General features: G+C 61.2%; 110 protein-coding genes, 4 tRNA genes and 1 pseudogene (2 of these 115 cut by a window edge). 34 read left to right on the top strand and 81 right to left on the bottom strand.

Translation table 11 applies throughout. The features are described 5' to 3' along the window. A protein-coding gene (locus tag ACP154_RS11220) for a hypothetical protein (protein WP_421859166.1) crosses the window boundary here: on the top strand, window positions 1-84 show its 3' portion. Its footprint begins 828 nt before the window's first position; only the last 84 of its 912 coding nucleotides appear in the window; its start codon lies off the left edge, out of view; the stop codon is at window positions 82-84. Here the strand turns inward: ACP154_RS11220 and ACP154_RS11215 are convergent, their stop codons facing one another. From ACP154_RS11215 to thiS, 3 genes are read right to left on the bottom strand one after another with little or no spacing between them, the layout of a single operon-like run. Beyond that, a complete protein-coding gene (locus ACP154_RS11215) occupies window positions 85-513 on the bottom strand; it encodes a VOC family protein (protein WP_421859168.1) in 429 nt (142 codons plus the stop codon). A gap of 56 nt (window positions 514-569) precedes the next feature. Further along, window positions 570-1,364, bottom strand: a complete 795-nt coding sequence (locus ACP154_RS11210; RefSeq protein WP_421859171.1) for a thiazole synthase — start codon at window positions 1,362-1,364, stop codon at window positions 570-572. Between the two features lie 3 nt (window positions 1,365-1,367). Beyond that, window positions 1,368-1,577 (bottom strand): sulfur carrier protein ThiS, encoded by a 210-nt coding sequence (gene thiS / locus ACP154_RS11205; protein WP_107713044.1) that lies wholly within the window; start codon window positions 1,575-1,577, stop codon window positions 1,368-1,370. A gap of 111 nt (window positions 1,578-1,688) precedes the next feature. On the opposite strand from thiS, the gene aroQ reads away from it, so the two are divergent. From aroQ to aat, 4 genes and pseudogenes are all read left to right on the top strand, one after another. After that, complete coding sequence (gene aroQ / locus ACP154_RS11200; RefSeq protein WP_421859174.1) at window positions 1,689-2,144, top strand: type II 3-dehydroquinate dehydratase; 456 nt, start codon at window positions 1,689-1,691, stop codon at window positions 2,142-2,144. Between the two features lie 23 nt (window positions 2,145-2,167). Continuing rightward, complete coding sequence (accB, locus tag ACP154_RS11195; protein WP_107713043.1) at window positions 2,168-2,662, top strand: acetyl-CoA carboxylase biotin carboxyl carrier protein; 495 nt, start codon at window positions 2,168-2,170, stop codon at window positions 2,660-2,662. Window positions 2,663-2,672: 10 nt separating this feature from the next. Continuing rightward, complete coding sequence (gene accC / locus ACP154_RS11190) at window positions 2,673-4,022, top strand: acetyl-CoA carboxylase biotin carboxylase subunit (protein WP_107713042.1); 1,350 nt, start codon at window positions 2,673-2,675, stop codon at window positions 4,020-4,022. Window positions 4,023-4,038: 16 nt separating this feature from the next. After that, window positions 4,039-4,688 (top strand): annotated as a pseudogene (gene aat / locus ACP154_RS11185) (leucyl/phenylalanyl-tRNA--protein transferase). Here aat and ACP154_RS11180 read toward each other — a convergent pair. From ACP154_RS11180 to ACP154_RS11170, 3 genes are read right to left on the bottom strand one after another with little or no spacing between them, the layout of a single operon-like run. Continuing rightward, window positions 4,655-5,104 (bottom strand): DUF2155 domain-containing protein, encoded by a 450-nt coding sequence (locus ACP154_RS11180; protein WP_421859177.1) that lies wholly within the window; start codon window positions 5,102-5,104, stop codon window positions 4,655-4,657. The pseudogene aat and the gene ACP154_RS11180 sit on opposite strands and share 34 nt — an antisense overlap. A 44-nt stretch (window positions 5,105-5,148) precedes the next feature. Further along, window positions 5,149-5,622 (bottom strand): outer membrane lipid asymmetry maintenance protein MlaD, encoded by a 474-nt coding sequence (mlaD, locus tag ACP154_RS11175; protein ID WP_107713039.1) that lies wholly within the window; start codon window positions 5,620-5,622, stop codon window positions 5,149-5,151. A gap of 4 nt (window positions 5,623-5,626) precedes the next feature. Beyond that, the gene (locus tag ACP154_RS11170; RefSeq protein WP_421859180.1) at window positions 5,627-6,040 is read right to left on the bottom strand and encodes an NADH:ubiquinone oxidoreductase subunit NDUFA12; all 414 of its coding nucleotides are present in this window, start codon (window positions 6,038-6,040) and stop codon (window positions 5,627-5,629) included. Between the two features lie 243 nt (window positions 6,041-6,283). Between ACP154_RS11170 and ACP154_RS11165 the strand changes: the two genes are divergently transcribed. From ACP154_RS11165 to ACP154_RS11155, 3 genes are all read left to right on the top strand, one after another. Beyond that, entirely contained in the window at window positions 6,284-8,884 is a 2,601-nt protein-coding gene (locus tag ACP154_RS11165; protein ID WP_421859183.1) for a hypothetical protein, read from the top strand. Between the two features lie 54 nt (window positions 8,885-8,938). Continuing rightward, window positions 8,939-9,430, top strand: a complete 492-nt coding sequence (locus ACP154_RS11160) for a pentapeptide repeat-containing protein (RefSeq protein WP_421859186.1) — start codon at window positions 8,939-8,941, stop codon at window positions 9,428-9,430. 67 nt (window positions 9,431-9,497) lie between these two features. Then, a complete protein-coding gene (locus ACP154_RS11155) occupies window positions 9,498-10,982 on the top strand; it encodes a pentapeptide repeat-containing protein (RefSeq protein ID WP_421859188.1) in 1,485 nt (494 codons plus the stop codon). 67 nt (window positions 10,983-11,049) lie between these two features. Here ACP154_RS11155 and aspS read toward each other — a convergent pair whose 3' ends face one another. Beyond that, entirely contained in the window at window positions 11,050-12,867 is a 1,818-nt protein-coding gene (gene aspS, locus ACP154_RS11150; RefSeq protein ID WP_107713700.1) for an aspartate--tRNA ligase, read from the bottom strand. 150 nt (window positions 12,868-13,017) lie between these two features. Here aspS and ACP154_RS11145 point away from each other — a divergent pair, with 150 nt between their 5' ends. The 5 genes from ACP154_RS11145 to rnd all read left to right on the top strand — a co-directional run bounded on the left by ACP154_RS11145 (window position 13,018) and on the right by rnd (window position 17,913). Next, complete coding sequence (locus ACP154_RS11145; protein ID WP_421859191.1) at window positions 13,018-13,737, top strand: lysophospholipid acyltransferase family protein; 720 nt, start codon at window positions 13,018-13,020, stop codon at window positions 13,735-13,737. A gap of 212 nt (window positions 13,738-13,949) precedes the next feature. Further along, a complete protein-coding gene (locus ACP154_RS11140) occupies window positions 13,950-14,657 on the top strand; it encodes a TetR/AcrR family transcriptional regulator (protein ID WP_421859193.1) in 708 nt (235 codons plus the stop codon). Between the two features lie 37 nt (window positions 14,658-14,694). Then, a complete protein-coding gene (locus ACP154_RS11135) occupies window positions 14,695-15,408 on the top strand; it encodes a lysophospholipid acyltransferase family protein (protein WP_421859196.1) in 714 nt (237 codons plus the stop codon). After that, entirely contained in the window at window positions 15,405-16,712 is a 1,308-nt protein-coding gene (locus ACP154_RS11130) for an MFS transporter (protein WP_421859199.1), read from the top strand. Before ACP154_RS11135 ends, ACP154_RS11130 begins: the two co-directional genes overlap by 4 nt. 46 nt (window positions 16,713-16,758) lie before the next feature. Beyond that, the gene (gene rnd, locus ACP154_RS11125; RefSeq protein ID WP_421859202.1) at window positions 16,759-17,913 is read left to right on the top strand and encodes a ribonuclease D; all 1,155 of its coding nucleotides are present in this window, start codon (window positions 16,759-16,761) and stop codon (window positions 17,911-17,913) included. 960 nt (window positions 17,914-18,873) lie between these two features. Here rnd and ACP154_RS11120 read toward each other — a convergent pair. The 5 genes from ACP154_RS11120 to crcB form a co-directional block, all read right to left on the bottom strand. Further along, window positions 18,874-20,406, bottom strand: a complete 1,533-nt coding sequence (locus tag ACP154_RS11120) for an acyl-CoA carboxylase subunit beta (RefSeq protein ID WP_199235529.1) — start codon at window positions 20,404-20,406, stop codon at window positions 18,874-18,876. Window positions 20,407-20,603: 197 nt separating this feature from the next. Next, a complete protein-coding gene (locus ACP154_RS11115; RefSeq protein ID WP_421859204.1) occupies window positions 20,604-21,344 on the bottom strand; it encodes an ATP12 family chaperone protein in 741 nt (246 codons plus the stop codon). After that, window positions 21,341-22,030 carry an HAD-IA family hydrolase gene (locus tag ACP154_RS11110; protein ID WP_107713027.1) on the bottom strand — a complete coding sequence of 230 codons (690 nt, stop codon included), beginning with the start codon at window positions 22,028-22,030 and terminating at the stop codon, window positions 21,341-21,343. Before ACP154_RS11110 ends, ACP154_RS11115 begins: the two co-directional genes overlap by 4 nt. Then, window positions 22,027-23,004 (bottom strand): RluA family pseudouridine synthase, encoded by a 978-nt coding sequence (locus tag ACP154_RS11105; RefSeq protein WP_421859206.1) that lies wholly within the window; start codon window positions 23,002-23,004, stop codon window positions 22,027-22,029. Before ACP154_RS11105 ends, ACP154_RS11110 begins: the two co-directional genes overlap by 4 nt. Further along, window positions 23,001-23,387, bottom strand: coding sequence for a fluoride efflux transporter CrcB (crcB, locus tag ACP154_RS11100; RefSeq protein ID WP_421859208.1), 387 nt, complete (start codon window positions 23,385-23,387; stop codon window positions 23,001-23,003). Before crcB ends, ACP154_RS11105 begins: the two co-directional genes overlap by 4 nt. A 112-nt stretch (window positions 23,388-23,499) precedes the next feature. Here crcB and ACP154_RS11095 point away from each other — a divergent pair, with 112 nt between their 5' ends. Continuing rightward, window positions 23,500-24,597 carry a DUF6624 domain-containing protein gene (locus ACP154_RS11095; RefSeq protein WP_421859210.1) on the top strand — a complete coding sequence of 366 codons (1,098 nt, stop codon included), beginning with the start codon at window positions 23,500-23,502 and terminating at the stop codon, window positions 24,595-24,597. On the opposite strand, the gene ACP154_RS11090 is transcribed toward ACP154_RS11095, so the two are convergent. From ACP154_RS11090 to ACP154_RS11080, 3 genes are all read right to left on the bottom strand, one after another. Next, entirely contained in the window at window positions 24,594-25,382 is a 789-nt protein-coding gene (locus tag ACP154_RS11090; RefSeq protein WP_421859212.1) for a DUF3307 domain-containing protein, read from the bottom strand. The two genes, ACP154_RS11095 and ACP154_RS11090, sit on opposite strands and share 4 nt — an antisense overlap. Window positions 25,383-25,691: 309 nt before the next feature. Beyond that, entirely contained in the window at window positions 25,692-26,333 is a 642-nt protein-coding gene (locus ACP154_RS11085) for a hypothetical protein (protein ID WP_421859214.1), read from the bottom strand. Window positions 26,334-26,396: 63 nt separating this feature from the next. Next, window positions 26,397-27,713 carry a replication-associated recombination protein A gene (locus ACP154_RS11080; RefSeq protein ID WP_421859216.1) on the bottom strand — a complete coding sequence of 439 codons (1,317 nt, stop codon included), beginning with the start codon at window positions 27,711-27,713 and terminating at the stop codon, window positions 26,397-26,399. 63 nt (window positions 27,714-27,776) lie between these two features. Between ACP154_RS11080 and ACP154_RS11075 the strand changes: the two genes are divergently transcribed. Further along, on the top strand, window positions 27,777-28,202 hold the full coding sequence (locus ACP154_RS11075; RefSeq protein WP_107713699.1) for a VOC family protein: 426 nt from the start codon (window positions 27,777-27,779) through the stop codon (window positions 28,200-28,202). Here ACP154_RS11075 and ACP154_RS11070 read toward each other — a convergent pair. Next, window positions 28,199-28,402 (bottom strand): hypothetical protein, encoded by a 204-nt coding sequence (locus ACP154_RS11070; RefSeq protein WP_421859218.1) that lies wholly within the window; start codon window positions 28,400-28,402, stop codon window positions 28,199-28,201. The genes ACP154_RS11075 and ACP154_RS11070 overlap by 4 nt on opposite strands. Before the next feature lie 106 nt (window positions 28,403-28,508). Here ACP154_RS11070 and ACP154_RS11065 point away from each other — a divergent pair, with 106 nt between their 5' ends. After that, window positions 28,509-28,883, top strand: coding sequence for a 6-pyruvoyl trahydropterin synthase family protein (locus tag ACP154_RS11065; RefSeq protein ID WP_421859220.1), 375 nt, complete (start codon window positions 28,509-28,511; stop codon window positions 28,881-28,883). 246 nt (window positions 28,884-29,129) lie between these two features. Here the strand turns inward: ACP154_RS11065 and ACP154_RS11060 are convergent, their stop codons facing one another. Together ACP154_RS11060 and ACP154_RS11055 are read right to left on the bottom strand one after the other, a co-directional pair. Next, window positions 29,130-29,897, bottom strand: a complete 768-nt coding sequence (locus ACP154_RS11060) for an SDR family oxidoreductase (protein WP_107713017.1) — start codon at window positions 29,895-29,897, stop codon at window positions 29,130-29,132. Window positions 29,898-29,912: 15 nt separating this feature from the next. Further along, window positions 29,913-30,662, bottom strand: coding sequence for a hypothetical protein (locus ACP154_RS11055; RefSeq protein ID WP_421859223.1), 750 nt, complete (start codon window positions 30,660-30,662; stop codon window positions 29,913-29,915). An 85-nt stretch (window positions 30,663-30,747) separates the two neighbouring features. Between ACP154_RS11055 and ACP154_RS11050 the strand changes: the two genes are divergently transcribed. The 4 genes from ACP154_RS11050 to ACP154_RS11035 all read left to right on the top strand — a co-directional run bounded on the left by ACP154_RS11050 (window position 30,748) and on the right by ACP154_RS11035 (window position 35,075). Next, complete coding sequence (locus tag ACP154_RS11050; protein WP_158267898.1) at window positions 30,748-31,092, top strand: dihydroneopterin aldolase; 345 nt, start codon at window positions 30,748-30,750, stop codon at window positions 31,090-31,092. 38 nt (window positions 31,093-31,130) lie between these two features. After that, window positions 31,131-33,041, top strand: coding sequence for an excinuclease ABC subunit UvrC (uvrC, locus tag ACP154_RS11045; RefSeq protein WP_421859226.1), 1,911 nt, complete (start codon window positions 31,131-31,133; stop codon window positions 33,039-33,041). Beyond that, on the top strand, window positions 33,034-33,615 hold the full coding sequence (pgsA, locus tag ACP154_RS11040) for a CDP-diacylglycerol--glycerol-3-phosphate 3-phosphatidyltransferase (RefSeq protein WP_421859228.1): 582 nt from the start codon (window positions 33,034-33,036) through the stop codon (window positions 33,613-33,615). Before uvrC ends, pgsA begins: the two co-directional genes overlap by 8 nt. A 101-nt stretch (window positions 33,616-33,716) precedes the next feature. After that, window positions 33,717-35,075 carry a protoglobin domain-containing protein gene (locus ACP154_RS11035; RefSeq protein WP_421859230.1) on the top strand — a complete coding sequence of 453 codons (1,359 nt, stop codon included), beginning with the start codon at window positions 33,717-33,719 and terminating at the stop codon, window positions 35,073-35,075. Here the strand turns inward: ACP154_RS11035 and xseA are convergent. Next, a complete protein-coding gene (gene xseA / locus ACP154_RS11030; protein WP_421859233.1) occupies window positions 35,072-36,529 on the bottom strand; it encodes an exodeoxyribonuclease VII large subunit in 1,458 nt (485 codons plus the stop codon). The genes ACP154_RS11035 and xseA overlap by 4 nt on opposite strands. Before the next feature lie 135 nt (window positions 36,530-36,664). Here xseA and purD point away from each other — a divergent pair, with 135 nt between their 5' ends. From purD to ACP154_RS11015, 3 genes are all read left to right on the top strand, one after another. Beyond that, the gene (purD, locus tag ACP154_RS11025) at window positions 36,665-37,957 is read left to right on the top strand and encodes a phosphoribosylamine--glycine ligase (RefSeq protein ID WP_421859235.1); all 1,293 of its coding nucleotides are present in this window, start codon (window positions 36,665-36,667) and stop codon (window positions 37,955-37,957) included. A gap of 8 nt (window positions 37,958-37,965) precedes the next feature. After that, a complete protein-coding gene (locus ACP154_RS11020; RefSeq protein WP_421859238.1) occupies window positions 37,966-38,481 on the top strand; it encodes a GNAT family N-acetyltransferase in 516 nt (171 codons plus the stop codon). Window positions 38,482-38,638: 157 nt separating this feature from the next. Next, entirely contained in the window at window positions 38,639-39,037 is a 399-nt protein-coding gene (locus ACP154_RS11015; protein ID WP_421859241.1) for a hypothetical protein, read from the top strand. Window positions 39,038-39,046: 9 nt separating this feature from the next. Here ACP154_RS11015 and ACP154_RS11010 read toward each other — a convergent pair whose 3' ends face one another. Further along, window positions 39,047-40,435, bottom strand: coding sequence for a DegQ family serine endoprotease (locus tag ACP154_RS11010; RefSeq protein ID WP_421859243.1), 1,389 nt, complete (start codon window positions 40,433-40,435; stop codon window positions 39,047-39,049). Window positions 40,436-40,595: 160 nt separating this feature from the next. Here ACP154_RS11010 and ACP154_RS11005 point away from each other — a divergent pair, with 160 nt between their 5' ends. Next, window positions 40,596-41,114: a YkvA family protein gene (locus ACP154_RS11005; RefSeq protein WP_421859246.1), complete on the top strand. Its 519-nt coding sequence runs from the start codon at window positions 40,596-40,598 to the stop codon at window positions 41,112-41,114. A gap of 68 nt (window positions 41,115-41,182) precedes the next feature. Here the strand turns inward: ACP154_RS11005 and rplQ are convergent, their stop codons facing one another. From rplQ to ACP154_RS10800, 41 genes are all read right to left on the bottom strand, one after another. Continuing rightward, the gene (gene rplQ, locus ACP154_RS11000) at window positions 41,183-41,602 is read right to left on the bottom strand and encodes a 50S ribosomal protein L17 (protein WP_133723085.1); all 420 of its coding nucleotides are present in this window, start codon (window positions 41,600-41,602) and stop codon (window positions 41,183-41,185) included. A gap of 47 nt (window positions 41,603-41,649) precedes the next feature. Further along, window positions 41,650-42,669 carry a DNA-directed RNA polymerase subunit alpha gene (locus ACP154_RS10995; RefSeq protein WP_107713697.1) on the bottom strand — a complete coding sequence of 340 codons (1,020 nt, stop codon included), beginning with the start codon at window positions 42,667-42,669 and terminating at the stop codon, window positions 41,650-41,652. Between the two features lie 93 nt (window positions 42,670-42,762). Further along, window positions 42,763-43,152: a 30S ribosomal protein S11 gene (gene rpsK / locus ACP154_RS10990; protein ID WP_009801114.1), complete on the bottom strand. Its 390-nt coding sequence runs from the start codon at window positions 43,150-43,152 to the stop codon at window positions 42,763-42,765. A 12-nt stretch (window positions 43,153-43,164) separates the two neighbouring features. After that, window positions 43,165-43,533, bottom strand: coding sequence for a 30S ribosomal protein S13 (gene rpsM / locus ACP154_RS10985; protein ID WP_107713003.1), 369 nt, complete (start codon window positions 43,531-43,533; stop codon window positions 43,165-43,167). A gap of 192 nt (window positions 43,534-43,725) precedes the next feature. Continuing rightward, window positions 43,726-44,289 carry an adenylate kinase gene (locus ACP154_RS10980; RefSeq protein ID WP_107713002.1) on the bottom strand — a complete coding sequence of 188 codons (564 nt, stop codon included), beginning with the start codon at window positions 44,287-44,289 and terminating at the stop codon, window positions 43,726-43,728. Then, window positions 44,286-45,629: a preprotein translocase subunit SecY gene (secY, locus tag ACP154_RS10975; RefSeq protein ID WP_107713001.1), complete on the bottom strand. Its 1,344-nt coding sequence runs from the start codon at window positions 45,627-45,629 to the stop codon at window positions 44,286-44,288. Before secY ends, ACP154_RS10980 begins: the two co-directional genes overlap by 4 nt. Before the next feature lie 82 nt (window positions 45,630-45,711). Continuing rightward, window positions 45,712-46,194: a 50S ribosomal protein L15 gene (gene rplO, locus ACP154_RS10970; protein ID WP_133723083.1), complete on the bottom strand. Its 483-nt coding sequence runs from the start codon at window positions 46,192-46,194 to the stop codon at window positions 45,712-45,714. Window positions 46,195-46,224: 30 nt separating this feature from the next. Then, complete coding sequence (gene rpmD, locus ACP154_RS10965; protein WP_107712999.1) at window positions 46,225-46,419, bottom strand: 50S ribosomal protein L30; 195 nt, start codon at window positions 46,417-46,419, stop codon at window positions 46,225-46,227. A gap of 9 nt (window positions 46,420-46,428) precedes the next feature. Then, window positions 46,429-47,010, bottom strand: coding sequence for a 30S ribosomal protein S5 (rpsE, locus tag ACP154_RS10960; protein WP_107712998.1), 582 nt, complete (start codon window positions 47,008-47,010; stop codon window positions 46,429-46,431). 11 nt (window positions 47,011-47,021) lie between these two features. Next, a complete protein-coding gene (gene rplR / locus ACP154_RS10955) occupies window positions 47,022-47,375 on the bottom strand; it encodes a 50S ribosomal protein L18 (protein WP_107712997.1) in 354 nt (117 codons plus the stop codon). An 11-nt stretch (window positions 47,376-47,386) separates the two neighbouring features. Then, window positions 47,387-47,920 (bottom strand): 50S ribosomal protein L6, encoded by a 534-nt coding sequence (gene rplF, locus ACP154_RS10950; RefSeq protein WP_107712996.1) that lies wholly within the window; start codon window positions 47,918-47,920, stop codon window positions 47,387-47,389. A gap of 19 nt (window positions 47,921-47,939) precedes the next feature. Next, a complete protein-coding gene (gene rpsH / locus ACP154_RS10945; protein ID WP_133723082.1) occupies window positions 47,940-48,338 on the bottom strand; it encodes a 30S ribosomal protein S8 in 399 nt (132 codons plus the stop codon). Window positions 48,339-48,349: 11 nt separating this feature from the next. Then, window positions 48,350-48,655 carry a 30S ribosomal protein S14 gene (gene rpsN, locus ACP154_RS10940; RefSeq protein WP_022699730.1) on the bottom strand — a complete coding sequence of 102 codons (306 nt, stop codon included), beginning with the start codon at window positions 48,653-48,655 and terminating at the stop codon, window positions 48,350-48,352. 52 nt (window positions 48,656-48,707) lie between these two features. Further along, the gene (gene rplE, locus ACP154_RS10935) at window positions 48,708-49,268 is read right to left on the bottom strand and encodes a 50S ribosomal protein L5 (protein WP_107712994.1); all 561 of its coding nucleotides are present in this window, start codon (window positions 49,266-49,268) and stop codon (window positions 48,708-48,710) included. Further along, complete coding sequence (gene rplX / locus ACP154_RS10930) at window positions 49,261-49,575, bottom strand: 50S ribosomal protein L24 (protein ID WP_022699732.1); 315 nt, start codon at window positions 49,573-49,575, stop codon at window positions 49,261-49,263. The genes rplE and rplX overlap by 8 nt, the downstream gene beginning before the upstream one ends. 2 nt (window positions 49,576-49,577) lie before the next feature. Continuing rightward, window positions 49,578-49,946, bottom strand: a complete 369-nt coding sequence (rplN, locus tag ACP154_RS10925; RefSeq protein ID WP_022699733.1) for a 50S ribosomal protein L14 — start codon at window positions 49,944-49,946, stop codon at window positions 49,578-49,580. 42 nt (window positions 49,947-49,988) lie between these two features. After that, the gene (gene rpsQ / locus ACP154_RS10920; protein ID WP_107712993.1) at window positions 49,989-50,225 is read right to left on the bottom strand and encodes a 30S ribosomal protein S17; all 237 of its coding nucleotides are present in this window, start codon (window positions 50,223-50,225) and stop codon (window positions 49,989-49,991) included. Between the two features lie 14 nt (window positions 50,226-50,239). Then, a complete protein-coding gene (rpmC, locus tag ACP154_RS10915; RefSeq protein ID WP_107712992.1) occupies window positions 50,240-50,434 on the bottom strand; it encodes a 50S ribosomal protein L29 in 195 nt (64 codons plus the stop codon). A 12-nt stretch (window positions 50,435-50,446) separates the two neighbouring features. Further along, window positions 50,447-50,860, bottom strand: a complete 414-nt coding sequence (rplP, locus tag ACP154_RS10910; protein ID WP_009801130.1) for a 50S ribosomal protein L16 — start codon at window positions 50,858-50,860, stop codon at window positions 50,447-50,449. Window positions 50,861-50,881: 21 nt separating this feature from the next. Next, window positions 50,882-51,586, bottom strand: coding sequence for a 30S ribosomal protein S3 (gene rpsC, locus ACP154_RS10905; RefSeq protein WP_107712991.1), 705 nt, complete (start codon window positions 51,584-51,586; stop codon window positions 50,882-50,884). Further along, window positions 51,586-51,966 (bottom strand): 50S ribosomal protein L22, encoded by a 381-nt coding sequence (rplV, locus tag ACP154_RS10900; RefSeq protein ID WP_022699737.1) that lies wholly within the window; start codon window positions 51,964-51,966, stop codon window positions 51,586-51,588. Before rplV ends, rpsC begins: the two co-directional genes overlap by 1 nt. A gap of 3 nt (window positions 51,967-51,969) precedes the next feature. Then, window positions 51,970-52,248, bottom strand: a complete 279-nt coding sequence (gene rpsS, locus ACP154_RS10895; protein WP_022699738.1) for a 30S ribosomal protein S19 — start codon at window positions 52,246-52,248, stop codon at window positions 51,970-51,972. Between the two features lie 14 nt (window positions 52,249-52,262). Continuing rightward, window positions 52,263-53,099, bottom strand: coding sequence for a 50S ribosomal protein L2 (gene rplB / locus ACP154_RS10890; RefSeq protein ID WP_107712990.1), 837 nt, complete (start codon window positions 53,097-53,099; stop codon window positions 52,263-52,265). A gap of 23 nt (window positions 53,100-53,122) precedes the next feature. Further along, on the bottom strand, window positions 53,123-53,416 hold the full coding sequence (locus tag ACP154_RS10885; RefSeq protein ID WP_022699740.1) for a 50S ribosomal protein L23: 294 nt from the start codon (window positions 53,414-53,416) through the stop codon (window positions 53,123-53,125). Between the two features lies 1 nt (window position 53,417). Beyond that, complete coding sequence (rplD, locus tag ACP154_RS10880; protein ID WP_421859259.1) at window positions 53,418-54,056, bottom strand: 50S ribosomal protein L4; 639 nt, start codon at window positions 54,054-54,056, stop codon at window positions 53,418-53,420. Beyond that, entirely contained in the window at window positions 54,056-54,796 is a 741-nt protein-coding gene (rplC, locus tag ACP154_RS10875; protein WP_107713696.1) for a 50S ribosomal protein L3, read from the bottom strand. Before rplC ends, rplD begins: the two co-directional genes overlap by 1 nt. Before the next feature lie 22 nt (window positions 54,797-54,818). Beyond that, on the bottom strand, window positions 54,819-55,133 hold the full coding sequence (gene rpsJ, locus ACP154_RS10870) for a 30S ribosomal protein S10 (protein ID WP_022699743.1): 315 nt from the start codon (window positions 55,131-55,133) through the stop codon (window positions 54,819-54,821). A 687-nt stretch (window positions 55,134-55,820) separates the two neighbouring features. Further along, complete coding sequence (tuf, locus tag ACP154_RS10865) at window positions 55,821-56,996, bottom strand: elongation factor Tu (protein WP_133723070.1); 1,176 nt, start codon at window positions 56,994-56,996, stop codon at window positions 55,821-55,823. Window positions 56,997-57,052: 56 nt separating this feature from the next. Next, window positions 57,053-59,128 carry an elongation factor G gene (gene fusA, locus ACP154_RS10860; protein ID WP_107712987.1) on the bottom strand — a complete coding sequence of 692 codons (2,076 nt, stop codon included), beginning with the start codon at window positions 59,126-59,128 and terminating at the stop codon, window positions 57,053-57,055. A 42-nt stretch (window positions 59,129-59,170) separates the two neighbouring features. Continuing rightward, entirely contained in the window at window positions 59,171-59,641 is a 471-nt protein-coding gene (gene rpsG / locus ACP154_RS10855) for a 30S ribosomal protein S7 (RefSeq protein ID WP_107712986.1), read from the bottom strand. A gap of 12 nt (window positions 59,642-59,653) precedes the next feature. Beyond that, on the bottom strand, window positions 59,654-60,025 hold the full coding sequence (gene rpsL, locus ACP154_RS10850; RefSeq protein ID WP_421859264.1) for a 30S ribosomal protein S12: 372 nt from the start codon (window positions 60,023-60,025) through the stop codon (window positions 59,654-59,656). Window positions 60,026-60,535: 510 nt separating this feature from the next. Next, window positions 60,536-64,750: a DNA-directed RNA polymerase subunit beta' gene (gene rpoC / locus ACP154_RS10845; RefSeq protein WP_107712985.1), complete on the bottom strand. Its 4,215-nt coding sequence runs from the start codon at window positions 64,748-64,750 to the stop codon at window positions 60,536-60,538. Between the two features lie 107 nt (window positions 64,751-64,857). Then, on the bottom strand, window positions 64,858-68,940 hold the full coding sequence (gene rpoB / locus ACP154_RS10840) for a DNA-directed RNA polymerase subunit beta (protein ID WP_107712984.1): 4,083 nt from the start codon (window positions 68,938-68,940) through the stop codon (window positions 64,858-64,860). Between the two features lie 243 nt (window positions 68,941-69,183). Next, window positions 69,184-69,555, bottom strand: coding sequence for a 50S ribosomal protein L7/L12 (rplL, locus tag ACP154_RS10835; RefSeq protein WP_107712983.1), 372 nt, complete (start codon window positions 69,553-69,555; stop codon window positions 69,184-69,186). 50 nt (window positions 69,556-69,605) lie between these two features. Next, entirely contained in the window at window positions 69,606-70,121 is a 516-nt protein-coding gene (gene rplJ / locus ACP154_RS10830) for a 50S ribosomal protein L10 (RefSeq protein ID WP_107712982.1), read from the bottom strand. A gap of 306 nt (window positions 70,122-70,427) precedes the next feature. Then, the gene (gene rplA / locus ACP154_RS10825) at window positions 70,428-71,138 is read right to left on the bottom strand and encodes a 50S ribosomal protein L1 (protein WP_107712980.1); all 711 of its coding nucleotides are present in this window, start codon (window positions 71,136-71,138) and stop codon (window positions 70,428-70,430) included. A gap of 2 nt (window positions 71,139-71,140) precedes the next feature. Then, complete coding sequence (gene rplK / locus ACP154_RS10820) at window positions 71,141-71,572, bottom strand: 50S ribosomal protein L11 (RefSeq protein ID WP_107712979.1); 432 nt, start codon at window positions 71,570-71,572, stop codon at window positions 71,141-71,143. Between the two features lie 143 nt (window positions 71,573-71,715). Then, entirely contained in the window at window positions 71,716-72,249 is a 534-nt protein-coding gene (gene nusG / locus ACP154_RS10815; RefSeq protein ID WP_022702243.1) for a transcription termination/antitermination protein NusG, read from the bottom strand. 5 nt (window positions 72,250-72,254) lie between these two features. Next, complete coding sequence (gene secE, locus ACP154_RS10810) at window positions 72,255-72,548, bottom strand: preprotein translocase subunit SecE (protein WP_421859271.1); 294 nt, start codon at window positions 72,546-72,548, stop codon at window positions 72,255-72,257. 38 nt (window positions 72,549-72,586) lie between these two features. Further along, window positions 72,587-72,662: transfer RNA gene (locus tag ACP154_RS10805), tRNA-Trp, on the bottom strand. Between the two features lie 190 nt (window positions 72,663-72,852). Next, window positions 72,853-75,927 (bottom strand): TonB-dependent receptor domain-containing protein, encoded by a 3,075-nt coding sequence (locus ACP154_RS10800; protein ID WP_421859274.1) that lies wholly within the window; start codon window positions 75,925-75,927, stop codon window positions 72,853-72,855. Between the two features lie 462 nt (window positions 75,928-76,389). Here ACP154_RS10800 and ACP154_RS10795 point away from each other — a divergent pair, with 462 nt between their 5' ends. Beyond that, window positions 76,390-77,616 carry an aspartyl/asparaginyl beta-hydroxylase domain-containing protein gene (locus ACP154_RS10795; protein ID WP_421859277.1) on the top strand — a complete coding sequence of 409 codons (1,227 nt, stop codon included), beginning with the start codon at window positions 76,390-76,392 and terminating at the stop codon, window positions 77,614-77,616. A gap of 69 nt (window positions 77,617-77,685) precedes the next feature. After that, window positions 77,686-77,967, top strand: coding sequence for a hypothetical protein (locus ACP154_RS10790; RefSeq protein WP_107712975.1), 282 nt, complete (start codon window positions 77,686-77,688; stop codon window positions 77,965-77,967). Between the two features lie 159 nt (window positions 77,968-78,126). Here ACP154_RS10790 and ACP154_RS10785 read toward each other — a convergent pair whose 3' ends face one another. Continuing rightward, on the bottom strand, window positions 78,127-81,162 hold the full coding sequence (locus ACP154_RS10785; protein ID WP_421859280.1) for a TonB-dependent receptor plug domain-containing protein: 3,036 nt from the start codon (window positions 81,160-81,162) through the stop codon (window positions 78,127-78,129). A 512-nt stretch (window positions 81,163-81,674) separates the two neighbouring features. On the opposite strand from ACP154_RS10785, the gene ACP154_RS10780 reads away from it, so the two are divergent. Then, window positions 81,675-82,331 carry a hypothetical protein gene (locus ACP154_RS10780; protein ID WP_421859283.1) on the top strand — a complete coding sequence of 219 codons (657 nt, stop codon included), beginning with the start codon at window positions 81,675-81,677 and terminating at the stop codon, window positions 82,329-82,331. An 89-nt stretch (window positions 82,332-82,420) separates the two neighbouring features. Here ACP154_RS10780 and ACP154_RS10775 read toward each other — a convergent pair whose 3' ends face one another. After that, a complete protein-coding gene (locus ACP154_RS10775) occupies window positions 82,421-85,513 on the bottom strand; it encodes a TonB-dependent receptor plug domain-containing protein (RefSeq protein WP_421859286.1) in 3,093 nt (1,030 codons plus the stop codon). A gap of 270 nt (window positions 85,514-85,783) precedes the next feature. Continuing rightward, a complete protein-coding gene (gene tuf, locus ACP154_RS10770; protein ID WP_133723070.1) occupies window positions 85,784-86,959 on the bottom strand; it encodes an elongation factor Tu in 1,176 nt (391 codons plus the stop codon). A gap of 280 nt (window positions 86,960-87,239) precedes the next feature. On the opposite strand from tuf (ACP154_RS10770), the gene ACP154_RS10765 reads away from it, so the two are divergent. Continuing rightward, the gene (locus ACP154_RS10765) at window positions 87,240-87,884 is read left to right on the top strand and encodes an SDR family oxidoreductase (RefSeq protein ID WP_421859289.1); all 645 of its coding nucleotides are present in this window, start codon (window positions 87,240-87,242) and stop codon (window positions 87,882-87,884) included. On the opposite strand, the gene ACP154_RS10760 is transcribed toward ACP154_RS10765, so the two are convergent. The 4 genes from ACP154_RS10760 to ACP154_RS10745 all read right to left on the bottom strand — a co-directional run bounded on the left by ACP154_RS10760 (window position 87,881) and on the right by ACP154_RS10745 (window position 90,886). Beyond that, complete coding sequence (locus ACP154_RS10760) at window positions 87,881-89,833, bottom strand: cation:proton antiporter (protein ID WP_421859292.1); 1,953 nt, start codon at window positions 89,831-89,833, stop codon at window positions 87,881-87,883. The genes ACP154_RS10765 and ACP154_RS10760 overlap by 4 nt on opposite strands. After that, entirely contained in the window at window positions 89,833-90,453 is a 621-nt protein-coding gene (locus ACP154_RS10755; protein WP_421859295.1) for an NAD(P)H-dependent oxidoreductase, read from the bottom strand. The genes ACP154_RS10760 and ACP154_RS10755 overlap by 1 nt, the downstream gene beginning before the upstream one ends. 128 nt (window positions 90,454-90,581) lie before the next feature. Beyond that, window positions 90,582-90,655, bottom strand: a tRNA-Gly gene (locus ACP154_RS10750). Window positions 90,656-90,800: 145 nt separating this feature from the next. Next, a tRNA-Tyr gene (locus ACP154_RS10745) sits at window positions 90,801-90,886 on the bottom strand. A gap of 143 nt (window positions 90,887-91,029) precedes the next feature. Between ACP154_RS10745 and ACP154_RS10740 the strand changes: the two genes are divergently transcribed. Beyond that, entirely contained in the window at window positions 91,030-91,833 is an 804-nt protein-coding gene (locus tag ACP154_RS10740; protein ID WP_421859298.1) for a TrmH family RNA methyltransferase, read from the top strand. 17 nt (window positions 91,834-91,850) lie between these two features. Here the strand turns inward: ACP154_RS10740 and ACP154_RS10735 are convergent, their stop codons facing one another. Further along, complete coding sequence (locus tag ACP154_RS10735) at window positions 91,851-92,885, bottom strand: GIN domain-containing protein (RefSeq protein ID WP_421859301.1); 1,035 nt, start codon at window positions 92,883-92,885, stop codon at window positions 91,851-91,853. A 175-nt stretch (window positions 92,886-93,060) separates the two neighbouring features. On the opposite strand from ACP154_RS10735, the gene ACP154_RS10730 reads away from it, so the two are divergent. Genes ACP154_RS10730 through ACP154_RS10720 form a run of 3 tightly spaced genes read left to right on the top strand, consistent with a single transcriptional unit; the run spans window position 93,061 to window position 96,415 of the window. After that, entirely contained in the window at window positions 93,061-94,716 is a 1,656-nt protein-coding gene (locus ACP154_RS10730) for an acyl-CoA dehydrogenase family protein (RefSeq protein ID WP_421859303.1), read from the top strand. Window positions 94,717-94,763: 47 nt separating this feature from the next. Continuing rightward, window positions 94,764-95,684 carry an ABC transporter ATP-binding protein gene (locus ACP154_RS10725; protein ID WP_421859306.1) on the top strand — a complete coding sequence of 307 codons (921 nt, stop codon included), beginning with the start codon at window positions 94,764-94,766 and terminating at the stop codon, window positions 95,682-95,684. Then, window positions 95,681-96,415, top strand: a complete 735-nt coding sequence (locus ACP154_RS10720; protein ID WP_421859309.1) for an ABC transporter permease — start codon at window positions 95,681-95,683, stop codon at window positions 96,413-96,415. The genes ACP154_RS10725 and ACP154_RS10720 overlap by 4 nt, the downstream gene beginning before the upstream one ends. Window positions 96,416-96,737: 322 nt before the next feature. On the opposite strand, the gene ACP154_RS10715 is transcribed toward ACP154_RS10720, so the two are convergent. The 6 genes from ACP154_RS10715 to metG form a co-directional block, all read right to left on the bottom strand. After that, entirely contained in the window at window positions 96,738-97,922 is a 1,185-nt protein-coding gene (locus ACP154_RS10715) for a DUF819 family protein (RefSeq protein ID WP_107713693.1), read from the bottom strand. A gap of 17 nt (window positions 97,923-97,939) precedes the next feature. Next, the gene (locus ACP154_RS10710) at window positions 97,940-98,356 is read right to left on the bottom strand and encodes a RidA family protein (RefSeq protein ID WP_107713692.1); all 417 of its coding nucleotides are present in this window, start codon (window positions 98,354-98,356) and stop codon (window positions 97,940-97,942) included. Between the two features lie 3 nt (window positions 98,357-98,359). Continuing rightward, on the bottom strand, window positions 98,360-99,694 hold the full coding sequence (locus ACP154_RS10705; protein WP_421859312.1) for an amidohydrolase: 1,335 nt from the start codon (window positions 99,692-99,694) through the stop codon (window positions 98,360-98,362). Between the two features lie 70 nt (window positions 99,695-99,764). Continuing rightward, window positions 99,765-100,412: a hypothetical protein gene (locus tag ACP154_RS10700; protein ID WP_421859314.1), complete on the bottom strand. Its 648-nt coding sequence runs from the start codon at window positions 100,410-100,412 to the stop codon at window positions 99,765-99,767. Window positions 100,413-100,485: 73 nt separating this feature from the next. Next, the gene (locus ACP154_RS10695; protein ID WP_421859316.1) at window positions 100,486-100,977 is read right to left on the bottom strand and encodes a hypothetical protein; all 492 of its coding nucleotides are present in this window, start codon (window positions 100,975-100,977) and stop codon (window positions 100,486-100,488) included. A gap of 93 nt (window positions 100,978-101,070) precedes the next feature. Beyond that, complete coding sequence (metG, locus tag ACP154_RS10690) at window positions 101,071-102,780, bottom strand: methionine--tRNA ligase (RefSeq protein WP_421859318.1); 1,710 nt, start codon at window positions 102,778-102,780, stop codon at window positions 101,071-101,073. A gap of 161 nt (window positions 102,781-102,941) precedes the next feature. On the opposite strand from metG, the gene ACP154_RS10685 reads away from it, so the two are divergent. Further along, a tRNA-Thr gene (locus tag ACP154_RS10685) sits at window positions 102,942-103,017 on the top strand. A gap of 140 nt (window positions 103,018-103,157) precedes the next feature. Here the strand turns inward: ACP154_RS10685 and ACP154_RS10680 are convergent. From ACP154_RS10680 to ACP154_RS10670, 3 genes are read right to left on the bottom strand one after another with little or no spacing between them, the layout of a single operon-like run. After that, the gene (locus ACP154_RS10680) at window positions 103,158-104,354 is read right to left on the bottom strand and encodes an efflux RND transporter periplasmic adaptor subunit (RefSeq protein ID WP_421859320.1); all 1,197 of its coding nucleotides are present in this window, start codon (window positions 104,352-104,354) and stop codon (window positions 103,158-103,160) included. A gap of 15 nt (window positions 104,355-104,369) precedes the next feature. After that, a complete protein-coding gene (locus ACP154_RS10675) occupies window positions 104,370-106,748 on the bottom strand; it encodes an ABC transporter permease (protein WP_421859322.1) in 2,379 nt (792 codons plus the stop codon). Beyond that, window positions 106,745-107,464 carry an ABC transporter ATP-binding protein gene (locus tag ACP154_RS10670; RefSeq protein ID WP_107713690.1) on the bottom strand — a complete coding sequence of 240 codons (720 nt, stop codon included), beginning with the start codon at window positions 107,462-107,464 and terminating at the stop codon, window positions 106,745-106,747. Before ACP154_RS10670 ends, ACP154_RS10675 begins: the two co-directional genes overlap by 4 nt. Window positions 107,465-107,707: 243 nt before the next feature. On the opposite strand from ACP154_RS10670, the gene ACP154_RS10665 reads away from it, so the two are divergent. After that, complete coding sequence (locus ACP154_RS10665) at window positions 107,708-108,127, top strand: c-type cytochrome (RefSeq protein ID WP_421859325.1); 420 nt, start codon at window positions 107,708-107,710, stop codon at window positions 108,125-108,127. 58 nt (window positions 108,128-108,185) lie between these two features. Here ACP154_RS10665 and ACP154_RS10660 read toward each other — a convergent pair whose 3' ends face one another. The 3 genes from ACP154_RS10660 to ACP154_RS10650 form a co-directional block, all read right to left on the bottom strand. Further along, window positions 108,186-111,323, bottom strand: a complete 3,138-nt coding sequence (locus ACP154_RS10660; RefSeq protein WP_421859329.1) for an efflux RND transporter permease subunit — start codon at window positions 111,321-111,323, stop codon at window positions 108,186-108,188. Next, the gene (locus ACP154_RS10655; RefSeq protein ID WP_421859332.1) at window positions 111,320-112,438 is read right to left on the bottom strand and encodes an efflux RND transporter periplasmic adaptor subunit; all 1,119 of its coding nucleotides are present in this window, start codon (window positions 112,436-112,438) and stop codon (window positions 111,320-111,322) included. Before ACP154_RS10655 ends, ACP154_RS10660 begins: the two co-directional genes overlap by 4 nt. A gap of 80 nt (window positions 112,439-112,518) precedes the next feature. Next, window positions 112,519-112,550: the final stretch of a hypothetical protein gene (locus ACP154_RS10650; protein ID WP_421859335.1), read on the bottom strand. The gene runs 766 nt beyond the window's last position; the window shows 32 of its 798 coding nt (coding positions 767-798); its start codon lies off the right edge, out of view; the stop codon is at window positions 112,519-112,521.

The following is a 112,550-nucleotide window of genomic DNA, read 5'->3' as shown; positions in this document are numbered from 1 at the left end:
GGCGAACGCGTTTCGCGTCCGGTCTGCTCAGAAGTCCAGGATGATCTGCCTGTCGGCGCAGAGGCCTTGCGCCGGTCTCGCTGATCAGCAGGCGGGCGGCTCAGGCTTGATCCGTCCGTCCTCAAGGATCTGCCAAAAGGGATTGTGCGCCACTTCCCAGGCATGGCCGTCCGGATCCGCGAAATAGCCTGAATGACCGCCCCAGAAGACGTCTTCTGCGGGTTTGAGCACAGCCCCGCCCAGCTGCGCGGCCCGATCAAGTATCGGCTGCACTTCATCGCGGCTGCGCACATTGTAAGCCAGCGCCACTCGCCCGTTCGGCGGGTTCTGACGCCCCATATCCGCGTCCAGCGCCTTAGCGCCGAACAGGCCCAGGATGACGCCGTTCAGGTCAAAGAAAACGATCTGATCGCTTTCGGACGGCAGTGGGGACCAACCCATCCCCTGATAAAAGGCGCGAGCGCAGGCGAGGTTTGAAACCCCGAGCGTAATCATAGAAATACGTTGTTCCATGGCGTCCTCCCTAGATCCGGACACCTTGGAACATTAAAGGAACACGCGCAAGCAGATCAGATCAGTCCCGCCAGCGGGCTCGACGGATCGGCATAACGCTTCTTCGGCATCCGTCCCGCCAGATAGGCGTCACGGCCCGCGATGACGGCGTGCTTCATGGCCTTCGCCATGCGAATCGGGTCTTTGGCTTCGGCGATGGCGGTGTTCATCAAGATGCCGTCACAGCCCAGCTCCATGCCCACCGCGGCGTCAGACGCGGTGCCGACGCCGGCATCCACGATCACCGGCACCTTGGCCTCTTCAATGATCAGGCGGATGTTCACCGGGTTCTGGATCCCGAGACCCGAGCCGATCGGCGCGCCTAGAGGCATGATCGCGCAGGCGCCCGCGTCTTCCAGACGCTTGGCGTAGACCGGATCGTCCGAGCAATAGACCATGACCTCGAACCCTTCCTTGACCAGCATTTCGGTCGCCCGAAGGGTTTCGGCCATGTCGGGATAGAGATGCTTGGGATCTGAGAGCACTTCGAGTTTTACCAGATCCCAGCCGCCGGCCTCGCGCGCCAGGCGCAGCGTCCGCACAGCGTCCTCGCCGGTGAAGCAACCGGCCGTGTTGGGCAAGAAGGTATAGTCTTTGGGATCAATGAAATCGATGAGCCGCGGCTGGCTGGGGTCTGACAGATTCACCCGACGCACCGCGACCGTGATCATGTCCGCGCCCGAGGCGACCAGCGCCTGCGCGTTTTGCTCATAGGTTTTGTACTTGCCGGTGCCGATGATCAGGCGCGATTTGAAGCTCCGGCCCGCAACGACCAGCGGGGCGTCGTCCTGTATCTGGGTCTGGGCCGTCATGGCTCACCCTCCTCCGACAAAATGCACGATTTCAAGTCGGTCGCCGGTCTCGATGCGAATCGCGTGGTAGCTGTCACGCGGCGCGATTTCGAGATTGCGTTCGACGGCGACCTTGCGTGGATCAAGCTCAAGATGCTCCAGCAAGCCTTTCAGGCTTAAGCCTGAAGGGATTTGACGGCTTTCGCCGTTCAGCTCGACATTGATCTGGTTCATGACCTGCGTCCCACGCACGGGTTTGCTTGTTCACACCCCTATGAGGTCGTAGAACCAAGGCTGGCAGTCAAGGCGCGCTGGCGCCCTTCAGCCTGGCCGGAGTGAATAAAAGTGTCTGACCTCAAACCCGTCTTCGTGCTCAACGGCCCCAATCTCAATCTGCTGGGAACGCGTGAGCCCGACATTTACGGAACCACCACGCTCGCCGATATCGAAGCGCTGTGCCGTCAGACGGCTGAGTCGCTGGGTGTCGGGCTGGTGTTTGAGCAGACCAATCATGAGGGCGCGCTGGTGGAGTTGATTCACACCGCCGGCGCCAAGGGCTCGGCCATTGTGATCAATCCCGCCGCCTATACCCATACCTCCATCGCGTTGCTGGACGCGATCAAAGGGGTGGACGCGCCCGCAATTGAGGTGCATCTGTCCCAGCCTGTTGCGCGAGAGGCCTTTCGTGCTGTCTCTTATGTGTCACTTGCCGCCGCTGGCACCATCAGCGGTTTAGGCGCGCGCGGCTATGAGCTGGGGATTAGAGCCGCTGTGCAACTGGCCCAGGCGCGTGCGAAATAATGACTAGAAAGGGTAGTAAACCTATGGCGTCCACCACGTCGAACCCGCAGGTCGATTCAAAGCTCGTGCGCGAGCTGGCCGATATTCTCAACGACACCGACCTTACCGAGATCGAAGTCGAAAAAGGCGAAATGCGTATCCGCGTCGCGCGCGAACTGACCGCTGCGCCCGCGGTTTATGCGGCCCAGCCTGCCGCTGCGCCCGTGGCCGCCGCACCGGCGCCCGCCCCGGCATCGGCACCTGAAGCGCCGGCCGCTGTCAGCGCCGCTGACGCCAAGAGTCATCCTGGCGCCGTGACCTCGCCCATGGTGGGTACGGTGTATCTGCGTCCCTCGCCTGAAGCGGATCAGTTCAAGAAGGCTGGCGACAGCGTGAAGGAAGGCGACACCATTTTGCTGGTTGAAGCCATGAAGACCTTCAACCCCATCACTGCGTCCAAATCGGGCACGCTCACCGAGCTTCTGGTCGATGACGCCCAACCGGTGGAATACGGCGAAGCCCTGTTCATCATCAGCTAGGCGGTCGCTCATGTTCGATAAAGTCCTTATCGCCAATCGCGGCGAGATCGCCTTGCGGGTCCACCGGGCCTGTAAGGAAATGGGCATCAAGACGGTGGCGGTTCATTCCGAAGCCGACGCCAACGCCATGCATGTCAGGCTGGCGGATGAAAGCGTCTGCATCGGTCCGCCGCCTGCCGGTCGCTCCTATCTCAACGTGCCCGCCATCATGGCAGCCGCCGAGATTACGGGCGCCCAGGCGATCCACCCCGGTTATGGCTTTCTGTCTGAAAACGCCCGCTTCGCCGAGATCGTGGAAGCGCATGGCCTGACTTTCATCGGTCCGACCGCAGACACGATCCGGCTGATGGGCGACAAGATCACCGCCAAGCAAGCCGCGGTCGACGCCGGCATTCCGGTCGTGCCTGGCTCTGACGGCGCGATCACCGATATGGATGAAGCGCGTAAAGTTGCGAAATCCATCGGCTTTCCCGTCTTGATCAAAGCCGCTTCTGGCGGCGGCGGGCGCGGCATGAAAGTCGCCGAAAGCGAAGACACGCTGGAAAGCGCGCTGCAGACGGCGTCCTCTGAAGCCCAGGCGGCTTTTGGCGACGGCGCGGTCTATATCGAGAAATATCTCGGTCAGCCGCGGCATATTGAAATCCAGGTCATCGCCGACACCCACGGCAATGTGGTGCACTTGGGCGAGCGTGACTGCTCGCTTCAGCGCCGTCACCAGAAAGTGCTTGAAGAAGCCCCCTCCGTCGCCCTCGATGACGCGGCGCGCGCCAAGATCGGCAAGATCGTGACGGACGCGGTGAAAGCGATCGGCTATCGCGGCGCCGGGACGGTGGAGTTCCTCTATGAGAACGGCGAGTTCTATTTCATTGAAATGAACACCCGTCTCCAGGTGGAACACCCGGTGACCGAAGCCATCACCCGTATCGACCTTGTGCGCGAGCAGATCCGGGTCGCCGCGGGCCATGAGCTGAGCTTCACCCAGGACGATATCAAGCTTGAGGGCTGGTCTATCGAGTGCCGCATCAATGCGGAGAACCCGGAAACCTTTACGCCCTCCCCGGGCACGGTGACCGAGTTCCACGCACCGGGCGGTCTGGGCGTGCGGCTCGATAGCGCGCTTTATGCGGGCTATAAGATCCCGCCCTATTATGACTCCATGATCGGAAAGCTGATCGTGCACGGGCGTGATCGCGAAGAAGCCTTGCTGCGTCTCAAACGTGCTTTGTCGGAAATGGTTGTGAGCGGTGTCGAAACAACAATTCCGTTGCATCTGGCGCTCCTGGAAGAACCCGCCTTCCTGACGGGGGATTACCACATCCGCTGGCTGGAAAGCTGGCTGGCCGAGCGTCAGAGCTCGTAAGCGCGGAGACTGTTTCATGCGCGGCTTCGGCGTTGAGGAATTGCTGGCGTGTTATGCACGCGGGGTTTTCCCGATGGCGGAGTCGCGCAGTGACAGCCGCGTCTATCTGCTTGAGCCTGATGAGCGCGGGGTTATTCCGCTCGACGGCTTCCACATTTCCAAATCCTTGAAAAAACCGTCCGGCGCGACGCATTCGCGTTGACGGTCAATCGCTGTTTCGAGACAGTGGTGCGCAGCTGCGCCGCGCCTGCGCCCGGACGTGAAGACAGCTGGATCAACGACCAGATCCTGACTTTGTATCTGGACATGCACGCCGCCGGCCACGCCCATTCCATCGAAGCGTGGAAAGACGGCAAGCTCGCGGGCGGGCTCTACGGGGTCAGTCTGGGAGGCGCGTTCTTTGGCGAGAGCATGTTCTCGCGGGAGACAGATGCGTCAAAGACGGCGCTGGTGTCCCTGGTCGCCCGACTGAACGCTGGCGGCTATGCACTGCTGGACACCCAGTTCAACACAGAGCACCTCAAACGCTTTGGCGCGCAAACGATCTCTCAAGAGCTGTATCGGCAGCGCCTGGATCAGGCGGTTGAGCTAAAGGCTGATTTCTTCGCCCTGCCTGAGGGCGTTGCCGGCGATCAGCTTCTGCAATCAATCACCCAGACATCATAGACCGGGTGCTCAAGCGCGTTGAGCGCCGGGTTGGAGGCGAACATCCAGCCAGAGAACATCCGCTCCCCTTCCGCCTGAACGCCGAAACCGTCCGTGCGGCGGTCTTCAACCTCGACGAAGGCGAACACCTCCGGCGGCTCTTCGGGCGGGCGTTTGCGGCAATACTGCACCGTGATCGACAAGGCGCCGAACTGGACAGCCTCACCGATGGGCGCCTCGAAATCGCGTGTGCGGGCGGTGACCTTGTCCAGGCCGCGCAACACCACCACTGAGCCTGGCTCGGAAGTCAACTCTGGCGCTTCAGGGTCTTGCTGTGCAGAGGTCTGGTTGGGCGTCCCGATTGACTGCGCCAGAACAGGCGCGCCAAGACCGAGGGCTGTGATCAGGGAGGCTGAGACAATTACTGAGCGGATCATGGTCATCACTGTGTTAGGCGTTTGAGGCGAGACCAAGGCGCAGCTCAGGACTCCGAGCCGCCTGATCCGGATGAGCCGCGGTTCATCACCGCCTGGCCGATGAGATCGAACATGTCCACGGCGCCCTGGGTGAAGGATATCTCTTCGCCCGCCTGCAGCATGTCCACATCACCGCCCGGCTCGATCTCGATAAAGACGCCGCCGATCAGACCCGCCGTGGCGATCTTGGCGGTGGAGTCCGCCGGAATCTGGATCTCGCCATTCAGCTCAAACACCGCTTCGGCGAAATAGGTTTCCTGGTCGAGCCGCACCGCGGTCACAGTGCCCACAGGCACGCCCGCCACGCGCACATCGGCGCCGCGATTAAGATCGCCGACAGAGGAGAACCGGGCCGTCAGCGTATAGCCGTCGGATCCGGACCCATCATCGATCTGGCCTTGAGCGTAGATCAGGAAGGCGCCGGCGGTGACCAGCACAAGCAGACCCAGCACGGTTTCAAGTACGGCGCCGCCACGCATGCGTTTAATCTCCCGGTGTCCAGGATTCGTAATCGGCCGCCGTCGCCTGACGCTGACGCGCCGAGCCGCCGATCAGGGACCCCGTGGGATGATAGGCGTGCAGCGTGCCGGTCATATTGGGTTGATGCTCTTGTTCCCAATCCTTGCGCGGCAAAGGCGCACTGCTGGGCGCTTCATCAAAGGTGTGATGCATCCAGCCATGCCAGTCTGACGGCACGCGAGAGCCATCAGCATAGCCGTTATAGACGACCCAGCGGCGCGTCTTGCCGTCAGCGCCCGTCCCGGCCTTGCGCTCTTGATAGTATTTGTTGCCGAACTCATCCTCGCCGACGAGTTCGCCGGAACGCCAGATCGTCCAGGCTGCGCCCGCAGACGCGCCGTTCCACCAGGTGAAGACTTTTGACAGCAGGCCAAGCATGGCGTGCTCCTTCGCAAAAAATACTCGTGACCGCTATATGCCCCTGCGCACCGTGCGGGTCCAGTCATGCACCCGCAATTCGGCGCCAAAACCATGCTTTCTCCTCATGGGCGTGACCTGTGGGACGCTGTGCAGGCCAGTTTTCCACGGTCAGGTTAAGAGCGCCCTGTTCATGCTTCGACTCCGCCCCTGCTCCTCCGGTACCATTTGGGTGATTCGCGCGCCCGATTGGTAGGAGCCGTCATGAGCATTCCCCGCCGCCTGTCCCGAAACGGTGTTACACCGCTGGATGATTTCGCCTTTCAGAGCCGACAGGCGGACAATCCCGATCCTGACGCCGTCGGCGAAGAGGCCGAGGTTCAACTTCTGACGCCGGAAGGTTGGGATTCACGTACGATCGCCGCGCTTGTAGCGCTCTGCGGCGCCCAACCGGGCGAACAGCTGCATGCCGGGCATGTGCTCTCTGAGCTGACCGACTCGCTGACTGACGGTGACGCCGTCGAACACGATGAATTGCTCGCGAGCCTGTTGCTGCGTGAAGCGGCTCCTGTTCCCGCGCTCTGGCGCGGCGAGCGCGTGCCGGCGCCTCAAGGCCCGGCGACGATCGGCGCAGAAGGGCTGACCGAAGCCTTGCACGATCTCAACGCTGCAGAAATGGGCCAGGCCGCCGCGAATGTGGGCGCGCGCGTATTGGCCGAACGTCTGGAAGCGGTGGCGCTGGCCTGCGTCAATTGTGACGGCGCAGACGATGAATGCTTTGACCCGCGCCGCAATCGCGCTCTGGCGCGCGCTGTGCGCGCCGCCCGACGCGATGGCGCGCCGGACCCGATGATCGAGCGCGCCATCGCCCGTGCGCGACAAGGTCTGATCACGCCCGAACAAGGCCTGTTCGCGACGCCGCCTGCGGCTGATCTTCCTGACGTGCAGCTGGAAGACGCGTTTTTTGACGCCGTTGAAAGCGACGCTGCGCTGGCGGACGGACAAAGCGCACGCCAGGTGATGACCCGTCTGGCGGAAGCGGTCTGGACCCATGGCAAGCCGACGCTTCACTTCAAAGATCCCGAGCTGAGCGTCAGCCCCGCCACCGTGCTCAACCTGGCCCGATTTATCGATGGACACACGCTTGACGAGGACGGGCTGGCCTACGCAGCCCGTTTATGGGGCACAGTCGCTGAGCGTCAGAACGGGGCGCTTGTGATCGCCGGGCTGGGCGCGGCGCTGACGGCCCTGTCGCTGGCCTATGACAGCGAAGCCGCCCGCGAACGCGCGCAGCATGTTCTGACCATTGTGCGCAGTGAATGCCCTGCGCCGGTCAGACTTGAGCGTCCCGAAGCGCTGGCGGCCGGATTTGTGGGCGCGGAATCCGTGGGAGTCCATCCCCCCGCAGCGCTCGACGCCCCCGGCGGGCGTCAGTTCGCCCAGTGCGTCAACGCCGCGCTTAGCGGCTTGTCCAAGCAAGAACAAACTCTCGCCCGTCGCCATGCGCTGGGCGCTGGCGCACTGGCGGGGCATTCCGCCCCCTGGATCACCCAGCTTGAAGCCGCAGGCGTCGACGCGGCCGGCTTCGCGCGAATCGACGCAGCGCTCAGCGACGGCGTGCCGCTGCGCTTTGCAATCAATCGCTGGAGCCTTGGGGCGGAAGTTGCGCGCCGCTGCGGGCTCAGCCCGGAACATTTTGACGAGGCCGGGCCGCGTCTGTTGGAAAAACTCGGCGTTGATCCGCTCGAAGTGGTCGCCGCCGAACGTTATGTGCATGGCGCCGGACGCCTGGATGATTGTGACACGCTGAGCCCTGAGCTGCGCGCCGTGTTCGCGGACCCCGCCCCTGAGGCGCGGCTGGCGATGGCGGAAGCCTGTGAAGAGGCGCTTGAAGGCTCGGCGAGCCTGGAGCTGGCCCTGCCGGGTTCAAGCTCCATTGAAGACTTGAGCGCCTTGATCGTCTCCAGCGCAAGGCGGGGCCTGACGGGCCTGTCGATCCGGCGCGAAGGCGATGCGCTTTATGACCTCTTGAACACCATCGAATATGACACCGGAGATTCAGTGCGCCGTTCGGTCATCGCCGAAGAGCGCGTGGTGGAACGCGTGGTGGAGAAATATGTCGAGCGCGCCGCCGAGCGCCGCAAGCTTCCTGATCGCCGCAAGGGCTATATCCAGAAATCCACCGTGGGCGGCCATAAAGTCTATCTGCATACCGGCGAGTTTGACGATGGCGAGCTGGGCGAGATTTTCATCGACATGCACAAGGAAGGCGCCGCCTTCCGCTCGCTAATGAACAATTTCGCCATCTCCATTTCTATCGGCCTGCAATACGGCGTGCCGCTGGAAGAGTATGTGGACGCCTATCTGTTCACCCGGTTTGAACCGGCCGGCGCCGTGGGCGGCAATGATTCCATCAAGCACGCCAGCTCGATCCTCGATTACATTTTCCGCGAACTGGCGGTGAGCTATCTGGGCCGTGAAGACCTCGCCCAGACCGACGCCCACCCCTATGATCCCGGTGGACTTGGCAAAGGCGTCGAGCAGGAAAAACTGGTGCGCGAAGCAGATCCCGCCAGCCTGATCTCCAAGGGGTTCTCACGCGGTCAATTGCCCGACAATGTGGTCATGCTGGGCAGTCGGCCCAAGCCTGGAACCTCTGACAGTCCTGTGGTGGGCACGGGGTTTGAATTTGACCCCAAGCCCGCCTCTGGCGGTTCGCAGGCAGGCGGCGCCTCTGTCGAACGGCTGGAGGAGCCAGCCGTGAACTATCACGGCGATCCCTGCCCGGAATGCGGCCACTTCACCGTGATCGAAAACGCAGGGCTGTTGGGCTGCGACGCCTGCGGCTGGGCGGGCAAACTCTAGGGTTCAGGCCTGAAACTTGCGCGGGGCAGACCGATAACAGACAAGGTGTGCGCCATGTTGAAACAGTTTCTTTGCGTTATTGGCCTGATGACAGCCCTGCCCGGCGGCGCTCTCGCCCAGAACGCCAGCGAGATCGCGCGGGTTCAGGCCGGTCACTCCTGTCCTGGATGCAATCTGTTCCAGGCGGATCTGAGCTATCGCGACCTGCCTCATATTGACGTCTCGGGATCCCGTCTGCGTCAAGCCGATCTGAGCCTGGCCACAATGAACCATTCCAATTTCACGCGGGCGAATCTATCTGTCTCCAATCTGTTCGGCGCCCGGTTTACCGGCGCCAGCTTCGCTTATGCGGATCTGAGCCAGGCGACGGCGGCAGGCGCCTATTTTGGCGGCGCGGACTTCACGGGTGCGCAGCTGAATGGGGCGAACCTGTCCGGCGCCGAACTGGAAACCGCCCGGGGGCTGACCCAGGCACAACTCAATACAGCGTGCGGCGACGCCAGTACGCGCCTGCCGTCCGGATTGACGATTCCGTCTTGCCGTTGAACCAGTTCACTGCATCTTACTGCGAATTTAGTCGCTCCGGATGCAGAGGCGGATTACATCTAAAGGCATGCCATACCGTACTTTCATATTGGCTTTGACCCTGAGCACCGGTTTGTCCGCCGCCGGACTGGCTGGGGAACCCCATCGCCGCCTCGTGATCGGGGGCGATTGCCCATCGTGTGATTTTGTCGACGCCAATCTTGCGGGCGCCCAGATGGTCGGCGGTGACTTCTCCGGGGCCAATTTCTCTGACGCCCAGATCCTGGGCGCACAGCTGGTCGACCTGAACCTCTCCGGTGCGGATTTCACCGACGCCAGCCTGTCTGAAGCGCGTTTGTCCAATGTTCAGCTGGACGGCGCCAATCTGGAAGACGCCCAGATGATGCGCCTGCGCGCGCACCAGGTCAGCCTGCGCGGGGCCAATCTTCGTGATGCGAACATGGAGGGCGGCGTCTACCTCCTCTCCGATCTCAGCGGCGCCAATCTGCGCAGCGCCAACCTGCCCGACACGGTCTTTCGGCAAGCTGATTTCAGCCAGGCCAGTTTGCGCGACGCCAATCTGATGCGCGCCCATTTCTATGGCGCACGCCTGCGCGGTGTGGACGGGCGCGGCGGGTTGTTTCGCAATGTGATTTTTGAAAACACGGATCTGAGTTTCGCGGATTTGCGCGACACCCGGTTTTCAAATGCACAATTCATCGCCGTCAATCTGTCCTCAACCGATCTGCGCGATGCGGAAGGTCTGACAGCGGAGAGTTTCCAGCATGTGTGCGGTGATGAGAATACGCGCCTGCCCTTTGACTACACGCTGACACGCTGTTCTGAGGATGGCAGCCTGATCTTCACCCTGCGTCGCAGTTCAGAAACTGCTGTCGCTGCTCCGGTCACCAGTCTGGAGAGCCAGCGCGCCGAGCTCGAACGCGCCAGCGCCGAGCTGGAAGCGGCCATCTCTGAAAGTGGTCAGATCATGCGCCTGCGCGAACGTGAAATGGCGCTCGCCCTGCGTGAAGCGCTGACGGAACTGCGTGACGCCGCACAGGATGTGACCGTGCGCATCAACGAAGCCGAGGAGCCTGACAGTGTCGAGCAGGCGATTGAGCAAGCCACAGCGGAAGTGGTGCGCGACAGCCTGCGCGTCGCGGCTCGCGCACTGGCGGAGGCGCAGGCCAATGGCGATCTCGATCAGATTGACTGGAGTTTCGACTTCCATCCCACCGAACTCGGCGACCGGATTCGCCTGATCCTGGAACAAAGCGGTCCAGCGCCCAAACCTGCCCTTCCGCCCTTGACCCTGGACGGCGCCCCGCCCGCGCCGCCAAAGCAGCCGAACCTGATGTCCCATGCCGAGCTGGCGGAGCTTGAAGAGCGCCGCATGGAGCAAGCTGCGGAACGGGCCAGACGGCTGCAGGAAGCCGAGCAACGCCGCCTGGAACAGGTCATCCGCCAGCAAGAGGCCGCGCAGCGCGCTGAAGAGCGCCGACGCGAACGCGAAGCGCGGAACGAACCGCCCGAGCCGCCGCAACCGCCTCGTCCGCCTGACAATGAAGGCTGAAGCGACCAGAATAAAAAACGGCGGGTCAATGACCCGCCGTTTTTGCGTGTGTCGTTCAGGGTGAGCCCTAGCTGTCTTTCTTGGCCTCGGGCGTCACTGTCCGCAGATGCAGCTCGCGAAGCTGGCGCATCTCGGCGGGGGCCGGCGCATTCATCATCAGATCGCGCGCCTGCTGGTCTTTCGGGAACATCACAACTTCGCGCAGATTGTCCTGATCCGCGAGGATCATCACGATCCGGTCCACGCCCGGCGCAATGCCGCCATGGGGCGGAGCGCCATAGCGGAAAGCGTTCAGCATGCCGCCAAAGGCTTCTTCCACCACGTCCTCACCATAGCCCGCGAACTCAAATGCTTTCAGCATCACGTCCGGACGGTGGTTCCGGATAGCGCCGGAAGACAGCTCGATGCCGTTACAGATGATGTCGTACTGCCAGGCCTTCATCCCGAGAAGCGTGTCATGGTCGTCCTTGTCGAGCGCCATGAAGTCATCGGGGTCCATTTGCGGCATGGAGAACGGGTTGTGGGAGAAGTCGACCTTCTTGTTGTCTTCATCCCATTCATACATGGGGAAGTCGACAACCCAGCAGAAGCGGAAAACGTTCTCCTCAAAGAGGTTGAGCTCTTGGCCAACCACATTGCGCGCCTTGCCGGCGAAGCTGGCGAAGGCGGACGGCTCGCCAGCCGCGAAGAACACTGCATCGCCCGCTTCAAGCCCGAGCTGGGTGCGCAGCGCTTCGGTGCGTTCGGGGCCGATATTCTTGGCGATCGGGCCCGCGCCGGCCAGCGCACCCTCTTCCTCACGCCAGAAGATATAGCCCAGCCCCGGCTGGCCTTCCTTCTGCGCCCAGGAATTCATCCGGTCACAGAACGCACGGCTGCCGCCCTTGGGCGCCGGAATGGCCCAAACCTCGACCTTCGGGTTTTTCTCGATCATCCCGGCAAAGACCTTGAAGCCGGACCCGGCGAAATGCTCGGTGACGGCTTCCATCTCGATCGGGTTGCGCAGATCCGGCTTGTCCGAGCCATATTTGCGCATGGCTTCGGCATAGGGAATGCGCGGGAAGGCTTCATCCGGCACGGTGCGGCCATCGGCGAATTCACGGAACAGACCGGCCAGCACCGGCTCCATCACGCCGAACACTTCGTCCTGGGTGACGAAGCTCATTTCCATGTCGAGCTGATAGAATTCGCCCGGCGCCCGGTCGGCGCGGGCGTCTTCGTCGCGGAAGCACGGCGCGATCTGGAAATAGCGGTCAAAGCCCGACACCATGATCAGCTGTTTGAACTGCTGCGGCGCCTGGGGCAGCGCATAGAACTGGCCCGGATGCAGGCGCGAGGGCACCAGGAAGTCACGCGCGCCTTCCGGTGAAGACGCGGTCAGGATCGGCGTCTGGTACTCGGTGAAGCCTTCATCGACCATGCGGCGACGCAAGGAGTCGATGATTTTCGAGCGCAGAACGATGCGCTTGTGCAGGCTTTCGCGACGCAGATCGATATAGCGATGCTTCAGGCGCACTTCTTCTGACCAGTCCGGCTCGCCGAACACAGGCAGCGGCAATTCTTCCGCGGCGGACTGCACCACAAGGTCTTCGACCAGCAGTTCGATCTCGCCCGTTGGCAGGTTGGGATTGATCGTGTCCTCAGAGCGCGCCACAACCTTGCCGGTCACAGTGACGACGCTTTCCGCGCGCATCCGTTCCAGGGTCGCGAAATTGGGATTATCAGGCTCCAGCACGCATTGGGTCAGACCGTAATGGTCGCGCAGGTCCACAAACAGCAGACCGCCATGGTCGCGCTTGCGGTGGATCCAGCCGGACAGTCGCGCAGTTTCGCCCATCTGGGCTTTGCGCAGCTCTCCGCAAGTATGGGTGCGATAAGCGTGCATGGAAAATCGTCCGTTTCAATTGGGCGGTCGAGAAGCGGTTGGAAAAGGAACGTTTGCACCTGCTCTGTCAAGACATGCAACAGAGTAAAGAGCAAAGCGCTGCACACGAAGCGCTTGTGAGACCGGGCGAACACATCAATTTTGACGGTCATGCGCGCGACGCTTTTTCATACCGGGTTCTGGACGCTGGCGGGATCGCTGGCCATTGGCTGCGCGCCGCTCCTGCTCTGGCCTGGCCGACAGGCGGCGGTCTGGGCGATCGGCGCTTTCTCGAAACTGTTCCGAGGCTGGCTGCATCTGTGCGGCGTTCAACTTGAATATCGCGGGCTTGAGCATATTCCCGAAGACCAGCCCGTCATCTTCGCCGCCAAACACCAATCCTATGGCGACGGTCTGTGCCATCTCGCCCGCGATCCCGCCCTCGCCTATGTGATCGGTGATCACATGCTGCGCTTCCCGCTGGTGGGGCTGTACCTCAAACGTGCGGGCGCCGTGGTGGTGGACAATGATGCGGGACGCCGCGCCAATGGCGCGCTCGATGAGGGCGTGACGCAGCTGACGCGCGATCAGCGCTCCGCCCTGATCTTTCCTGAAGGCGGTTTGACGCCGGTGGGCGGCGGACGACGCTTTCGCAAAGGCGTGCACCATCTGGCGCACGTTCTGGATCGTCCTGTTATTCCCGTCGCCACAAATCTGGGCTGTTTCTGGCCTGAACAGGAGAGAGTGCTGCACCCGGGCACGGCTGTGATCGAGTTTCTGCCGCCCATGGTCACCGAGACCGACAGCCGCGCGTTTATCGGCGCGCTGCAACACAGGGTTCAGGACCGAACGCGGACGCTGGAAGCTGAAGCGCTGGCCAAGCGCCCGTAAGGCGAGAACCGGCAGGCCCTGCCGCGCATCTATCTGCGCAGAGATCTGCCGCCGCTATATCCGCCCCCGCTTCCTTGCGCCCTTGGCGCCGCCCCACCCCCCAGCCCCCAGCCCCCAGCCCCGCAGGACCAGAAAGCCTCATGCCATAATTATGAGTGAACGCTCACTCAGTGTTGACTCGCCCCACAAGGGCTGGCAAAGTGCAGCTGTGAGTGAACGCTCACTCAGAGGCGGTGTCGTGCTCGAACGCGTCCGGTCTCTGGGGCTTCAACGCCCAGGTCGCAGGGCGCATCACGGAGGTTCCCATGGCGAATGACGCATTTCCCGGCGCCCCGGACCCCCGCGGGGTCACGGCGGTGGATGGCACAGCCAAGGCGCGGATCGAACGCGCGGCGCTGGTGCTGTTCGCGCAACAGGGCGTGGACGCGGTGTCCACGCGAGAGATCGCCAGCGCGGCGCAGGTGGCCGAAGGGTCGATCTATCGCCATTTTAAAAGCAAGGAAGTGCTGGCCGAAGCCCTGTTTGAAGCGATCCATTCGCGCTTGTTCGACCTGGTCGAGACCGCGTTGAGCGACGCTGAGAGCTTTGAAGACGCCGTAACCCGCGTGGTGGGCGTCTATTGTCAGGCCGCCGACGAAGACCCGGCGCTGTTTGAATACCATCTCATCCACATGTTCCGCTTTGGCCGCAAAGATCGCGATGGGCGCCCTGACCCGGTGACCTTGATTGCTGAGGCCATCGCCCGCGCCATGGAGAATGGGGATTGCCCGCCCGGCGACCCCGAACTGAAAGCGGCCATGGCGCTGGGGCTCGTGCTGCAGCCCGCCGCCCACCGCATGGCCGGGCGCTTGCCTGGGCTGATGACCACGAATGCGCCGGCTCTGGCGCACGCCGCGCTGGCCGCCCTGAGAGCGGATTAAGCCCTTTTCTTCACCGACGTCTCAAGGAGGATGCGCCATGGTTCGCTCCACCGCTTATTTCGTCGCCTATTGGCTGATCACCGCCGTGTTCGCCCTGACTTGCTCTGTGTTGGCGCTCTTGCCCGGCCGCAAACCCCTCGCCTATGGCGTCCAGCTTTATGGCTCGGCCCAGCGTGTGGCGCTCTTTTTCATCGCCGGGATCAGCATTGAGGTGCGCGGCAAGGACCGCTTGCCGCGAGAGCCCAGCGTCATCGCCGCCAAGCATCAGAGCTGGGGCGACGGCTTTGTGATGATTTCCGAGCTGGCCCAGCTCTCCTTCGTGGCGGGGGATCATCTGTACAAGTTTCCACTGGTGGGCCGAATCCTGAACAAGCTGGGCGCCATTGTCCTATCCAATGGCGGCGGAGACGACGCCCGCGCGCGGATGAATGAAAGCCTGGATATCTTGCGACATGAACGCCGCGATGTGCTGATCTATCCCGAAGGCCATCTCGCCGCGCCGGGCGAAAAACATGCCTATCGCAAAGGAGTCTGGCACTTGTATGCGGCGCTAAACCGTCCCTGCACGCCGGTCGCCACCAATCTGGGTCTGGCGTGGAACCAGCAAGCCTTCAAGAAAACGCCGGGCCGCGCCGTTGTGGAGTTTCTCGACCCGATCGAGCCCGGCCTTGAGAAAGATGAGTTCATGGCGCGCCTTGAAGCCGTGATCGAAGCGCGCACCGATGCGCTGGTGAAGGAGGGGCTGACATGAGCCTGAAAATCGTCTCGACCCTGATGACCCAGCGCCGCTATCTGCCCCTCTGGCTGGCGCAGACTCTGGGCGCCTTCAACGACAATCTGTTCCGCTATGCGCTGGTGGCGCTCGCCACCTATCAGGGCTGGACGGTGTTCGGGCTTGATAACGCAGTCATGGTGCCGCTGGCCGCTACGGCCTTCACCGTGCCGATCTTCGCCTTTTCCGCCATCGCCGGTCAGGTGGCCGACCGGTATGATCGCACCAGGATCATGCGCATCGCCAAGTTCGCCGAGATCATCCTGATGATCATGGCGGCGGTGGGCTTCCTGTTCCAATTGCCCCTGGCGCTGCTGCTCACCCTGTTTCTGATGGGCGTGCAGTCGACCTTTTTCCTGCCCGCGCGCAATTCCGCCCTGCCCTCGCTGATGGAACCGCACGAGTTGGTCCCCGCCAACGCCGCGCTGTCCGGCGCGATCAATGTGGCGATTCTGATTGGCGCCATTGGCGGCACCTTGTTGATTGCGCCGGACTGGGGCGTGCCGCTGATCAGCGCGCTTCTGGTCGTCATGGCGGTGCTGGGCTGGATCGCCATGCGTCAGCAAACCCCGGCGCCGGGCGGCAATCCGGGACTTCAAGTGCGATGGGGGCTGCTGGGCGTCCTGTGGGAAACGCCGCGCATGCTCGGCCACGCCCTGCGCGCGCCGGATGTCCTGCGTCCGCTTCTGGGCGTCGCCTGGTTCTGGATGCTGGCGGCGGCGGTCATCACCGTGCTGCCGCTGTTCACCCGCGATGTTCTGGGCGCCGATGAAGGCGTGGTGGCGGTCTTTCAGCTGATCTTCACCATCGGCGCGGCGCTAGGCGCTGTGATCTGCGGCGCCCTGTCGAAATCGGGCGATGCCCTGCGCTTCTCCCTGATCGGGGCGATCATATTGACTGTCTTCCCCCTCGACCTTGCGCTCTACACCTTGAACCGCACGCCAGGACCAGAGCTGATCAACGCCGCGGATTTTCTGTCTGACCGCGAGAACTGGCGCATCGTCTTCGACCTCACTGCTTCCGCTATTGGCGGCGGCCTGTTCCTGGTGCCGCTTCAGGCCATGGCGCAGCGGCGCGCCAAGGCGGAGATGCGCGGGCGCTTGCTGGCCGCATCCGGCGTGCTCAATGGGCTGGGCGGCACGCTGGGGCCGTTGGTGCTGCTGGTGATCGGCGCAATCAGCGCGCCCCTGCAAACCGCCTTCGCCTGTGTGGCGCTGGGCTCTCTGGGCGCGGTGGTCTTCATTGTCTGGCGCATGCTGGCGCGGCGAAAAAGCCCTCAGTGAGCTGAGGGCTCGCCAAACCGCTCGCTTCGGTATATTCGAGCGGGCCATGGAATGGATCGCCGATACTGAGTCCCTGGCCCAAGCGTGTGCGAAGCTGCGTGAAGCCGAGTTTGTCGCCGTAGACACCGAGTTTATGCGCGAAAGCACCTTCTGGCCGCAGCTCTGCCTCATCCAGGCGGCGGGCGATGACACCGAAGTGTTGATTGACCCGCTGGCCGAGGGGCTGGATCTCCAGCCTTTCTATGACCTTCTGACCGATCAATCCGTCATCAAGGTGTTTCACGCCTGCCGGCAGGATCTGGAAATTTTCTTCCATGAAGGCGGCGGCATCATTCCCAAACCCCTGTTTGACAGCCAGATCGCCGCCATGGCCGTGGGCTTGGGCGATTCCGTCTCTTACGACAATCTGGTGCGCGCGCTGGTGAAGGTGAATCTCGACAAGGGCTCGCGCTTCACAGACTGGTCGCGCCGTCCGCTGTCTGACAAGCAAAAGGTCTATGCGCTCGCAGATGTGACCCATCTGCGCGATTTGTTCCCGATCCTGCGCGAGAAACTCGCCAAGAAGGGCCGCGAAGCCTGGCTGGCCGAGGAGATGAAAACCCTCACCGATCCGGCCACCTATCAGATGCACCCCGAGAACGCCTGGAAGCGTCTGAAACTGCGCAAGACCACCGCGAAATGGCTGGCGGGCCTGAAAGCCGCCGCGGAGTGGCGCGAAACCGAAGCGCAGACCCGCGACATTCCCCGCTCGCGCATCATAAAAGACGATGGCCTGTACGAGCTGGCCCATGCCAGCCCCACCTCACTCGAGGACCTCAAGAATCTGCGCGCCGTGCCCAAGGGTTTTGAACGCTCAAAGCCCGCCGAGCGTCTGATCGCAATCATGCAAGAGGCGTTGGCAGACCCCAAAGCCTATGCGCCCAAGGTGGACAAGCCTGAAGCCAGCCCGCCCAATCTGGGGCCCATCATCGAAATCCTGAAAGTCTTCCTCAAGGTCGTCTCCGACCAGGAAGGCGTCGCCAGCCGGCTGATCGCCACCGTGCCCGACCTTGAAAAGCTCGCCGCCGATGACGAAGCGGACATCCCCGCCCTCAAAGGCTGGCGCCGTGACGTCTTCGGCGCCGAAGCCCTGCGCCTGAAACGCGGCGAGATCGCCCTGGTGCTGGAAAATGGCAAGGTCGAAGCGGTCGAACTGGAATAGCGTCGGCTTTTTTAGAGCGCTGAAATCCCGGGCGAGCAAAGCGAGACCCGGGACCTCCCTCCGCTTAAAGCGCCCTGCTCTGCACAAGACGCCGGCTTAGCGCTGCGCTTGGCCGGGGTTTCAGAATCCAGCCCCATCGTCATCTTGAGAAAAGTCAGGACCCATTGCGCCCTGCGACTCCCCAGGTCCCGGATCAAGTCCGGGATGACTGTGTCTGTTGCATTCAAACTCTCTCAGACTGTCATCGGACGGCTTGTCCGGCCGACCCATGCCGGTTGTTTTAATAACAGGTCACGGCATGGATCCCCCGCATAAAGCGAGGGATGACAGTTCTTGTAGTGTTACACCCCAATCGTCATCCCGGACCTGATCCGGGATCTGGTGACAGCGTCTTTGTGATCAGAACAGAGCGATTCCGGCAGATCCCGGCTCGCTTCGCGTCCGGGATGACATTGCGCAAACGCAAAGCCCCTCTCCCCTCAAAGATGGGAGAGGGACGCGCACCCGCGTATGCGCCATACATCTGAAGTCACGGCATTCAGACACCCCAAAACGCCTCACGCCCGAAGAGCTGAGGGGCGAACGCGGGACAACCGGTCCAGCAGGGTCTGAAATGAAGTCTGGGTCGAGCGCCGAACCGGCTGTCCCTCAATCTGGCGAAACCCTGTCACACCCAAGGCGTCACCAACGGCTTGCGCCGCTTCTCCCCGTCCAACACCAGCGGTCGCGATCCGCCCTCTTCCACCGGGGAGAGCTGAAGGATAGCCGCGATTTGGGAAGGGGAGGATAAGTCTCTCAATTCCTCTTTCCCGGCGAAGGCCGGGATCCAGAGATCATCTGACGCCATGAATCCGGCGCTGGGTCCCCGCCTACGCGGGGAAAGAGGGTATGGGTGTCACAGAACCGCACAAAAAACCCCGGCCAAAAGACCGGGGCTTTCAACACTCAGGGTGACACGCCCTAAAGCGGAATATTGTCGTGCTTCTTCCAAGGATTGGTGAGTTCCTTGTTGCGCAGGGTGCGCAGGGCCTTGATCAGGCGGTGGCGGGTGCCATGCGGCTGAATCACATCATCGAGGAACCCGCGTGAGGCGGCGACGAAGGGGTTCGCGAACCGGTCTTCGTATTCCTTGACGTGCTCGGCCATCTTGTCGGCGTCTCCGAGATCCTTGCGGTGGATAATCTCGGCGGCGCCCTTGGCGCCCATCACCGCGATCTCCGCTGTCGGCCAGGCATAGTTGATATCGCCGCGCAAATGCTTGGACGCCATCACGTCATAGGCGCCGCCATAGGCCTTGCGGGTGATGACGGTCAGTTTCGGCACAGTGGCTTCGGCGTAGGCGAACAACAGCTTCGCGCCATGCTTGATCAGCCCGCCATATTCCTGCTTCGTCCCCGGCAGGAAGCCCGGCACGTCCACAAAGGTGATCAGCGGAATCTCGAACGCATCACAGAACCTCACAAAGCGCGCGGCTTTCTTGGACGCATCAATGTCCAGAACGCCCGCAAGGCTCAGCGGCTGGTTCGCCACAAAGCCCACGGTCTGGCCTTCCAGACGACCAAAGCCCACCACGATATTGGTGGCGTAATCGGGCGCGATCTCGAAGAAATCGCCCTCATCGGCGACCTTCTGGATCAATTCCTTGATGTCATAGGGCTTGTTGGGGTTCGGCGGCACCAAAGTATCAAGGCTCGGCTCGACGCGGTCGGGCGCGTCAAACACCTCACGCACCGGCGGCTCTTCCCGGTTGGACGCCGGCAGGAAGTCGATCAGGCGGCGGACCTGAACCAGCGCTTCGATGTCATTTTCGAACGCGCCCTCGGCGACGCCGGATTTCTTGGCGTGAACGGACGCGCCGCCCAGCTCTTCATGGGTGACGATCTCGTTGGTGACGGTTTTCACCACGTCCGGCCCCGTCACATACATGTAGGAGGTGTCCTTCACCATGAAGATGAAGTCGGTGATGGCGGGCGAATACACATCGCCGCCCGCACACGGCCCCATGATGACGGAGATTTGCGGGATCACGCCGGACGCCAGCGTATTGCGTTGGAAAATCTCGGCATAGCCGCCCAGCGCGTCCACGCCTTCCTGGATGCGGGCGCCGCCGGCGTCAAACAGGCCAATGATCGGCGCGCCGTTCTTCAGCGCCGCATCCTGAACCTTACAGATCTTGCGCGCATGAGCGGCGGACAGTGAGCCGCCAAACACGGTGAAATCCTTGGCGAAGACATAGACCAGGCGGCCATTGATCGTGCCGGACCCCGTCACCACGCCATCGCCGGGGATTTTCTTGTCGGCCATGCCGAACTCGGTGCAGTCATGTTCGACGAACATGTCGAACTCTTCAAAACTGCCTTCATCCAGCAGCACATCCAGGCGCTCGCGTGCGCTCAGCTTGCCCTTTTCATGCTGGGCCTTGATGCGGGCTTCGCCCCCGCCCATGCGGGCTGCTTCACGTTTCGCGTCGAGCTGTTCCAGGACGGCTTTCATCAGCCTTCACTCCCAAAGTTTTTTGTTCGTTATGAGCTAGCTAGCACCGGTCTGGTGATGGGCGCAAATTATGGGTGATCCTCAGCTGAATTCCCGGGCGAGCGCAGCGAGACCCGGGACCTCTCTCCGCGAATAGCGCTTCATCCTGAGCGAGGCCCCGGCTCTCGCTGCGCTTGGCCGGGGTTTCAGTGTTGATTTCAGAGTCCCGCCTCGTCCAACGCCCGCATCACGGTCTCGCACGCAATGAGATCGCGCTTACGATTGGCGGCGGCGAGCGCGGCTTCAGAATCCTCGCCCCAGCGTTCTGTCTGATAATCGTCGTCCACACGCGCCGCTTGCCAGACGGCGTCGGCGTCCGCCTCACCTTCCAGAAGCGCAAAAGCGAGGATCGCCGAGCCGAGAATGGGCGTCACGCTGACCAGTGCGGTCAGACGCAGATCATCCTGGGCCAGAGCGCGCGCCTTGAGCGCTTCGATCGAGCTATCGGGCTGCTCCAGCGCCAGCACCGTCGCGGCCGCATTCAGCGGCGCATCCAGCGCGGTTTTCGCCCACTCAAGATACGGATCCCACAGTTCGGCCTGACGCGCCGCGAGTCCCGCGTCATCGGCACGATGGCTCAGAAGATCCGTGCGACCGAAATTCGCGACTTCCTCGGCTGCGCCTTCGCGCACCTCCGCGATCCGGTCGAGCGCCACATGCAGAATGCGCGTGATCGGCATGGTGAAGGGGTCAATCACCGTCTCCTGCGCCGCCCATTCCGCCGCCAACGCCTGCGCCAGCGTCTCGGACGGCACTTTCAGGGCGCGCTTGGCGGGGGTTTTCACCGGGCGTCCGTCCAGCAGCACGGACCAGCCGCCTTCATCGGGCCGGGCGCTCACCTCTTTGTAGAAGCGTTTGGGCAGTTCGCGGTTTTCCGCCTTGGCTTTCGACATGCTCATGCCGCGCTGTCTCCATGCTCTGCAAAGGCGTCAAGCGCCGCATTGAGATGGTCAAATTCATCATGGATGGAATGAGCACCGCCCTCGGCGATCTCGTCGGTCGTGTGAAAGCCCCACGAGACGCCCAGCGCATGGGTATTCGCCGCGCGCGCCATCAGCATGTCCCAGCTGGTGTCGCCGATCATCACAGTGCGCGACGCGTCGACGCCGGTTTCCCTCATCGCATCCAGCACCATGCGCGGATCGGGCTTGCCCGCCCCGCCATCCACGGTCTGAAGCGTCTGAAAATGCTTGTGAAGGCCGTGATGCTCAAACACGATATCAAGCCCGCGCCGCGCCTTGCCCGTGGCGACGCCCAGCAGCCAGCCTTCATCCGCCAGGCGCTCCACGGTTTCGCGGGCGCCGTCATAGAGCGGCTCTGAAAAGCCGTCCTGGGCGCGCATCTCCACAAATGCCTGCTTGTAAAAATTGGCCAGTTCAGGAATGCGCTCGGCGGGATAGTCCGCGGGCGCCAGACGCAGCACCGCTTCGGTCAGCTCGAGGCCCACGATCATGCGCACCTTGTCATAGGAAATTTCGCCCAGCCCGGCGCGATCAAAGGCGCGGGTCATGGCGCGGTGGATCACCTCTCGACTGTCCACCAGCGTGCCGTCCACATCAAAGACGGCGAGCTTGAGCTCGCTCATGTGAGCGCCTCCTCGACCAGCATCAGATTGTCGTCGGGGTTAAAGCCCAGCGCGTCAAAACTGTCGGCCATATGGCGCGGCAGATCCGCTTCCAGCACCAAAGGCGGCTGGCCATCGCGGGGGATCTCGATCTTGCGCGCATGCAGGTGCAGCTTGCGCGACAGGCCTTCAGGGTCTGGATAATCGCACGGGTATTTGCCATCGCCATAGATGGAATGCCCCAGGGCCTGCATGTGAACACGCAGCTGGTGAGTGCGTCCCGTCTCGGGCCGCAGCACGACCCAGCTGACGCGCTGGCCGGCATTATCGGCCACGGCATAGCGGGTCAGCGCGTGCTGGGCGCCCTCCTCGCCATGGTGGGCGCCGACCATCAGCTCGCGATCGCCTTCGGTGGACTTCTTCATGAAGCCCTTGATCTCACCCGCACGCGGGTTCGGCACGCCCAGGCAAACCGCCCAATAGGTCTTTTTCACATCGCGGGTCTGAAACAGGCGCGACAGCGATTTGGCGCTCTGGGCGGTCTTGGCGACCACCATGACGCCGGAGGTGTCCTTATCCAGCCGATGGACCAGGCGCGGCTTCTGATCGCCCTTGCCGAACGCCTGCAGCAAATGATCAAGATGCATCTTGATCTTGGAGCCGCCCTGCGCCGCCAGACCCGGCGGTTTATTGAGCGCAATCAGATGCTTGTCCTGATAAATCACCAGGGACCGGGCATAGGCGGCGTCATCGCGATTGATCGCGGGCGCCTCGCTCTGCTCGCCCGGTTCGGGCATGGGCGGAATGCGCACGGACTGCCCCGCGCTCAAACGCTGATTGCCCTTGGCCCGGCCGCCCTCGACGCGGATCTGGCCCTTGCGCAGCAATTTCTCGATCATGCCATGACTGATATGGGGGAAATGCTTCTTGAACCAGCGATCGACGCGCATCTCGTCTTCGTCGGCGGTCACGTCTTTGGTCTGAACTCCGCTCATGCGGCAAATACCTTTCGCGCCAGGATGAGCCCGGCGACCACAGCGACCATCGAGGCCAACAGCGTCCCGCCCGCATACATCGCGGCCATACCATAAGTCTTGCGCTCCACCATCACCACGACGTCGAGGGAAAAGGCGCTCATCGTCGTGAACGCGCCCAGAAACCCCACGCCCAGCGCATAGCGCAGCTCGGTGGCGTCCGGCCGCCCGGCCAGCGCCAGCCAACCCACCAGTCCGCCCAACAGGAAACAGCCCAGCACATTCACCGCGAAGGTGCCGTACGGCCATTCCGGCCCGATCAGCCGCAATCCCGCCTGATTGACGAAGTGCCGCGACACCGCGCCCAGCGCGCCGCCCAGCGCTATGAGAAGCACATGTTGCATCGCCGAGAGGGTTAGGCGCGCAAGCGCGAAGGCGCAAGGGGATCAGGCGGTGGGGATGGCTTGCGAGGCTGAGAAAAGCGCGCGAGACTTCGCGCTGAGGGAGAAAGCCATCATGAAATTCGCGGTTTGCCTGTCTGCGTTAATCTGTGTCACCGTTCCTGCGATTATCGTCCCGGCTCAGGCCGCCGAGTTCCAACTGCCCGTCAGTACAGCCCCGACCGCCGACAGCCTGTCAGCGATCTATGAGCACTGGACGCCGCTCGCAGAAGCCCTGGGGCAAGCGCGGGCCGAGCGCACTTTCATTCGCGCACTTCGGCTGGAACTTGATCCTGACCACGAAGATGACGCCCTCGAACAGGAAATCCGCCGCTTGTCGGCCGTGCGCGCTGAACAGCTCCGCGTTATGTTTGCCAGCTATGATCCGCGCGCACTGATGGAGCTGGCGCCCCAGAGCGCAAACTTCCTGTCCGATGTGGTTCGCATTAATCCTGATCCTGACATCAGCCAGGATTTGCTGGAGGCTTTCGCTCCACTGGCTGACACTTCAATGCTTGATGCTCGCGTTTATCAAAGCCTGCTCGCCATTGATCTGGACGCCTCCCCTTCCCCGATCTTGTCATCCGACCTGACCTCACCCGCCCTCACGCAGTTTGAGACCCGCTATGCTCAAACTATTGACACAGTCCACGCTCTTGGCCGACTGCGCGGCCGTGATCAGTTTGTCCGTGGCCTCTTCGTGCCGCTACTCGGTCATCTCCCGCCGGAAGACGCGCAAACCCTGATCGCAGACTTCGGCCCCCGTATCGGCGAAGAAGACCGACAGATCACCCAAGCCGCCCTTGCGCTTCTTGAGGAGAATCTCTTTGCAGAGCTGCACGCGCGTGCGCCTGTGGCTACAGGTCTGATTGCTGACCTTGTCCACCATGGCGGAACGGATGAGGAAAAACGACACCTGCTAGCGCTGATCGAGCCGCTGGCGCTGGCAGGTCGATTTGATCAACAGCGCTACGCCCTGATGTATGACCGGCAGGCCGAGATCGAAGGCCGACCCCAGCGCTACGGCTCGCAGGACGCCTGTGTAGATGGCATGCGCACGCTCTACACCATCGAAGACGAAGAGCATGTGGACGAGCGCCGCGCCGAAATGGGCATGGAGCCGCTGGCGGACTACCGGAACCGCCTGATCGAGATGTATGGCGAACACTGCTAGGCGCTGAGAAGCCCCAGCGCCCAGACCGTCAGCCCGCCCATCGCCGCCGCCCAGCCAAAACTCGTCAGCGTCCCGATGATGACGTATTCGCTCTGGCTGCGTTTGTTGGCGTACTGAAAGCGCAAAACCGATTTCGCGGCGAGCAGGAAGCCGATGGCGGCGAACTGGCCCATCAGGATGAGCACGAAGATCACCGCCCGCTCCAGAAGCCCGATCCACGCGCCGCCGTCCGTCAGGCCGGCATCAGGGGCGTCGGCGCCTGGCGCGATGGTCCTTATTTCCAGCTCGGGCAGGGAAAACCGGTTCAGGAACTTCTCGATGGCGAACTGCCCCATCCGGGTCGCGGCGATCAGGCCGGCGAAACCAGCATAGACGCTGATAAGTCCATGAGCCTGCTCGCCCAGCCGCCAGCTCCATTCGCCTTGCACAAACGCTTGAGGGAATATCACCGCCACCAGTACGATGACGCCCAGATGCGCCAGCTGATCAAGACTGAACACGGTGAAATCAAGCCGCGAATGTTTCGCCAGAACCTCATCTGTGAAACCAAGCGTCTTGATCGCGTCTATGACCGCATGACTGACCGTCACAACAGCAATCGCCCACAGGGCGTCTGACGCGTTGAGGCTGAAGGCGCCCAGCGCCAGCACGCTCGTCAGCAGCACGATACCTGTATGAAGGGCGAACGCTGCAGGCTTGCGCTTGTTGGTGATGATCCAGTTGAACTGGAGCACGAAATCTGCCGACATATGGGCGGCCAGAAGCGCGATCGCGGTTTCAAGCACTCTGACCGCTCCACAGGTTCAAAACCCTGTTTTCGTCCTTTACAGGCTCTGGGACCCGTCCGGAAACGCTTGCCAACCGGCGCATGCCCGGCAACAGCCCCAAGAGCCTGTAAAGCCCGATTACAGCGTCCAGAGCCTGTCGCTTGAACCACAGGGACGGAATGCGATTCCGCATGAAATACACAGCCCCTTTTGGCTGTTTTTCAGAATAACAGCCCTTTTCGGCTGTTTTCAGGGTTGGGAGACACACCCACAGCCGGTCTGGGCTGTAATGCCGACTTACAGCGGAAACCGGCTGTGCATTCACGATCAATCCCATCCTTCAACCTGCTCGATTGCAGAAAGCAAGACGGCCCCCTGAGCGCTGTCGAAATGCTTCTGAACGGTTTGCTGGGACACCCCAAGACGATCCGCCAGTTCAGACTGCGAGGGAGGGTCCCTGACTAACAGGCGCCGCATGACTTCGGCCTGTTTGGCGGTCCAGGTCTCACAAACCGCACCCGCAAGGCGCAAGGCCGCGATGGCCCAGCCGGTCAGTCCACCGGCATTGTCCGGGTCAACACCGGCTGTAATGCGCAGAGATTTGGGCATCTCATCCAAGAGCCGACCGGACAAACGAAACGCCAAACCATCAGAGGCGCCCAGACCGCTTGGGTGAAGAGGGCCGACAGGGCCAAACCCCACAGCGATACGCGTAGCAATGGACCGGTCCACAGACGCCACAGCGGCCGAAAACAGCAGCGCCGCGCGCAAGGCGTGACGCGGATCGCGCACCAGCGCCTGCCAGCCATCGCCGCGATAGCGCTCCACAGCCGCGCCGCCCTCAGGGTCAAACACGCGCACGTCTTCGCCTGCCTTGAACAGAGCCTCAAAGGCCCGCTCGACAACATCAGGGTCGGTTTTGGTGGAGTTGATAAGATCGCCCGTCAGGACGGCGCAGAACTGGGACACACTTCGCCTCAAGCCAGAATGATGGAGGAAGACTAGAGAGGTTCGCTCAACCGACCAACACCCTTAATCCCCGCGCTTCGCCCGCTCCGCCCTCACCGCGCGGAAGCGTTCGAGGCGTTCCAGCAGCGCCGCTTCGCGGCCCTGGGGTTTGGGTTCGTAGAAGGTGGGCGGCTTGCCCATCTCGGTGGGGAAATAGTTCTGGCCCGAAACGCCGCCTTCCACGTCATGGTCGTACTCATAGCCCTTGCCATAGCCCACCTCTTTCATGAGCTTGGTGGGGGCGTTGAGGATATGGGCGGGCGGCATCAGAGAGCCCGTGCCCTTGGCGGTCCGCAAGGCGGCTTTCCAGGCGGTGTAAACGGCGTTGGATTTGGGCGCGCAGGCGATGTGGATGACGGCCTGGGCCAGCGCCAGATCGCCTTCGGGACTGCCGAGGAATTCATAGACATCCCTGGCGGCCAGCGCCGCATGCACAGCGCCGGGATCGGCCAAGCCGATCTCCTCATTCGCCATGCGTACGATGCGGCGGGCGAGATAAAGCGGGTCTTCGCCCGCGCTCAGCATGCGCGCCAGCCAGTAGAGCGCCGCATCCGGGTCAGACCCCCGCACGGATTTATGCAAAGCCGAGATGAGGTTGTAATGCTCCTCGCGATCCTTGTCATAGACCGGGGCGCGCTTTTGCAGCACCAAGGACAGATCCTTGAGATCAAGCGGCGCGTCGGGTTTCAGCGCAATCAGCTCTTCAGCGAGGTTCAGCATATAGCGGCCATCGCCATCGGCCATGGCGATCAGGCCTTCGCGGGCATCTTCGGTGAGGGGCAGCGTGCTCCCCTCCTCCGCCTCGGCGCGCTTGAGCAGTTTTTCCAGCGCGTCGGCGTCGAGGCGTTTGAGCACCATCACCTGACAGCGTGACAGCAAAGCGGCGTTCAGTTCGAAACTGGGGTTTTCCGTGGTGGCGCCCACCAGGGTGATGATCCCTTCCTCGGCGACCGGCAAAAAACCGTCCTGCTGGGCGCGATTGAAGCGGTGGATCTCGTCCACGAACAGCAGAGTGCCCCGCCCCGCCTGACGCCGGGCCCGCGCCCGCTCAAACGCTTTCTTGAGATCCGCGACGCCAGAGAAGACCGCCGAGATGGCGTCAAACTCCAGCCCCGCCCGCTCGGCCAGCAGCCGCGCGATGGTGGTTTTGCCCACGCCGGGCGGTCCCCACAGGATCAGGGATGACAAACGCCCCTGCGCCAGCATGCGCCCCAAAGGCCCCTCAGGGCCCAGCACATGATCCTGGCCCACCACGTCTTCGAGCGTTTGCGGGCGCAATCGGTCGGCCAGCGGCCGCGGCGCTTCGGTTTCAAGACCGGCGGAAGAAAACAGATCACTCATGGGGCGGACTATGGGCTAAGCTGGCGATTGTTCGCAAATGTTCACACCAGTGGAGCACGCGCCATGCCCCAAGCGCCCGCCCGCCCCTCAGTCGCGCCGTATCTGTCCGTCCGCAACGGTCTGGAGGCGATCCGCTTTTACGAGGCAGCCTTCGGCGCGGAAGAAGCCGAACGCTATGAGTTCGAGGGCAAGCTCGGCCATGCCGCCCTGCGCATCAATGGCGGAGTGATCTTCATGGCGGACGAATTCCCTGAGCATGAGAGCATGACCGGCAATGTTGCGCCGCCGACTTTGGGCGACCGCACCACATTCACCATCAGCCTGCAGGTGGACGACGCCGACGCCTGGCATGCGCGAGCAGTCAATTCGGGCTGCACGTCTATCCGCGACGTCACCGATGAGTTCTTTGGCCGTCACGGTAAAGTGCGCGACCCGTACGGTCATGTCTGGTCGCTGGTGACGCTCAAGCCGTCAGAGACGGCGCCTTAAGCGTTCGGCCCGACATTGAAATGATTGCCCACCAGCATGACGGTCAGCAGGCCACCGGCGATGATGCTGGCGAAGCCGAACCAGGGCTCCCAGTTCAGAGCGTAGGCCAGAGCCAGAACCACCAGGCCCGCCAGAACCGGCAAGGCCCACAGCACGAGGCTCAGCTTGGAGATGGGACGGGGCGTCGGGGCGTCAGGCATGGGGCGGTCTTTCCATCTGGACTGCGTCAAACCGCAGTCAAAGGTTCTCTTTTCGGCGTTAGGGCTGTATATGGCCCGGCTTGCTTGAACAAGAAACCCTGATCCCATGGCTGATCTACATCTGGAAATCTCGAAGGACTTCACCTTCGACGCTGCGCACCATTTCGAGCATAAAGACGCCAGCCATCCGTTTTCACGGATGCATGGCCATTCTTTCGCCGGAACCGTGACGCTGACCGGCCCTCGTGCGGCTGAAAGCGGCATGGTGCGCGATTTCTGGGAAATTGACGCCGAGATCAACAAGATCCGCGATCAACTTGACCACCGCCTGCTCAACGATGTGGAAGGCCTCGAACACCCTTCGCTCGAAGCTATCGCGTTCTGGGTGTTTGAACGGCTCGAGAAGACTCTGCCGGGCCTCATCGCCGTCGAGATCCGCCGCCCGAGCTGTGGCGAAAAGGCTGTGGTGCGTCGGGGCTAAGGGCTCTCGAAAGCACATCGAGAACACGTCATCGGACGATCTTTCGACCGTCTCATATGTACCCCATATTCTAAATCTGCCTCTTCCCCTGCAAAGGCAGGGGCCCAGTGCCGCGTGCTCAGCTGCCGCGTGCTCAACGCTTCATGATCTCTGGAGGCCGGCCTCCGCCGGGAAAGAGGGTTCGCTAGCGCGACTGCGCGCCTGCAGCGTCGCGAGGATCGTCACGCCCTTCAGGCGGGATCAGATTTAAAGCGCCTCAAACACATCCCGGCTGAGCCTAGGATCAAAATGCTGGCCGCCATCCACGCACAGCGTCTGCCCTGAGACAGACGGCGTATTCACAAAAAAGCGCAGGGCGGCGACCAGATCGTCCGGCGTCGAGCCTGCCTTGAGCGGATTGTCGTCATGCACTCGCTCGAACTCGGCTTCGGTATGATGGGCGCTCGGCAGAGTCAGGCCCGGTGCGATGGCGTTGACGCGCACCTTCGGGGCCAGCGATTTCGCCAGCATCTCCGTCATGGTCTTCAGAGCGGCTTTCGACAGCGTGTAAGAGAAATAATCCGCGTTGAGATTGAAGAGCTTGTAATCGAGCACATTGATCACGCATGCCCGCTCCAGCCCCTGCCCGGCGAGCGCCTTGGTCAACAGCGCCGGCGCCAGCGTGTTTGCGCGCATATGAAGATCAAAACTGTCGGCGCCCACAGTCTCAAGCTGGTCCTGTTCAAACACAGAAGCGGAATTGACCAGCACGCCCACAGCCCCAAGCGCCTGATTGGCGCGGGCGATCAGACCCGCCGCCTCTTCAGCCTGGCTCAGGTCTGCGCCCAGCGCGATGGCGCGCACACCGCTCTGTGACAGCTCGGCGGCCAGCGCCTCGGCCTCCCCTGACGAGCTGTTGTAATGGACGATTACATCACGCCCGTCGGCCGCGAGCGCCTCAATGAAGGCGCGGCCCAAGCGCTTGGCGCCGCCTGTAACCAGCGCTGCGCCCTCGGGGGAAGTGTGATCATTCATGTTGGGGTCCTGAACTTAAAGCGGGCGCGGATCGAACGGCAGCGACACATCGATGACGTCGGACCGGCGCAAGGCCGTTCGCAAGAAGGATTGCGTCATCATGGCGACATCCTGCGCCCAGAAGAGTTTGCGTTTTGGGTCCACAATCATGTCGTCATCGGCGCTGACCGTTGTCCAGATAGAGACAAAGCGCTCACCCTCAACCTCGCTCTGTTCATAATAAATGTCATAGCCCAAGGATTCCGCCCCCCCGAAGGTGAAGCGGAAGACGTCCTTGATCGCCTCGATATCGGCCGGATCCTCGCCACGCGACTTCACGAAGTAGATGGCGAAAATACGACTGACATTCAGCCCGACCCAGATTTTCAGGCTGACATTGTCCTTGAACTCCAGCGTCACCACGCGTCCGAACAGATCGCGGTCAGCCGCCTTGTCGCGGACCACACATTTGGCTTTCTCGCCGCTCTCCAGCGAGATCCGCTCCAGAAATCGCGGCACGTATTCGCGCACGAACTGATCCGCTTTCTTGTCGAGCGTATCGAGCGAGGCGTCTTTCTCCGAAAAGAGCACGACGAACAGAACGACGAGGGCGGTCAGGGACACTTGCGACACGGACATGGCCATCAGGATCCAGTCCGCCCGATCGGGCTCGCCGACAAACCTCATGGCGACGAAAAGCGAAACCGCCAGGCCGGCCAGCAATGTGCCCAGCGCCAGAAATCTGGCCCAAGGCGGCAAATAGACCAATCGCTCTGAATCGATCATTTGACAGACTCACCTTTCTGCTTGGAAGCCTGAAAGGCCTCCTGTAAGCGATGTAGATTATTGATGAACTTGGATGGGGCGCAGAGTGCCTAAAATAGAGATTGAGCTTGCCGGTGTCCATCAGATGGTCTCACTGGGGGTCTATGACGAGGAACGTGCGCGCAAGCAACAGGTGCGTATGGATATCACCATAGTCCTGCGCGAATTGCCCCGTGAAGACGATATCAGCGCCACAGCCAATTACGACGATGTCGCTGCGGCGGCCCGCGAAGTGGCCACCAGCAAGCATTTCGATCTGATTGAGCGCATGGCGATTGAAGTGGCTGAACGCCTCAAAACCCTCAAGCACGTCGACAGCGTCAGGGTACGCATCCGCAAGATTCCGTCCGTGCTCGAATGTGATGAGCTGTATGCATCTGTTGAGATGTAGCGGCTGACGACTCAGCGCTTCAGACCTATCTTAGGTCCATGGTCAAAGCCAATCGCCCCGACGCTCCGCCGCTAGACAAGTCTTCTGACGTTGGTCCCAAGCCCGCGCCGAAAGAGTATCGCACCGGCCCGGAGATCATCGCCGACTACGTGAAAACCCTGTCCCAGGGGCCAGGCGTCTACCGCATGTATGGCGCGGACGGTGAAGTCCTGTATGTGGGCAAAGCGAAAAAGCTCAAAAACCGGGTGTCCAACTACGCCAAGACAGGCGGGCACACCAATCGCATCGCCCTGATGATCTCGCTGACGCGATCCATGGAGTTCGTGCTCACGCGCACCGAGACTGAAGCGCTGCTGCTCGAAGCCAATTTGATCAAGCGCCTGAAACCGCGCTTCAACATCCTGCTGCGCGATGACAAGAGCTTTCCCTACATCCTGATCCGGCGCGAACATGAGAGCCCGCAGCTGGTCAAGCATCGCGGCGCGCGCAAGGCCAAGGGCGATTATTACGGCCCGTTCGCCAGCCCCAGCGCGGTCAACAACACGCTGAACACGCTGCAGAAGGCTTTTGGCATCCGCACCTGCACCGACAGCACGTATGAGTCCCGCACGCGCCCTTGCATGCTCTATCAGATCAAGCGGTGCGCCGGCCCCTGCGTCGATCTGGTCAGCCCGGCTGACTATGACGAGCTGGTTCGCGAGGCGAAGGACTTCCTTTCGGGGCGTTCGAACGCCTTGCGTCAACGGCTACAGGACGAAATGACCGAGGCGTCAGAGGCGCTCGATTTTGAGACCGCCGCCAAGCTGCGCGACCGTATCCGCGCCATCGCCGCCGTGACCAGCCAGCAAGACGTCAATCCCGATGGCGTTGAAGAGGCGGACGTGATCGCCCTGCACCAGGAGGGCGGCAAGACCTGCGTTCAGATCTTTTTCTTCCGCGCCGGTCAGAACTGGGGCAACCGCTCCCTGTATCCAAAGCATGAAGCCGATGCGTCCACCGATGAAATCCTGGCCGCCTTTATCGCCCAGTTCTATGACGACAAACCTGCGCCGCGCCTGATCCTGACCGGTGAGGCCCCGCAGCAAGCTGACCTTCTGGCTGAAGCGCTAAGCTTGCGCGCCGGGCATTCCGTAGAGATCAAAACCCCGCTCCGCGGCGCCAAAAAAGCGCTGGTGGAAGCCGCGGAACGAAACGCCAAAGAGGCGTTGGGGCGGACACTGGCGGAGAGCCAGTCCCAGGCCAAATTGCTGGACGGGGTGGCGAAGGCGTTTGAGCTCGATGAGCGCCCGGATCGCATTGAGGTCTATGACAACTCCCACATCCAGGGCACGAACGCGCTCGGCGCCATGATCGTGGCGGGACCGGAAGGCTTTGATAAACAGAGCTATCGCCGATTCAACATGAAGGGCGACGACGCGGCCACCAATGATGACTTCGCCATGATGAAAGCGATGATCCGGCGGCGTTTCACAAGGCTGCAAAAAGACCGCGAGGACGGCGCCCCGGTTCCTGACCTGATCCTGATCGATGGCGGCAAGGGTCAACTCTCCTCGGTCATGGAGGTGATGGAAGAGCTGGGCGTGGATGATGTGGCTGTGGCTGCGGTCGCCAAAGGGCCAGACCGGGATGCGGGACGTGAAGTCTTCTACATGCCTGGCAAGCCCCCAATTCGCATGGCGATGAATGATCCGGTGCTCTATTACCTTCAGCGCATTCGCGACGAGGCGCACCGGTTTGCGATTACCGGTCACCGCGCCAAGCGCGCCAAGCGCATGCGCGAGAATCCGCTGGACGACATCGCCGGCGTCGGCGCCAATCGCAAAAGCGCTCTGTTGAAGCATTTCGGCTCGGCGAAAGCGGTTTCACGCGCCAATCTGGCGGATCTTGAAGCGGTGGAGGGCGTCTCCAAAGCATTGGCCCGCAAGATTTACGAGCATTTCCATGAATAGCGCCCTCCGCCAGCTGCCGAACGCCCTCACCCTCGCTCGCGCGCTCGCCGGACCGCTGGGCGCGGTCTTGCTGGTGCAAAGCTCCCAAGCGGTCGTGGAGAGCGATGCGGTGCGGCTAGGCCTTCTCGCCGTTCTGGTGTTCATCATCGCTGCGCTGACCGACTGGCTCGATGGCTGGCTGGCGCGCCGTCTGAACGCGGAAAGCGCCCTGGGCGCCTTGCTTGACCCCATCGCGGACAAATGTCTGGTGGGCGGGTATCTGATCGCCTATTGCGCGATTAGTGGATTTGACGCCTATCTGGTCCTGCCGGTTCTTGTGATCGTGGGTCGTGATATCGCCATTACCGTTTTACGCCTCGTGCGTCCCTCGCCGGGAACGCTTCACGTCACCTTGACAGCGAAGACCAAGACCGCGCTGCAAATGGTTATAACTGCAGTACCTTTTGCTCTCATCCTTGTCGGCTTCAGAGATATTGCGCTCTGGTATCATTACTGGATCGGCGCGGTCTGGTTTCTGGCTCTGCTCACAGCCTGGTCCGCTTGGCCCTATGTGCAGGCTGCGCTCAAACGTTGAGCAGCGATCACCGCAGCGGTGAAGCAGACTGTTAACCACCCCCATTAGAGTGTTTCGCTGCGCGGATTGAGCGTGATTCATAGCCAGTTTAGCAGAGCCCCATGTCCTATTCGATTGATTTTAAAACCCGTATCGCCTTCATGAAAATCGAGCAGGAGGAACGGGAGCTGTTGCGGCAGCTGAAGCCGGTCATAGAACGAGAGTTTCCCTCCATCCTGGATGCGTTTTACGAGCATCTAAAAGGCTGGCCGGAGATTTATGGCATGTTCGGCGGCGAAGCTGGCGTCAAGCATGCGCGATCCAAACAGCTCGATCACTGGCTCCGGATCGCTGACGCCAAGTTTGATGATGAATACGGCCAGTCCGTCACCGCAATCGGCAATGCACACGCCCGATTGAAACTTCAGCCGCAATGGTATTTCGGCGCGTATAACTTCCTCATGATGGACCTGATCCGAGCCGTGCTCGATGAGCGCCGCAAACAAGGCGGCATCAATGGCTGGCGCGGTCATGCGGAAGCGGCCCGCAAACGGGTCTCGGTTCTGGTCAAGGCGGTCATGCTTGATATGGAGCTGGTGCTGAGCGTCATTTATGAGCGTCAGAATCAAGAACGGCTAGAGATGTTTGATACGCTCGCCGATGAGATGGAAGCCCAGATCGGCGTCATTTCCGACACTCTGGCGAAAACCTCCACACATCTGGCCGACAGCGCGCGGACCATGGCGAAAGACGCCGAGACGTCATCTCAACAAGCCTCGACCGTCGCCGCCGCCGCCGAAGAAGCCACAGCGACCGCTCAAAGCGTCGCCGGCGCCTCGTCAGAGCTGACCAAAGCCATCCAGGAAATTTCGTCCAGCGCCGGGGAAGCCGCAGACGGCTCCTCGAAAGCCGCTGAACAGGCTGAACGCACACGCGTCACCATGAACACGCTCGATGAGGCCGCTCAGAAAATCGGTGAGATCATCACCCTGATTGAAGGCGTGGCCGAGCAGACCAACCTTCTGGCGCTGAACGCCACCATCGAAGCCGCCCGCGCCGGAGACGCCGGCAAGGGCTTTGCGGTCGTGGCCAGCGAAGTGAAGTCCCTGGCGGGCCAGACCGCCAAGGCGACCGATGAAATTTCACAACAGATCAATAACATACAGACTGTTGTGAAGAGTGCAGTGGAAGCCATCGAGGATGTCGCGCGCTCGGTCGATCGGGTGAATGGCGTGTCCACCTCGATCTCGGCCGCGGTCGAAGAACAGAACGCAGCGACCGCCGAAATCAGCCGCAACACCGAACAGACTGCCCAAAGCGCCGGGTCGGTGTCGCAAACGATTGTGGGCGTGTTGAGCAGCGTGCAGAGCACCGCCAGTTCCGCTCAAGGCCTGGTGGAATCCTCTGATGACCTTGGACGTCAGGCGGACAAGCTGCGCGAAGACGTAGCCCAATTCCTCAAGCGCCTGCGAGCCGCCTAGAACAAGCTGCCCTGATCGGGATTGACGGGGCGTTTTTTCGATTTCGGTGCTGACTTTGGCTTCGGTGACGGGGCCGAAGTCGGCGCCGTCTTGGCAGCAGTGGGCGCACCGTCAATCACAGCCCGGCGCTCAGAATCATCAAAGACCAACGACACCGCTTGTCCCGCCGAAAGCGTTACGCCCTGGCGGACCAGCGCTCCCGACTCGTCCCTGACCAGTGCAAAGCCGCGCTTTAGCACGGATTTATGCGACAGGGATTCAAGCCGCGCGCCCAATCCCGCCAAAGCTCGTTCCTGATCCGAGAGGTCACGCCGGAACGCCTGGTCCAGACGCGCCCCCGCCTGATTGAACCGCTCGCCTTTCAGCGCCAGGTCACGGCGGAGCGCCGCCGGTCGCATCTGTAGCGCGGCCGTTTGCAGACGGTTCTGCTTGCGCTCGAGCCCGGTCTGCGCGGCGCCATTGAGGCGGCTGGCGATGAAGTCGAGCTTTTGCGCGTTCTCGTTGAGCATCGCCTTGGGGCTGGGCAGCCCGCGTGAGGCGGATTTGAGATCGGCGGATTTGCGATCAAGCCCGCGCACCAGGGCGCTCATCAACCGGGCGCTGGTGGTGGAGATCCGCTCCGCCAGCTCACGCCGCACCGGCACTGCGATCTCCGCCGCCCCGGTGGGTGTGGGCGCCCGACGATCCGAGGCATAGTCAATCAAGGTGGTGTCAGTTTCATGCCCCACCGCCGAGATCAACGGGATGCGCGAGGCGGCGGCCGCGCGCACCACGCTTTCCTCGTTAAAGCACCACAAATCCTCAATCGAGCCCCCGCCCCGCGCCACGATCAACACGTCAGGCACAGGCACAGACCCGCCCGGCGTGATGGCGTTAAACCCCTCAATGGCGCGCGAGATCTGCTCGGCCGCCTTGTCGCCCTGCACCAGCACCGGCCAGAGCAGCACATGGGTGGGAAAGCGATCCTCAAGACGGTGCAGGATATCGCGGATCACGGCGCCGGTGGGTGACGTCACCACGCCAATCACACGCGGCAGATAGGGCAAGGCTGTCTTGCGATCGGGCGCAAACAGGCCTTCAGCGGCCAGTGCTTTCTTGCGCGCCTCCAGAAGCGCCATCAAGGCGCCTTCGCCCGCAGGCTCCATGCGCTCGATGATCATCTGGTATTTGGAGCGTCCGGGGAAGGTTGAAAGCCGACCTTCAGCGATCACTTCCAGCCCTTCCTCGGGCCTGAAACTGAGATGAGCCGCGACGCCCTTCCACATCACGCCATCAATGACAGCCTTGTCGTCCTTCATATCGAGATAGACATGGCCGGACTTGGCGATTGTCACACGCCCCAGCTCACCGCGCACCCGCACATGATCATAGGCCTGCTCCACCGTGCGCTTGAGCGCGTTGGAGAGCTCTGAAACGGTAAATTCGGGCGTGTTAGAGGCGCTGGCGTCAGTCATGGGCTCACCCTAGCTGCGGATTCGGACGGCGTGTACCGCTCAGGCGCCGTTGACGTGCGGCCTTCCCAAGGCCATTCAGCTCACAGCAAGGATATCGGGCGCAGCAATCGCGCCTGGAGACGGCAAGGGCGGCACATGAACATTCTCATCATCGGATCGGGCGGTCGTGAGCACGCCCTGGCCTGGAAAATCGCACAAAGCCCGCTGGTGGACACGGTCTGGTCCGCACCTGGCAGCATCGCCCTGGACCAGATCGGTCCGTGCTTTGATGTTCAGCCCGATGATCTTGAGGGTCTGCAGGCGCTCGCGCTCCAGCTGGAGCCGGACCTGATCGTCATCGGTCCTGAAGCGCCCCTGGCGCTCGGCGCGGCGGACATGCTGCGTGCACGCGGATTTGATGTGTTTGGCCCCAACAAGGAACCAGCACAACTGGAAGCGTCAAAAGGCTTTTCCAAGGACCTGATGGCGAAGCTGGGCGTGCCGACCGCCCGCTATGGCCGGTTTACCGACGCTGGCAAGGCGAAGGCGTTTCTCGACACGCTCGACGCGCCCTATGTGCTGAAAGCGGATGGTCTGGCCGCCGGCAAGGGCGTGGTGATCGCGCCCACGCTCGAAGAGGCCAAGGCGGAAGCGGACGAGATGCTGTCAGGCAAATTCGGCGACGCCTCGGCCGAGCTGGTCATCGAAGAGTTCATGCATGGCGAGGAGGCCAGCGTCTTCGTGCTGACCGATGGGGTGAACCGGATCACCCTGCCCGCCTGTCAGGATCACAAGCGCCTGCTGGATCATGACGAAGGCCCCAATACAGGCGGCATGGGCGCCTATTGCCCCGCCCCTGTGATGACGCCCGAATTGTTGGCGCAAGTAGATGAAGAGATCACGGCGCCCATGCTCGAGGGGCTCAACCAGGCCGGACACCCGTATCAGGGCGTGCTGTACATCGGTTTGATGATCACCGTTGAAGGCCCCAAAGTGGTCGAGTTCAATGTGCGCTTCGGCGATCCGGAGTGCCAGGTTCTGATGGCGTCGCTCCTGGATGACATCGTTCCCGTCCTGCTGGCCTGCGCCACAGGCGGCATGCCTGAAAAGGACTTCAAATCCCTTCTGCCCGTGGTGGATCAGGCGCGCCCGTCCGCTACCGTAGTGCTGGCGACCCGCGGCTATCCTGGCGCCTACGCCAAAGGCTCGGTGATCCAGAACGTCAAAGCCGCGGGCGAGATTGACGGCGTCACCGTGTTTCATGCCGGAACCGCCACCAATGATACAGGCGAGCTGATCGCCACTGGCGGCCGGGTGCTCAATGTGACCGCCGTTGGCGATGACCTGAAACAGGCCGTAGAGCGGTGCTACAAGGCTGTGGACATGATTGACTGGCCCGAAGGCGTTTGCCGCCGCGACATCGCCTGGCGGGCTCTCAGCCGCGAGTAAGGCACAGTATGGATGCGACCCGAATCACGATCAGCACGCCAGAGGATCAGGACGCGCTTCTGGCGCTCTATCCACGCGCCTTTCCCGATGAAGACCTGACAGGGTTGGTCGCGGCCCTTCTCACTCATCCCGACGTCTTGTCCCTGACCGCCTGGACTGGGCTCAGCATTGCTGGTCATGTCGCTCTGACCCGGTGCGCCGTCACAGGCCACGATGCGCGCGTGGCCCTGTTGGGACCGCTATGCGTGGCGCCGGGCGCGCAGCGCCAGGGTCTGGGCCGCGCCCTCATTGAAGAGGCGGCCCGTCAGCTCGAAGCGGAAGCTGTGAGCGCAATACTGGTGCTGGGCGATCCTGAGTATTACACCCGGCGCGGATTTGATCAGATCAGCCCGATTGAGCCGCCTTATGCGCTCAAGCGTGACTGGCGTGAAGCCTGGCGCATGAGAACGCTGAGCGCTGAGGCGCCACAGCGCGGGACCTTACAGGTTCCCGCACCTTGGGACGCGGCCGAACTCTGGAACTGATCCGCGTCAATCCGATACATGATCGACCACAGAGCCCCGGCCCTGATTGGTGAACAGCGGCATCTTTATACACAGCGGAACACATGCCTGACATGTATCCAAAGTGCGCCCGACTATGCTATTATAAAACATTATCAATTAAGTATGCAGTCATTCCATGCACATCTCAGAAAGTGGACAAGGTCGCGCCACACTGGAGCTGAAAGATTACTTCACAGCCCAGAATGCGCGAGATTTCCTATGCTTTATCAAGACTTGCGGATACGCTCACAGCCTCAAGCTACTCGTTCTCACGGGTCAGTCCCGGTCAAAGCTCAGTCATGCTGAGGCTGCGGCCTTCGGTGCAGGGATCGCTGAACTGCTGTCAGGCGGCTCAGGGCGGATCGCTGTTGTCTATGAGCCGGAGCCAAAGAACAGAGAGCTCGAATACGTGGTCATCGACACCACAATCAGCCTGACGCACCGGATGATCGCCCAATTCACCGATGTCTCAGAAGCCAAGTCATGGCTGGGGTGGGACGGCGCTACGTCTGATCCGCCCACCTCCACACCATGACCCAGTCTGTTACAGCGACAGCGTGCGCGAGAAGCGCTCCCCCTGACGTTCGATTTCAATGGGCCAGGTTTTCTCGCCTTCCAGCTCCCGCAGGATGCGGTTGAGATCGATCAGGGTGTCGATCCGCTCCTCATTGATTGAGAGAATGCGGTCCCCCGGTCGGAACCCGAAATACGCCGCAGCCGAGCGACGTGTCACGCCAGAAACCAGGACTCCATCCATGAAGGGGTCAAGACCGCTTTCTTCATTGAAGGCGGGGCTGAGCTGAACCAGCTCTGCGCCCGCCAGCGGGTTCTCGCCTGAGATATCCATTCTGGCGCCCTCGACCGCACCCGGCGCGGGTTCCGCCTCAACAGTCAACACACGCTCGCGCCCATCGCGCAGCACCGTGAGCGCCGCACGATCGCCGATCATGCGGGTGGCGAAGCGGAAGCGTGCGCCGATCTCGTCATTGACCTCGACGCCGTCCACAGCAATCACCACATCGCCCTGTTCCAGCCCGGCGCGGTCCGCCGCGCCGCCCTCCCACAGGTCAGCGACAATCGCACCGCGCGGACGATCCAGCCCCAGCGAGCTGGCGAGATCCTGAGTGACGGGCTGCAGGCGGGCGCCCAGCCAGGGCCGTATGATCTCGCCATCCACAAGCGCCGCCTCGACGACGGTGCGCACCATTTCAGAAGGAATGGCGAAGCCAATGCCGTTCGACCCGCCCGAGCGTGAGAAGATTGCGGTGTTTACGCCAATCAGCTGGCCGTCCATGTCCACCAGCGCGCCGCCGGAATTGCCGGGATTCACCGCCGCGTCAGTCTGAATGAAGAAGGCGTAGTCGGAAATGCCCACATCGGTGCGCGCCAGGGCGGAGACGATGCCGCTGGTCACCGTCTGCCCCACCCCGAACGGATTGCCGATGGCCAGCACCAGATCGCCGACCTCGCTGTCACCGGCGTCATCATAGGGCAGGACCGGCAATGGCTCGTCCGTGCTGATTTTGAGGACAGCGAGATCCGTCCGCTCGTCCGCCAGCAACAGCTCCGCCTCGTATTCACGCCGGTCAGACAGCACCACACGCAGATCCTGGGCGCCCTGCACCACGTGATTATTGGTGACGATGACGCCGCTGGCGTCCACGATCACGCCCGATCCCAGCGAGTTCACCTCGCGTTCGCGCACTTGCGGGCCGAAAAACCGTTCAAAGAAGGGATCCCCTGCGAAGGGCGTGCGTTGTGCAATGACCCGGCGCGAATAGACGTTCACCACCGCTGGCGCCGCCTGGCGCACCACGGGTGCAAACGATAGCTGAACCTGAGCCTGTGTCTCTGGAACAGCCTGGTCTTGCGCAGAAACGGGCGTGATGAGCGCAGCGCTTGCTGCGAGCGCGAGGGACAGGGTTCGGATCATGGAGCAATCTCCTCAGGGTAAGCCTGTAATGACAAAGCAAATGTCAGACCGATTTAAGGTGGCGGACAGGGCCTGAACAGAGGCTGAGCGATTACGATTTCGCAAGTTCGACACACATGTCGTCAGAAATTGGGCTAAACTGTTCGGGAAGGGAAACATCATGCGCCACACGATCGACCGGCTGATTTTCCGCCGCGGCAAAGGCGAAAAGGCGCTGTCCAAAATTCAGCGCAAGGCCGAAGCGGCCTACACCCCCCTCTACCGTGAAGGCCGCACTTCAGCGCTCGACCGGGCGGAAGAGCTGGCGCGCCAGAGGGTCGCTGAAGCCGCTGAGATGACGGAAGCTGAATTTGAGCATGATGAAGCCAAGGTCGAAGCCGGCTTCTGGCCCAAGGTTCAGCGGGTCGCCCGGCAAATTCCGTTTCTTGAGGACCTTGTGGCCGCCTATTACGCCATGCGCGACCCCGACACGCCGCTTCAGGTGCGCGCCGCCCTCGCCCTGGGCCTGCTCTATTTTCTATGGATTTTCGACATCATCCCCGATTTTCTCGGCTTCGTCGGATACGCCGACGATGGCACGGTACTGACCACCATCATCTTGCAAGTGGGCGGCGCGATTACGGACGCCCACCGCGCCAAGGCGCGCGAGGCGCTGGGCATGGCTCCAGACCGGCCCTGAGCCCTGATCGGAATGCAAAAAGCCCCGCTCTGATGAGCGGGGCTTTTCAGATCGTCAGGTGTGAAGACCTAGTCTTCAGCAGCCTCGGTCGCCTCTTCGCGCGCACGGTCGGCGGCGCCTTTGGCGGACGGATCGCGATCAACCAGCTCGATCACAGCCATCGGGGCGTTATCGCCATGACGGAAACCGGCTTTCAGAACGCGGGTGTAGCCACCCTGACGTTCCTGATAGCGCGGGCCGAGGGCTTCAAACAGCTTGGCCACCTGATCCTTGTTGCGGATCTTAGAGATCGCCTGACGGCGAGCATGCAGATCACCGCGTTTGGCCAGGGTGATGAGCTTGTCCATGATCGGCTTGAGCTCTTTGGCCTTCGGCAGCGTGGTGACGATTTGTTCGTGCTCGATCAGCGACGCGGCCATGTTGGCGAACATGGCGCGACGGTGGGTCGAGGTGCGGTTAAGCTTGCGGTGGGCGACGCCATGACGCATCGGTGTTCTCCTTCAATCCCGGTTAGGGACGCCTCGCGGCGTTCCTCCTAGATTTGATCCTCATATTTTTTGGCGAGATCTTCGATGTTCTCCGGCGGCCAGTTCGGCGCGTCCATGCCCAGATGCAGACCCATCTGTGCGAGAACTTCCTTGATCTCGTTGAGCGATTTGCGACCGAAGTTCGGGGTGCGGAGCATTTCCGCCTCGGACTTCTGAATGAGGTCGCCGATATAGACGATGTTGTCGTTCTTCAGGCAATTCGCCGAACGCACGGACAGTTCCAACTCGTCCACCTTCTTGAGCAGGGCCGGGTTGAAGTCCAGTTCGGGTTTGTCGTCTTCGGCCGCGCGGGCTTCGGACGGCTCTTCAAAGTTCACGAAAATCTGGAACTGGTCCTGAAGGATGCGCGCAGCGTACGCCACAGCGTCTTCAGGGGTCACAGCGCCATTGGTTTCAACTTCGAGGATCAGCTTGTCATAGTCGAGCACCTGGCCCTCACGCGTGTTTTCCACGCGGTAGGCCACGCGCTTGACCGGGCTGTACAGCGCATCCACGCCGATAAGGCCGATCGGGGCGTCTTCAGGACGATTGCGATCCGCCGGGACATAGCCCTTGCCGGTATTCACGGTCAGGACCATGCGCACGTCCGCATCCTCGTCGAGGGTGCAGATGACGTGATCCTTGTTGATGATCTCGACGTCGGCGGTCTCTTCGATGTCCGCGGCGGTCACTTCGCCCGGACCCTGTTTTTTCAGGGTCAGACGTTTGGGACCTTCGCCATGCATGCGCAGAGCGACCTGCTTGAGGTTCAGAATGATGTCGGTGACATCTTCACGCACGCCCTTGATGGACGAGAACTCGTGCAGCACGGAATCAATCTGCACGGCCGTGATCGACGCGCCCTGCAGCGAGGACAGCAGAATACGGCGCAGCGCATTACCCAAGGTCATGCCAAAACCGCGCTCGAGCGGCTCAGCAATGATTTTGGCTTGGCGCACCGGATCAAAGCCAGGTTGAATTTCCGGCTTCATCGGGCGGATCAGTTCCTGCCAGTTCTTCTCAATCACGGACATCACCCCTTCAGGCGTGCGGCGCGACAGTCGAGGGGACTGCGCGCCGGACCAAAGTCGTCAATCAACGCAAAACGGCGTCGATTGAATTTAGACGCGGCGGCGCTTCGGCGGGCGGCAGCCATTGTGCGGAATCGAGGTCACGTCGTGGATCGTCGTGATCGTGAAACCGACAGACTGCAGTGCGCGCAGCGCAGACTCACGGCCCGAACCTGGACCAGAGACTTTCACTTCCAGCGTCTTCACACCGTGCTCTTGCGCTTTACGGCCTGCATCTTCAGCAGCGACCTGCGCAGCATACGGCGTGGATTTACGCGAGCCCTTGAACCCCATGGCGCCAGCCGAAGACCAGGAAATCGCATTTCCCTGCGCATCGGTGATGGTGATCATGGTGTTGTTGAAGCTGGCGTTCACGTGTGCGACGCCGGCCGTGATATTCTTGCGCTCGCGGCGGCGGACGCGGGACGGTTCTTTTGCCATTACCCTGCTTCCTTACTTCTTCTTGCCGGCGATCGGCTTGGCCGGGCCTTTACGGGTGCGCGCATTGGTGTGCGTGCGCTGGCCACGGACCGGAAGGCCGCGGCGATGACGCAGACCACGATAGCAACCCAGGTCCATCAGACGCTTTACATTCACCGCAACTTCGCGGCGCAGATCGCCTTCAACGGTGTAGCCAGCATCGATGGCTTCACGGATCTGCAAAATCTCTGCGTCGGTGAGCTGGCTCACACGTTTTTCGGCGGGAATTCCCACCTTGTCACAAATTTCCGTCGCCATAGCCGGGCCAATGCCGTGGATATAGCGCAGCGCGATCGTGACGCGCTTGTTAGTCGGAATGTTGACGCCGGCGATACGTGCCACGACGCTCTCCTTGTCTCATCAGCCTTCGCACAGAAGACGGCGAAAGAGCGCAACCGGTATGGCGGCGCTTGTTTCGACATCTGCCCCTGCGAGCGAAGGGCGCTTATTATAGGCGCTCACCGATCACGTCAACCGCGAGAGGAAGCCACCCGTCCTGTTTTTCCAGACCGTACTGGTCTGAAAGCTGCTCTTTTATTGGCCGAGCGCAGCTGCAATGCGTGCAGCCACCTCGTCCATCTCGCCCATGCCGTCCACATCAGACAGTTTGCCCTGCCCCTCATAATAGGGAATCAGCGGCGCGGTCTGGGCGTTGTAATTCTCAAGCCGCACTTTGAACGCCTCGACAGTGTCGTCGGCGCGGCCCTCTTCAGCGGCGCGTTTTTCCATACGCGTCACCAGCTCGTCCTGGTCCACCACCAGCCGCAAGACCGTGTCGATCTGCGTGCCGCGCGATTGCAGGAGTTCGTCCAGCGCTTCGGCCTGAGCCACGGTGCGCGGGAAACCGTCGAAAATGGCGCCGCCGGCGATATCAGCTTCCGGCAGACGTTCCTCGATCAGTGCGATCACGATGTCATCGGAAACCAGGTCGCCCCGGTCCATGATCCCTTTGACCTTGCGGCCCAGTTCGGTGCCAGCTGCGATAGAAGCGCGCAGCATGTCGCCGGTGGACAGCTGCAGCCATCCGTAATCAGCGACCAGACGTTTGGCTTGCGTGCCCTTGCCCGCGCCAGGCGGGCCGAACATGACCAGGTTCATCTCTTGCGCCCCTTCAGCTTGGTCTTCTTGATCAGGCCTTCATACTGGTGGGCCAGCAGATGGGACTGGATCTGACCAACAGTATCAAGCGTCACCGACACCACGATGAGCAGCGAGGTGCCGCCAATGTAGACCGGGATGCCAGGAACTTGCGCTTTCAGGAACTCGGGGAAAACACAGACCAAAGTCAAATAGGCCGCCCCGATGACAGTCAGACGCGAGAGCACATAGTCAAGATATTCCGCGGTTCGCTTACCAGGACGAATGCCCGGCAGGAAGCCACCATATTTCTTCAGATTGTCCGCCGTGTCTTCCGGATTGAAGACAAGCGAGGTGTAGAAAAAGGTGAAGAAAATGATGAGCGAGGCATAGAACGCCAGGAACAGAGGCTGCCCGGGGCCAAGCAGGGCCACAATCGTGGTCATCCACTCAGGACCGCTGGAGGAGAACCCTTGCAAGGTCGCCGGCAGCAAGAGCAGAGACGATGCGAAGATCGCCGGGATCACGCCCGCTGTGTTCAGCTTAAGCGGCAGGAAGCTTGATTCACCGCCCATCATGCGGTTGCCCACCTGACGTTTGGGATACTGGATCAGCAGACGACGCTGGCTGCGCTCCATGAACACCACGAAAGCCAGCACGACGATGATGCCGATCAGCATGGCGATGATGACGCCGCCCGGAATAGCGCCGGAGGCCCCCTGTTGCAACGCATTGACCAGCGCGCGGGGCAGCTCGGCCACAATGCCGGCGAAGATGATCAGGGACACGCCATTGCCCACGCCGCGCGCGGTGATCTGCTCACCCAGCCACAGCAGGAACATGGTGCCGCCGACAAGCGTCGTGACGGTGGTGATCAGGAAGAACGGACCCGGATTGATGGCGATGGACGCCCCGTCGGTCACAGTCTGCATGCCAATGGCGATGGCGAACGCCTGGGCGCCGGCCAGCACCACGGTCAGATAGCGGGTATATTGGTTGATCTGTTTGCGACCGGCCTCACCGCCCTCTTTCTTCAGGCGCTCAAGCGACGGCACAGTGGCCGACATGAGCTGCATGATGATCGAGGCCGAGATATACGGCATCACGTTCAGCGCGAAGATCGCCATGCGCTCCACGGCGCCGCCGGACATCATGTTGAACATGCCCAGCACGCCCTGGCTTTGCTGCTGGAACGCCAGCGCAAACTGCGAGGGGTCGATGCCCGGCACAGGCACAAACGTGCCGATACGGTAGATGACCAGGACCAGGAGCGTGAACAGAATGCGCTTCTGCAGCTCCTTCGCTTGGGCGAACGCCCCGAAATTCATGTTCTGGGCGAGCTGTTCAGCGGCTGACGCCATATCGGTCGGATGCTCCCTGAGAAAGCCCTCAAAGCGCGGAGGGACCGCCTCCAGTTAGGAAGCGGTCCGTCTCAACGCTAGCTTATTCGGACTGGTCTTTGGCGGATTTGGCGGTGACGGTGACTTTGCCGCCGGCCTTTTCCACAGCTTCGATCGCCGGCTTGGAGCCGCCAGCAACCGTCAGGTCCAGTTTTGCGGTCAGATCACCGCCGCCAATCACCCGCACGCCATCCTTGGCGCGGCGAATGACGCCAGCTTTGATCAGGGCGGCGGCGTCGACGGGCGCTTTCGCGTCCAGCTTGCCGGCGTCCACAGCCGTTTGCAGGCGGCCCAGGGTCACTTCAGCGAACGCCAAACGGTTCGGCTTGTTAAAGCCGCGCTTGGGCAGACGTTGATAGAGCGGCATCTGACCGCCCTCAAAGCCCTTGATGGCGACACCCGAGCGAGACTTCTGGCCTTTAACGCCGCGTCCGCCGGTTTTGCCTTTGCCAGAGCCGATGCCACGGCCGACACGCGTACGCGATTTGGTCGCGCCGTCGTTATCGCGCAGTTCATTCAAGCGCATCGTTTCTCTCCTTGGTGAGAGGGCGCGGGATTAACCGCGCTCCTCCACGATCTCAACCATGTGGGCGACCTTGCGGATCATGCCCCGCACGGACGGGGTGTCCTCAAGCTCGCGCTCGCGGCCGATCCGGCCCAGGCCCAGACCCTTCAGGGTCGCGCCTTGGTCCTTCGGACGGCGGATGGGGCTGCCGGTTTGGCGCACCACCAGGGTTTTTTGTTCAGCCATGCGTCCCTCCTAGGATTCGATGGCTTCAGGTGAGCTGGCGCCATCTTGGCGACGCTCAACCAGATCAGCGACCTTGATGCCACGTTTGGCGGCCACCGAACGCGGGCTGTTCTGGGCTTTGAGAGCCTCGAACGTTGCGCGAACCATGTTGTACGGGTTGGACGAACCGGTCGATTTGGCGACCACGTCCTGAACGCCCAGCGATTCCAGCACCGCACGCATGGGACCGCCGGCGATGACGCCGGTGCCCGGAGGGGCGGAGCGCAGGATCACCTTGCCGGCGCCCCAACGACCTTTTGCATCATGGTGCAGAGTGCGGCCTTCACGCAGCGGCACGCGCACCATCATCTTCTTGGCTTCTTCGGTCGCCTTGCGGATGGCCTCAGGCACTTCACGCGCCTTGCCCTGTCCAAAGCCGACACGGCCCTTCTGGTCACCAACCACCGCGAGCGCGGCGAACTGGAAGTTCCGGCCGCCTTTCACGGTTTTGGCGACGCGGTTGATCTGGACCAGCTTGTCGACCAGTTCCGGTTCGCCGTTATCGTCGTCCCGGCGGCGGCGATCGCGGCCGCGATTGTCTTCTCGTGCCATGCGTTCGCTCCTTAGAAGTTCAGACCGCCCTCGCGAGCGGCGTCTGCGAGCGCTTTAACACGCCCGTGGAAGATGTAACCGCCGCGGTCGAACACCACGTCGATCAGACCTTTTTCCTTCGCCCGTTCTGCGACGCGCTTGCCAACTTCGGCAGCCGCTTCGACACCGTTCGAAGAGATCTTGGAATCTTTCTCCAAAGTGGAGGCCGACACCAGGGTCACGCCGTTCGCATCGTCGATGATCTGGGCGTAAATATTCTTTGAGGAACGGAACACCGACAAACGCGGTCGTCCATTGCCCATTTTGCGGAGCCGGGTGCGCGTGCGCTGAGCGCGGCGCCGCATGGTTTCTGCAGCATTTTTCATCGCCTGGCCCCTTACTTCTTCTTGCCTTCCTTACGACGGACATATTCGTCGGAATACTTCACGCCTTTGCCTTTGTAAGGCTCGGGCGGACGGAATTCACGAATTTCCGCCGCGGTCTGACCCACGGTTTGGGCGTCGGCGCCCTCAATGGTGATCTCGGTCGGTTTCGGCGTCGCAATCTTGACGCCCTCACGCGGCGTGTAGATCACGTCGTGCGAGAAACCGAGCGAAAGCTTCAGATCCGAGCCCTGCATTTGGGCGCGGTAACCAACACCGACCAGTTCAAGGTTCTTGGAGAAGCCCTGAGTGACGCCCTGCACCATGTTTTTGATGCGGGCGCGCGCGGTGCCGTACATGGCTTTCGCGAATTTCGTGCTGTCAGCCATTTCGACCGTAATGGCGTTGTCCTCTTGCTTGAGGCGCACGCATGCGGGCGCTTCAAAGCTGAGTTCGCCTTTCGGGCCTTTGACCGACACCTGGCCGCCAGAGATGTTGGCGGTGACCCCGGTGGGGATTTCGACAGGCAGTTTGCCTAGACGCGACATGGTTCTAGCCTCCCTGTCTCTAGCTGACGTGGCAAAGAATTTCGCCGCCGACGTTCTTGGAGCGCGCCAGTGCATCGCTCATAACGCCTTGCGGAGTCGAAATGATTGCAATGCCCAGACCGTTCATCACGAGCGGCAGATCGCGCACCTTGCGGTATTCGCGACGGCCCGGCTTGGACACGCGTTTGATGTCGGAGATCACCGGCTGGCCTTCATGGTATTTCAGTTCGATTTCGAACTGGCTGAAGCCTTTGGCGTCGGTGGTCTCGGTGTAACCGCGGATGAAGCCCTCTTCCAGGAGCACTTCGAGCACGCGGCCACGAAGCTTGGAAGACGGGGTCACCACACTGGTCCGCTTGCGCATCAGCGCGTTACGGATGCGGGTCAGCATATCGCCGAGAGGATCGTTCACGGACATTTAAATCCCTCCTACCAGCTCGACTTGACCATGCCCGGGATAAGCCCGTGGCTGGCCAGCTGACGCAGCGCAATACGCGACATCTTGAGCTTGCGGTAATAAGCGCGCGGGCGACCGGTCACCTGGCATCGATTGCGGATGCGGGTCGGCGCCGAGTTGCGCGGCAACGAAGCCAGTTTCAGCTGCGCTGCAAAGCGCTCTTCCACCGGCTTGTCCGTGTCACGTGCGATCGCCTTCAGCGCTTCACGCTTGGCAGCGAAACGCTGAGCCAGGCGTTGGCGCTTGAGATTGCGTTCGACTGCACTCTTCTTAGCCATTCAGTTTATCTCCTCGCGTGCGAGACCCTCACGGTCCCGCTCTCCTGCTGCGTTAGTTCGAAAACGGAAAATCGAACTCGGCCAGCAGGGCCTTCGCTTCTTCATTGGTGTTGGCCGTGGTGCAGACGACAATGTCCATACCGCGGATTTTCTCGACCTTGTCGTAATCGATCTCGGGGAACACGATGTGCTCTTTCAAGCCCATCGCATAATTGCCCCGGCCGTCAAAGCTTTTGCCGTTCAGACCGCGGAAGTCGCGGACGCGCGGCAGAGCGATGGTCACCAGACGATCAAGGAATTCGAACATGCGATCCTTGCGAAGGGTGACTTTGGCGCCGATCATCTGATCTTCGCGCAGCTTGAAGCCGGCGATGGAATTCTTGGCTACCGTGCCGACCGGCTTCTGGCCGGCGATCAGTTCGAGATCTGCGAGCGCGCCACGGATTTTCTTGGAATCCTGAGCGGCTTCGCCGACGCCCATATTGATCACGACCTTATCCAGGCGCGGGATCATCATGTCATTCGCGTAACCGAACTTTTCCTTCAGAGTCGCGCGGATTTCCTCGCGATACTTCGTCTTCAGGCGCGGTTCGTATGTAGCAACGTCAGCCATCGATCACCTCACCGGATTTCTTGGCCACGCGCACCTTCTTGCCGTCTTCGATCTTGAAGCCCACACGGGTGGCTTCACCAGATTTCGGATCGGCCAGAGCCACGTTGGACACGTGGATGGACGCGTTTTTCTCAACAATACCGCCCGGGGCCGTTTGGGTCGCGCGCTGGTGGCGCTTGACCACGTTGACGCCCGACACCACCACACGGTCTTCTTTGGGAAGAACCTGGGTGACCTCGCCGGTCTTACCTTTGTCGCGACCGGTCAGAACGATGACCTTGTCGCCTTTTTTGATCTTCGCAGCCATGGTTACAGGACCTCCGGCGCGAGGGAGACGATCTTCATGTGGCTCTTGGCGCGCAGTTCACGAGGAACCGGGCCAAAGATCCGGGTGCCGACCGGCTCGTTGTTGGTGTTCAAGATCACAGCCGCGTTGCCGTCGAAACGGATGACGCTGCCGTCGCGACGCTTGATGTCGCGAGCGGTGCGCACGACGACGGCCTTGCGGACGTCGCCCTTCTTAACGCGGCCCTTGGGCGTGGCTTCCTTGACCGAGACGACAATGATGTCGCCAACGCCTGCGTAGCGGCGTTTTGCGCCGCCCAGTACTTTGATGCACTGCACGCGGCGGGCCCCGGAATTGTCGGCCACGTCCAGATTGGTTTGCATCTGGATCATCGCTAATCCTCCGTAATCAGTGGATCTTCCACCGGGCCAGGCTTACGCCTGCTCGGAGACGATCTCCCACCGCTTCAGCTTCGACTTCGGCGAGCACTCCTGGATTTGGACGCGCTCACCCACTTTGATCGCGCCCGTCTCGTCGTGGGCGTGATATTTCTTCGTACGGCGTACGGTTTTACGCAGCAGGGGGTGCAGGAAGGTGCGCTCAACGCGCACGATCACGGTTTTTTCCTGCTTGTCGCTCACCACGACGCCTTGAAGGATGCGCTTCGGCATGGACCCAAGCCCCCTTAATTTTCAAGCGCGCGGCGGCGCTGATCCGTTTTGACCCGGGCGATATCCCGGCGGATCTGCTTAAAGCGCGCAGTGTTTTCCAGCTGGCCGGTAGCCTGTTGGAAACGCAGGTTGAACTGTTCTTTTTTCAGCTTGAGGAGTTCGTCCTGAAGCTGATCGTCGCTAAACGCGCGGACGTCTTCGGCTTTCATTCTTCCCTCCTCTTACTCACCCGGACGGGTGACGACTTTGGTCTTGATCGGAAGCTTGGCTGCGCCAAGGCGCAGGGCTTCACGAGCGACATCATCCGGAACACCGTCAATCTCGAAGATGATCCGGCCAGGCTTGACTTTAGCCACCCAGTATTCGGGTGAGCCTTTACCTTTACCCATCCGGACTTCGGTCGGCTTCTTGGAGACCGGCAGGTCCGGGAACACCCGGATCCAGACGCGGCCAGCCCGTTTCATGTGACGGGTGATGGCGCGACGGGTCGCCTCGATCTGACGGGCGGTGATCCGCTCCGGCTCGACCGCTTTCAGGCCATAGGACCCAAAGGTCAGCGTGAAGCCGCCTTTGGCCTGACCGTGAATGCGGCCTTTGTGCGCCTTGCGGAATTTGGTGCGCTTCGGCTGAAGCATGGTTCTACTCCCTCGTTCCGCTTACGCCGCTTGGCGGCCAGAGCGTGCGCGCTGCTCGCCAGAGTCGAGCATGCGGCGCTCTTGCGCCATCGGGTCATGTTCCATGATCTCGCCTTTGTAGATCCAGACCTTGATGCCGATGATGCCCATCGCGGTCTTGGCTTCAGCGAAACCATAGTCGATGTCCGCACGCAGGGTGTGCAGCGGAACCGAACCTTCAGAATACTTTTCAACGCGCGCGATCTCGGCGCCGCCCAGACGGCCGCCGCACATGATCTTGCAGCCCAGTGCGCCCATGCGCATGGCGGTCTGCAGAGAGCGCTTCATGGCGCGGCGGAAAGCCACGCGGCGCTCGAGCTGCTGAGCCACGCTCTCGGCGACCAGGGTCGCGTCGACTTCCGGCTTGCGAACTTCGACCAGGTTGAGGAAAACTTCCCCATCAACCATTTTCGAGACCTTGCGGCGCAGTTTTTCGATGTCCGCACCTTTTTTACCGATCACGACACCCGGACGCGCCGTGTAGATCGTGATGCGGCATTTCTTGTGCGGGCGCTCGATGATGATGCGCGACACAGACGCGTTCTTGAGTTCCTTTTTCAGGAATTCACGAATGCGCAGATCTTCGTGCAGCAGGTCCGCATACTCGTCGCCTTTGGCGAACCAGCGCGATTCCCACGTGCGGTTGATGCCGACGCGAAGGCCGATCGGATTAACCTTCTGACCCATTAGGCGGCCTCCTCAACTTCGCGCACGACGATCGTCAGCTCGGAAAACGGCTTCAGGATCTTGGCGCCGCGACCACGCGCACGGGCGCGGAAGCGTTTCATGACCAGGTTCTTGCCCACATAGGCCTCGGACACGACAAGCGAGTCGATGTCCAGACCGTGGTTGTTTTCCGCGTTGGCGATGGCGCTCTCGAGCACCTTCTTGACGTCGGCGGAATGACGCTTGCGCGAAAATTCCAGGTCAGCCAGAGCGCGTTCAACCTTTTTGCCACGGATCAACTGGGCGATCAGGTTGAGCTTCTGCGGGCTGATGCGAAGCATGCGCAGCTTTGCGCGAGCTTCGTTGTCCGCGACGCGGCGGGGATTTGCAGCCTTGCCCATCGCTTACTTCCTCTTGGCTTTCTTGTCCGCCGCGTGGCCGTAATAGGTCCGCGTCGGAGCGAATTCGCCCAACTTGTGACCGACCATCTCTTCGGAGACGAGAACCGGAATGAATTTGTTGCCGTTGTGGACCTGGAAGGTCAGACCCACAAACTGCGGCATGATCGTCGAGCGACGCGACCAGGTTTTGATCGCCTGCTTGCGGCCGGCATCATGAGCAGCATCGGCTTTCTTCAGGAGGTATCCGTCGACAAACGGACCTTTCCAGACAGAACGAGGCATGGCGCAGCCGTCCCTTAGCGTTTCTTGCGCTCGTGGCGCGAGCGAATGATGAATTTATCGGTGGATTTGTTCGACCGGGTTTTACGACCCTTGGTCGGTTTGCCCCACGGGGTGACCGGGTGACGACCGCCCGAGGTGCGACCTTCGCCGCCGCCATGGGGGTGATCCACCGGGTTCATGGCCACACCGCGAACCGCCGGGCGTTTGCCCATGTGGCGCTTGCGGCCGGCTTTACCCAGATTGGTATTCAAATGGTCAGAGTTCGACACAGCGCCGACAGTGGCCATACAATCTTGATGGACCATGCGTAGCTCACCGCTCATCAGGCGAACCTGAGCGTAACCTGCGTCACGTCCCACCAGCTGAGCATAGGCGCCGGCGGAGCGGGCCACTTGGCCGCCCTTGAGCGGCTTGAGCTCAACATTGTGGATGATGGTGCCGACCGGCATGCTCTTGAGCGGCATTGCATTGCCCGGCTTCACGTCAACGCGCTCGCCCGCGACGACGGTGTCGCCGGCAGACAGACGCTGCGGAGCCAAGATGTAAGCCAGCTCGCCGTCTTCGTACTTGATCAGTGCGATGAAGGCGGTGCGGTTCGGGTCGTATTCCAGACGCTCAACGGTCGCCGGAACATCAAACTTGCGACGTTTGAAGTCGATGACGCGATAGAGCTTCTTGGCGCCGCCGCCGCGACGACGCGACGTGATGCGACCGGTGTTGTTACGACCGCCGGATTTGTGCAGACCCTCGACGAGCGTCTTCTCGGGGCGACCCGAATGCAGCCCGGATTTGTCCACCAGCACGAGTGCGCGGCGGCCAGGCGAGGTCGGCTTGAAAGTCTTCAGAGCCATGGTTCTCTCTCCTCTGCCCGCGCTTACAGGCCGGTGCTGACGTCGATGGAGTGGCCCTCTTCAAGGGTCACAACCGCCTTTTTGACGTCATCACGTTTGCCCGCAATGCCGCGGAAACGTTTGGTTTTGCCTTTTTGAACGAGTGTGTTCACGGCCTTCACTTTGACCTTGAACAGCTCCTCGATCGCCTCGGCGATTTCTTTCTTGTTCGCAGACAGCGGCACACGGAACACGACCTTGTTCTCTTCAGAGAGAATGGTCGCCTTCTCGGTGATCACCGGCGACAGAATGGTGTCGTAATGGCGAGCAGCGGGCATGTTACGCAGCCTCCTGCGGCGCAAGCCGCTCATTGATCTTCTCGACAGCCGCCTTGGTCAGGACCAGCACGTCACAACGCAGCACGTCGTAAACGTTCAAGCCTTGCGCCGGCAAAACATTGATCAGCGGAATGTTGCGAGCGGCGCGGGCGAAGTTCTCGTCCAGCGTCTCGCCATCAATGATCAGCGCTTTGGCCAGGCCCAGCTTCGAGAACTTCTCGATCAGGGTCTTGGTTTTCGCAGCGTCCAGGCGCGCCTCATCCAGGATCACCAGCTGCTTGGAGCCAGCCTTGGAGGACAGGGCGTGCTTGAGCGCCATAGCGCGCACTTTTTTCGGCAGCTCGGTCGCGTGAGAGCGAACGCGCGCGCCATGAGCCACGCCGCCGCCCACAAAGATCGGGGCGTTGCGCGAACCGTGACGGGCGCCGCCGCCGCCTTTCTGGCGACCAAACTTCTTCTTGGTGCGGGCGATCTCACCGCGCTCTTTCGTCTTGTGGGTGCCGGCCTGGCGGCGCGACAGCTGCCACTTGACGGCGCGCTGGAGGATGTCCGCGCGGATCTCTTCGATACCGAACACGGCGTCGGAGAGATCAATCGAGCCAGCCTTGCCGGCGTCGAGCGTCACAACATCAAGTTTCATCAGTTAGCCCCTTCGTCCTGGGCTTCTTGAGCCGCAGCCGGAGCCTCGGCCGGAGCCTGCTCAGCAGCTTCGATCAGCTTTGCCGGGTACGGCAGATCGTCAACGCCCACACCTTTGACGGCGTCGCGAATTTCGACCCAGCCCTGCTTGGAGCCCGGAACAGCGCCCTTCACCAGCACCAGACCGCGCTCAGCGTCCACCCGGACGATCTCAAGGCTCTGGATGGTGACACGCTCGGAACCGAGGTGACCGGCCATTTTCTTGCCCTTGAAGACCTTGCCCGGATCCTGACACTGACCGGTCGAACCGTGGGAACGGTGAGAGATCGACACGCCGTGCGAGGCGCGCAGACCACCAAAGTTCCAACGCTTCATGCCGCCAGCAAAACCCTTGCCGATCGAGGTGCCGGACACGTCCACCTTCTGACCGACCACAAAGTGCTCGGCAGACAGGGCGGAGCCCGTTTCGATCAGCGCGTCTTCCGGCACGCGGAACTCAACCAGCTTGCGCTTGGGCTCAACAGAAGCCTTCGCAAAATGGCCGCGCATCGCCTTGGAGGTACGCTTCGCCTTGGCCTGGCCCGCGCCCAGCTGGACTGCGGTGTAGCCATCGGTATCGGAGGTGCGCTGTGCGACCACCTGGAGCCCGTCCAGGTGAAGCACGGTCACCGGAACATGGTTGCCGTCTTCAGAGAAGACGCGCGTCATGCCCAGCTTCTTGGCCAGTAGGCCGGTGCGCATGGATGCAGCCTGCTTCATGGCCCTACGCTCCCAGCTTGATCTCGACGTCCACGCCGGCAGACAGGTCGAGCTTCATCAGCGCGTCCACGGTCTGCGGAGTGGGGTCTACGATGTCCAGCATCCGCTTGTGAGTGCGGATTTCGAACTGTTCACGCGACTTCTTGTCGATGTGCGGACCGCGCAGAACAGTAAATTTCTCCAGCCGCGTCGGCAGCGGAATCGGGCCACGCACATTCGCGCCGGTGCGCTTAGCCGTGGATACGATCTCACGCGCCGAAGTGTCGAGCACGCGGTGGTCGAACGCCTTCAGGCGGATTCTGATGTTTTGTTGCGCCATCGGTCCGGTCCCAACATGCACAAGAGCCGCGCAAAGGACGTTTCGCCCCGGCAGCTCTTGCAATCCAAATTTTTATCGCTTCGAAGAACTGCGTTTGCCCAAAGGACACTGCCAGCTCATCAGAGGGACCGTGCAATACGCGCTGCGCCCCTCCCCGTCAACACCCTGCCACAAGATTCACCACCAGATCGGCAGTTTAAACTCTTCGTCAGGTGCGCACTGCGCAAAGACGGGGATTTTGATCGCCCTTACGGGCTGTCAAAGAGCTTAAACGACGCCATAGACGTCTGGGGCGCCAAGTGACTCGGCGCTAACCCGTGTGTAGTAGCGCTTCGCCCGCCTCTGAACAACCGCTGATCTCAGCGAATTCCAGATGCGCCTCAGCGGTAGACAGTCGCTCCAGGCATGACCATGCACCCCGCCGCCCGTCTGGCCAGGCTTTGCTGACGGCTCATCGCGCTGCATACCCCCTCAAGGACAGCGTTGGCTGCGGGTTCGGACATATGTGGATGGCCAAAGTGACAATCGGCTTGTCCCGGCATGAACACCGGCGCAGGCGCATGCCCCAGCCCAGATCGTCCAGTCAGTTCAAGAGTTCTGATCACAGCGCCACCCCCAACGAAAAACGCCCCGGAGCGTGGCTCCGGGGCGTTGATCTTTGCAGTGCGCTGCGAGCAGCGCGTGCGCTTAGTCGGTGATCTTGGACACCACGCCAGCGCCCACAGTGCGGCCGCCTTCGCGGATGGCGAAGCGAAGCTTCTCTTCCATCGCGATCGGGGTGATCAGCTCCACAGACACTTCAACATTGTCGCCCGGCATCACCATCTCGGTGCCCTCTTTCAAGGTCACAACACCGGTCACATCCGTCGTGCGGAAGTAGAACTGCGGACGATAGTTGGAGAAGAACGGCGTGTGACGGCCACCCTCTTCCTTGGTCAGGATGTAAGCCTCGGCTTCGAACTTCGCGTGCGGCGTGATCGAACCCGGCTTGGCCAGAACCTGGCCGCGCTCAACGCCCTCACGGTCAATGCCGCGCAGCAGAAGGCCCACATTGTCGCCCGCTTCGCCCTGGTCGAGCAGCTTGCGGAACATCTCAACGCCCGTACACGTCGTCTTCACCGTGTCGCGCAGACCGATGATCTCGATCTCGTCGCCCACATGGATGATGCCGCGCTCGATACGGCCGGTCACAACCGTGCCGCGGCCCGAAATCGAGAACACGTCCTCGATCGGCATCAGGAACGCCTGATCAACCGGACGCTCAGGGGTCGGGATGTATTCATCCACAGCCGCCATCAATTCCTTGATCTTGTTCTCGCCAATCTCGGGATCACGGCCTTCCATCGCCGCCAGCGCAGAGCCCGCAACAATCGGAATGTCGTCGCCCGGGAAGTCGTAAGAGGACAGAAGTTCGCGAACTTCCATCTCCACAAGCTCCAGAAGCTCTTCGTCGTCGACCTGGTCAACCTTGTTCAGGAACACAACCAGAGCCGGAACGCCAACCTGGCGCGCCAGAAGAATGTGCTCGCGCGTCTGCGGCATCGGGCCGTCTGCCGCGTTCACAACCAGAATCGCGCCGTCCATCTGCGCCGCGCCCGTGATCATGTTCTTCACATAGTCAGCGTGACCCGGGCAATCCACGTGCGCGTAGTGACGACCTTCGGTCTCATACTCAACGTGCGCCGTCGAAATCGTGATGCCGCGCGCCTTCTCTTCAGGCGCTCCGTCAATCTGGTCATACGCGCGGAAGTCACCAAAGTATTTGGTGATCGCGGCGGTCAGCGTCGTCTTGCCGTGGTCAACGTGACCAATCGTGCCAATATTGGCATGCGGTTTCGTACGCTCAAACTTTTCCTTGGCCATTGTCTCTTCCTACTCTTCGGACAGGCGTCTTTTCACTAGATCGATGAAGATCCGAATTACGCGATTTTGGAGATCACTTCGTCGGCGACAGCTTGCGGCACCGGCTCATAGTGGTCGAACTGCATGGTGAACTGGGCGCGCCCCTGAGTGGCCGAACGCAGATTGTTCACGTACCCGAACATGTTCGCCAGCGGCACGAAAGCGTTCACAACCGTGGCGTTGCCGCGCATTTCCTGGTCGCGGATCTGACCGCGGCGGGAGTTCAGGTCGCCGATGACCGAACCGGTATACTCGTCCGGCGTCACCACTTCGACTTTCATGATCGGCTCGAGCAGCTTCATCTTCAGCGAAGACTTCGCTTCACGAAGCGCAGCGCGAGCGGCGATTTCAAAGGCCATAACGCTGGAGTCGACGTCGTGATACGCGCCGTCAACAAGGGTCACTTTGAAGTCGATCATCGGGAAGCCTGCCAGAAGGCCGGTTTCACGCACCGAGTTCAGACCTTTTTCAACGCCCGGGATGTATTCCTTGGGCACGGAGCCGCCGACGATCTTGGAGTCAAAGGAGAACCCTTCGCCCGGCTCGACCGGTTCGATTTCCAGCTTGATCCGAGCGAACTGACCCGAACCACCCGACTGCTTCTTGTGGGTGTAGTCAACCGTGTGCGCAACACCGACGGTTTCGCGATAAGCCACCTGCGGCTGGCCCACATTCGCTTCCACCTTGAACTCGCGGCGCATGCGATCGACCAGGATGTCCAGGTGCAATTCGCCCATGCCGGCGATGATGGTCTGGCCGGATTCCTCGTCAGAGAAAACGCGGAAAGACGGATCTTCAGCCGCCAGACGCGCCAGAGCCACGCCGAGCTTCTCCTGGTCGCCCTTGGATTTGGGCTCGATGGCGATCTCGATCACCGGATCGGGGAACTCCATGCGCTCCAGGATCACCGGGTGCGCCGGATCACACAGGGTGTCGCCCGTGGTGGTGTCTTTCAGACCCGCGATAGCGACGATGTCGCCGGCATACGCGTCCTTGATGTCTTCACGAGAGTTGGAGTGCATCAGCAACATACGGCCGACGCGTTCTTTTTTCTCTTTCACCGTGTTCAGCACCGTCTGACCGGTGGACAAGGTGCCCGAATAGATGCGGCAGAAGGTGAGCGAGCCCACAAACGGGTCGTTCATGATCTTGAAGGCCAGCAGGCCCAGCGGCTCGTCATCAGACGGCTTGCGGGTGGTCGGCTCTTCGGTCTTCGCGTCAATGCCCTTGATCGCAGCCACTTCCACCGGAGACGGCAGGAAGTCCACAACGCCATCGAGCAACGGCTGAACGCCTTTGTTCTTGAACGCGGTGCCGCACAGGATCGGGTTGAACGCCAAAGAGATAGTGCCCTTGCGGATCAGCGTCTTCAGAAGCTCTTCAGACGGCTCCTCGCCTTCCAGATAGGCTTCCATCGCCGCTTCGTCCTGCTCGACGGCGGTCTCGACCAGCGCTTCGCGGTACTCAGCGGCCTTGTCGGCCAGTTCCGGGCGGATGTCGCGCACTTCCCAGGTCGCACCCAGGTTTTCGCCCATCCAGACCAGCTCTTTCATGGCGACCAGATCGATCAGGCCTTCAAACTCGCTTTCAGAGCCGATCGGCAGCTGAACGCAAAGCGGGGTGGCGCCCAGACGATCCTTGATCATGTCGACGCAGTTGAAGAAGTCCGCGCCGAGCTTGTCCATCTTGTTGATGAAGATCATCCGCGGGACTTTGTACTTGTCAGCCTGACGCCAGACCGTTTCGGTCTGAGGCTCGACGCCGGCGTTGGCGTCCAGGCAGCACACAGCACCGTCAAGCACCCGCAGCGAACGCTCAACTTCAATGGTGAAGTCCACGTGGCCGGGGGTGTCGATGATGTTCAGACGCTTTTCTTTCCAGAAACAGGTCGTCGCAGCAGACGTGATCGTGATGCCACGCTCCTGCTCCTGCTCCATCCAATCCATGGTGGCGGCGCCATCGTGCACTTCGCCGATTTTGTGCGATTTGCCGGTGTAGAAGAGGATCCGCTCGGTCGTGGTGGTCTTGCCGGCATCGATGTGCGCCATGATGCCGAAGTTGCGGTAGTCCTCGATTTTGTAGTCGCGGGCCATGGGGAGGGTCCTTAGATCAGGAGGCAAGCGTCAGGCTGGAAATTACCAGCGGTAATGCGCGAACGCGCGGTTGGCTTCGGCCATCTTGTGCGTGTCTTCACGCTTTTTGACCGAAGAGCCGCGGTTGGAAGCGGCGTCCATGAGCTCAGCGGCAAGGCGCTCGCGCATGGTGTTTTCGTTACGGTTGCGCGCTGCAGCCGCCAGCCAGCGAATGGCCAGAGCCTTGCGGCGATCGGGGCGAACCTCAACCGGAACCTGGTACGTGGCGCCGCCGACCCGGCGGGAGCGCACTTCGATTTCCGGAGCCACATTGTCCAGGGCTTCGTGGAAGACGCGCACAGGTTCGCGCTTCACTTTTTCCTCAACAATGTCGAGGGCGCCGTAGATGATGGCTTCAGCGGCGGATTTCTTACCGTCGATCATGATGTAGTTCATGAACTTGGTCAGATCGCGATCACCGAATTTCGGGTCGGGTAGAATCTCGCGCTTTTCAGCGCGGTGACGACGAGACATGAACGCCTCTCCTTATTTCGGACGCTTGGCGCCGTATTTCGAACGACGCTGACGACGGTCTTTAACGCCCTGGGTGTCCAGAACGCCGCGCAGGATGTGGTAACGCACGCCCGGCAAGTCTTTCACACGGCCGCCGCGGATGAGCACGACAGAGTGTTCTTGCAGGTTGTGACCTTCGCCCGGAATGTAGCTCACGACATCATAGCCGTTCGTCAGGCGAACCTTGGCGACTTTACGAAGCGCCGAGTTCGGCTTTTTCGGGGTCGTGGTGTAAACGCGCGTGCAAACGCCACGGCGTTGCGGGCACGCCTGAAGCGCGGGAACCTTGTTCCGCTTCGGCTTGTCTTTCCGCGGTTTGCGGATGAGCTGGTTAACTGTAGGCATCAGGCCTCTATCCGTTCCTGTTCCTGTCTTCCCGTCTAAAGGCGCACCAAAGACGCGAAAACCCGACCGGGGCGCGACGACTGGTGCCGTTCGTCCGCGGACGGTGTTGAAGCTTGTATGTGTCTGTTTCGGGCGACGTCTAACCCGTTCCAAGCATCCATAACGGACTCAGGACGGATTACGGCTCACCCCCGAAATCGAGCGCGGAACCTACTCAGAGCAGGCCATTCCGTCAAGCTCACCTTCACGGGAAATTTGCAGGCTGGGCAAGTTGCGGAAATCGCGTGGGTTTCGCTTGATCTATCGAGGCATTTCAACGCTAGGAGGGACTTCAGTCACTGTCAGGGCCGCTCCGGCCGAAGTTTCCAAGACCCGTCGAGCACTGATTTCCTCACATCACGCCCCTTAAAACACACGAGTGCGATTCTCCTGAACGCCCCGCCCCTGCCCTGTACATGAAAAAGCCCGCCAGCCGAGGCTGACGGGCTTATTTCAGATCCGAGCGAAGGATCAGTCTTCGCTACGCGCTTCTTCAGCCGCTGCTTCAGCGATTTCGGCCGGCAGGGCCTCATCGCCGCTCTTCACGGCTTTCTTCTGCTCTGCGATCCGCGCTTCGTCACGCGCATCCGCCTCGACCTGATACTCGCGCATCATCGAGCCGGTGCCGGCCGGGATCAGACGGCCCACGATCACGTTCTCTTTCAGGCCCTCAAGGGTGTCCACCTTGCCCTGCACCGACGCTTCGGTGAGCACGCGGGTGGTCTCCTGGAAGGACGCCGCCGAGATGAAGGAACGGGTCTGGAGCGAGGCCTTGGTGATCCCCAGCAGAACCGGGTCCGCAACGGACGGACGCTTGCCTTCCGCTTCCAGCTTCTCGTTGGTTTCAAGCCACTCGATCTTGTCGACTTGCTCGCCATTGAGATAGCCGGAATCGCCCGGATTGGTGATTTCCATCTTCTGCAGCATCTGCCGGACAATCACTTCGATGTGCTTGTCGTTAATCGGTACGCCCTGCAGGCGATAGACTTCCTGGATCTCATTGATCAGGTAATCGGCCAACGCCTCGACGCCCAGGATCCGCAAGATATCGTGCGGCGCCGGGTTGCCGTCGAGTAGATATTCGCCCCGCTGGATGATGTCGCCTTCCTGGACCGTCAGGTGTTTGCCCTTTGGCACCAGGTATTCGACAGCTTCCGCATCATCGCCTTCCGGCGTGATGGAGATGCGGCGCTTGTTCTTGTAGTCACGGCCGAATTCCACACGGCCCGTCATCTCGGCGATGACGGCGTGGTCTTTCGGACGACGCGCTTCGAACAGCTCGGCCACACGCGGCAGACCACCGGTGATGTCGCGGGTCTTGGCGCCCTCGGTCGGGATACGGGCCAGCACATCACCGGGCTGAACCGTGTCGCCGTCATTGACCGAGAGAATGGCGCCCACGGACAGCATGTAGTTCGCCGCCTTGTCAGCCAGTTTGACCGGCTCGCCATTGGCGTCCTCGATCACCATGGCGGGCTGGATGGACGCCGACTTGGTGCCAGTGCCTCGCCAGTCGACGACCACTTTCGAGGCGATGCCGGTGGCTTCGTCGACATCTTCTTTCACCGACAGGCCATCGATGATGTCGATCAGCTTCACCTTGCCGCCCGCTTCGGTGACGATCGGCATGGTGTACGGATCCCATTCGGCCAGACGCGCGCCGCGCTTGACCTTCTCGCCCGCATCAACGCGCAATTTGGCGCCGTATTGCAGCTTGTAGGTCTCGAGCGGATTGCCGTCCTGATCGGTGATCTGAACCTGCATGTTCCGGCTCAGCACGATGAAAGAGCCGTCAGAGGCCTGCACCGTATTGCGCTCCACAAAGGCGACCTTGCCTTCATGAGTGGCTTCGATGAAGGACTGCTCGGACACCTGCGCCGTACCGCCGATGTGGAAGGTCCGCATGGTCAGCTGGGTGCCCGGCTCGCCGATGGACTGAGCCGCGATCACGCCGATCGCTTCGCCCATATTCACCTTGGTGCCGCGCGCCAGGTCACGTCCGTAACAGGTGGCGCAGACGCCAACGCGGGTTTCACACGTCAGCGGCGAACGCACCTTGATGGTGCTGACGCCAGCCGCTTCGAGCGCCAGGGACAGCTCTTCATCCAGATACGTATCCGCCGGAGCCAGAACTTCGCCCGTGGACGGATCCTTGACCGCTTCCGCAGTGTTGCGGCCCAGAATGCGCTGGCTGAGCGGCTCGACGATGTCGCCGCCATTGACCACGGCGCCCAGGGTGATGCCCTGTGAGGTGCCGCAATCAAACTCGGTGACAATGCAGTCCTGCGCCACGTCGACGAGACGACGGGTGAGATAGCCTGAGTTCGCCGTCTTCAGCGCGGTGTCAGCCAGACCCTTACGAGCGCCGTGGGTGGAGTTGAAGTACTCCAGAACCGTCAGGCCTTCTTTAAAGTTCGAGATGATCGGCGTTTCAATGATCGAGCCGTCCGGACGGGCCATCAGGCCCCGCATCCCGGCGAGCTGTTTCATCTGGTTTTTGGAACCCCGCGCGCCCGAATGGGCCATCATGTAGACCGAGTTCACTTCACCGTCGCGGCCGTCATCGTCTTTGACCGGCTTGGAGATCTCGTCATACATGGCGTCGGCCACCTTGTCGGTGCACTTCGCCCAGGCGTCAACGACCTTGTTGTACTTCTCACCCTTGGTGATCAGGCCGTCCACATATTGCTGCTCGTAATCGCCGACCAGCGCGCGGGTTTCGCCCACCAGGTCTTTCTTGGCGTCCGGGATCAACATGTCATCCTTGCCAAAGGAAATGCCGGCGCGCGCCGCTTCCTTGAAGCCCAGGGCCATGATCTTGTCGCAGAAGATCACGGTCGCCTTCTGGCCGGTATGGCGATAGACGATGTCGATCAGGCCGCCGACAGCTTTCTTGGTCAGAAGACCATCCAGCACATCCGGCTGCACTTCCGGGTGCTTGGGCAGGTGCTCAAGCAGCTTCATGCGTCCAGGGGTGGTGTCGATGACCTTGGTGTATTCATTGCCCTCCGGATCAACGCCGGAATAGCGCGCCTTGATCTTGGCGTGCAGGGTCACGATGCCGGAATCCAGCGCGGCCTCAAGCTCGCCCATGGAGCCGAAGACCATGCCTTCGCCCGGCTCTTTGTCCTTGACGATCGACAGATAGTACAGACCCAGCACGATGTCCTGGGACGGCACGATGATCGGCTTGCCGTTGGCGGGCGACAGGATGTTGTTCGTGGACATCATCAGGACGCGCGCTTCCAGCTGGGCCTCAAGGCTCAGCGGCACGTGCACGGCCATCTGGTCGCCGTCAAAGTCGGCGTTGAACGCGGCACAGACCAGCGGGTGCAGCTGGATGGCCTTGCCTTCGATCAGCTTGGGTTCAAAGGCCTGGATGCCCAGACGGTGCAGGGTCGGCGCCCGGTTCAGCATGACCGGGTGTTCGCGGATGACCTCGTCCAGAACATCCCAGACTTCCGGGCGCTCTTTTTCCACCATCTTCTTGGATTGTTTGACGGTGCCGGACAGGCCCTTGGCGTCAAGACGCGCATAGATGAAGGGCTTGAACAGCTCCAGCGCCATCTTCTTGGGCAGGCCGCACTCGTGCAGTTTCAGCTCGGGGCCCACCACGATCACGGAACGACCGGAATAGTCCACGCGCTTGCCGAGCAGGTTTTGACGGAACCGGCCCTGCTTGCCCTTGAGCATGTCGGACAGCGATTTCAGCGGACGCTTGTTGGCGCCGGTGATCACACGCCCCCGACGGCCATTGTCGAACAGGGCGTCGACGGATTCTTGCAACATCCGCTTTTCGTTCCGGATGATGATGTCCGGCGCGCGCAGCTCGATCAGGCGCTTGAGGCGGTTGTTGCGGTTGATGACCCGGCGATAGAGGTCATTAAGGTCCGACGTGGCGAACCGGCCGCCGTCCAGCGGGACGAGCGGGCGCAGTTCCGGCGGAATGACCGGCACAATAGTCAGGATCATCCACTCCGGCTTGTTGCCGGAGAACATGAAGGATTCGATGAGCTTGGTGCGCTTGGCGAGCTTTTTCAGCTTCAACTCGGAGCCGGTTTCACCCATCTCCTCACGCATCTTCTCCACTTCTTTTTCCAGATCCATCGTGGAGAGGATTTCACGGATGGCTTCCGCGCCGATGCCGGCGGTGAAGGCGTCCTCGCCGTACTCGTCGACGGCTTCGTAATACTCTTCCTCGGTGAGGATCTGTTGCTTCTGAAGCGGGGTCAGGCCCGGCTCGATGACCACATAGCCTTCAAAGTAGAGCACACGCTCCACATCCTTCAGGGCCATGTCCAGGAACAGCGAGATCCGGGACGGCAGTGATTTCAGGAACCAGATGTGAGCCACCGGCGCAGCGAGCTCGATATGGCCCATGCGCTCACGGCGCACGCGCGCCAGGGTGACTTCAACGCCGCACTTCTCGCAGATAATGCCCTTGTACTTGATGCGCTTGTACTTGCCGCACAGGCACTCATAGTCCTTGATCGGGCCGAAAATACGGGCGCAGAACAAACCGTCGCGTTCAGGCTTGAACGTCCGGTAGTTGATCGTCTCAGGCTTCTTCACCTCGCCGAAGGACCAGGAGAGAATTTTCTCCGGGCTGGCCAGCGAAATCCGGATCCGGTCGAAGGACGGGCCTTCGGCGGAAGGATTGAAGATGTTCATGACCTCTTGGTTCATGGTCCGTCTCCTTGACGGTGACGATGGCGGGCCGGTTTGAGGGGGCCGACTCCGCCATCTGATATCCGCTACGCGATCACTCGCTCTCTTGCTCTAACTGACGCAACCTACTGGTTGATCAGCTCCACATTCAGACCAAGCGAACGCATTTCCTTGACCAGCACGTTGAAGCTTTCAGGGATGCCGGCTTCAAACGCATTGTCGCCGCGCACAATGGCCTCATAGACCTTGGTGCGGCCCGCAACGTCATCCGACTTCACCGTCAGCATTTCCTGCAGGGTGTAGGCGGCGCCGTAAGCCTGCAGCGCCCACACTTCCATCTCGCCGAAGCGCTGACCGCCGAACTGCGCCTTACCGCCCAGCGGCTGCTGGGTGACCAGCGAGTACGGGCCGATGGAACGGGCGTGGATCTTGTCATCCACCAAGTGGTGCAGCTTGAGCAGGTATTTGATGCCCACGGTCACCGGACGCTTGAACTGATCGCCCGTCCGGCCGTCATGCAAGACAGACTGACCGGACTTGTCGAAGCCTGCGCGCTGCAGGTGATCCACAATGTCGTCTTCACGAGCGCCGTCAAAGACCGGTGTGGCGATCGGAACACCATTGGCGAGGTTGCGGCCCAGTTCGGCCCGCGCCTCTTCACCGTCCGGCAGCTCCTGATCTTCGCCATAGGCCTTGATCAGCATCTGGTTCAGGTCGCCCTGATCACCGGTGCGCTTGTAGGCTTCATACGCTTCGCCGATCTGGCGCCCCAGGCCCTTACAGGCCCAGCCCAGATGGGTTTCAAGAATCTGACCCACATTCATCCGCGACGGCACGCCGAGCGGATTGAGCACGATATCGACGGCGGTGCCGTCCGCCAGGAACGGCATGTCCTCGATCGGATTGATCTTGGAGATCACACCCTTGTTGCCGTGACGGCCGGCCATTTTGTCGCCCGGCTGAAGCTTGCGCTTCACCGCCACGAACACCTTGACCATTTTCATCACGCCCGGAGGCATCTCATCGCCGCGCTGCAGCTTCTCGACCTTATCTTCGAAGCGGCGGTCCAGACGCGCCTTGGACTCGTCGTATTGCTTTTTCAGCGCTTCGACGCGGCCCATGGCCTCTTCATCTTCCAGGCCGATCTTCCACCACTGGCTGGTCGGCACGTCTTCCAGCGCCTCACCGGTGACTTCGCCCTTCTTGAAGCCTTTCGGCCCCGAGACGGCGGACTTGCCGATCAGGATTTCCTGCAGACGACCGAAGATGTCGCGCTCGAGGATGGCGAGTTCGTCGTCCCGGTCTTCACCCAGACGTTCGATCTCTTCACGCTCGATGGCGATGGCGCGTTCGTCCTTGTCCACACCATGACGATTGAAGACGCGGACTTCCACGATGGTGCCGGTGGTGCCCGGCGGCAGACGCAGCGAGGTGTCGCGCACGTCAGACGCCTTCTCGCCGAAGATGGCGCGCAGAAGCTTTTCTTCCGGCGTCATCGGGCTTTCGCCTTTCGGCGTCACCTTACCCACCAGAATGTCGCCAGCTTCCACTTCGGCGCCGATCGCCACGATGCCCGCTTCGTCAAGGTTGCGCAGAGCTTCCTCGCCTACGTTGGGAATATCACGGGTGATCTCTTCCGGACCCAGCTTGGTGTCGCGGGCCATGACCTCGAACTCTTCGAGGTGGATCGAGGTGAACACGTCGTCACGCACGATACGCTCGGAGATGAGGATGGAGTCCTCGAAGTTGTAACCGTTCCACGGCATGAACGCGACGAGCACGTTACGACCCAGAGCCAGATCGCCCAGATCCGTGGACGGACCGTCTGCAATGATGTCGCCTGCGCGCACAACATCGCCCACGCGCACGATCGGACGCTGGTTGATGGCTGTGGACTGGTTGGAACGCTGGAACTTTGACAGGCGATAGATGTCGACGCCGGACTCAGCTGCGCCAACAACACCCGCTGCACGGATCACGATCCGCTGGGCGTCCACCTGCTCCACCACGCCTTCACGGCGGGCGGCGATGGCCGCGCCGGAATCACGCGCCACGACCGATTCCATGCCGGTGCCCACCAGCGGGGCTTCCGCTTTGACGAGCGGCACGGCCTGGCGTTGCATGTTCGAGCCCATCAGAGCGCGGTTGGCGTCGTCATTTTCCAGGAACGGAATGAGCGACGCCGCAACCGACACCACCTGTTTGGGCGACACGTCGATATAGTCCACGTCTTCACGCGGGATCAGGGTCGCGTCACGGCCGGGGCCCACGCGGCAGTTGACGAACTCGTTCGCCAGCATGCCGGTTTCGGCGTCCACGGTGGCGTTCGCCTGCGCGATGGTGAAACGCGCTTCCTGCATCGCCGACAGGTAGTCGACCTGATCAGTGAGCTTGCCGTTTTCAACCTTGCGGTACGGGCTTTCGATGAAGCCGTACTTGTTGACGCGCGCGTAGGTCGACAGTGAGTTGATCAGACCGATGTTCGGGCCTTCAGGCGTTTCAATCGGGCAGATCCGGCCATAATGGGTCGGGTGCACGTCACGCACTTCAAAGCCGGCGCGCTCACGGGTCAGACCTCCCGGGCCAAGCGCGGACATGCGGCGCTTGTGGGTGACTTCCGACAGCGGGTTGGTCTGGTCCATGAATTGCGACAACTGGGAGGAGCCGAAGAATTCACGCACGGCCGCCGCGGCCGGCTTGGCGTTCACCAGGTCGTGCGGCATGACGGTTTCGATATCAACCGAGCCCATGCGCTCCTTGATGGCGCGCTCCATGCGCAGCAGGCCGACGCGATACTGGTTTTCCATCAGCTCGCCCACGGAGCGGACGCGGCGATTGCCCAGATTATCGATGTCGTCGATTTCACCCTTGCCGTCGCGCAGGTCCAGAAGGACCCGGAGAACTTCAATGATGTCCTCGGAACGCAGCACGCGCACATCATCCGGACACTCAAGATCCAGACGCATGTTCATCTTCACCCGGCCGACCGGTGACAGGTCGTAACGCTCAGGATCAAAGAACAGACCGGCGAACAGCGCCTCGGCGGTTTCCGGAGTCGGCGGCTCACCCGGACGCATAACGCGATAGATGTCGATCAGCGCCTGCTCGCGGGTGTCGTTCTTGTCCGCCGCCAGCGTGGTGCGCATATGGCCGCCAATGGACAGGCCGTCGACATCCAGGACGTCCAGGCTGTCCACGCCGGCCTCGGTGACCGCTGCAATGACTTCTTCGGTCAGCTCGTCGCCGGCTTCCGCGAAGATCTCACCGGTCTCGGCGTTCACAAGGTCTTCGGCCGCGAACTTGCCCATCAGCTCTTCTGACGAGACCAGCAGGCTTTCAAGCCCTTCTTCGGCCATTTTGTTGGCGGCGCGAGCAGAGATTTTCTTGCCAGCGGCTGCAACGACTTCGCCGGTCTTCGCGTCGATCAGGTCACGCGACGGCTTCAGGCCGCGCCAGCGTTCCTTCACGAACGGCATCGTCCAGCCGTCCTTGCCCGCCTGATAGGTCACGCGACCATAGAAGGTGGACAGAATTTCTTCTTTATCGAGGCCCAGGGCGTACAAAAGAGTCGTCGCCGGCAGTTTGCGGCGGCGGTCAATGCGCACGTGCAGGATGTCCTTGGCGTCGAACTCGAAGTCCAACCAGGAACCGCGATAGGGAATGATCCGCGCAGCGAACAGGAATTTGCCCGAGGCGTGAGTCTTGCCGCGGTCGTGGTCAAAGAACACGCCCGGGCTGCGGTGCATCTGGGAGACGATCACACGTTCGGTGCCGTTGACGACAAAGGTGCCCTTGTCGGTCATGAGCGGGATATCGCCCATATAGACGTCCTGCTCCTTGATGTCCTTGACGGACTTGGAACCGGTTTCCTCGTCCACATCAAAGACGATCAGGCGCATCTTGACCTTCAGCGGCGCTGCATAGGTCATGTCGCGCTGGACACATTCCTCAACGTCGTATTTGGGGGGTTCGAATTCGTAGGAGACGAACTCGAGCAGAGCGCGCTCTGAGAAGTCCTTCACCGGGAACACGGACTTGAACACCGCCTGCATGCCTTCATCCAGACGATCCGCGATCGCGGTGTCCTTCATCAGGAACTGTTCGTAGGAGTGCTTCTGAACCTCAATGAGGTTCGGCATTTCGACCGCACCGGGAATACGTCCGAACGATTTGCGAATGCGCTTCTTGCCGGTAAACGACAGACCCATTTCCGCTCCCTTCGCAGGCTCAATCAGCCTGGCGCTTGCGTTAGGACCCTAAGGTCCCCCAAGACCCGTTCTGGTGTGCCGCGCCAGGGACTGAGGGGTGCCCCGTCGCGGTCAATCTGCAGGCCCCAGACCGGAACAACCTGCAGAGGAAACTTTAACGGCGTGACGGGCGCGCAGGAATCCCCGCGCGCCCGTACGTCGTATAACGCATTCGGACCAGAACCAAGTCCGGCCCGAAACGCCTTACTTGAGCTCGACTTTCGCGCCAGCGTCTTCGAGCTTCTTTTTGATCTCTTCGGCTTCGGCCTTGGAGGCGCCTTCTTTGACGGCTTTGCCGCCGGCTTCCACCAGTTCCTTGGCTTCTTTGAGGCCCAGGCCGGTGATGGCGCGGACTTCTTTGATCACGTTGATTTTCTTGTCGCCGGCTTCCATCAGGACGACGTCGAACTCGTCTTTCTCTTCAGCAGCAGCTTCGCCAGCGGCGGCCGGGCCAGCAACAGCCACCGCAGCAGCGGCCGGCTTGATGCCTTTTTCTTCGAGAAGGTCGTTGAGTTCTTTGGCTTCCAGAATGGTCAGAGCCAGCAGTTCATCACAGAGTTTGGCGATATCAGCCATGGTTCAGTTCCTTGCGGTAATAAGGGTATCGGTTCGATGTGCAGAGACGACTAGGCTTCGGCCTGCTCCCGGATGGTCTCGATCTGAGCGGCCAGCGTGTTGCCCGGCGCGGTGACGCGCGAGACGATTTCGCCAGCTTGGCCCAAGAGACGACCCGCGATGGCGCCGATAAGCTCTTCGCGAGACGGCATCTTGGAGAGCGCTTCGACACCCTTGGCGTCGAAGATTTCCTCTTCCATGAAGCCGCCCACCAGTTCGAACTTGTCGTTCGACTTGGCGAATTCCACGACAACTTTCGGCGCAGCCGTGAAGTCCTCAGAATAAGCGATTGCGACCGGGCCTTCGAACATGTCGGAGGCGGCCTCGCCTTTCTTATCCTTCAGCGCGATCTTGGCGAGACGGTTGCGGACAACTTTCAGTTTGCCGCCCACCTCACGCAGATCACCACGCAGCTTGGTCATTTCCGCAACGGTAAGACCCGAATAACGGGTCAGCACGACGGATCCGGTGCTTTCGAAGATTTCCGAAAGCTCCTCGACCGCCGCTTCTTTGGTCGTACGATCCATTGCGGTCTCCCTTTTTGAGCCGTCCCCTATGGACGGCTCGCTCAAGCCGCCGCCGGAATGCCTGATCACGATCAGGCGCCCTGCGGCGTTGGCCTGTCCCAGGGCTCGAACCGATCCTTCCAGCGCAAGGCCGGGAGTATCGATTGTCGCTCTGTCTCACCCGGGGCCGGTTGGATTAAGAGGCGCAAGGCCTCCCCCAAGATCTCGGACAGGTGGACCGGAAACCGGGCCGAAGCCCCCTTCCCGATCCGGACATCCTGAAGAGCAGCCAGGCCGCCCTTCAGGAAACTCATTCAGCTGAAACGCTTACGCGTTTTCAGCCGGTGCAGACGCTTCAGACACGTCCACTTTCACGCCCGGGCCCATGGTGGAGCTCAGCGCGATGGCTTTGACGTACTGACCCTTGGCGCCGGTCGGCTTGGCTTTCACCAGAGCCTCGAGCAAAGAGCGCACGTTCTCGGTCAGAGCATCTTCAGAAAAGGACGCCTTGCCCACGCCGCAGTGGATGATGCCCGCTTTTTCAGCACGGAACTCAACGGCGCCGCCCTTGGAGGCTTCGACCGCCTTGGTCACGTCCATGGTCACGGTGCCCACTTTCGGGTTCGGCATCATGCCGCGCGGACCCAGGACTTTACCCAGGCGACCGACCAGCGGCATCATGTCCGGCGTGGCGATCACTTTATCAAAGTTGATCTCGCCGCCCTGGATCTGCTCGACCAGGTCTTCCGCGCCCACAACCTCGGCGCCTGCGGCCTTGGCTTCATCAGCCTTGGGACCACGGGCAAACACGGCGACGCGCATGGAGCGGCCGGTGCCGTTCGGCAGGTTGGCGACTCCGCGGACCATCTGGTCAGCGTGACGCGGGTCGACACCCAGATTGACGGCCACTTCAATGGTTTCGTCAAACTTGGCGGTCGCACGATCCTTCACCAGCTTCACAGCTTCGGCGACAGTGTGCAGTTTTTCGCGGTCCAGACCTTCGCGGCCGGCGGCGATACGCTTAGCAATCTTGGCCATGCTTACCCCACCACCTCAAAACCCATGGAGCGCGCAGATCCTTCAATGATCTTGGTCGCAGCATCCAGGTCGTTTGCATTCAGGTCTTTCATTTTCGCTTCCGCGATCTCACGGCACTGAGCCGTGGTCACGCTGGCGATCGGCGCAGATTTGCCTGCTTCGCCGGACCCTTTTTGAACTTTCGCTGCTTTCTTCAGGAAAAAGCTCGCCGGAGCGGTCTTGATCACGAAGGTGAACGACTTGTCCTGATAGACCGTGATGGTGGTCGGGATCGGCATCCCTTTTTCCATCTCTTGGGTCTTGGCGTTGAACGCCTTACAGAATTCCATGATGTTCACGCCGCGCTGACCCAGCGCCGGCCCGATGGGCGGCGACGGGTTGGCTGCGCCAGCGGGAACTTGCAGGTTGATGTAACCTGCGATCTTCTTCGCCATGTCCCTGTCCTCCAATTCGCGCCGCAAGCGACGCCTGGGGATTGCACAATAAGCCGCGCTCAGAAAGCGCGGCTTTTCTCAATGGGCGGCGCGGTGCGGTCGCGGCATGGTCTTTCGCCGCAACCTCCCGCACCTGTCTACGATCAGGCGGTTTTTTCCACCTGAGCGTATTCCAGCTCGACCGGGGTCGCCCGGCCGAAAATATTGATGGCGACCTTGAGCACGCCCTTTTCGTCGTCCACTTCCTCAACCAGACCATTAAAGCTCTGGAAGTGGCCGTCAGTGACGCGCACGGTCTCACCCACTTCGTAAGAAACAGTCGGACGCGGACGCTCGGCGTCCTCTTCCATCTGCCCCATGATACGGCGCACTTCGCCTTCAGGCACCGGAGTCGGGCGACGCCCCGAACCCAGGAAACCCGTGACGCGCGGGGTGTCTTTGACGAGGTGATAGGCCTCGTCCGTCATATCCATTTTCACCAGCACATAACCGGGGAAGTATTTGCGCTCTGCGTTCACCTTGCGGCCGCGGCGCACTTCTACAACATCCTCGGTCGGCACCAGCACTTCTTCGAACTTGTCTTCAAGCCCCTGGAGCGCAGCCTCGGCGCGGATCGCCTCAGCCACCTTCTTTTCGAAGTTGGAATAGGCGTGGACAATATACCACTTCGCAGCCATTGCGATCAGGCTCCCAGCCCCAGAAGGAAGTTCACAATAAAGCCAATCACCGCATCAACGCCCAGGAAGAACAGCGCAGCCAACGACGCCATGATCATCACCATGATGGTGGAGATTAAGGTCTCGTTGCGCGACGTCCAGGTGACCTTACGGCCCTCCTGACGCACCTCGCTGAAGAATTTCAGCGGGTTCATCGGTTTGCGCGCAGGCGCGGCAGGCGGGATCGATCCGGACTTGCCGGAGGAGCCAGCGTTCGCAGACTGACGGTTTTTCGTGTCTCGCGCCATAGCGTTCGTCATCTTCCCTTCGGCACGTCACCGATCACGTGTTGCGGGCCTGGCAGGGGCGGAGGGGTTCGAACCCCCGACCTACGGTTTTGGAGACCGTCGCTCTACCAGCTGAGCTACACCCCTAGACCCAGCGGCCCGCGTCGCGTGTTCACACCACCCTAACCAGGATCATGTGCGCACAAACGTAGCGGGCCGTTATTCGGAAGCCGGTCTTGTAACCAGCCTAGACCCGAATGAAAAGCCCTTTTCCCACAAAAAAGCGGCGGGCCTGCATCAGACCCGCCGCCTCTTTGAGCAATGGAACGTTTAAGACTTAGAACGTCTTACGCGCACCCACATACCAGCGACGGCCAATGGCGTCATAGATGGCGCCGTCGGTGCCCGTGCCCGTAGAGTCAAAGCCTTGACCATACTTGATGAACTCGTCGGTGATGTTGTCCACGCCGAACACCAGCTCGAGCTGGTTTTCGAACGCCCAACGCACCTGAACATCCTGGAAGGTCGCAGACGGCACGATCGCTTCCGACAGCGCGCCCGTGGCTTCCAGACGGGTTTCCGGCATCCAGTTCATGTCATAGGCGACGGTCAGCGGACCGTTGCGGTAGACGGTGGAGAACAGGACCTCATGCTCGAACAGGCCCGCGGTGTCGGCGAAGTCGATCACATCGGCGCCCGGGAACGCTTCCTGCTCCCACTTCTCCAGATAACCGTAGGTCAGGGTGAAGTTCAGATCACCCAGAGCCCAGCTGGTGTTGGTGAAGACGTCGTTCAGGCCCAGGAAATAGCTGGCCTGCACGTCCACGCCGGCGGTCTCGATGGTCGCCAGGTTCTGCTGCAGGGCGTTCAGCTCCTGAATGGCGCCGACAGACGGGCCGGAGTTGAAACGCACGATGTTGGAGCAGAACACGGAGCTGGCGTCATAAACGCCCGTGCCGTTGTCATAGCACTGGTTGATCGAGGTCTGGCGAGCAATGCCTGCAATCGCGTCTTCGATCTCAATATTGAAGTAGTCAACAGACAGAGCGAAGTTGTCGATCCACATATTGCCGAAGTCAGGCGAGAACACCGCACCCAGCGTGATCGAGGTGGCGGTTTCTTCGCCGAGGTTCGGGTTGCCGCCGTTAAAGCCGGCAATACCTTGAATCTCGCCCTGAGTCGGGATGTAGAAGCCGTCACGGCTCACGCGAGCGGCGACAGCCGGGTCCGCAATACAGGCTTGAGCGATGGACGAGTTCACAGTGCCCGCATCAACGCCGGAGGTGGCGTCGTCAGCACTATTGAAGAAGGCCGGATCAGAACCCGACAGGGTCAGACCGGCGCAAACATCATCACCACCTTCAAAGGTTTCTGACGGAGGCTGGAACAGCTCGCCAATGTTCGGCGCCCGCACGGATTCAGAGTACTGAGCCCGGAAGCGCAGCATGTCGACCGGGGTGTACTGCAGGTTCGCGGCCCAAGCGAAGGTCTGACCCACAGTGGTGTAGTCAGACGCACGCGCGGACAGGTTCACGCGCAGGTCTTCGACATACTGACGACCCTGAACCAGCGGAATTTCCGCTTCTGCGAAGATCTCGGCAACCTGGAAGTCGCCCAGAACGGCCGGAGACACGTTGCCGCCGTTTTGGCCGGACTGGCTCAGCGCGTCAGGAATGCTCTCGGATTCCTCAGAGCGGTATTCCGCACCGACGACGACCTGAACATTTTCTTCAGCGAACGGAGACGCAAAGCCGACATCACCGGTCAGGAAGCCCGAATAGACTTGCTGGGTGATTTCAGCCTGACGCGAAGACGGGGCGTTGATATAGGCGGCGGCTTCCGGAGAGATGGAGCCCATGCCAAAGACGTTGACCGGCACGCAGCCCTGAGCGCGGGCGATGTCGTCGGCGCAGACGATCTGGCCGTTGACTTCGGTCGCATTGAGCGCCTGGCGCAGGTTCAGAACATTGACCTGACCCGTCGAGCGTTGCGACTGGGTGGTGCGGCCGACATTGGCGCTGACTTCATAAGACCAGTTGTCGGTCAGATCACCTTCCAGGCCGACGACAATGCGTGCGGTCTGACGGGTGTTCTGAGACGAGCGCTGACCCACTTCGGTCATACGACGCACAAAGCCGACGACTAAGTCTTCATCAGCGATGTCCTGGATGCCGTCATTGTTGAAGTCAGAGGCGGCGCGGGCCGCGTCGCGCATGGCGAGCGGCACGTACGGGTTCAGGATGGAGATGCCATAACGTGAGCGCTCGAACACTCCGTCATTATCTTCATCAACAAACTGCGCCAGGTTGTCGCCGTAGACGTCTTCCGAGGACAGAGCGAACGGCTCCAGAGACGATTGGGTCTCGGTGGAGGCGTAGGTGCCTTCAAAGAAGAAGTTCATTTTCTCGTTCACTTCATAGTTCACGAGCGAGGAGAAGGTGAAGCGTTCGGTCGGCACAGCGATGGCGCGGTAGGCCTGACGGTTGAAGCCATCAAGCGCCGAACCGTCGGCGTTCGCAGAGGTGAACGGACGGACCTGACCGGTGGTTTCATCAAACACGAGGTTTGCAGCATCAGTCGGGTTGCCATTGGCGGAGAGACCCGGGATGCGGATGCGGCCACGCTCGGAGAAGGACGAGTAGAACGGGATCACATCTTCTTGCCAGTTTTCGACAGTCGGGTCGAAAAAGGCGCGGGACAGACCATCACGGTCCAGACCTTCACGGTCACGGGCGTAAACGCCGTTTTCACGCGACCAGGTGCTGGACACCACAGCATTGCCGCGACCCTGATCGAACATGGAGCCCATCGTCAGGGACGCACGATAGGTCTCGTCATCGCCTTCATCGGAAATGCCAGCCTGGGTCGAAGCGACAATGCCTTCAAAGTCGTCTTTCAGGATGACGTTCACAACACCGGCCAGGGCGTCAGAACCGTACACGGCGGATGCGCCGCCGGTGACAACGTCCACGCGCTCGATCAGCTCGGTCGGGATGGAGTTGAAGTCCACATTGTTGCTGCCCGGCAGACCCGCGACGAAGCGGCGGCCGTTCATCAGCACCAGGGTGCGATCTTCGGTCAGGTTGCGCAGCTCGATGGTGTTCACACCCGAAGACGCAACGGTGAAGTTGGAGTTGGTGGACGTCAGCGTCGACACGCCGACGGCCGGCAGGGTGCGCAGCAGCTCGGCGGTGTTCACCGCGCCGGACAGTTCGAACTGCTCGGCGTTGAAGGTGTTGACCGGCGTCGCTTCGGTCATGTTGCCACGCTGGATGCGCGTACCGGTGACCTGGATGACGTCCTGCACGGCGCCGTCCGTATCTTCCTGGGCCAGAGCCGGCGCGCTGGCTGCGCCGAGACCGGCGAGCAAGCTGGACGCCAGAGCCCAGGTTTTGAAATTCTTATAGGACATTCACGTCTCCCCGTAATTCAGAGGCAAGGCCCGTTAGCGACAGGCCGAGAACAAGCTCGCACTCGTGTTTCGAGTGGATGGCGCAAACTAGGCGCCGCCTCATTCGCCTTAAAAGTGAACTTTTCAGAGTGACGTGTTGTTGCAATGTCTGTGTGGCAAAATTGCAATTTAAGCAACTTGTAAATGCCTAATTTTCCCCTTTAAAAGTAATTATGGCCAAAAAGTGCTTATTCAGATGACAATTTATCAATGTTGCGTGATCGCAACTATTACATTCCAGCAATGAATTTCAACCTCAGAGACACACTATCTCTGATTGATATCCGTCTCGTTGTATTTGCAGTTCGGTTGACGACTCACGCAATCCATAGCGTGGTGAACCTGCTTCCAGACGAGACAAAAAGCAGTGGTTTGACCCCTGAACGCACTGCGTCACCCCCTCTGTATCGGAGGGGCGAATGTTTGACCCTCGCGCCCCGGCAGTGTGAACTGAGCGAAGATCTACGAACGCCAATGAAGCTGGATTATGACCGTATGCAGACGACGCAATCGCCTTTAAACGCCGCCTTTGCAGCCTTGCAGGCCGGGCGCCATTCCGAAGCTGTTCAGCTTTTCAGGCAAGCGCAACCGGCGTCGCCGCAAAACATCACACTCTATATAGGCCTTGCATATGCGTTCGCAGGTCTGGGCGATATGCGTCAGGCTGAGCAAGCGATTGATCACGCCTTACGGCTGGATCCGCGCAATATCCGGTCCCTGATCTTCAAGGGTGATCGCAGGGCCGCGGCGGGTGAAACACGCAAAGCCGCCAGCTTTTATGACGCCGCCCTGCGCAGCGCCTCGACTGTGCCGCAAATTCCTCAGGACCTGACGGCTGACCTGGCGCGCATACAGTCTCTCACCCAGTCGATCATGCGCGAATACGAAAACGAAATCCTGCAGCGTTTGAAAGATCAGGGATTCTCCCGCCCCGAGCGCAGCCCCCGGTTTCAGCGATCACTGGATATACTGGTCGGCAAGAGCAGCATCTATGCCCAGGAACCGACGGCCTATTACTATCCTGAGCTCCCCCAGATCGAATTCTATGACAGAAACCAGTTTGACTGGGCAGAGGCTGTAGAGGCGCACACAGAAGCCATCCGCGGCGCCCTGCTTGACGAGTTAAACCAGTCCGAGGACCTCTTCTGCGCCTATGTTCAAGGCGATGACCGGCCGCATGTGGACCCTCACAACATGGTCGGAAACACCGATTGGTCAGCGCGCTTTTTCTGGAAGGACGGGCGCAGACAGGAAGAAGCGCTCTCGCGCCATTCTGCGGTTGAACAGGCGCTAAGCCACGCGCCCTTATGCGACATTCCCGGCGCCACCCCCTCCGTCCTGTTCTCGCGCCTCAAACCCCATGCCGCCATCCCGCCTCATAACGGATTGCTCAATGTTCGTCTGATCTGTCATCTGCCTCTTGTGATCCCCGGAAACGGCTTTTTGCGCGTCGGCTCACAAAAGCGGTCCTGGACGGAAGGCGAACTGTTAGTGTTTGACGATTCCATCGAACACGAAGCCGCCAATCAAAGCGATGCAGAGCGAGTCATCTTATTATTCGATATCTGGCGGCCGGAGCTATCCAAGGAAGAGCAAGACCTTATCAGAGCACTCTTGTCAGGCTTCGAGACTCTGAAAGAGAGCCGTTAGCGAATTCTGGTTCGCAACACGACACCACTCCTGTTATGTTGCAGCGCCCAATATAAGAAGGAGGGGAACATGAAAATTCTTTTTGGTCTGGTCGCGGCGGCCTCGTCCCTGACGCTGGTTGCGTGCGCGGCTGACCCCAATCGTGAAGCTCGCATCCGTACCGAGATTGACGCTCAGCTGGCCATGGCCGACGAAGAAGGTCTGGTGTGTGAATACCGTCAGGTGTTCGGCTCTCTGCGCCGTGAGCGCGTCTGCATGACGCCGGAAGATGTCGCGCGCAATTCTGACGCCGGGCGTACGCAGGTTGAACGCATGCAGCGCTCCACAACGCCGGTGGTCGGCGGCAGCTAATCAAAGCCGCCCATCTGGGCGTTTGCTCTGACATCAAAAAACCCCGCGCTCATGGCGCGGGGTTTTTACTGTGCGGTTCGCGGCATAGGCGTGCTGCAAAGAAAAAGGCGGCGGACTCAAAGGTCCGCCGCCCAGTTTTCAAACCCGATAGGTTCAGTCTTAGAACTCGACAGTCACGCCTGCGAAGACGTAACGGCCAAGCGCATCGTAAACCTGCGGATAGGTGTTGCCGTTACCGGCGCCCGCACCCACAGCTGCCGAAAGCGGCGGCTCTTCGTCGAAGATGTTGTTCACACCTGCGCGGAAGCGGACATTGTCGCGGGCGTAGAAGTTGCCGCTGAGGTCAAACCAGTCCTTGGATTCCAGGGTCTGGTTGATCGCAGCGCCGCCGCCGAAGATTTCCACTTCGCCAAAGTGACGCCAGCTCAGGGTGAAGTCCGCGTTAAACGGCGTCAGCCAGGTGGCGGTCGCTTTGTGACGGTATTCCGGGTTCGGCGTACCGCATGAGGAGCTGTAGAAGCCCACGCAGTCAAACGGCGCCGACGTCGGGGTGCTCACCGTCTCCAGAGTGTCCAGCAACGTGCCGACATATTCAAGCTCCAGAGAGCCAGAACCGGACACGAAGTTTTCGAGATCAAGGCTGTAAGTCGCGCTGATGTCGAAACCGGACGTGGAGAGCGAACCAATATTGGTGTTGGTCGCCACGATGAAGCCCGTCGGGTTGGCCCACAAAGTGCCGCCATCGCCACGGTTGATCAGCGAACAGAACGCCTGATCGCCCGTCGCCAGACACTCAGACAGAGCCTGGGTTTCCGGCACGGTCGAAACCGTGTCTTCCACTTCGATGTCGAAATAGTCAGCCGTGATGGTCAGACCTTCGATGAAGTTCGGCGTAAAGATGAAGCCGATGGTGAAGGTGTCAGCCACTTCCGGATCGAGGTTCGGGTTGCCGCCGCCCAGAGAGTTGAACTGACCGGCCGGGTTGTCGGCAATGCTGCCGTACTGGGCCGCCGTCACGCCGGTGTTCTGGCACTGGGCCAGGGTTGCGGACGGGTTGGCGCCTGCGCACGGGTCATAAAGACCATTGGCGCCCTGGGTCAGATCGAACAGGCCGATCGACTGGTTCGAGAACAGCTCGATCACGTTCGGTGCACGCACCGCACGCTGGTAGGATGCACGGAAGCGCAGATCGTCGATCGGAGCCCACTCGCCCGCAGCCTTGTACGTGTCAGTCGCCACGCCGGTTGAGTAATCGGAGTAACGATAGGCCAGTTCCACTGCGAGAATCTCAGCGAACTGAGCGCCCTCGATCAGCGGGATCTGAGCTTCGCCGAAGACTTCCCAAACATCGGTGGTGCCAGAGACCGGGGTGGTCGGGCCACCCTGACCAAAGCCGTCGCCCGACTGGTAAGACGCGTCAGGCAGCAAGTTCAGAGAGTCACGACGATATTCAGCACCAAAAGCGACGCCGACGCCGGAGGTGGCGAACGGAGACACCATGCCGTAAGCGCTCAGATCACCAAACATGGAGCCTGAAATCACTTGCTGGGTCACGGTGCCGCGCTGAAGCAGCGGGCTGGTGATGTAGTTGATCGCTGCAGCGGACGGTGTGCCGGAGAAGATGTTGTACGGCACGCACAGGCTGTCGTCGTTGGACGGATCCGCATCCGCGTTCACGGCGCAGACGATGTCGCCATTGGAGTCGCGAACCGCATTCAGAGCCAGCGAGGACTTCCGGATGGACAGTTCGTTGTTGTAGTTCTCAGCCAGCGAGACGTTCGAGTAAGACGCATACACGTCATAGTCGAACGGGCTGTCAGCAACCTGACCACGCAGGCCGACAACACCGCGATACATGGTGTGGCGGATGTCGGAGTTCCGCGAACCGCCTTCAACGTTACGACGCAGAATGATGACGCCTTCGGCCACATCACCGGGGATGTAGTTGCCGTTCGCATCATAATTCGGCGCGATGTCGGTCAGACCCTGGCTCGTGCAAAGGAAGTTGCGCTGAGCTGCGGTCAGGAAGGCGTTGTCACAGTTGATGCCGCCGCTCTGGCCGGCGATACCACCGCCAAATACGCCGGACGGCGCGATCTGGGAGTTCGAGGTGTTGTCCATGAAGCTGAGTTCAGCATAGGCGTCAAAGTGACGGCTGAACTCGTAGTTGATGAACGAACCGACGGTGTAACGCTCATCCGGACGCTGGTAGAAGTTGAACGGGTTGAAGTTGAACGTGTCAGACACGAAGTCGCGTGCAATGAACTCCGAACCGTTCGTGCGGAACCAGTTGCTGCCGCCAGTCAGCGCCTGATAGTTCAGGGACGGGCTGAGGTCCAGGAAGTTCGCGGTCGCGTTCGTGGACGAACCCGCGCAAGAGAATTCCGTACCGCCGTTTTGCGTACCGAATGCACAAGCCGAGTAGTCACGGTTGGCCTGATAAACCGGGTTCACATTGCGATAGGAAATATAGGCGGACGCGTTGCCGCGGCCGTCCGGGGTGTTGACGCCCATGACAGCGGAAATCTCAACCGCTTCACCGTCAACAACATTGTCGTCAGGCAGCTTGAACTGGGACGGGTTGCCGGCAGCATAGCTGCTGACCAGGTCCTGGATCGTCGAGTTTTCGTTGTTGTGCTGATAGAAGCTGTACTGCGTATCAATACGCAGACCCTCGAAATCATCATCAAGGATGAAGTTCACAACGCCGGTGATGGCGTCTGAACCGTAAACAGCCGATGCGCCGCCGGTCAGAACTTCCACACGCTCGACCAGTGCGCTCGGCACTTGGTTCACGTCAGCCGGAATGGAGCGCGGCGAGCCGTAAGGCAGGCGACGACCATTCAGCAGAACCAGGTTCCGCTGGGCGCCCAGGCCACGCAGGTTGACTTGCGCGGTGCCGGTGGAGCCGTTGGAATAGTTAGAGCCCTGAGCCGCAAAAGCTTGCGGCAGCTGGTTCACCATATCTTCGACGCGAATCACGCCGCGACCAGCGATCTCACTGGCGTCAATGGTGGTGACCGGGCTGGTGGCGACCAGGTTAGCGGACTGAATGCGCGTACCGGTCACCGTAATGGTATCTTCCGAAGCCGCGCTTTCCTCTTCCTGAGCGAATGCCGAAGGTGCCGCGAACGCCATGCCGGACAGCATAGTGGCGCACAGCAGCTTTCGAGCCAGTGCTTTGTTTTGAAGCATAATATCTCCCCGCTTCGTTTAAATATCAAAGCCGACGCACCTCCCCTTTTAAGGTGCGACCGACCGGTACGATGGCGCCCGCATAAACAAATTATGCGGACATAACAGAACCCTATGGCGCGCTAATGAGACCGGTCAACACGCCTATGAAGATGAACAAGCGATGACCATTTGAACGTGACAGAAAAATCACATTTGTGACCTCTAATTGTATACAGGGCAAAATTGCACCGCTAAACGCTAGACCTGACCGGACATGATCACCCAGGGCGCGTGTCATCTGTGCACCTATTGCATGCGCGGAAGCAGGCTGCTTCACGCCCGGACCGTGACCGCTTTCAACGACGAGGCTCGTGCTGTGATAGCGGCCTGAGGCCCTCGTCCCCTCATAGTCTTCGAGCCTGAAAGACCACACCGCCCGAACACTCCCCTTCATACGCGCGAAGGCCTGAGCTAGGCTGAGACCAGAACACAATAAAGATGGCGTTGGACCATCCGAAGGGGACTTATTGATGAGCACACTCAGAACGGCGATGGTCACCACCGTATTGACCGCCCTGTCGGTCGCCCCGGCCTGGGGTCAGTCGCAGAATGACGATCCCGCGGCCAGTCGTGAACGGGCTGCCGCCCAATGTCGGCAAATGTCCACTGCCGAACTGCAGATCGCATGCCTGGAAGCAGCGCTTGAAGCGGCGTACCGGCTCTCAGGCCCAACGTCGGCTCCCCAGCGCAACCCGGCGGCCAACACCACTAGCGCCTCGTCCGCTCCGTCTGCGCCTGCACGCTCCGGCTTCCTGTCTCGACTGAATCCCTTTGATTCAGGTGGGCAAGACCAAGCGCCTGTGGGAGAGGTCGCGGCGCCCGCAGAAGGATTGGGCGCGGAACAGGTCAATAATCGCCAGCGGGCCAGCCGGGCTCAACGGGCCAGGGCTGACGCCACCGCCAGCCTCTCCTCGTTTGTGACGGACACGCACGTACACGGCTATGCCAGCCTGGTTGTGGCGCTTGATAATGGACAAGTGTGGCGACAATTGTCAGCAGATACCCAACGCATTGACCCGGATGACGCCATGGGGTCGCCCGTGACGATCCGAGAGGGTCGAATCAATGGCTATCTATTGGAGCTTGAGCGCCCGGGGCGCACAATTCGGGTTGAACGCCTGCGTTAACTCCGCTCGTTTCTGTTCCGCACCGTCACACAAAAAAATGGCGGCCGGTCAAACCGGCCGCCAAATTGCGTGAGCAGTGAGTCCTTCGCCTAGAAGCGGCGATTGGCGCCGATAAAGAACCGGCGTCCATACAGGTCATAGCCAGACTGGACGACCATGTTCATCCGGGCCGGCCCCTCGCCCTGATCGATCAGGGGCGGTTGCTCGTTGAAGACATTGTTCACGCCCGCGGACATATTCCACATGTCTCTCTCGTACGTGATCGAGAAATCATGGACCGTGTAACTATCCACGAAATCAACGTCCCGGCACTGCCCTGTCACGCCTGCGACAGCACAGGCTGACGAGCCTCCGGCATCCGGAGTCCTGTCAGCGAAGGCATCGGAATTGTCTTGCTGACCATCCGACTGATACCGCATCCGCCAGCGCGCAGCCCAGTCGCCCCGCTCCAGCATGGCCGAAATCTGCGCGGCAAACTCAGGGCTAGCAATCTCGCCGACATTGTCATCGATCGGCGATGTCGGATCTTCCTGCTCAAGCTGCTCAAGATACTGAGCGGCATTGAATGTGATCGTGAGATCCGTCTGGTCATCGATCAGGCTGAACGGCATGCTCAGCCGGGCGTTATAGTCCAGACCGGTCGAGGTGATGCGACCAATATTGATGAAGCCGGCATTGACGGAGGCAATCGTATTGGTCGTGGGGTCACCGCCCTGACGAATCACCCGCGCACAGGCCGGGTCCGCCAGTCCGGGAAGATTGGTGTAGCAATCTGAGATCAGCCCAGACGCGCTGGCTTCCTCCACCGTGTTTTCAACATCGATATCGAAATATGTGACCGCCAGGTCAAAATCGATATCGCGGCTGAACTCCGGGCTGAACACGAAACCTGCGGTCAGGGATTCAGACGTTTCCGCCTCAATACCCGTATTGCCGCCGGTTCGGACCGTAATGCCGGTTGTCGCCAGAAGGCCGAGCGCTGTCGGATCCACCCCTGCAGCGACGCAATTGTCCAGCAATAGCTGGGACCGATCATCCTGAGTCGGATCATAGGCGCCGTTGTTGTTGGCGGCTGTCGGGACGAGGCACGGGTCTGCGCCGCCACCGATGGTCGCCGTACCGCCCGCCAGGAACTGCTCCCGCAGATTCGGAGCGCGGAAGGACGTGCCATAGGTGGACCGCAGGCGCAGGAAGTCCGTCACGGACCAGTCAGCACGGACCGAGTAAGTGACCTGGGAGCCGAAATTCTCTTCCTCGGTATACCGGCCTGCCGCATTGAACAGCAGGTCGTCGGTCACCGGAATTTCAGTCTCCAGGAAGAATTCGGCCAGTGAGGTACGGCCGTTCGTGTTCGGTTCCGTATCCGGAATCTCAGACGCGGCCTGACCGGAGGTTCGGATATAGTCATTCACCGTCGAAATGCGCTGCTCGCGGAATTCGCCGCCAACAACCAGGCCGACCGTGCCTGCCGGGACATTGAACAGGTCGCCCGTGAACAGAGCCTGCAGGTGAATTTGCTCGATCTCCGTGGTGTTGATGGAATCACCGAAGAGGAAATCTTCTTCCGCCTGGGTGGCGAAGCGCTTGTCGCCTCCCTGGGTCGAGTAAAGGCTCGGTGCAAAGAAGTTGACCGGCACGCAAGGCGTCGGCGTCAGGAAGCCGAAGCTCGTTGCGGTGCGATCCAGCCCGCAGATCACATTGCCATTGGAGTCCAGTCGCAGCGTATCCAGCGCTTCACGGACCGCGAACTCGCTGATGATCGGCTGGGACGCGACGCCATAGCTGCGGTCATAGGAGACGCTGAGATCATACACCCAGTTCCGGTTCGACAGCACAGGCAAGTCGCCTTCCAGTCCGAACACCCCGCGCAGGAAAGAGACATCGCTCGAGCGACGCTGGGCCAGGGAATTGTTGGAGTACACTGGCAGTGCATCCACATCGAACGGGTTGAGCGGGTTGTCGACCAGTATGGGGTCCCCGTTGGCGTCGACAATGATATCGCCATCCGCATCTTCTTGCGGGATCAGCGCCGGAACGCCCGGGAAGGCCTGCTCGTTGGTGAAGCGACCGGTAGAGTTCCGGGTCGAGTACAACAGCTCGAAATAGGCCGTATCGCGTTCGAAGAAGTTGAGGTCAAACCGGCCCGAGCCAAAAATGCTCATGCGCTCGGTCTCTTCAAGCAGCTGGGTGTTCAGCTCCTCGTCGATCAGGTTGTAATCCCCGGTCTGACGCCAATTGCCTCCAATGAACTGATTGACGCCGGCTCCGTCCGACCAGCCCGGAATGCCGATATTGGTGAATCCCGGTGTATTCCAGCGAAAGCCTGCGCCTGCGAGGAACACCGCGTTGTCCGGGCGACCGTCCATGCATTCGCTATAAACATTGCCGGCTGTGTCGACTTCGATATCGCTCAGACAGGGGCTCCAGTCCGTGCGATCTCGCAGCATGATGGCATTGCGGTTGTAGAACTCGGCCGCGATCGTGAAATTGCTGCGATCGGTTGAGGCGCCGCCGATAAAGTTGATCTGGGTGACTTCCCCGCCGCCCATTTCCGGAACAGACACGAAGCCGCCTAGCTCAAGGCCTTCATACTCGTCACGCAGAATGATATTCGCCACGCCGGCGACCGCGTCAGCGCCATAGACGGACGACGCGCCGTCCGTCAGCAGTTCGACACGGTCGATCACCGAACTTGGCAGCAAGTTCAGATCCGGGGCCACGGGAGCGCCGCGCACGCCTGACGGGCCCACTCTTCGCCCGTTAAACAGCAGCAAGGTGCGTTCAGCGCCAAGCCCGCGCAGCGCGACAGTCGAGGATCCCGGACCGTTCACGGGCACGCCTTCAACGGCGGCCGTCGGCGCCCCGGCATTGATGGAGCCGTCAAGCTGGGCGCCGGTCACCACAGGGTTTTGTGAAATGAGCGCCGTAGTGTCTGTGATGCCGATGTTCCGGCCGTCAGCGGCGTCAATGATCTGAACCGGAGAAATCGCCGTGAACTCATTACGGCGCAGACGAGAGCCTGTGACGACAATGCGTTCGGCGGAATCATCTTGCACCGCCGCTGCAGCAGCTGATTCGGTCTGTTCAGGCGAATCGTCTTGCTGCCCCAGCGCGGCCGGCGTAATGAGCGCCGACGCCAGTACAGAAGCCGCAAGGAGCCGCCCCTTGTATGATTTCAACATGTGAATACCTCCCCTATATGGTTAATAACCATACGCTTCCACAGGGCATGTCGAACGCCAAGCAAAGACGGGGCGACGGGCTTGCGTCCATATTCGTTTTGATCGTTATTGTGGTAATATTACCGCAATTATGTTCAGACAAATGACTGCGCCAAAAGGACTATCGACAACAGCCGCGATGGCTGTTTCATCTGTCCACCAACGAAAAACGCCCCGGAGCCTGGCTCCGGGGCGTTGATCTTTGCGTGACGCTGCGGGCAGCGCGTGCGCTTAGTCGGTGATCTTGGACACCACGCCAGCGCCCACAGTGCGGCCGCCTTCGCGGATGGCGAAGCGAAGCTTCTCTTCCATCGCGATCGGGGTGATCAGCTCCACAGACACTTCAACATTGTCGCCCGGCATCACCATCTCGGTGCCCTCTTTCAAGGTCACAACACCGGTCACATCCGTCGTGCGGAAGTAGAACTGCGGACGATAGTTGGAGAAGAACGGCGTGTGACGGCCACCCTCTTCCTTGGTCAGGATGTAAGCCTCGGCTTCGAACTTCGCGTGCGGCGTGATCGAACCCGGCTTGGCCAGAACCTGGCCGCGCTCAACGCCCTCACGGTCAATGCCGCGCAGCAGAAGGCCCACATTGTCGCCCGCTTCGCCCTGGTCGAGCAGCTTGCGGAACATCTCAACGCCCGTACACGTCGTCTTCACCGTGTCGCGCAGACCGATGATCTCGATCTCGTCGCCCACATGGATGATGCCGCGCTCGATACGGCCGGTCACAACCGTGCCGCGGCCCGAAATCGAGAACACGTCCTCGATCGGCATCAGGAACGCCTGATCAACCGGACGCTCAGGGGTCGGGATGTATTCATCCACAGCCGCCATCAATTCCTTGATCTTGTTCTCGCCGATCTCGGGATCACGGCCTTCCATCGCCGCCAGCGCAGAGCCCGCAACAATCGGAATGTCGTCGCCCGGGAAGTCGTAAGAGGACAGAAGTTCGCGAACTTCCATCTCCACAAGCTCCAGAAGCTCTTCGTCGTCGACCTGGTCAACCTTGTTCAGGAACACAACCAGAGCCGGAACGCCGACCTGGCGCGCCAGAAGAATGTGCTCGCGCGTCTGCGGCATCGGGCCGTCAGCCGCGTTCACAACCAGAATCGCGCCGTCCATCTGCGCCGCGCCCGTGATCATGTTCTTCACATAGTCAGCGTGACCCGGGCAATCCACGTGCGCGTAGTGACGACCTTCGGTCTCATACTCAACGTGCGCCGTCGAAATCGTGATGCCGCGCGCCTTCTCTTCAGGCGCTCCGTCAATCTGGTCATACGCGCGGAAGTCACCAAAGTATTTGGTGATCGCGGCGGTCAGCGTCGTCTTACCGTGGTCAACGTGACCAATCGTGCCAATATTGGCATGCGGTTTCGTACGCTCAAACTTTTCCTTGGCCATTGTCGTGGACCCTCAAGCTGGAACATGAATTTGCGGCGCTTGCATCAGCCGACGGTCCGACTGCTGAACGATGCGCCAGGGCGATTGCGCGGGGCATAGCGCTCGATCCACGCTCTGGCAAGAAAGAAAGCATCTTCACTGCAGGCTTCTGCAGATAAAGCGCCCTGGACCGCCTCGCTTCGCAGTCCTTCATGTGAGGCAAAAGGAACAAAAGCGCCCCTCCCCCGTTTCTCATGGACGCTGGCCTCCGCCAGCATCTAAAGCAGAACGGGAGAAGACGATGCGTATTCTCATTGCAGGGGCCACAGGGCTCACCGGTCGCACCCTCACGCGCAAGATACAGCAATCCGGGCGCACGCCGGTGGCGCTGGTAAGAGAAAGCTCGGACCTCTCAGTCTTGCCAGACGGCGTAGAGACTCGCACGGCGGATCTGACCGCTTTGCCAGACGATGTAGCTGATGGTGTGGACGCGGTGATCTTCGCTGCAGGTTCAGGCGGAGACACGCCTGAATCGCTCACTGACGCCATTGACCGTGAGGGCGCGATCTCGCTGATCGAAATCTCCAAGAAGGCCGGCGTTCAACGCTTCGTTATGCTGAGCTCAGTCGGCGCTGACGCCCCTGACAAGGGCCCTGACGGGCTGAAACATTATCTCAAGGCCAAGCACGACGCCGATGCGCATCTAAAGACCGCCGGCGTGGACTTCACAATCGTCCGCCCGGTATCGCTGACCGACGAAGACGGGTCGGGGCGGATCGAAGTCTCCTCAGACCATGTCAGCGGCGACACGATTTCACGCGAAGACGTGGCGGAAGTGCTCGAGCGCTGCGTCAGCGTGCCTGAAGCCTCCGGCGCCGTGTTCGAGCTTTGCAAAGGCGATGAGAGCATCAGCGACGCGATGGGCCATATCAACCGCGCCGCCTAGCCTTGTTCATCCGGGTCTGAACGCGCCTGATCGCGTTCGTCCCGGACGTCCTTAGGCGTCGGTGGCGACCAGCGCCGGTCGTTCATCGCGCCCAGGACGCGCCCGCCGCCGCTCAGCTCGCTTTGTTGACGCTCGCGCGCCTCTCTGGCTCTGGCGACAAAGGGTGGATTCTTGTGATTGGGAATCTCCGGGTCATACACCTCGGCCATCTCACGCAGGATCTTGCGGTCCTCATGCACATAGGCGCGGCACATCTGTTCGGCGTCAAAAGGGTGCGCGCCCAAAGCTTCAAAGGCGCTGCGCCCTATTCGGACGCTTGAATCAAAGGTCTCCCGGATCATGTCCCGGCATCCCACAGCATAGAGATCATAGACATGCTCGCGCGAGACCGCCCTGGCGATCACATGGACATGGGGATGATGCCGGCGCACATGGCGCACCAGCTCTGTGATCTGATCGCGGTTGTCGATGGCGACCACCAACAACTCAGCCTGCTCAATACCGGCGGCGTGCAGCAGGTCTGGCCGGGTCGCATCGCCGAAAAACACTTTAATCCCGAACGCGCGCAGCATTTCAAGCTGGCTGGAAGAGTAATCCAATACCGTCGTCTCATGTCCGTAGGCGCGCAGCATGCGATTGACGATGCCGCCCACGCGGCCATGCCCGGCGACGATAATCTTGGCTTTGGAATCTATCTCGTCCGCATCCTGGAGAGGCCGCGCTCTGGCCATCATCGCGCCGATCTTGTCATTGAGCAGGAACAGGCCCGGTGTGATCAGCATGGACAGCGCCACGACCAGTAAGATCTGGCTGGAGACCATGGGCGGCAAAATCGATTCAGACACGGTCAGCGTCAGAAGCACGAAACCGAACTCACCCGCCTGCGCCAGTCCCAGCGTAAAGAGCCAACGGTCCGCTCCGCCGATCTGGAAGACCAGGCTGAGCCCCCACAAGATTGCCGCCTTCATCACGATCAGGCCGACCGTCAGGCCCAGCGTCGTCCACAGCTGCTCAGCTAGCAGGGTGAAATCCACCGCCGCGCCGACCGTGATGAAAAACAGGCCCAGCAAGAGCCCGCGGAACGGGTCGATATGACTTTCAAGTTCGTGCCGATATTCAGAATTGGCCAGAACCACGCCCGCCAGGAACGCGCCCAGCGCCGGCGACAACCCCGCCAGCGTCATCAGCAGCGCGATCCCGACGACCAGCATGAGCGCCGCCGCAGTAAACAATTCGCGCAGACGCGCCATGGCGATGAACCGAAACAGGGGGCGGGTCAGATAGCTGCCAATCCCCACAACCAGTGCTATTGCGGCGAGGCTGATCAGCCCCCGCCCCCATCCTGGCACGCCTGCAAAGGGCGCCAGCTCCGCGCCCTCTCCGCCATGGTCTGAAACATGCCCGGCTGCGTGCCCTGCGGTTTGCGCCAGAATGTCGGGCGAAGAGAGCAGCGGAAACAGCGCCAGCATGAAGATGACAGCGATGTCCTGAAACAGCAGAACAGAGAAGCTGCTGCGGCCGCCGTCCGAATTCATCAAACCGCGCTCGTTCAGGGTCTGAAGGACGATGGCGGTGGAAGACAGCGCCAGAATGCAGCCGATGGCGACGCCCTGACGCCAGGGCATGTCCAGCATCAGACAGACTGCAATGACGACGAGAGCTGTCAGCCCGACCTGCAAACCGCCCAGCCCCACCAACCGGGCGCGCATATCCCACAGGCGTCGCGGTTCAAGCTCCAGCCCGACAATGAACAGCATCATGACGACGCCGAATTCAGCGAAATGCTGAATGGCGATGACGTCCACATTCAACAGGCCCAGGATCGGGCTCAGAACAATTCCGGCCGTCAGATAGCCCAGCACCGAGCCTAGCCCCAGACGAGACGCCAAAGGCACCGCGATGACGCCTGCGGTCAGAAACAAGGTCGCCATAAGCAGAAAATCGCCCATCAGGCCGTCTCCTCGTCTGTGAGCAATGCCTTGAGGTCTTGGGCCTGGATCACGTCACAGGCTTCGGCCTGTTCGCAATCATAGCGCTCTTCACGAAGCGCCATGATCAGTCGCTTATAACCGTTGACATGATCAGGCAGGCGCTCGTCTTCGGACGCCACAAGCGATTCATACAATACATAGGGCGGCAAGCCGCGCATCTGGCAGAGCCTCGCAGTCTGCTCCAGCGGCGTCAGGAAGGTGCGCAAGGGATAATGCTGGAAGCCTTCCGGGCTGTACGCCTTCTCTGGAGACGAGGCCGTAACGGCGCACATGAAGATTTTGTCCTTCAGCGCCTCTCCACCGGCGCCATAGGCGAAGCCGTGCTCCAGAACCAGATCCATCCACTCCTTCAGAAGCGAGGGCGTGGAATACCAGAACAGCGGAAACTGGAAGAGGACGACATCGTGCTCGACCAGACGCGCCTGCTCGGCTTCGATCTCGATATCATGCCGCGGATAGAGCTCGTACAGATCAATGAAGCTGACGCCCGCCAGATGTTTGACGGCTTCCGCCATGCCCAGATTGGCGCGTGAATAGCGTCGACCGGGATGAGCGAAATAAATCAGAATGCGCGCCATGCTCCGTCCACCCTGTCAACACCAGCCGCCACGCCGGCAAGTCAGGAAGAAGTGTGACGTGGTTCGCCCCAGCCGCGCAATCGCCCGCGCGGGTCTGCACGCGTTCGTTTTCAGGAAAAGAAGGGAAATGGAGCGGGTAGCCGGGATCGAACCGGCATCCTCAGCTTGGAAGGCTGCTGCACTACCATTGTGCTATACCCGCGCCGAAGCGATTAGATAGCGTGTCCCTCACCCCGTTGTCGAGACAGCAGAAGCGGTCCGAATGCAGATGGGGTGATCCGCAAGCGCACATCCGGCCTCAAGCCTGACGGCAAATCGGATCAATGCTCGGTCATAGGGAAGCAAGATGGTGGAGGGGGCTGGATTCGAACCAGCGTACGCCGAAACGGGCAGATTTACAGTCTGCTGGATTTAACCACTCTCCCACCCCTCCACAGGGTTCGCGTCACCGCGAGAACGACTGATCGGGAGCTCAGTCGCCGGGCCAATTCAGGGGTTCACCGCATCAACCGATTGCGCTTGAGCGCTAAGGGCTTTAACGAGGCCGCTTCCTGATTTGGAGCGCGGACTATAGTCATGGCTTTTCAACGGCGCAACACCGATAAAAAGGGTTCTGCAGCGCGAAATGCAGCCCGGCGTGACGGCCCCGATCAGGGGTGGATCTGGGGGCGCCATGCGGTCCTGGCGGCCTTGGCCAACCCCAAGCGAAAACACATCTCCTTGCATGTGACGCGCAATGCTGCGACCGAGCTGGATGACACATTTCAAAAGCTCGCCGACATTGAATTGCCGGGCCAGATCACGGCTCGTTTGCCAGAAGGCGCGGTGCATCAGGGCTTCGCGCTGAAAACCGGCGCACCGCCTGCGGAATCGCTGAACGCCGTGATGGAACCCACCCATGGCTTGCTGGTGGTGCTCGATCAGATCACCGACCCGCACAATGTGGGCGCCATTCTGCGTTCGTGCGCCGCCTTCGGCGTGCGCGCCGTGATCGTTCAGGATCGAAAATCGCCGCCCTTCTTTGGCGCCCTGTGCAAGACCGCGGTCGGCTGTGCGGAGACCATTCCTCATGTGAAGGTCACCAATATCGCCGACACGCTGATCGCACTTGAGGAAGCGGGTCGCCATGTGATCGGCCTGGCAGGCGAAGCCGAGGCCAGCCTGTCAGACGAAGTCGCGGCGAACGCCGGTCCCGGCCTGGTGCTGGTGCTGGGCGCGGAAGGCGATGGCCTGCGCCCGCGCGTGGCCGAGCATTGCTCGGCGCTGGCGCGCATTCCGATGGGACCGAAAGCGGAAAGCCTCAATGTGTCGAACGCCGCAGCGATCGCGCTGTATGAAGCCTCCCGCTTTGATCCACGGATCAATCCCAAAGCGGACTGAGCCAGCTCCCGGTCGCTCTAGCCGCCGGTGGTGAAGTCGCCGCCGCCAGAGGTGCGGATATTACGCTGGCCGGTGACGGTGCGGATGTAAGCGTCAGAACCGCCGCTGACATGGATGTCCACATCCCCGGCGGTGCCGCCGAACCACAGATCGGACGACCCGCCCAGGCGCGCCTCAACAGAGCTGGCGCGGCCTTGCCGGATACGCGCATCGCCAGAGCCGCTGCTGCTCATCTCCAGAACGCCGTCCATGCTGGCGACTTCCATATTGGATGAGCCCGAAATGCTGACAGACACATCTGACGTAGCGCCGACAGACAGATCCCCGCTGCCAGACGCCGCGTATTGAACGCCGCCCGGCGCATTGCCGATCTCCACATTGCCGGAGCCTGACACACTGGCCTCAAGGCTGGCCACATGTCCCGCCACGACTTCGCCAGAGCCTGAAATGCCGACCTCCATGTCGCCGCCCACATCCCCGAGCTCAACATCGCCGGACCCGGACACCCCCAGGTCAACCGTTTCGCCAATATCCTCGGCGCTCAGATGGCCTGAGCCAGACAGCGCCGCAGTCAGGGCGCCGCCGATTTCACCCACGCTCACATGGCCAGACCCGCGAATAGCCAAGCGTGCGTCAGCGCTGACATCACCGGCTTCAAGCGTTGAGCAATGCGACATCACCAGATCAAGCGATTGAGTTGCGCCCAAATCGGCGCGAACGATGGAGTCATCCAGCTCCACACTGGCCGGGTTCGGCGTGGTAATGATCAGAACCGGCAGCTCGTCAAAAGACAGCGCTTCGCGTCGATTGCGTCCGACGCGCTGCTCCCGGAAGCCGCCAAAGCACCGCATGCGCCGCATGGTTTCGCCGCCATCCACGTAAAGCGCGCCGTTCGCATTGCGGATATCAGCGCTGGAGCCGCCTTGTTCAAAGCGCGCGTCCAGCGCAGAGCCTTGCTCCACGCGCACCGTGCCAATGAAGTTTTCAATCTCTATGGACGGCGCGCCGCCCGCTTGCATCGCCGTCGCCAGCGCCAGAACCATGACCGTCATTTCGACCCTCATCTCTTTTGAGTGTTGTTATCATTAGGCGCGGGTTGTCCCCCTCAACGCCATCGCGCTTGCATGCTGGCCGAACACACCCCACCACACCATTGCCGAAACCTAAACATTTCTCCATGTGTCGTTCGGGTCGACAGGCGCCCTGCAAACAGGTTTGATGCGGCCCATGAGACATCACGCCCCCCGCTCCGACCTCGCCACCCATACCGTAGAGAACCAATCTGAACCGCTTGTCGGCGTGAATTGGTATTCCGATGACGCCATGCTGAAGGATGCGCTGGCGCGCAATGGCGCCCAGGTCCATTCAGATCGCCTCTCCTCCATGGGCGCCGAAATCGGCTCTGACAGCGTTCAGGACCTGGCCCGGATGGCGAATGAAAACCCGCCCCAATTCAAGCCCTTCGACCGGTTTGGTCATCGTATTGACGAGGTGGAGTTCCACCCCGCCTATCATGCGCTGATGGAGCTAGGTCTGAGCCATGGCGTGTCGTCGGCCGCCTGGACGGAACAGGACGCGCCGCATTCGCTGCACGCCGCGCTTCTGATGCTGATGGGGACGGCGGACGCCGGCGTGTGCTGCCCGCAATCGATGACCTATGCCAGCGTGCCGGCGCTGCGCAAATCGGATTGGACCGGCCCCTGGATTCAAGGCGTCACCTCCGGTCGCTATGATCCGCGCTTTCTGCCGCCTGAAGACAAGGTCGGGCTGACCCTTGGTATGGCGATGACCGAGAAACAGGGCGGCTCGGACGTGCGCGCCAACGCCACCAAAGCCGAAAGCGGTGATGGCGATATCGTCACCCTGACCGGGCATAAATGGTTCTGCTCGGCGCCCATGAGCGACGGCTTTCTGACCTTGGCCTATGAAGGTGAAGGCGACAACGCGCAGCTGAGCTGTTTTCTCGTACCGCGCTGGAAACCGGATGGCGAGCGCAACACGATCGAAATCCAGCGCCTGAAAGACAAGCTGGGCGATCGCTCCAACGCCAGCTCCGAGATCGAGTACAAAGAGGCCTGGGCCCGCCGCGTGGGCGAGCCGGGACGCGGCGTGCGCACCATTATCGAAATGGTCAATCATACGCGGCTGGATTGTCTGGCGGGCTCAGCAGGCCTGATCCGCAATGGCGCGGCTTATGCGGTCTGGCATGCCGACCGCCGCAGCGCGTTTCAGCGCCGTCTGATTGATCAGCCGCTGATGCGCGAAGTCTTGGGCGAGATGTCCATGGAAGCGGAAGCCGCGATCGCCCTCGCCTTCCGGGTCGCGGAGAGCTTTGACAAGGCCGAGACCGATCCGCACGAGGCGGCGCTGGCGCGCTTGCTCACCCCCATCGCCAAATACTGGATTTGCAAGCGCGCGCCATATCTGACCTATGAAGCGATGGAGGCGCATGGCGGCGCAGGCTATGTGGAAGAACACCCCCTGCCCCGCATGTTCCGTCAGAGCCCGCTGAACGCGATCTGGGAAGGGTCCGGCAATGTCATCGCACTCGACGTGCTGCGCGCTCTGGCGCGAGACGAGGCGGCGCGAGACGCGCTAGCCGCCGAGCTGGCGCCCGCTTTCGGACGACACCCTGCGCTCGATGCCCGCTTGAACACCCTGATGGCGATGGCCTCTGGCGGCATTGGCGAAGCCGATGCTCGCCGGTTCGCGGAATGTGCCGCGACCGCCCTGACGGCCAGCAGCCTTATCCGGGCCGGGCTGGAGCCCGCCGCTGACGCCTATATCGGACGGCGGATCGCCGAGAATCCGACCTCTCTGGGCGCGGGCGAAGCCGCCATCGACCACGACTGGCTGATCGGGCGGGCGCGGCTGGCCGGCTAACAGCAATTTAAGCTGACCGTCATGGCGTTATGCCGGAGCCTCTCGCCATGACGTATGCGATTGAAACACATGCTCTGCGCCGCGCCTTCGGAAACGTGACCGCAGTAGACGGCCTGAACCTGGCGGTTCCAGAGGGCAGCGTTTTCGGCTTTCTGGGGCCCAACGGCGCTGGCAAGACCACAACCATTCGCATGCTGTTGGGATTGATCGCGCCGGATCAGGGCGACGTGCGTCTGAACGGGTGCAGCCTCGCCCGGAGCCGCACGGAAGCCTTGTCGGGCGTAGGCGCGATCGTGGAGACCCCGGCGCTCTATCCCAATCTGACCGGCCGCGAAATTCTCACGCTCTCGGCCCGACTGTCCGGGCGCCCGGTGCGCCAGGGACTGGAACAGCTCGAACGCGTGCAGCTCGTCGAGGCCATGGATCGCAAGGTGTCGGACTACTCGCTCGGCATGCGTCAGCGTCTCGCACTAGCGCGCGCGATGATGGGCCAGCCGCGTCTTCTCATCCTCGATGAACCGACCAATGGTCTGGATCCAGCCGGTATTGCGGACATGCGCGCTCTGATCCACTCGCTGCCTGAAACCGTGGGCGCAACGGTGTTTCTGTCCAGCCACCTTCTGAGCGAAATCGAGCAGATCGCAACGCATTGCGCGCTGATGGACAAAGGCAAAATGGTCTTCCAGGACAGGCTTGGGCATTTGATGGACGCAGCGCCGGCGGTCCTGGCGCTGGAAACCGACAAACCCGTCGCACTGGCGCAGCGATTTCTCGACCAGGGCCATCACGCCGACCGGCAGGACGATTGGGTGCGCGTCGACCTGAGACTGAGCGCCCCGGAGCGGCGAGCGTTAATACAGCAGCTGGTCGCCGAGGGCTTCGGCATATCGGCCCTGCACGTTGAAAAACCCACACTGGAAACTTTGTTCCTGCAAGTGACAGGCGCCAGCCGGGAGCTGAACTCATGATCGCCCTGATGCGCGCCGTTCAGGTGGAAATCCTGAAACTCAAGCGCTCGCTTGTACTTTTGCTGGCGGTCGCGCCCCCGCTCATGCTGGGCCTGATGATCATGGCGGTCGTCCTGACAGGGAACGGCCCTGAGAGCTGGGAGCAGCTCAGCCTGAGCGGCGCCGCCATTTGGGCCTATCTGCTGATGCCGCTGACCATTACCGCCCTGACCGCCTTGATGGCGAGTCTTGAGCATGGCTGCGCAGGGTGGACCTGGAGCCTTGTCCAGCCCGTGCCAAAGACCGCGGTGTTCGCCGCCAAGGCGGTGGTGACCATCGGACTTGTGGCGCTGATCTCGGTCGGCGTCGGCGCCAGCGTGCTCGGCGTCTCTCATCTTTTGCGTCTGATTGATCCATCACTGGAGATGGCGGGGTCACCGCCTCACGCGCTGATGGTGGGACTCATGCTGAAGATGTGCTTGGCCGGCATGCTGATGACCGGGTTGCAGTTCTCGATCGCGCATGCGGTTTCATCTTTCGCGACACCGATCATTGTCGGGATCGGCGGTGTTTTCGTGTCCGTTGTGGCCACATCGTCAGAATACGGCGTCTACTTTCCCTGGCTTTTGCCGGTGAACATGCTCGCATCAGATCCCGAGCGCGCTCAACAGGCCTTGCTAACAGGCTCTGTTGGCGGCGTCGTCATCTTCGCCCTGGCGTGTGTCTGGCTGGCCCGGCGCGACTGGCGCTAGCTCACTTATGAATTCCATCCGCAGGCCTTGATGACGCACAAAAAAGGCCCCGCCGAAGCGGGGCCTTTCCGTGTTTAGCCAGGAGACGCCGCCCTTGGCCAAGCCGATGCGCTAGACAGGGCGCGCCGAAGGCTGCTCCGACACCACCTGACCGCGCAGGGCGGACGGTCCTGAACGTGAAACACTCGACATCGGATCACCTCCTTTCAATTGCTGCATTAGTAAAGAAAGTGACGTGTATCGCCCCAACATGCAGGGGGCTAACAAAGCGACCCGTCTCTTTCGGCAAGACGGGCTAATCATTGACGGGACGCGGGCCTGGCTAGCTCAGCACGCCAAACACGACCGTGCCCAGAACTGTCCCCAATGCATAACCCAGAACACCCACCAGAACGCCTGGCGTCACGAGGTCCCGCCAGCCCTTGGCCGCGGCCAGGGCGGGCGCCGTGGTGGCGCCTAGAATGGCGGCGTTTGACGCGATGATGATTTCAGGCAGCGACAGTTTGCAGAACTTGGCGATGACCATCGCCACCACGCCATGCACGCTGACCAAAATGGCGATGAACAGCATGATCAGTGGCGCATCCGCCATCAATTGCACCACATTGGCGCCGGCGGCGATGGCGCCGAAGAACAGAAAGGCGAACACCACGCCCAGTTCAAACCCGCCATTGAGCTTGGCCATTTGCGTGGGGATGGCGGTGGGCAGGATCAGCGCCAGCAGCGTGATGAAGACATATTTGAGATCGCCAAAGGACACGCCGATCGCCTCGCGCATCGCATCCGGCGACACCAGACCGTCACCCACGCTGGCCAGCCAGGTGCCGATGGCGACGACGGTCAGGGCATAGGCCAGGGTCAGCGCCAGCGACAAGGGCGTGGTCGCGCCGTCACTGCCCTCTTCAACCGTATCGGTATGATCGCGCGTGTGATCGCGGCTGATAAAGCGTTTGGCGACCCAGGCGATCCCCGGCAGCACGGCCAGCACGCCCAGATACGCGGCGCTGGCCAGATGGTCCGCAGCCACGATGGCGGACACCAGGCTAGGCGCCCCGTCGGCCAGACCGGTCATCTCCGTCAGGGGCGCGAAATTCACCGACCCACCCACATACGATCCCGTCAGCGCAGAGGCGACCGAAGGCTCCCATTCGCCGAGCGGAACCAGAATGACCGCCGCGAAAACACCGACAAGCGTTGCGAAAGAAGCGATCAGGAAGGCCCCGGTCATCCGGGTCGTCTCAAAAAAGATGCGCTTGAGGTCCGCCTTCATCAAAAAGAGCGGGATCAGCACCGGCACGGCATAGGAGAACACAAACCCATAGGCGGGCGCGTCAAAGGGCAAAATGCGCAGGTTCGAGGCGAGAATCGCCAGCAGGATGGTCCAGACCGTGCCGGTTAGCAGAGCGCCGAATTTGGTCTTTTCGAGCAAAAAGCCGGCGGCGGCGATCGCGGTCAGCCCGGCCATCACCGCAAGGTGCTGGTCGGCGGGGATCAAGGAAGCATCCATCAAATCATCCTGAACAGTCAGTCGCCGGGCGGAATAACCGCATCAGCTTCAATCTCAACAATAAACTCAGGCGCAGCGAGCGCCGCGACTCCGATCATCGCACTGGCGGGCGGAAACTCTGCGAAGACCTGACGATGCGCCTGCCCCACCGCGCGCTGTGTTTCAGGGCTCATATCCGTCACGTAAAGACGCGTTCGCACCACATGACTGATATGAGAGCCCGCCTTGTCCAGCGCTTGCGCGATGATTTCAAGACATTGTGAAGTCTGGGCGCCGGGGTCTCCGGGCGCGAACGGCTGACCCTTTGCATCCACAGACACCGTTCCCGCCACGAACACCTGGTCGCCGACGCGCACGGCGCGACGATAGGCGACCAGCTCTTCCCAGGGCGCGCCAGAGGTGACGCGCTGGATATCATCGCGAGGTTTGCTCATCGTCTACTCGCCTTGCGGCACGCCGTTGGCGAACAAATCAAGCGCGATCGCCACCATGCCTTCTGAGGACACGGTCACCGCCCCCTCGCCATCGGGATAAAAGAAGGGCGAGTGATTGGCGGGCGGGGTTTCACCGCGCGCCTGATACTCCTCCCAGACGCTCTGCGGGGCGCCGCCCACCCAGAACATGAAGATCGGCACGTCTTCTTCGGTGCGGCCATAGCGCGAGAAGTCTTCGCCGCCCGTCACCGGGTCAGCGGTCCCTACAGCGTTCTCGCCAAATCGGGCCGTCAAAACGGCGCCTGCCTGATCAGACAGCGCTGGGTCATTATAAAGCGCAGGCGTGTAGATCTCTTCAACCTCCATCACCGGCATCAGCTCATCAGGCAGCCCCGCCGCCATCGCCTGTCCCCGGGCGATCCGTTCGATCCCGCTGATCAGGCGCTCGCGCACTTCGTCAGAATAGGACCGCACCGTGATCTGCAGATGGGCTTCGTCAGAGATAATGTTGTGCTTGGCTCCGGCGTTAAAGGCGCCCACGGTGACGACGCCGGTTTCAAGCGGCGAGAGCTCGCGGCTGACCAGGGTCTGAAGATTGGTGACGATCTGGCTGGCGAGGACCACCGGGTCCTTGCCCAGATGCGGCGAGGCGCCATGGGCGCCCACGCCGCGGACATACAGATCAACAGAATCCACATTCGCCATCGCCCAGCCTGGCGCATACCGGATCACGCCAGCCGGCATATAGCCCCAGGTGTGGTAGGACACGACCGCATCCGGCGTCGGAAAACGCTCATACAGACCATCGGTCAGCATGGCGAGCGCACCCAGACCCACTTCTTCGGCAGGCTGGCCGATCAATACCAGCGTCCCCGACCAGTCATCACGGTTCTGACCCAGATAACGTGCGGCGGCGACCAGAGATGTCATGTGCGTATCGTGCGCGCAGGCGTGCATGACCGGAAAGGTGTTGCCCATCCGGTCTTCGCCCATAACCTCGGACGCATACTCGACCGGCGTGTCTTCGCGCACCGGAAGGCCGTCCATGTCGGCGCGCAACATCAGGGTCGGCCCCTCGCCGTTCTCCATGACCGCGACGACGCCAGTGCGCCCGACGCCTTCGGTCACCTCAAACCCGGCGCTGCGCAGCTCTTGCGCCAATCGCGCCGCGGTCTCCACTTCCATGAAGGAGAGCTCTGGGTTTTCATGAAAGTGCTCGTAGAGCGCTTGCAAATGATTGTCCCAGTCAGCAGCGATGGCGGTGCGCAGATCGTCTTGAGCACTGGATGGCGCGGTCAGCGCCAGCGCTGCGGCGGCGGCCATATACAGATGACGCATGAGTACGACTCCCCTTTATTTATTGACGGCATTGCAGACCGTCAGTCCGGGGAGGTCAACGCATAAAGCGTCAGGGCTGCGGAGGGGTTTCTGACGCCGCCCGGCGCCCCGCCACCGTCAGAAACAGTTTCATCGTGACGCCGAAGACTGCGCCGCCCAATGCTCCGCCGATCGCAGACGATGTGAGCGCATCGCTATAACCACCGCCATCCACCATGGCCTTCACAAAGAAGAACAGGCCCATGAGCAGGCCAAACATGACGCCCAGCTTCAGGCCGGAGACTGTCGATCGAGTTGGAGCTTGCTCGGAGACGGGTGTGTGTTGCAGCAGTTTTGCGCGCTGCTTCGCCAGCATGGCGGGCGCCACACGCTGCTTGATCGGCGCCCAGAGCGGCCAGCTGATCATGAGCACAAGCCAGGTCAGCACATTTTTGACCGTCGGGATCTCCCCGCCGCAGTCCAGGCAGACCAAACCCGCATAATTGCCCATCGGCGCTTTGGAATAAACAGAGGCAGGGTTCATCGCCTGACAGTGAGGGCACGGGATATACTGACGCTCAGCCAAGGGCGCCTCAGACTGAGTATCAATAAGCGTGAGCCGGGGTATGCGCTGACCGAGCACAAGCTCATTGATCACCAGCCCTGGATTGAGGCGCCAGTGAAGGATGAGCGGATGCTTCCAGGTCCAGGCGTCGTAGCGATCGCGATCATAGTCCATAACGGCCTCCCACATGCACGAGAAGGCTAAGCCGGAAACGGGAACGCGCTCAACTTAAAGACTGTTCATATCGTCAATCAAACAAGGCGTCGGCGGCGGCCTGGGCGGCGGCGCTGTCATCAATGCCCTCGCCCTCGATCCGGCCCTGTACTGCAGCGCGAGCCGCAGCCAAAAGCGATTCAATTTCAGTGCCCGCCATGGCCGAAGCGCCAGCGAAATCCCCGGCCTGGACCTTGGACTGGGCTTCACGCATTTCGTCGTTCACAGCCGCGACGATGGTCTCAAGATGCGCTTTGAGCGTGTGGTCCACCGCAGCATAGGCGGCGATCACGGTTTCCTTGCCGACATAATTGGTGCGCTCGAAATGCTCTTCATAGGGGACGGGTTCCCAGGCCAGCACCTCATCGGCGAAGTCCGGCATATCGGGCAACATCTCAAGAAGCATGACCACTTCGTTGAAATGGTTGAGATAGTCAGTCGCAAGGCCGGTGTCCGGATGCACGTTGGCCGCCGTCAACGCCTCCGCTGACAGCGCGCCCTCACCCAAGGTCGCCGCTTTGATCATGATCGCCCCGTCGTCTGATCCATCCCAGACAATGCCAAGCCCGCCTAAACGAAAGACTAACCGTGATGGGTGTATTCAGCGCTGAAACTCGCCTTATTCGGCGCCGCCAAACCGCTCTGACCACGCAGCGACCTGGTCGTTCTCGATCTTGGCGAACAGGACATCTGGGACAGAGAATTGCAAACCGCGCGGCAGAGCGTCCAGAAGCTCAACCCCTGAGCCCGTGGGCCAGGTCCGCCGATCTTCGGGCACGCCAATGGCGTCCAGAATGGTTCTCGCAGCATCCGGAATGACCGGTTGCGCAACGATTGCAGCCAGGACGATCAGGTTGATTCCGGTCCGGACCCCCAGAGCCGCCTTGTCCTTGTCAGTTTTGAAATGCGCCCAGGGCTCGGCCCGGGTCAGATAGTCATTGCCCGCCGCCCAGAGCGCGCGGGTTTCAGAAGCCGCCTTACGGAACTCCATGGCTTCATAATGAGCGGCGATCGCTTTGAGGCGCGCCTCGACTTCGCTAGCCAGCCACGCTTCATGCTCGCCCGTCTCTCCCCCATCAGGCACGACGCCGTCAAAGCGGGAGGTGGCGAACTTCAGAACGCGATTGACCATATTGCCCAGCACATTGGCGAGGTCCGTGTTCACGCTGGCCTGGAAATGGTCCCAGGTGAATTGCGCGTCAGAGCCTTCAGGCCCGTAGGCTGTCAGGTACCAGCGCCAGTAATCAGACGGCAAAAGCTCGAGCGCCTGGTCCATGAAGACGCCGCGCTTGTTCGAAGTGGAGAACTTGCCGCCATACCAGGTCAACCAGTTGAAGGCTTTCAGCGCATCCACCGTCTTCCACGGCTCTTCAGAGCCCAGGAGCGTCGCGGGGAAGCTGACCGTATGGAAAGCCACATTGTCCTTGCCCATGAACTGAACGTAGCGGACATCGTCAGCGCCCTTGTCGGTGCGCCACCAGCTTTCCCAATCGCCGCCGGTGTGCTCGGCCCATTCCCGCGTCGCCGAGATATAGCCGATGGGCGCGTCAAACCAGACATAGAAGACCTTGTCTTCAAAGCCTTCGCGCAGCTGGCCGTCCTTGGTGACCGGCACGCCCCATTTCAGGTCACGGGTGATGGTGCGGTCGCGCAGGCCTTCATCCAGCCATTTATAAGCGATGGATTTGGCGAATTGCGGCCAGCCATCGGCGGCGTCCACCCAGGCGCGGATGCGCGCTTCCATATCGGTCTGCTTGAGCTGGAGGTGGCGTGTGTCGCGCACTTCGAGATTCTTCGACCCTGACACGGCTGAGTACGGCTCGATCAACTCGATCGGGTCCAGAAGCTTGCCGCAATTATCGCACTGGTCGCCGCGTGCTTTCTCAAACCCGCAATGGGGGCAAGTCCCCTCGACATAGCGGTCGGGCAGGAAGCGGCCGTCATCAATAGAATAGACTTGCTGCTCAACCACTTCAGCGATCAGGCCGTTCTTCTCCAGCGTCTCAGCAAAGTGCTGGGTCAGCTCCGCGTTCTGAGGCGAAGAGGTGCGGCCGAAATAATCCCAGCTGAGCGCAAATTGCTTACCGATGGACTTCTGGATCTCGTGTTGTTCGTCACAATACGTCCGCACGTCCTGCCCGGCGGCCGCAGCGGCCAGCTCGGCTGGCGTGCCGTGTTCGTCGGTGGCGCAGATCGCCAGCACGTCATGGCCGCTCAAACGCATGAAGCGCGCATAAACGTCAGCGGGCAGCATCGAGCCGGCCAGATTGCCGAGATGCTTGACGCCGTTAATATACGGTAGAGCGCTGGTGATGAGTATGCGGGCCATGGGGAATAGATCCGGTCTGTCACAGGATGAGACGCGCACTCTTACCCAAGCTTACGGCAAAGGGAAACCAGCCCGGTTCAGCGCTCCGCCCCCATCACCTGCATTGTCTGCACAGAGGCGCTTGCCCTACAGACCGGCTCCCGCGTAGAAAGCCTGAACGCGCCGGCTTAGCTCAGCTGGTAGAGCAGCGGTTTTGTAAACCGAAGGTCGGGGGTTCGATTCCCTCAGCCGGCGCCATTTTACTCTTTGCTTGACAATCCTCGCTGCGCTGCGGGCGCGCGATCGCGCTTTCGAACCCAATGGGTTCGGTTGTGTGTCTCGCTGCGCTGCGGGCGCGCGGTCGCATTTGCGAACCCTGCGGGTTCGGGGGCGTTGTCTTATTCTCCCCGCTCAGTCACTTGAACGCCATCCTCGATCCGGTCAGAGGGGTAGAGCACCAGGGTTTCACCGCGTTCAAGGCCGGTGAGAATTTCAGCCTCAACGCCATTGGCCTGGCCGATTTCGACGCTGCGCAGGCGCGCGCGTCCGTTCTCCACCACATAACAGGCCCATCCGCCCTCGCGCCGGAACAGCGCGGCCACCGGCGCGATCAACACGTCTTCGCCGCGCCAGACCTCAATCGCCGGCTCAACCCGGAAGCCATGGCCCAAACTCGCCCACATCTGCGGCGGATCGAGCAGATCCAGCCGTACGCGGACGCGTTGCTCTTCCACACCCAGCGCAGAGATTTTCAAAAACCCAAACGGCTCCACCCGGCTGACCCGCGCGCGCAGAGGCGGCGATCCGCCCCAGTCTTCCAGCGTCGCCGCAGCGCCTTCTTCTATGCGCACCGCATCAGTGGATAGCAGCTCGACTACGATTTCCAGGTCTTCCGGGTCGCCCAGCTCCAGCAGGGGCGCGCCGGGCGCCACCACCGTCTCGCTTTCTTGCACCAGCCGGAGCACACGACCGCTGACCGGGCTCGTCACTTCCACAAGACCGCGCGCGTCGCCGTTATCACCGGGCTCCATCAACCGCGCCGCCGCCGCATCGCGCTCCGCCTGACGGGCGCGCACATTGGCGCGGGCGGTGTTGAGCGCCGCATCCGCGCTTCTCAGCGACAGGCGCGCCCGGTCCAGCGCGCCTTCACTGACCGTGCCGCGCTCATAAAGGGTGTTGATCCGGGCCATCTCGGTCTGGGCGAAATCCACCTCAGCGCGTGCGCGTTCCACATCCGCTTGCGCAAAACCCAGCAAAGCCTCGGCCGAACGCAGGGCGGCCTCGGCCTCGCCCTGGCTGCGTGCATCCAGAAAGGCCGGGTCAGAGGGCAGAATATTGGCCAGGGTTTGCCCCACCTGCACGGCATCGCCGGCATCGGGCTCCACCCGCAGCAGTCGTCCGCCCACAGGCGCAGAGACCGTGTAGACCTCTCGCACCCGCGTATAGCCCTCATCCTGAACCGTTACGGTCAGGACGCCGCGCTCGACTGTTGCGAAATCCGCCGGCACGGGGCGCGGCAGAAAGGCGTAAATGACCAAGACCAGAGTGATCAGCCCGACGGCAGGCCAGAACACGGTTCGAAAGCTGAATGTCATCGGGCAGCTCCAAAATCATTCACGGGTTTTCAGCACAGCGATCAGATCAAGCCGGTTGATGCGCTGGCGCACGATCAGCCCGCTGACCAGAGCGATCACGATCAGCACGCACACCGTATAGCCATATGTGGACGGCTCGATCACAAACGGCAGGCGGAAGAAGTCCGAGCTCATCGCCTGGGCCATGCCCCAGGCCAGGCCCGCGCCAGCGACCAGAGAGATCGGCAGGGCCACCAGGGTCAGGATGGCGCTTTCGGCCAGCAAGATGTAGCTGACCGCGCCCTTGGTGAAGCCCAGAACCCGCAATGAGGCCAGCTCACGTTCGCGCTCGGCGAGGGAGACACGCACCGAATTGTAGATGACGCCCAAAGCGATCATCCCGGCGAAGAGCGTGTAAATGAAGATCGACTGTCCGATCGAGCGGTCCATCAATTCCGTGAAATTCTCTCGGGCGATCGAATGAAGCTGAACCCCCGCCACCAGCGGTGCGTCTTTCAAGTCCAGATACAGCGTGTCTGTATAAGCCGGGTCCACCCGCAAATTGACGCCGGAGATGACCCGCCCTTCGCCTAGCGCGGCGTTGAGGTCTTCCAGACGCATCTGCGCGCCCGAGCCAATCAGAACATCTGGCGTCTGGGCCACCAGTTGTTCCAGCCGCGGTCGGGAGCCTTCGGTGATCTGCGCAGTCAAGAGCTCGCCCGACCGTACATGAAGCCGGTTCGCCAGATCCTGAGACAGGATCAGACCGCCCGGCGGCGGTGAGACAGTGCGTCCCCGGCCATCCATCATCCGTGACAGAGCCGGATCATCAACAACCCCGGTGAGCCCCATCAGGACCTCGCGATTGTCATAGCGCAGCCGCGCGCTCGCCGTCCGGAAAGGCTCCGCCTCAAGCACGCCTTCGCGCCCGGCGAGATCATGGAAGGCCGCCATGGACCGCGGCTCGACAAAGCTCACCGCCATGTCATGCCGGTTGGAGAGGTCGAAATAGTTTTCGATCATCACCTCCATGGCGTCGAGAAAATAGAGCGTCATCACCAGAAGCACGCCCGAGGCCGCGATGCCGGTCACGGTCAGTCCCGCCCGCACAGGCCAGCGGAAAATCTGGCGCATGACCATGCGGCTTTGGTGATCGAGCACGCTGATCCGGGTCAGCATCACCCCGGCGCCCCGCGAATAATCCGGCGGCGGCGGCGGGCGCATCGCCACCGCCGGCTCCAGCCGGGCCGCCTTCAGCACAGACCAGATCGCGCCGCCGCCCACCGCAATGACTGTGACCAGCCCCCCGATGACGTAGACAGAGGGGCTGGCGGCGAAAATGAGAAAGGGAAAGCTGTAATACTGCACATACATCGTCGCCATGGCGTGCCCGAGCCAGGTTCCCAGGGCAAAACCGATCACCAGCCCCAGCGCGGCGATAACGCCGACAAGCTTGAGATAGTGAAGGGACACGGCCTCAGACGAATAGCCGAACGCTTTCAAGAGCCCGATCTGCTCACGCTCCACCGCGATCAGTCGCGAGATCACGATGTTCACCAGAAACGCCGCCACCGCCAAAAAAATCGGCGGCAAAATAGCGCCCATGGTTTGCAGCTGATCGAGTTCGCTTTGCAGGAAGGCGGCTGAAACATGCTCGCGGCGCGTATACGCGCCAGCTCCGCCATAAGGTTCAAGAATGCGGTCGATCGCCGCCCGGACCGGTTCAGGGTCCGCCCCGCGTGACAGGCGCACCACCACTTCATTAAAGGCGCCTTGTTGATCAGCGGCGGTCTCCAGCGCCTCGCGGTCCATCCACAATACGCCGAACAAGGACGGGTCCGGAACGATCTGGCCGGGGGCTATGGCGTAGACATATTCTGGTGAGAGCGCGACGCCAGAGATCGACAGCCGCTCTTGACCCCCGCGAATGGTGACCGTGACAACATCGCCGACGCTCAGCCCGTGGGCTGTCGCAAACCCCTCCAGCACCACGACCTGATCACGGCGCGCCGGGTCCGGCAAAGAGCCGACAACCAGATGAATGTCATTGACCAGAGGTCGTCCGGCATGTGGCAGGGAATAAATGACGCCGCTGGGCGGTTCGGCCATGTCGGGTATGTCAAACAACACCGGCGCGAGAATGCGTGACTGAGCGGCGGCGACGCCGTCAATCTCGCGGATATCGTCAATGATGGCGTTGGGGGCGCGCACCGCCGGCGCCCAAATGTCTGCGAACCGGTAGCGCTCGTAATAGGCGGAGCGGGTCTCATCGAGCGAGCCCAGCATGCCCGCCATCACCAGATGCACCGAGACGCCGCCCGCAATCACCAGAGCAATCGCCAAGGCCTGGCCGCGCATGGACCAGAAATCACGCCAGAGCTTGAGGTCCAGCACAGAGAGCCATCGCCGGATCACCAGACGAGCTCCTGAGGATCCAGCTTGGTGGCGTTCTCCCGGTTCTCTCGAATCTGACCATCGCCGAACACGATGACCCGGTCAGCCATGTCCGCCACAGATGCATTATGGGTGATGATGAACGTCGTCGCGCCCATGGTTTCATTCACCTCGCGCAGCGCCTGCAAAACCTTGATGCCGGTTGCGGAATCAAGCGCACCCGTCGGCTCATCGCATAACAGAACTTCAGGCCGTTTCGCGATGGCGCGCGCAATGGCGACGCGTTGTTGCTCGCCGCCGGACAGCTCGGCTGGAAAGTGATGAATGCGTTCGTGCAGCCCCACCAGCGCCAGCGCCTCTTCGGGCGGCAGCGGATCGCGCGCCACCTCGGTGACAAGCGCCACATTTTCAAGCGCGGTCAGGCTGGGCATCAGATTGTAGAACTGAAAGACAAAGCCCACATGATTGCGACGATAGCGGGTCAGCTGGCGCTCACTCGCCGCGTGCAAGGGATGTCCGCGAAAGAACACTTCTCCGCTAGAGCCGCGATCAAGCCCTCCGAGTATATTGAGCAAGGTGGATTTGCCGGATCCTGACGGCCCGAGCAAAACGACAAGCTCGCCTTCCGGCGCCAACAGGTTGACGCCGCGCAAGGCGTGAACAGCTCCCGCGCCTTCCCCGTAAACCTTGCACAGATCGCGCGTTTCAAAGCACGCGAGAGGTGATGTCTTCGCCATCTGACCTGATCCCCGCCTGATCGAAACTATGTTAGCGAGATCGAGTGACATAAGTCAGTCAGGACAGAGACGCGACGCTGTTTCATCTTGCCGCACCTGCACACACACGGCCTTAATCAGGCCGCAAGCATATGATTTGACTATGTGGATCAACGCATCCTGCGACGCTTGGCGCATTTGCCGCCCCCTCTCTGTCGCGCTAGATGCTCGTTCAGACCCGAATGCAACAGGAGCAAGTTCCCAATGCGTATGATTTTCGCCGGTTTCGCCGCTCTCGCCCTGACAAGTGTGGCTCAGGCGCAAGATGACGCCGACGCCAGCATCTTGGCAGAGCTGGGCGAGCCTTATGTCAGCGCCAGCATCGAAAACGGCGCCCGGATTTATCGCCGCTGCCAGTCGTGCCACACCGTCGAGGAAGGCGGCCGCAACATGGTTGGCCCCAATCTGCACGGCGTGTTCGGCGCCGAGGCCGGCGCCAAGGACGGTTTTCGGTATTCGCCTGCTATGAGTGAGTCCGGCATTGTCTGGACGGCAGAGACGATGGACGCCTATCTGACCAATCCACGCACTTATATCCCGCGCAACCGTATGAGCTTCGCCGGCCTGCGCGATGAAGACGATCGCAATGACCTGATCGCCTGGCTGGCGGTGAACACGAACTAACGGGTTCGGTCGTGCTGTTACAAAAAACCCCGGAGCCTCGCTCCGGGGTTTTTCTGTATCATTCCGCTGGCGCCGCGGGCGTATCGACCGGATCTGCGCCGCGCACCTCACGCGCTTCCTTATCAAGCTGGCGCGTCACCCAGTTCGGCGTCTTGGTGTAGCGACCCAGGACCCCGTATACGGCCGGCACCACGAACAGAGTGAACAGCGTCGCCACCATCACCCCGGTGAAAATCACCAGACCGATGGTCACCCGCGTTTCAGAGCCGGGACCGCTGGCGATCACCAACGGGAAAGCGCCGATGGCGGTGGACACGCCCGTCATCAGGATCGGACGCAGGCGGGTGACGGCGGCTTCGAGCGTCGCTTCGGCGAGGCTCATCCCTTCCTCGCGCAGCTGGTTGGCGAACTCCACGATCAGAATGCCGTTCTTCGCCGCAAGACCGATCAATATGATCAACCCGATCTGGGAGAAAATGTTCAGGCTCGACCCGCCCATGTAAAGGCCGAACAGGCCGCCAGCGACCGCGAGCGGCACGGTCAGCATGATCACGGCGGGCTGGATGAAGCTTTCAAACTGCGCCGCCAGCACCAGGAAGACGATCAGAAGCGCCAGCCCAAACGCGAAATAGATCGCATTGTTGGACCGCAGGAATTCGCGCACTTCGCCCACATAGGTCGTGCCGACTTCCGGCGGCAAGGTGTTCGCGGCCCAGGCGTCGAGCCATTCCACAGCCTCACCAATGGTGTAATCGCCCTGAATGGTGGCCGAGACGGTCACCGCGCGCTGTCGGTCAATGCGCGACCGGCTGGGCGCCTCGCCCACTTCACGCAAATTCACAAGGCTCGAGAGCGGAATCAGATCGCCAGACTGCGCCCTGACAAACAGGGCTTCGAGGTCGTTCTGGCTGGAGCGGTCCGCCTGACGGTTCTCCATGATCACATTATAGGCCTCGCCGCGATCAATGAACTGACCCACCCGGCGCGAGCCCAGATGGGTTTGCAAGGTGCGGCTGATATCAGACACCGACACGCCCAGAGCCGCCGCCCGTTCGCGATCGATATCAACCAGCAGACGCGGTGCGGTGGGTTGATAATCCTTGCGAGCGCGGATGAGATTGGGGTTGCGCTCGGCCATGTCCGCAATCAAGCGATCCGCCTCGCGGTCCAGAAGCTCGTATTCAGGGCCTTGCAGCACAAACTGGATATCGTTGCCGCCGCCTCCGCCGCCGCCCAGGGGCGAACGCATGGATACGAAGGCGCGGACACCTGGCAACTGGCCCAGACGCGCATTGATCTCACCCACGATCTCATTGCCCGGACGGCGCTCGCCCCAGTCGGTCATGCTGCCGATGATGATGCCGGAGTTATACCCCGACCCGCCCCAGCCCGGCGACACGACCAGAACCCGTCGCAGATCGCCATTGTCCAGATAGCTGGTGACGATCTCTTCGGCCTGCATCATCTGGTCACTCATATACTCAAAGCTCGCCCCTTCATGAGCGCCTACAAAGCCGAAGAAGCTGCCGCGATCAGAGGGCGGGGTCAGCTCGCCAGGCAAGCGCGAGAACATGAAGGCCGAGCCCGCCACCGCCACGATGATCAGTGGCGCGACGATCCAGGGCAGGCTCAGAATGAGTTTCAGGCTGTGGCGATAGCTCAGCTGAACCTGATCGAGGCCTCTGTTCACCCAACGGGCGGGACCGCGCAGTTCAGTGCTGGGCTTGAGCAGTTTGGACGTCATCATCGGCGAGAGGGTGAGCGCGACGAAGCTCGACAGCACCACAGCGCCGGTGATGGTCACCGCCAGTTCGGCGAAGATCCGTCCGATCAGGCCGGGCAGGAAAATCAGCGGCATGAACACCGCCACCAAGGTCGCGGTGGTCGCGACCACAGCGAAAAACACCTGCCGCCCGCCGCGTTCGCTGGCCAGCATGGGCGGTTCGCCCAGATCGACCCGGCGCTGGATATTTTCCAGGACCACGATGGAATCGTCCACCACCAGCCCGATCGCCAGCACCAGCGCCAGAAGCGTCAGGATATTGATGGAGAAGCCGCCCGCCGCCAGGATGGCGAAGGTCCCCACCATACACACTGGCACCACAGCGGCCGGCACAATGGCCGCGCGGAAGCTCCCGAGAAAGAGGTAAATCACCAGCACCACCAAAGTGGCCGCCACGGCGAAAGTGCGCCAAACCTCCTTGATGGATTCCTTGATGAAAATCGTATCGTCAGAGCCGGCGACGATTTGCATGCCCTCGGGCAATTGCGGACGCAAACGATCGATAGCGGTGTTGATCTCATCAGCCACAGCGACGGAGTTGGCCTTGCTTTGACGCACAAAGCCCAGCCCCACCATGTTCTCGCCATTGCCGCGGAACAAGGAGCGGTGCTCTTCCGCCTCAAGCGACACATCCGCGACCTCGCCCAGACGGATCACATGTCCGTCTTCTGACACGCGGATCGGCATGCGCGCAAAGGCGTCCTCATCTGCGAACAGGCGTTCAACGCGCACAAACAGCTGGGTATCGGCGGTTTCAACAGCGCCGCCTGGCGCCTCGACATTTTCAGAGCGCAACGCGGCTTCGATGTCTGACACCGTCACCGACCGCGCCGCCATTTCATATGGATCAAGCCAGATGCGCATGGCGTAGCGGCGCTGCCCGCCTATGCGCACATTGGCGACACCATCAAGCACGGTGAACCGATCAACAATGTTGCGATCCGCGTAATCGGTCAGTTCTTCGCGGGTCATCCGGTCAGAGCTGAGCATGTACCACAGGAAGGGCCGCGCATCGCTGTCCTGCTTGGACACTTCCAGGCCCTGGACATCCTCAGGCATGCGGTCGCGGATGCGGGAGACAGCGTCGCGCACATCATTGGCTGCGGCTTCAATGTCGCGTTCGAGCGTGAAGGTAATGGTGACGCGTGACGAGCCATCGCGCGAGGACGAGCTGATCGTGTCCACGCCTTCAATGCCGGACAGACTATCCTCGATCACCTGAGTGACGCGGTTTTCCATCACCTCGGCGTTGGCGCCAGGATAGTCTGCGCTGACGGAGACGATGGGACGGTCCACATCGGGCATTTCGCGCAAGGGAAGCTCTTGCAAGCCCATGAAACCGAAGACGATGATCAACGCGCTCGCCACAAAAGCGAGCACAGGCCTGCGGACGGCGATATCTGTCAGGGTCATCGCGCGGCCTCCCCGGTCTGGATATCAAGGCTTTGCCCGCCGCCTTGCGCCGGCGCATTCGCAAGCTCTACGGGAGCGCCCTCACGCACGCGATGCACCCCTTCTGAGACGATGCGTTCCCCCACGCTCAAGCCGCTGACAACTTCGACCATGCCTTCATTTCGCAAGCCCAGAACGATGTCCCGCCGCGCCGCCATAGGGCCGGCCTGACCGTCTGTGATCACATAAACGAAAGTCTGTTCGCCAAAGCGAACGATCGAGGACCCCGGTACGGCGGGATTCTGACGCTCATCGCGGCGCAGCTCGACCGTCATCAGCATGCCAGGTCGCAAACGACCGTCAGCATTGTCGATCAGCGCGCGGACAGTCACCGTCCGCGTGGCGGGATCGATGCGACTGTCAACCTGGCTGACCTCGCCTTGAAACAGCTCATCAGGGAAGGCCGCGCTCCTGGCGCGCACGACTTGACCGGCGTCAATCACCGACAAAAAGCGTTCAGGCACAGTGAAATCAAGCTTGATCACCGAGGTATCGTCGAGCCGGGCGATCACGTCTCCCGGGCCAACCAGTTCCCCCACACTGACGGTGCGCAAACCGATGACGCCGGAAAACGGCGCCCGGATAATGCGATCCGCGACGCGCGCTTCAATCGCTGCGACCCGCGCCCGGGCGCGATCGAGCGCCGCTTGCGCTTCGTCCAGCCGCGTGCGGGAAGCGACTCCGCGGTCTGTCAGGTCTTGGATACGTGCGATATCCCGTTGCGTCTCACGCAGTGTGGCGCGCGCCTCGCTCAATCCTGCGGCCTCTTCAGCGTCCGCCAACTCTACAAGGATTTCACCTTGCTCGACCCGGGCGCCGGAATCAAAATCCAGCCGAGCAATGATGTCAGAGACTTTCGCGGTCAAACTGACAGACTCATTGGCCCCGGCATTTCCAAGGGCTTCAACCACGTCAGCAAAGGTTTCTGGCTGAACGGTGTGGACAGACACCAGGGTGCGCCCCCCGCCCCATCCTCTGGCCTGATCTTCGCCGCCAGACATGGCCCGGACGACCACAGCCAGAGCCATTACGGTAAAAATGACCGCTGTCGCCGCCAGAAATAGCCAACGCTGCATCTGCCCGTCTCCTGAAAATATCTATGTGCTCGATATGCGCCGTTTAATACAAAAAACAAAAATGGCACGCTGAAATGAATTTAAAACTCACGCCAGAGCGCAAGCATATACG

It is taken from the genome of Oceanicaulis sp. (assembly GCF_965249665.1).
Lineage (GTDB): Bacteria > Pseudomonadota > Alphaproteobacteria > Caulobacterales > Maricaulaceae > Oceanicaulis.
The sequence above is the reverse complement of the archived record's forward strand: the minus strand, read 5'-3'. Positions and strand labels throughout refer to the sequence as shown.

What these genes read in the sequence shown, in the direction of transcription:
- ACP154_RS11215 (WP_421859168.1), bottom strand. Translation starts at nt 513, where the DNA reads ATGGAACAACGTATTTCTATGATTACGCTCGGGGTTTCAAACCTCGCC.
- ACP154_RS11210 (WP_421859171.1), bottom strand. Translation starts at nt 1,364, where the DNA reads ATGACGGCCCAGACCCAGATACAGGACGACGCCCCGCTGGTCGTTGCG.
- thiS (WP_107713044.1), bottom strand. Translation starts at nt 1,577, where the DNA reads ATGAACCAGATCAATGTCGAGCTGAACGGCGAAAGCCGTCAAATCCCT.
- accB (WP_107713043.1), top strand. Translation starts at nt 2,168, where the DNA reads ATGGCGTCCACCACGTCGAACCCGCAGGTCGATTCAAAGCTCGTGCGC.
- accC (WP_107713042.1), top strand. Translation starts at nt 2,673, where the DNA reads ATGTTCGATAAAGTCCTTATCGCCAATCGCGGCGAGATCGCCTTGCGG.
- ACP154_RS11180 (WP_421859177.1), bottom strand. Translation starts at nt 5,104, where the DNA reads ATGATCCGCTCAGTAATTGTCTCAGCCTCCCTGATCACAGCCCTCGGT.
- mlaD (WP_107713039.1), bottom strand. Translation starts at nt 5,622, where the DNA reads ATGCGTGGCGGCGCCGTACTTGAAACCGTGCTGGGTCTGCTTGTGCTG.
- ACP154_RS11170 (WP_421859180.1), bottom strand. Translation starts at nt 6,040, where the DNA reads ATGCTTGGCCTGCTGTCAAAAGTCTTCACCTGGTGGAACGGCGCGTCT.
- ACP154_RS11165 (WP_421859183.1), top strand. Translation starts at nt 6,284, where the DNA reads ATGAGCATTCCCCGCCGCCTGTCCCGAAACGGTGTTACACCGCTGGAT.
- ACP154_RS11160 (WP_421859186.1), top strand. Translation starts at nt 8,939, where the DNA reads ATGTTGAAACAGTTTCTTTGCGTTATTGGCCTGATGACAGCCCTGCCC.
- ACP154_RS11155 (WP_421859188.1), top strand. Translation starts at nt 9,498, where the DNA reads ATGCCATACCGTACTTTCATATTGGCTTTGACCCTGAGCACCGGTTTG.
- aspS (WP_107713700.1), bottom strand. Translation starts at nt 12,867, where the DNA reads ATGCACGCTTATCGCACCCATACTTGCGGAGAGCTGCGCAAAGCCCAG.
- ACP154_RS11145 (WP_421859191.1), top strand. Translation starts at nt 13,018, where the DNA reads ATGCGCGCGACGCTTTTTCATACCGGGTTCTGGACGCTGGCGGGATCG.
- ACP154_RS11135 (WP_421859196.1), top strand. Translation starts at nt 14,695, where the DNA reads ATGGTTCGCTCCACCGCTTATTTCGTCGCCTATTGGCTGATCACCGCC.
- ACP154_RS11130 (WP_421859199.1), top strand. Translation starts at nt 15,405, where the DNA reads ATGAGCCTGAAAATCGTCTCGACCCTGATGACCCAGCGCCGCTATCTG.
- rnd (WP_421859202.1), top strand. Translation starts at nt 16,759, where the DNA reads ATGGAATGGATCGCCGATACTGAGTCCCTGGCCCAAGCGTGTGCGAAG.
- ACP154_RS11120 (WP_199235529.1), bottom strand. Translation starts at nt 20,406, where the DNA reads ATGAAAGCCGTCCTGGAACAGCTCGACGCGAAACGTGAAGCAGCCCGC.
- ACP154_RS11115 (WP_421859204.1), bottom strand. Translation starts at nt 21,344, where the DNA reads ATGAGCATGTCGAAAGCCAAGGCGGAAAACCGCGAACTGCCCAAACGC.
- ACP154_RS11110 (WP_107713027.1), bottom strand. Translation starts at nt 22,030, where the DNA reads ATGAGCGAGCTCAAGCTCGCCGTCTTTGATGTGGACGGCACGCTGGTG.
- ACP154_RS11105 (WP_421859206.1), bottom strand. Translation starts at nt 23,004, where the DNA reads ATGAGCGGAGTTCAGACCAAAGACGTGACCGCCGACGAAGACGAGATG.
- crcB (WP_421859208.1), bottom strand. Translation starts at nt 23,387, where the DNA reads ATGCAACATGTGCTTCTCATAGCGCTGGGCGGCGCGCTGGGCGCGGTG.
- ACP154_RS11095 (WP_421859210.1), top strand. Translation starts at nt 23,500, where the DNA reads ATGAAATTCGCGGTTTGCCTGTCTGCGTTAATCTGTGTCACCGTTCCT.
- ACP154_RS11080 (WP_421859216.1), bottom strand. Translation starts at nt 27,713, where the DNA reads ATGAGTGATCTGTTTTCTTCCGCCGGTCTTGAAACCGAAGCGCCGCGG.
- ACP154_RS11075 (WP_107713699.1), top strand. Translation starts at nt 27,777, where the DNA reads ATGCCCCAAGCGCCCGCCCGCCCCTCAGTCGCGCCGTATCTGTCCGTC.
- ACP154_RS11070 (WP_421859218.1), bottom strand. Translation starts at nt 28,402, where the DNA reads ATGCCTGACGCCCCGACGCCCCGTCCCATCTCCAAGCTGAGCCTCGTG.
- ACP154_RS11065 (WP_421859220.1), top strand. Translation starts at nt 28,509, where the DNA reads ATGGCTGATCTACATCTGGAAATCTCGAAGGACTTCACCTTCGACGCT.
- ACP154_RS11060 (WP_107713017.1), bottom strand. Translation starts at nt 29,897, where the DNA reads ATGAATGATCACACTTCCCCCGAGGGCGCAGCGCTGGTTACAGGCGGC.
- ACP154_RS11055 (WP_421859223.1), bottom strand. Translation starts at nt 30,662, where the DNA reads ATGATCGATTCAGAGCGATTGGTCTATTTGCCGCCTTGGGCCAGATTT.
- uvrC (WP_421859226.1), top strand. Translation starts at nt 31,131, where the DNA reads ATGGTCAAAGCCAATCGCCCCGACGCTCCGCCGCTAGACAAGTCTTCT.
- pgsA (WP_421859228.1), top strand. Translation starts at nt 33,034, where the DNA reads ATGAATAGCGCCCTCCGCCAGCTGCCGAACGCCCTCACCCTCGCTCGC.
- ACP154_RS11035 (WP_421859230.1), top strand. Translation starts at nt 33,717, where the DNA reads ATGTCCTATTCGATTGATTTTAAAACCCGTATCGCCTTCATGAAAATC.
- xseA (WP_421859233.1), bottom strand. Translation starts at nt 36,529, where the DNA reads ATGACTGACGCCAGCGCCTCTAACACGCCCGAATTTACCGTTTCAGAG.
- purD (WP_421859235.1), top strand. Translation starts at nt 36,665, where the DNA reads ATGAACATTCTCATCATCGGATCGGGCGGTCGTGAGCACGCCCTGGCC.
- ACP154_RS11020 (WP_421859238.1), top strand. Translation starts at nt 37,966, where the DNA reads ATGGATGCGACCCGAATCACGATCAGCACGCCAGAGGATCAGGACGCG.
- ACP154_RS11015 (WP_421859241.1), top strand. Translation starts at nt 38,639, where the DNA reads ATGCACATCTCAGAAAGTGGACAAGGTCGCGCCACACTGGAGCTGAAA.
- ACP154_RS11010 (WP_421859243.1), bottom strand. Translation starts at nt 40,435, where the DNA reads ATGATCCGAACCCTGTCCCTCGCGCTCGCAGCAAGCGCTGCGCTCATC.
- ACP154_RS11005 (WP_421859246.1), top strand. Translation starts at nt 40,596, where the DNA reads ATGCGCCACACGATCGACCGGCTGATTTTCCGCCGCGGCAAAGGCGAA.
- rplQ (WP_133723085.1), bottom strand. Translation starts at nt 41,602, where the DNA reads ATGCGTCATGGCGTCGCCCACCGCAAGCTTAACCGCACCTCGACCCAC.
- rpsK (WP_009801114.1), bottom strand. Translation starts at nt 43,152, where the DNA reads ATGGCAAAAGAACCGTCCCGCGTCCGCCGCCGCGAGCGCAAGAATATC.
- ACP154_RS10980 (WP_107713002.1), bottom strand. Translation starts at nt 44,289, where the DNA reads ATGAACCTGGTCATGTTCGGCCCGCCTGGCGCGGGCAAGGGCACGCAA.
- secY (WP_107713001.1), bottom strand. Translation starts at nt 45,629, where the DNA reads ATGGCGTCAGCCGCTGAACAGCTCGCCCAGAACATGAATTTCGGGGCG.
- rplO (WP_133723083.1), bottom strand. Translation starts at nt 46,194, where the DNA reads ATGCGCTTGAATGAACTGCGCGATAACGACGGCGCGACCAAATCGCGT.
- rpmD (WP_107712999.1), bottom strand. Translation starts at nt 46,419, where the DNA reads ATGGCTGAACAAAAAACCCTGGTGGTGCGCCAAACCGGCAGCCCCATC.
- rpsE (WP_107712998.1), bottom strand. Translation starts at nt 47,010, where the DNA reads ATGGCACGAGAAGACAATCGCGGCCGCGATCGCCGCCGCCGGGACGAC.
- rplR (WP_107712997.1), bottom strand. Translation starts at nt 47,375, where the DNA reads ATGAAAAATGCTGCAGAAACCATGCGGCGCCGCGCTCAGCGCACGCGC.
- rplF (WP_107712996.1), bottom strand. Translation starts at nt 47,920, where the DNA reads ATGTCGCGTCTAGGCAAACTGCCTGTCGAAATCCCCACCGGGGTCACC.
- rpsH (WP_133723082.1), bottom strand. Translation starts at nt 48,338, where the DNA reads ATGTCCGTGAACGATCCTCTCGGCGATATGCTGACCCGCATCCGTAAC.
- rpsN (WP_022699730.1), bottom strand. Translation starts at nt 48,655, where the DNA reads ATGGCTAAGAAGAGTGCAGTCGAACGCAATCTCAAGCGCCAACGCCTG.
- rplE (WP_107712994.1), bottom strand. Translation starts at nt 49,268, where the DNA reads ATGGCTGACGTTGCTACATACGAACCGCGCCTGAAGACGAAGTATCGC.
- rplX (WP_022699732.1), bottom strand. Translation starts at nt 49,575, where the DNA reads ATGGCTGCGAAGATCAAAAAAGGCGACAAGGTCATCGTTCTGACCGGT.
- rplN (WP_022699733.1), bottom strand. Translation starts at nt 49,946, where the DNA reads ATGATCCAGATGCAAACCAATCTGGACGTGGCCGACAATTCCGGGGCC.
- rpsQ (WP_107712993.1), bottom strand. Translation starts at nt 50,225, where the DNA reads ATGCCGAAGCGCATCCTTCAAGGCGTCGTGGTGAGCGACAAGCAGGAA.
- rpmC (WP_107712992.1), bottom strand. Translation starts at nt 50,434, where the DNA reads ATGAAAGCCGAAGACGTCCGCGCGTTTAGCGACGATCAGCTTCAGGAC.
- rplP (WP_009801130.1), bottom strand. Translation starts at nt 50,860, where the DNA reads ATGCTTCAGCCGAAGCGCACCAAATTCCGCAAGGCGCACAAAGGCCGC.
- rpsC (WP_107712991.1), bottom strand. Translation starts at nt 51,586, where the DNA reads ATGGGTCAGAAGGTTAATCCGATCGGCCTTCGCGTCGGCATCAACCGC.
- rplV (WP_022699737.1), bottom strand. Translation starts at nt 51,966, where the DNA reads ATGGGCAAGGCTGCAAATCCCCGCCGCGTCGCGGACAACGAAGCTCGC.
- rpsS (WP_022699738.1), bottom strand. Translation starts at nt 52,248, where the DNA reads ATGCCTCGTTCTGTCTGGAAAGGTCCGTTTGTCGACGGATACCTCCTG.
- rplB (WP_107712990.1), bottom strand. Translation starts at nt 53,099, where the DNA reads ATGGCTCTGAAGACTTTCAAGCCGACCTCGCCTGGCCGCCGCGCACTC.
- ACP154_RS10885 (WP_022699740.1), bottom strand. Translation starts at nt 53,416, where the DNA reads ATGCCCGCTGCTCGCCATTACGACACCATTCTGTCGCCGGTGATCACC.
- rplD (WP_421859259.1), bottom strand. Translation starts at nt 54,056, where the DNA reads ATGAAACTTGATGTTGTGACGCTCGACGCCGGCAAGGCTGGCTCGATT.
- rplC (WP_107713696.1), bottom strand. Translation starts at nt 54,796, where the DNA reads ATGCGCACCGGCCTACTGGCCAAGAAGCTGGGCATGACGCGCGTCTTC.
- rpsJ (WP_022699743.1), bottom strand. Translation starts at nt 55,133, where the DNA reads ATGGCGCAACAAAACATCAGAATCCGCCTGAAGGCGTTCGACCACCGC.
- tuf (WP_133723070.1), bottom strand. Translation starts at nt 56,996, where the DNA reads ATGGCCAAGGAAAAGTTTGAGCGTACGAAACCGCATGCCAATATTGGC.
- fusA (WP_107712987.1), bottom strand. Translation starts at nt 59,128, where the DNA reads ATGGCCCGCGACTACAAAATCGAGGACTACCGCAACTTCGGCATCATG.
- rpsG (WP_107712986.1), bottom strand. Translation starts at nt 59,641, where the DNA reads ATGTCTCGTCGTCACCGCGCTGAAAAGCGCGAGATTCTACCCGACCCG.
- rpsL (WP_421859264.1), bottom strand. Translation starts at nt 60,025, where the DNA reads ATGCCTACAGTTAACCAGCTCATCCGCAAACCGCGGAAAGACAAGCCG.
- rpoC (WP_107712985.1), bottom strand. Translation starts at nt 64,750, where the DNA reads ATGAACCAAGAGGTCATGAACATCTTCAATCCTTCCGCCGAAGGCCCG.
- rpoB (WP_107712984.1), bottom strand. Translation starts at nt 68,940, where the DNA reads ATGGGTCTGTCGTTTACCGGCAAGAAGCGCATTCGCAAATCGTTCGGA.
- rplL (WP_107712983.1), bottom strand. Translation starts at nt 69,555, where the DNA reads ATGGCTGATATCGCCAAACTCTGTGATGAACTGCTGGCTCTGACCATT.
- rplJ (WP_107712982.1), bottom strand. Translation starts at nt 70,121, where the DNA reads ATGGATCGTACGACCAAAGAAGCGGCGGTCGAGGAGCTTTCGGAAATC.
- rplA (WP_107712980.1), bottom strand. Translation starts at nt 71,138, where the DNA reads ATGGCCAAGATTGCTAAGCGTATCGCCGCCGGCCGCGAAGGTCTGGAC.
- rplK (WP_107712979.1), bottom strand. Translation starts at nt 71,572, where the DNA reads ATGGCGAAGAAGATCGCAGGTTACATCAACCTGCAAGTTCCCGCTGGC.
- nusG (WP_022702243.1), bottom strand. Translation starts at nt 72,249, where the DNA reads ATGGCTGCGAAGTGGTATATTGTCCACGCCTATTCCAACTTCGAAAAG.
- secE (WP_421859271.1), bottom strand. Translation starts at nt 72,548, where the DNA reads ATGACGAACGCTATGGCGCGAGACACGAAAAACCGTCAGTCTGCGAAC.
- ACP154_RS10800 (WP_421859274.1), bottom strand. Translation starts at nt 75,927, where the DNA reads ATGTCCTATAAGAATTTCAAAACCTGGGCTCTGGCGTCCAGCTTGCTC.
- ACP154_RS10790 (WP_107712975.1), top strand. Translation starts at nt 77,686, where the DNA reads ATGAAAATTCTTTTTGGTCTGGTCGCGGCGGCCTCGTCCCTGACGCTG.
- ACP154_RS10785 (WP_421859280.1), bottom strand. Translation starts at nt 81,162, where the DNA reads ATGCTTCAAAACAAAGCACTGGCTCGAAAGCTGCTGTGCGCCACTATG.
- ACP154_RS10780 (WP_421859283.1), top strand. Translation starts at nt 81,675, where the DNA reads ATGAGCACACTCAGAACGGCGATGGTCACCACCGTATTGACCGCCCTG.
- ACP154_RS10775 (WP_421859286.1), bottom strand. Translation starts at nt 85,513, where the DNA reads ATGTTGAAATCATACAAGGGGCGGCTCCTTGCGGCTTCTGTACTGGCG.
- tuf (WP_133723070.1), bottom strand. Translation starts at nt 86,959, where the DNA reads ATGGCCAAGGAAAAGTTTGAGCGTACGAAACCGCATGCCAATATTGGC.
- ACP154_RS10765 (WP_421859289.1), top strand. Translation starts at nt 87,240, where the DNA reads ATGCGTATTCTCATTGCAGGGGCCACAGGGCTCACCGGTCGCACCCTC.
- ACP154_RS10760 (WP_421859292.1), bottom strand. Translation starts at nt 89,833, where the DNA reads ATGGGCGATTTTCTGCTTATGGCGACCTTGTTTCTGACCGCAGGCGTC.
- ACP154_RS10755 (WP_421859295.1), bottom strand. Translation starts at nt 90,453, where the DNA reads ATGGCGCGCATTCTGATTTATTTCGCTCATCCCGGTCGACGCTATTCA.
- ACP154_RS10740 (WP_421859298.1), top strand. Translation starts at nt 91,030, where the DNA reads ATGGCTTTTCAACGGCGCAACACCGATAAAAAGGGTTCTGCAGCGCGA.
- ACP154_RS10735 (WP_421859301.1), bottom strand. Translation starts at nt 92,885, where the DNA reads ATGACGGTCATGGTTCTGGCGCTGGCGACGGCGATGCAAGCGGGCGGC.
- ACP154_RS10730 (WP_421859303.1), top strand. Translation starts at nt 93,061, where the DNA reads ATGAGACATCACGCCCCCCGCTCCGACCTCGCCACCCATACCGTAGAG.
- ACP154_RS10725 (WP_421859306.1), top strand. Translation starts at nt 94,764, where the DNA reads ATGACGTATGCGATTGAAACACATGCTCTGCGCCGCGCCTTCGGAAAC.
- ACP154_RS10720 (WP_421859309.1), top strand. Translation starts at nt 95,681, where the DNA reads ATGATCGCCCTGATGCGCGCCGTTCAGGTGGAAATCCTGAAACTCAAG.
- ACP154_RS10715 (WP_107713693.1), bottom strand. Translation starts at nt 97,922, where the DNA reads ATGGATGCTTCCTTGATCCCCGCCGACCAGCACCTTGCGGTGATGGCC.
- ACP154_RS10710 (WP_107713692.1), bottom strand. Translation starts at nt 98,356, where the DNA reads ATGAGCAAACCTCGCGATGATATCCAGCGCGTCACCTCTGGCGCGCCC.
- ACP154_RS10705 (WP_421859312.1), bottom strand. Translation starts at nt 99,694, where the DNA reads ATGCGTCATCTGTATATGGCCGCCGCCGCAGCGCTGGCGCTGACCGCG.
- ACP154_RS10700 (WP_421859314.1), bottom strand. Translation starts at nt 100,412, where the DNA reads ATGGACTATGATCGCGATCGCTACGACGCCTGGACCTGGAAGCATCCG.
- ACP154_RS10695 (WP_421859316.1), bottom strand. Translation starts at nt 100,977, where the DNA reads ATGATCAAAGCGGCGACCTTGGGTGAGGGCGCGCTGTCAGCGGAGGCG.
- metG (WP_421859318.1), bottom strand. Translation starts at nt 102,780, where the DNA reads ATGGCCCGCATACTCATCACCAGCGCTCTACCGTATATTAACGGCGTC.
- ACP154_RS10680 (WP_421859320.1), bottom strand. Translation starts at nt 104,354, where the DNA reads ATGACATTCAGCTTTCGAACCGTGTTCTGGCCTGCCGTCGGGCTGATC.
- ACP154_RS10670 (WP_107713690.1), bottom strand. Translation starts at nt 107,464, where the DNA reads ATGGCGAAGACATCACCTCTCGCGTGCTTTGAAACGCGCGATCTGTGC.
- ACP154_RS10665 (WP_421859325.1), top strand. Translation starts at nt 107,708, where the DNA reads ATGCGTATGATTTTCGCCGGTTTCGCCGCTCTCGCCCTGACAAGTGTG.
- ACP154_RS10660 (WP_421859329.1), bottom strand. Translation starts at nt 111,323, where the DNA reads ATGACCCTGACAGATATCGCCGTCCGCAGGCCTGTGCTCGCTTTTGTG.
- ACP154_RS10655 (WP_421859332.1), bottom strand. Translation starts at nt 112,438, where the DNA reads ATGCAGCGTTGGCTATTTCTGGCGGCGACAGCGGTCATTTTTACCGTA.